Source organism: Nocardioides lijunqiniae (genome assembly GCF_015024225.1).
GTDB classification, from domain to species: domain Bacteria; phylum Actinomycetota; class Actinomycetes; order Propionibacteriales; family Nocardioidaceae; genus Nocardioides; species Nocardioides lijunqiniae.
In genome coordinates this window covers 1-96,209 of sequence record NZ_JACJGM010000028.1, presented here as the reverse complement: position 1 = coordinate 96,209, position 96,209 = coordinate 1, and the positions used below count along the sequence as shown (strand labels likewise).

The 96,209-nt window shown below is 73.2% G+C and carries 88 protein-coding genes and 1 tRNA gene; 56 read left to right on the top strand and 33 right to left on the bottom strand.

What is annotated here, in order from left to right; all coding sequences use genetic code 11:
* From IRQ30_RS16730 to IRQ30_RS16720, 3 genes are all read left to right on the top strand, one after another.
* The coding region (locus tag IRQ30_RS16730; RefSeq protein ID WP_420827611.1) for an alanine dehydrogenase at nucleotides 1–576 on the top strand (576 nt) is incomplete at its 5' end.
* A 2-nt stretch (nucleotides 577–578) separates the two neighbouring features.
* Nucleotides 579–1,544 carry a site-specific tyrosine recombinase XerD gene (gene xerD, locus IRQ30_RS16725; protein ID WP_193608051.1) on the top strand — a complete coding sequence of 322 codons (966 nt, stop codon included), beginning with the start codon at nucleotides 579–581 and terminating at the stop codon, nucleotides 1,542–1,544.
* Nucleotides 1,545–1,661: 117 nt separating this feature from the next.
* Entirely contained in the window at nucleotides 1,662–4,211 is a 2,550-nt protein-coding gene (locus IRQ30_RS16720) for a DEAD/DEAH box helicase (protein WP_193614116.1), read from the top strand.
* Between the two features lie 30 nt (nucleotides 4,212–4,241).
* Here IRQ30_RS16720 and IRQ30_RS16715 read toward each other — a convergent pair whose 3' ends face one another.
* Nucleotides 4,242–4,961 (bottom strand): SDR family oxidoreductase, encoded by a 720-nt coding sequence (locus IRQ30_RS16715; RefSeq protein ID WP_193614115.1) that lies wholly within the window; start codon nucleotides 4,959–4,961, stop codon nucleotides 4,242–4,244.
* 154 nt (nucleotides 4,962–5,115) lie between these two features.
* Between IRQ30_RS16715 and IRQ30_RS16710 the strand changes: the two genes are divergently transcribed.
* Nucleotides 5,116–5,526, top strand: a complete 411-nt coding sequence (locus IRQ30_RS16710; RefSeq protein ID WP_193614114.1) for a MerR family transcriptional regulator — start codon at nucleotides 5,116–5,118, stop codon at nucleotides 5,524–5,526.
* Between the two features lie 60 nt (nucleotides 5,527–5,586).
* On the opposite strand, the gene IRQ30_RS16705 is transcribed toward IRQ30_RS16710, so the two are convergent.
* Nucleotides 5,587–6,453 (bottom strand): neutral zinc metallopeptidase, encoded by an 867-nt coding sequence (locus IRQ30_RS16705; RefSeq protein WP_193614113.1) that lies wholly within the window; start codon nucleotides 6,451–6,453, stop codon nucleotides 5,587–5,589.
* 624 nt (nucleotides 6,454–7,077) lie between these two features.
* On the opposite strand from IRQ30_RS16705, the gene IRQ30_RS16700 reads away from it, so the two are divergent.
* The 31 genes from IRQ30_RS16700 to IRQ30_RS16550 all read left to right on the top strand — a co-directional run bounded on the left by IRQ30_RS16700 (nucleotide 7,078) and on the right by IRQ30_RS16550 (nucleotide 35,470).
* Nucleotides 7,078–7,893 carry a ParA family protein gene (locus tag IRQ30_RS16700; protein ID WP_227467733.1) on the top strand — a complete coding sequence of 272 codons (816 nt, stop codon included), beginning with the start codon at nucleotides 7,078–7,080 and terminating at the stop codon, nucleotides 7,891–7,893.
* A gap of 2 nt (nucleotides 7,894–7,895) precedes the next feature.
* Nucleotides 7,896–8,216, top strand: coding sequence for a hypothetical protein (locus tag IRQ30_RS16695; RefSeq protein WP_227463931.1), 321 nt, complete (start codon nucleotides 7,896–7,898; stop codon nucleotides 8,214–8,216).
* Nucleotides 8,213–9,073 carry a segregation and condensation protein A gene (locus IRQ30_RS16690; protein ID WP_193614112.1) on the top strand — a complete coding sequence of 287 codons (861 nt, stop codon included), beginning with the start codon at nucleotides 8,213–8,215 and terminating at the stop codon, nucleotides 9,071–9,073. The genes IRQ30_RS16695 and IRQ30_RS16690 overlap by 4 nt, the downstream gene beginning before the upstream one ends.
* Complete coding sequence (gene scpB, locus IRQ30_RS16685; RefSeq protein WP_193614111.1) at nucleotides 9,070–9,831, top strand: SMC-Scp complex subunit ScpB; 762 nt, start codon at nucleotides 9,070–9,072, stop codon at nucleotides 9,829–9,831. Before IRQ30_RS16690 ends, scpB begins: the two co-directional genes overlap by 4 nt.
* Complete coding sequence (locus IRQ30_RS16680) at nucleotides 9,828–10,580, top strand: pseudouridine synthase (RefSeq protein WP_193608059.1); 753 nt, start codon at nucleotides 9,828–9,830, stop codon at nucleotides 10,578–10,580. The genes scpB and IRQ30_RS16680 overlap by 4 nt, the downstream gene beginning before the upstream one ends.
* A gap of 37 nt (nucleotides 10,581–10,617) precedes the next feature.
* Entirely contained in the window at nucleotides 10,618–11,430 is an 813-nt protein-coding gene (locus tag IRQ30_RS16675) for a helix-turn-helix domain-containing protein (protein WP_193614110.1), read from the top strand.
* A 10-nt stretch (nucleotides 11,431–11,440) separates the two neighbouring features.
* Entirely contained in the window at nucleotides 11,441–11,839 is a 399-nt protein-coding gene (locus tag IRQ30_RS16670; protein WP_193614109.1) for a VOC family protein, read from the top strand.
* Nucleotides 11,840–11,849: 10 nt separating this feature from the next.
* Nucleotides 11,850–12,233, top strand: coding sequence for a chorismate mutase (aroH, locus tag IRQ30_RS16665; RefSeq protein WP_193608062.1), 384 nt, complete (start codon nucleotides 11,850–11,852; stop codon nucleotides 12,231–12,233).
* Nucleotides 12,226–13,284, top strand: a complete 1,059-nt coding sequence (locus tag IRQ30_RS16660) for a prephenate dehydrogenase (protein WP_193614108.1) — start codon at nucleotides 12,226–12,228, stop codon at nucleotides 13,282–13,284. Before aroH ends, IRQ30_RS16660 begins: the two co-directional genes overlap by 8 nt.
* A gap of 11 nt (nucleotides 13,285–13,295) precedes the next feature.
* Nucleotides 13,296–13,970, top strand: a complete 675-nt coding sequence (cmk, locus tag IRQ30_RS16655) for a (d)CMP kinase (RefSeq protein ID WP_338089759.1) — start codon at nucleotides 13,296–13,298, stop codon at nucleotides 13,968–13,970.
* The gene (locus IRQ30_RS16650) at nucleotides 13,967–14,731 is read left to right on the top strand and encodes a 1-acyl-sn-glycerol-3-phosphate acyltransferase (RefSeq protein ID WP_193614106.1); all 765 of its coding nucleotides are present in this window, start codon (nucleotides 13,967–13,969) and stop codon (nucleotides 14,729–14,731) included. Before cmk ends, IRQ30_RS16650 begins: the two co-directional genes overlap by 4 nt.
* The gene (gene der / locus IRQ30_RS16645) at nucleotides 14,728–16,092 is read left to right on the top strand and encodes a ribosome biogenesis GTPase Der (protein WP_193614105.1); all 1,365 of its coding nucleotides are present in this window, start codon (nucleotides 14,728–14,730) and stop codon (nucleotides 16,090–16,092) included. The genes IRQ30_RS16650 and der overlap by 4 nt, the downstream gene beginning before the upstream one ends.
* Before the next feature lie 26 nt (nucleotides 16,093–16,118).
* Nucleotides 16,119–17,138: a hypothetical protein gene (locus IRQ30_RS16640; protein ID WP_193614104.1), complete on the top strand. Its 1,020-nt coding sequence runs from the start codon at nucleotides 16,119–16,121 to the stop codon at nucleotides 17,136–17,138.
* A 75-nt stretch (nucleotides 17,139–17,213) separates the two neighbouring features.
* Nucleotides 17,214–17,287, top strand: a tRNA-Pro gene (locus tag IRQ30_RS16635).
* 265 nt (nucleotides 17,288–17,552) lie between these two features.
* On the top strand, nucleotides 17,553–17,729 hold the full coding sequence (locus IRQ30_RS16630) for a hypothetical protein (RefSeq protein ID WP_193614103.1): 177 nt from the start codon (nucleotides 17,553–17,555) through the stop codon (nucleotides 17,727–17,729).
* Nucleotides 17,730–17,836: 107 nt separating this feature from the next.
* Nucleotides 17,837–18,145 carry a TraR/DksA family transcriptional regulator gene (locus IRQ30_RS16625; protein WP_193614102.1) on the top strand — a complete coding sequence of 103 codons (309 nt, stop codon included), beginning with the start codon at nucleotides 17,837–17,839 and terminating at the stop codon, nucleotides 18,143–18,145.
* Between the two features lie 34 nt (nucleotides 18,146–18,179).
* Nucleotides 18,180–19,442, top strand: coding sequence for an NAD(P)/FAD-dependent oxidoreductase (locus IRQ30_RS16620; RefSeq protein WP_193614101.1), 1,263 nt, complete (start codon nucleotides 18,180–18,182; stop codon nucleotides 19,440–19,442).
* A 718-nt stretch (nucleotides 19,443–20,160) separates the two neighbouring features.
* The gene (locus tag IRQ30_RS16615; protein ID WP_193614100.1) at nucleotides 20,161–21,156 is read left to right on the top strand and encodes an LLM class flavin-dependent oxidoreductase; all 996 of its coding nucleotides are present in this window, start codon (nucleotides 20,161–20,163) and stop codon (nucleotides 21,154–21,156) included.
* Between the two features lie 44 nt (nucleotides 21,157–21,200).
* On the top strand, nucleotides 21,201–22,268 hold the full coding sequence (mpaB, locus tag IRQ30_RS16610; protein WP_193614099.1) for a daptide biosynthesis RiPP recognition protein: 1,068 nt from the start codon (nucleotides 21,201–21,203) through the stop codon (nucleotides 22,266–22,268).
* Complete coding sequence (gene mpaM / locus IRQ30_RS16605; protein WP_193614098.1) at nucleotides 22,256–23,128, top strand: daptide-type RiPP biosynthesis methyltransferase; 873 nt, start codon at nucleotides 22,256–22,258, stop codon at nucleotides 23,126–23,128. The genes mpaB and mpaM (IRQ30_RS16605) overlap by 13 nt, the downstream gene beginning before the upstream one ends.
* The gene (gene mpaD, locus IRQ30_RS16600; RefSeq protein WP_193614097.1) at nucleotides 23,115–24,404 is read left to right on the top strand and encodes a daptide-type RiPP biosynthesis aminotransferase; all 1,290 of its coding nucleotides are present in this window, start codon (nucleotides 23,115–23,117) and stop codon (nucleotides 24,402–24,404) included. Before mpaM (IRQ30_RS16605) ends, mpaD begins: the two co-directional genes overlap by 14 nt.
* A gap of 1 nt (nucleotide 24,405) precedes the next feature.
* A complete protein-coding gene (gene mpaC / locus IRQ30_RS16595; RefSeq protein WP_193614096.1) occupies nucleotides 24,406–25,608 on the top strand; it encodes a daptide-type RiPP biosynthesis dehydogenase in 1,203 nt (400 codons plus the stop codon).
* Between the two features lie 3 nt (nucleotides 25,609–25,611).
* Entirely contained in the window at nucleotides 25,612–25,755 is a 144-nt protein-coding gene (locus IRQ30_RS16590) for a hypothetical protein (RefSeq protein WP_193608073.1), read from the top strand.
* 50 nt (nucleotides 25,756–25,805) lie between these two features.
* Complete coding sequence (locus tag IRQ30_RS16585) at nucleotides 25,806–25,946, top strand: hypothetical protein (RefSeq protein ID WP_193608074.1); 141 nt, start codon at nucleotides 25,806–25,808, stop codon at nucleotides 25,944–25,946.
* Between the two features lie 77 nt (nucleotides 25,947–26,023).
* Nucleotides 26,024–27,667, top strand: a complete 1,644-nt coding sequence (mpaP, locus tag IRQ30_RS16580) for a daptide biosynthesis intramembrane metalloprotease (protein WP_193614095.1) — start codon at nucleotides 26,024–26,026, stop codon at nucleotides 27,665–27,667.
* Nucleotides 27,668–27,702: 35 nt separating this feature from the next.
* Nucleotides 27,703–30,282, top strand: coding sequence for a class III lanthionine synthetase LanKC (lanKC, locus tag IRQ30_RS16575; RefSeq protein ID WP_193614094.1), 2,580 nt, complete (start codon nucleotides 27,703–27,705; stop codon nucleotides 30,280–30,282).
* 14 nt (nucleotides 30,283–30,296) lie between these two features.
* Nucleotides 30,297–31,223 (top strand): ABC transporter ATP-binding protein, encoded by a 927-nt coding sequence (locus IRQ30_RS16570; RefSeq protein WP_193614093.1) that lies wholly within the window; start codon nucleotides 30,297–30,299, stop codon nucleotides 31,221–31,223.
* A gap of 11 nt (nucleotides 31,224–31,234) precedes the next feature.
* Nucleotides 31,235–31,954, top strand: a complete 720-nt coding sequence (locus tag IRQ30_RS16565; protein ID WP_193608078.1) for a hypothetical protein — start codon at nucleotides 31,235–31,237, stop codon at nucleotides 31,952–31,954.
* Nucleotides 31,951–33,405, top strand: a complete 1,455-nt coding sequence (locus IRQ30_RS16560) for an NDP-hexose 2,3-dehydratase family protein (protein WP_193614092.1) — start codon at nucleotides 31,951–31,953, stop codon at nucleotides 33,403–33,405. Before IRQ30_RS16565 ends, IRQ30_RS16560 begins: the two co-directional genes overlap by 4 nt.
* The gene (locus IRQ30_RS16555; RefSeq protein WP_193614091.1) at nucleotides 33,402–34,358 is read left to right on the top strand and encodes an NAD-dependent epimerase/dehydratase family protein; all 957 of its coding nucleotides are present in this window, start codon (nucleotides 33,402–33,404) and stop codon (nucleotides 34,356–34,358) included. The genes IRQ30_RS16560 and IRQ30_RS16555 overlap by 4 nt, the downstream gene beginning before the upstream one ends.
* Entirely contained in the window at nucleotides 34,355–35,470 is a 1,116-nt protein-coding gene (locus tag IRQ30_RS16550) for a DegT/DnrJ/EryC1/StrS family aminotransferase (protein WP_193614090.1), read from the top strand. The genes IRQ30_RS16555 and IRQ30_RS16550 overlap by 4 nt, the downstream gene beginning before the upstream one ends.
* A 22-nt stretch (nucleotides 35,471–35,492) precedes the next feature.
* Here IRQ30_RS16550 and IRQ30_RS16545 read toward each other — a convergent pair whose 3' ends face one another.
* From IRQ30_RS16545 to IRQ30_RS16515, 7 genes are all read right to left on the bottom strand, one after another.
* A complete protein-coding gene (locus tag IRQ30_RS16545; RefSeq protein WP_193614089.1) occupies nucleotides 35,493–37,343 on the bottom strand; it encodes a hypothetical protein in 1,851 nt (616 codons plus the stop codon).
* Between the two features lie 39 nt (nucleotides 37,344–37,382).
* Complete coding sequence (locus IRQ30_RS16540; RefSeq protein WP_193614088.1) at nucleotides 37,383–38,561, bottom strand: YcaO-like family protein; 1,179 nt, start codon at nucleotides 38,559–38,561, stop codon at nucleotides 37,383–37,385.
* Complete coding sequence (locus tag IRQ30_RS16535) at nucleotides 38,558–39,790, bottom strand: TfuA-like protein (RefSeq protein WP_193614087.1); 1,233 nt, start codon at nucleotides 39,788–39,790, stop codon at nucleotides 38,558–38,560. The genes IRQ30_RS16540 and IRQ30_RS16535 overlap by 4 nt, the downstream gene beginning before the upstream one ends.
* Complete coding sequence (locus IRQ30_RS16530) at nucleotides 39,787–41,004, bottom strand: ABC transporter permease (protein ID WP_193614086.1); 1,218 nt, start codon at nucleotides 41,002–41,004, stop codon at nucleotides 39,787–39,789. Before IRQ30_RS16530 ends, IRQ30_RS16535 begins: the two co-directional genes overlap by 4 nt.
* Nucleotides 41,001–41,885 (bottom strand): ABC transporter ATP-binding protein, encoded by an 885-nt coding sequence (locus IRQ30_RS16525; RefSeq protein WP_193614085.1) that lies wholly within the window; start codon nucleotides 41,883–41,885, stop codon nucleotides 41,001–41,003. Before IRQ30_RS16525 ends, IRQ30_RS16530 begins: the two co-directional genes overlap by 4 nt.
* A 69-nt stretch (nucleotides 41,886–41,954) precedes the next feature.
* Nucleotides 41,955–43,223: a YcaO-like family protein gene (locus IRQ30_RS16520; protein ID WP_193614084.1), complete on the bottom strand. Its 1,269-nt coding sequence runs from the start codon at nucleotides 43,221–43,223 to the stop codon at nucleotides 41,955–41,957.
* 202 nt (nucleotides 43,224–43,425) lie between these two features.
* Entirely contained in the window at nucleotides 43,426–44,667 is a 1,242-nt protein-coding gene (locus IRQ30_RS16515) for a class I SAM-dependent methyltransferase (RefSeq protein ID WP_193614083.1), read from the bottom strand.
* Here IRQ30_RS16515 and IRQ30_RS16510 point away from each other — a divergent pair.
* Nucleotides 44,627–45,265, top strand: coding sequence for a dTDP-4-dehydrorhamnose 3,5-epimerase family protein (locus IRQ30_RS16510; RefSeq protein WP_338089758.1), 639 nt, complete (start codon nucleotides 44,627–44,629; stop codon nucleotides 45,263–45,265). The two genes, IRQ30_RS16515 and IRQ30_RS16510, sit on opposite strands and share 41 nt — an antisense overlap.
* A 29-nt stretch (nucleotides 45,266–45,294) precedes the next feature.
* Here IRQ30_RS16510 and IRQ30_RS16505 read toward each other — a convergent pair whose 3' ends face one another.
* Together IRQ30_RS16505 and IRQ30_RS16500 are read right to left on the bottom strand one after the other, a co-directional pair.
* Nucleotides 45,295–46,155 (bottom strand): TylF/MycF/NovP-related O-methyltransferase, encoded by an 861-nt coding sequence (locus IRQ30_RS16505; RefSeq protein WP_193614081.1) that lies wholly within the window; start codon nucleotides 46,153–46,155, stop codon nucleotides 45,295–45,297.
* Between the two features lie 47 nt (nucleotides 46,156–46,202).
* Nucleotides 46,203–47,315 (bottom strand): glycosyltransferase family 2 protein, encoded by a 1,113-nt coding sequence (locus tag IRQ30_RS16500; RefSeq protein ID WP_193614080.1) that lies wholly within the window; start codon nucleotides 47,313–47,315, stop codon nucleotides 46,203–46,205.
* Nucleotides 47,316–47,528: 213 nt separating this feature from the next.
* On the opposite strand from IRQ30_RS16500, the gene mpaM (IRQ30_RS16495) reads away from it, so the two are divergent.
* The 11 genes from mpaM (IRQ30_RS16495) (at nucleotide 47,529) to IRQ30_RS16445 (ending at nucleotide 58,622) form a co-directional block, all read left to right on the top strand.
* Nucleotides 47,529–48,443 (top strand): daptide-type RiPP biosynthesis methyltransferase, encoded by a 915-nt coding sequence (mpaM, locus tag IRQ30_RS16495; RefSeq protein ID WP_193614079.1) that lies wholly within the window; start codon nucleotides 47,529–47,531, stop codon nucleotides 48,441–48,443.
* Nucleotides 48,444–48,452: 9 nt separating this feature from the next.
* Nucleotides 48,453–48,602, top strand: coding sequence for a hypothetical protein (locus tag IRQ30_RS16490; RefSeq protein WP_193608093.1), 150 nt, complete (start codon nucleotides 48,453–48,455; stop codon nucleotides 48,600–48,602).
* 454 nt (nucleotides 48,603–49,056) lie between these two features.
* On the top strand, nucleotides 49,057–49,656 hold the full coding sequence (locus tag IRQ30_RS16485) for a hypothetical protein (protein ID WP_193614078.1): 600 nt from the start codon (nucleotides 49,057–49,059) through the stop codon (nucleotides 49,654–49,656).
* Between the two features lie 454 nt (nucleotides 49,657–50,110).
* Complete coding sequence (locus tag IRQ30_RS16480) at nucleotides 50,111–50,554, top strand: hypothetical protein (protein ID WP_193614077.1); 444 nt, start codon at nucleotides 50,111–50,113, stop codon at nucleotides 50,552–50,554.
* A gap of 4 nt (nucleotides 50,555–50,558) precedes the next feature.
* On the top strand, nucleotides 50,559–51,803 hold the full coding sequence (locus tag IRQ30_RS16475) for an MFS transporter (protein WP_193614076.1): 1,245 nt from the start codon (nucleotides 50,559–50,561) through the stop codon (nucleotides 51,801–51,803).
* Nucleotides 51,800–52,828, top strand: coding sequence for a TolB-like translocation protein (locus IRQ30_RS16470; protein WP_193614075.1), 1,029 nt, complete (start codon nucleotides 51,800–51,802; stop codon nucleotides 52,826–52,828). Before IRQ30_RS16475 ends, IRQ30_RS16470 begins: the two co-directional genes overlap by 4 nt.
* A 20-nt stretch (nucleotides 52,829–52,848) precedes the next feature.
* The gene (locus tag IRQ30_RS16465; protein WP_193614074.1) at nucleotides 52,849–54,066 is read left to right on the top strand and encodes a hypothetical protein; all 1,218 of its coding nucleotides are present in this window, start codon (nucleotides 52,849–52,851) and stop codon (nucleotides 54,064–54,066) included.
* Nucleotides 54,059–54,889, top strand: coding sequence for a WecB/TagA/CpsF family glycosyltransferase (locus IRQ30_RS16460; protein WP_193614073.1), 831 nt, complete (start codon nucleotides 54,059–54,061; stop codon nucleotides 54,887–54,889). Before IRQ30_RS16465 ends, IRQ30_RS16460 begins: the two co-directional genes overlap by 8 nt.
* On the top strand, nucleotides 54,886–56,142 hold the full coding sequence (gene wecC / locus IRQ30_RS16455) for a UDP-N-acetyl-D-mannosamine dehydrogenase (RefSeq protein ID WP_193614072.1): 1,257 nt from the start codon (nucleotides 54,886–54,888) through the stop codon (nucleotides 56,140–56,142). The genes IRQ30_RS16460 and wecC overlap by 4 nt, the downstream gene beginning before the upstream one ends.
* Nucleotides 56,143–56,144: 2 nt before the next feature.
* Nucleotides 56,145–57,287, top strand: a complete 1,143-nt coding sequence (gene wecB / locus IRQ30_RS16450) for a non-hydrolyzing UDP-N-acetylglucosamine 2-epimerase (RefSeq protein ID WP_193614071.1) — start codon at nucleotides 56,145–56,147, stop codon at nucleotides 57,285–57,287.
* 126 nt (nucleotides 57,288–57,413) lie between these two features.
* Nucleotides 57,414–58,622, top strand: coding sequence for a right-handed parallel beta-helix repeat-containing protein (locus IRQ30_RS16445; RefSeq protein ID WP_193614070.1), 1,209 nt, complete (start codon nucleotides 57,414–57,416; stop codon nucleotides 58,620–58,622).
* A gap of 7 nt (nucleotides 58,623–58,629) precedes the next feature.
* Here the strand turns inward: IRQ30_RS16445 and IRQ30_RS16440 are convergent, their stop codons facing one another.
* The 4 genes from IRQ30_RS16440 to IRQ30_RS16425 are packed head-to-tail and all read right to left on the bottom strand — an operon-like array spanning nucleotide 58,630 to nucleotide 62,558.
* Complete coding sequence (locus tag IRQ30_RS16440) at nucleotides 58,630–60,030, bottom strand: O-antigen ligase family protein (protein WP_193614069.1); 1,401 nt, start codon at nucleotides 60,028–60,030, stop codon at nucleotides 58,630–58,632.
* Between the two features lie 3 nt (nucleotides 60,031–60,033).
* On the bottom strand, nucleotides 60,034–60,771 hold the full coding sequence (locus IRQ30_RS16435) for a hypothetical protein (RefSeq protein WP_193614068.1): 738 nt from the start codon (nucleotides 60,769–60,771) through the stop codon (nucleotides 60,034–60,036).
* Nucleotides 60,761–61,555 carry a hypothetical protein gene (locus IRQ30_RS16430; protein ID WP_193614067.1) on the bottom strand — a complete coding sequence of 265 codons (795 nt, stop codon included), beginning with the start codon at nucleotides 61,553–61,555 and terminating at the stop codon, nucleotides 60,761–60,763. Before IRQ30_RS16430 ends, IRQ30_RS16435 begins: the two co-directional genes overlap by 11 nt.
* Nucleotides 61,539–62,558 (bottom strand): FkbM family methyltransferase, encoded by a 1,020-nt coding sequence (locus tag IRQ30_RS16425; protein WP_193614066.1) that lies wholly within the window; start codon nucleotides 62,556–62,558, stop codon nucleotides 61,539–61,541. The genes IRQ30_RS16430 and IRQ30_RS16425 overlap by 17 nt, the downstream gene beginning before the upstream one ends.
* 238 nt (nucleotides 62,559–62,796) lie before the next feature.
* Between IRQ30_RS16425 and IRQ30_RS16420 the strand changes: the two genes are divergently transcribed.
* The 3 genes from IRQ30_RS16420 (at nucleotide 62,797) to IRQ30_RS16410 (ending at nucleotide 66,497) form a co-directional block, all read left to right on the top strand.
* On the top strand, nucleotides 62,797–64,059 hold the full coding sequence (locus IRQ30_RS16420) for an acyltransferase family protein (RefSeq protein WP_193614065.1): 1,263 nt from the start codon (nucleotides 62,797–62,799) through the stop codon (nucleotides 64,057–64,059).
* 305 nt (nucleotides 64,060–64,364) lie between these two features.
* Entirely contained in the window at nucleotides 64,365–65,528 is a 1,164-nt protein-coding gene (locus IRQ30_RS16415; protein WP_193614064.1) for a right-handed parallel beta-helix repeat-containing protein, read from the top strand.
* Between the two features lie 39 nt (nucleotides 65,529–65,567).
* Entirely contained in the window at nucleotides 65,568–66,497 is a 930-nt protein-coding gene (locus tag IRQ30_RS16410; protein ID WP_193614063.1) for a glycosyltransferase, read from the top strand.
* Nucleotides 66,498–66,509: 12 nt separating this feature from the next.
* Here the strand turns inward: IRQ30_RS16410 and IRQ30_RS16405 are convergent, their stop codons facing one another.
* The 12 genes from IRQ30_RS16405 to IRQ30_RS16350 form a co-directional block, all read right to left on the bottom strand.
* Entirely contained in the window at nucleotides 66,510–67,559 is a 1,050-nt protein-coding gene (locus IRQ30_RS16405; RefSeq protein ID WP_193614062.1) for a glycosyltransferase, read from the bottom strand.
* Nucleotides 67,549–69,033 (bottom strand): oligosaccharide flippase family protein, encoded by a 1,485-nt coding sequence (locus IRQ30_RS16400; protein WP_193614061.1) that lies wholly within the window; start codon nucleotides 69,031–69,033, stop codon nucleotides 67,549–67,551. The genes IRQ30_RS16405 and IRQ30_RS16400 overlap by 11 nt, the downstream gene beginning before the upstream one ends.
* Nucleotides 69,030–70,070: a glycosyltransferase gene (locus tag IRQ30_RS16395; RefSeq protein ID WP_193614060.1), complete on the bottom strand. Its 1,041-nt coding sequence runs from the start codon at nucleotides 70,068–70,070 to the stop codon at nucleotides 69,030–69,032. The genes IRQ30_RS16400 and IRQ30_RS16395 overlap by 4 nt, the downstream gene beginning before the upstream one ends.
* A gap of 1 nt (nucleotide 70,071) precedes the next feature.
* Entirely contained in the window at nucleotides 70,072–71,172 is a 1,101-nt protein-coding gene (locus IRQ30_RS16390; RefSeq protein ID WP_193614059.1) for a DegT/DnrJ/EryC1/StrS family aminotransferase, read from the bottom strand.
* On the bottom strand, nucleotides 71,169–71,870 hold the full coding sequence (locus tag IRQ30_RS16385; protein WP_193614058.1) for a NeuD/PglB/VioB family sugar acetyltransferase: 702 nt from the start codon (nucleotides 71,868–71,870) through the stop codon (nucleotides 71,169–71,171). Before IRQ30_RS16385 ends, IRQ30_RS16390 begins: the two co-directional genes overlap by 4 nt.
* A complete protein-coding gene (locus IRQ30_RS16380; protein ID WP_193614057.1) occupies nucleotides 71,867–72,943 on the bottom strand; it encodes a Gfo/Idh/MocA family protein in 1,077 nt (358 codons plus the stop codon). The genes IRQ30_RS16385 and IRQ30_RS16380 overlap by 4 nt, the downstream gene beginning before the upstream one ends.
* A gap of 25 nt (nucleotides 72,944–72,968) precedes the next feature.
* The gene (locus IRQ30_RS16375; protein ID WP_193614056.1) at nucleotides 72,969–74,081 is read right to left on the bottom strand and encodes a DegT/DnrJ/EryC1/StrS family aminotransferase; all 1,113 of its coding nucleotides are present in this window, start codon (nucleotides 74,079–74,081) and stop codon (nucleotides 72,969–72,971) included.
* Nucleotides 74,078–74,668 (bottom strand): dTDP-4-dehydrorhamnose 3,5-epimerase, encoded by a 591-nt coding sequence (gene rfbC, locus IRQ30_RS16370; RefSeq protein ID WP_193614055.1) that lies wholly within the window; start codon nucleotides 74,666–74,668, stop codon nucleotides 74,078–74,080. The genes IRQ30_RS16375 and rfbC overlap by 4 nt, the downstream gene beginning before the upstream one ends.
* Nucleotides 74,665–75,687: a dTDP-glucose 4,6-dehydratase gene (locus IRQ30_RS16365; protein ID WP_338089756.1), complete on the bottom strand. Its 1,023-nt coding sequence runs from the start codon at nucleotides 75,685–75,687 to the stop codon at nucleotides 74,665–74,667. Before IRQ30_RS16365 ends, rfbC begins: the two co-directional genes overlap by 4 nt.
* A 136-nt stretch (nucleotides 75,688–75,823) precedes the next feature.
* Nucleotides 75,824–80,575 carry a DUF4082 domain-containing protein gene (locus IRQ30_RS16360; RefSeq protein ID WP_338089755.1) on the bottom strand — a complete coding sequence of 1,584 codons (4,752 nt, stop codon included), beginning with the start codon at nucleotides 80,573–80,575 and terminating at the stop codon, nucleotides 75,824–75,826.
* 89 nt (nucleotides 80,576–80,664) lie between these two features.
* A complete protein-coding gene (locus IRQ30_RS16355) occupies nucleotides 80,665–81,492 on the bottom strand; it encodes a glycosyltransferase family 2 protein (protein WP_338089754.1) in 828 nt (275 codons plus the stop codon).
* 180 nt (nucleotides 81,493–81,672) lie between these two features.
* Nucleotides 81,673–81,810, bottom strand: a complete 138-nt coding sequence (locus IRQ30_RS16350; protein ID WP_193614052.1) for a hypothetical protein — start codon at nucleotides 81,808–81,810, stop codon at nucleotides 81,673–81,675.
* Nucleotides 81,811–82,312: 502 nt separating this feature from the next.
* Between IRQ30_RS16350 and IRQ30_RS16345 the strand changes: the two genes are divergently transcribed.
* The gene (locus IRQ30_RS16345) at nucleotides 82,313–83,176 is read left to right on the top strand and encodes a hypothetical protein (protein WP_193614051.1); all 864 of its coding nucleotides are present in this window, start codon (nucleotides 82,313–82,315) and stop codon (nucleotides 83,174–83,176) included.
* On the opposite strand, the gene IRQ30_RS16340 is transcribed toward IRQ30_RS16345, so the two are convergent.
* From IRQ30_RS16340 to IRQ30_RS16330, 3 genes are read right to left on the bottom strand one after another with little or no spacing between them, the layout of a single operon-like run.
* Nucleotides 83,173–84,225 (bottom strand): CDP-glycerol glycerophosphotransferase family protein, encoded by a 1,053-nt coding sequence (locus IRQ30_RS16340; RefSeq protein WP_338089753.1) that lies wholly within the window; start codon nucleotides 84,223–84,225, stop codon nucleotides 83,173–83,175. The genes IRQ30_RS16345 and IRQ30_RS16340 overlap by 4 nt on opposite strands.
* Nucleotides 84,226–84,230: 5 nt before the next feature.
* Nucleotides 84,231–85,076, bottom strand: coding sequence for an HAD family hydrolase (locus tag IRQ30_RS16335; RefSeq protein WP_338089752.1), 846 nt, complete (start codon nucleotides 85,074–85,076; stop codon nucleotides 84,231–84,233).
* Nucleotides 85,063–86,481: a mannitol dehydrogenase family protein gene (locus tag IRQ30_RS16330; RefSeq protein WP_193614048.1), complete on the bottom strand. Its 1,419-nt coding sequence runs from the start codon at nucleotides 86,479–86,481 to the stop codon at nucleotides 85,063–85,065. Before IRQ30_RS16330 ends, IRQ30_RS16335 begins: the two co-directional genes overlap by 14 nt.
* Nucleotides 86,482–86,673: 192 nt before the next feature.
* Between IRQ30_RS16330 and IRQ30_RS16325 the strand changes: the two genes are divergently transcribed.
* Nucleotides 86,674–87,087 (top strand): hypothetical protein, encoded by a 414-nt coding sequence (locus tag IRQ30_RS16325; RefSeq protein ID WP_193614047.1) that lies wholly within the window; start codon nucleotides 86,674–86,676, stop codon nucleotides 87,085–87,087.
* A 6-nt stretch (nucleotides 87,088–87,093) separates the two neighbouring features.
* Here IRQ30_RS16325 and IRQ30_RS16320 read toward each other — a convergent pair whose 3' ends face one another.
* Both IRQ30_RS16320 and IRQ30_RS16315 read right to left on the bottom strand, forming a co-directional pair.
* On the bottom strand, nucleotides 87,094–87,939 hold the full coding sequence (locus IRQ30_RS16320; RefSeq protein ID WP_193614046.1) for a M55 family metallopeptidase: 846 nt from the start codon (nucleotides 87,937–87,939) through the stop codon (nucleotides 87,094–87,096).
* A 113-nt stretch (nucleotides 87,940–88,052) separates the two neighbouring features.
* Complete coding sequence (locus tag IRQ30_RS16315; RefSeq protein ID WP_193614045.1) at nucleotides 88,053–89,222, bottom strand: CapA family protein; 1,170 nt, start codon at nucleotides 89,220–89,222, stop codon at nucleotides 88,053–88,055.
* Between the two features lie 80 nt (nucleotides 89,223–89,302).
* Between IRQ30_RS16315 and IRQ30_RS16310 the strand changes: the two genes are divergently transcribed.
* Nucleotides 89,303–89,746 (top strand): Fur family transcriptional regulator, encoded by a 444-nt coding sequence (locus IRQ30_RS16310; protein WP_193614044.1) that lies wholly within the window; start codon nucleotides 89,303–89,305, stop codon nucleotides 89,744–89,746.
* Between the two features lie 23 nt (nucleotides 89,747–89,769).
* The gene (gene katG / locus IRQ30_RS16305; RefSeq protein WP_193614043.1) at nucleotides 89,770–92,046 is read left to right on the top strand and encodes a catalase/peroxidase HPI; all 2,277 of its coding nucleotides are present in this window, start codon (nucleotides 89,770–89,772) and stop codon (nucleotides 92,044–92,046) included.
* 72 nt (nucleotides 92,047–92,118) lie between these two features.
* Here the strand turns inward: katG and IRQ30_RS16300 are convergent, their stop codons facing one another.
* The gene (locus tag IRQ30_RS16300; protein WP_193614042.1) at nucleotides 92,119–92,769 is read right to left on the bottom strand and encodes a hypothetical protein; all 651 of its coding nucleotides are present in this window, start codon (nucleotides 92,767–92,769) and stop codon (nucleotides 92,119–92,121) included.
* A gap of 192 nt (nucleotides 92,770–92,961) precedes the next feature.
* Between IRQ30_RS16300 and IRQ30_RS16295 the strand changes: the two genes are divergently transcribed.
* Together IRQ30_RS16295 and IRQ30_RS16290 are read left to right on the top strand one after the other, a co-directional pair.
* Nucleotides 92,962–94,002 carry a polyprenyl synthetase family protein gene (locus tag IRQ30_RS16295; RefSeq protein WP_193614041.1) on the top strand — a complete coding sequence of 347 codons (1,041 nt, stop codon included), beginning with the start codon at nucleotides 92,962–92,964 and terminating at the stop codon, nucleotides 94,000–94,002.
* Nucleotides 94,002–94,895 carry a phytoene/squalene synthase family protein gene (locus IRQ30_RS16290; RefSeq protein WP_193614040.1) on the top strand — a complete coding sequence of 298 codons (894 nt, stop codon included), beginning with the start codon at nucleotides 94,002–94,004 and terminating at the stop codon, nucleotides 94,893–94,895. The genes IRQ30_RS16295 and IRQ30_RS16290 overlap by 1 nt, the downstream gene beginning before the upstream one ends.
* Nucleotides 94,896–96,209: the final 1,314 nt, after the last annotated feature.

Sequence of the window (96,209 nt, the reverse complement as noted above, 5' to 3'; positions counted from 1 at the left end):
CAGAACGCGGCGAACATCGCGTTGGGCATGGGTGCGGACGTGACGTTGCTGGACACCGACCTGGACAAGCTGCGGATGTCGTTCTGGCGCTACAACAACCGGGTCCACGGGCTGGCGTCCTCCAAGCTGGCGGTGGAGCAGCAGGTGATGGAGGCCGACATGGTGATCGGTGCGGTGCTGATCCCGGGGGCGGCGGCGCCGAAGCTGGTCTCGAACGAGCTGGTCTCGCGGATGAAGCCGGGCTCGGTGCTGGTCGACATCGCGGTGGACCAGGGTGGGTGCTTCGAGGACACGCGGGCCACGACGCACGACGACCCGACGTATCAGGTGCACGACTCGACGTTCTACTGCGTGGCGAACATGCCGGGTGCGGTGCCGAACACCTCGACGTACGCGTTGACGAACGCGACGCTGCCCTACACCGTCAAGCTGGCCGACCACGGGTGGGCCGAGGCCAGTCGCCGCGACCGCTCGCTCGCGCTGGGCCTGAACACCCACGCCGGTCAGCTGACCAACGCCCCCGTCGGGGAGGCCGTCGGCATCGACGCGGTCACCCTGGAGAGCGTGCTGGGCTGACCTTGGCCGCCACGACCGGACCGGGGCCCGCGACGTCGACCGGTGACGTCGACCGGGCGATCCGCACCTACCTCGAGCACCTCTCGGTCGAGAAGGGCCTGGCGGCCAACACGCTGACCTCCTACCGCCGCGACCTGCGCCGCTACCGCGCGCACCTCGACGGCGAGGGCGTGGAGCGTCTGGAGCAGGTGAGCGAGGCGACCGTGTCGGGCTTCCTGGTGCGGCTGCGCGAGGGCGACCCGGACCACCCTCCGCTCAGCGCCACGTCCGCGGCGCGCACGGTCGTCGCGGTGCGGGGCTTCCACAGGTTCGCGGTGGCCGACGGGCTCGCGACGCTCGACCCGGCCAGCGGCGTCAAGCCGCCCGCTGCGGCGAAGCGCCTCCCCAAGGCGCTGCCGCTCTCCGACGTCGAGGCGATCCTCGAGGCGGCGGGCGCCCCCGGCACCACCCTGGCCCTGCGCGACCGCGCGCTGCTCGAGGTGCTCTACGGCACCGGGGCCCGCATCTCCGAGGCCGTCGGCCTCGACGTCGACGACCTGGACGACGTCGACGGGACGGTCCTGCTGCGCGGCAAGGGCAGCAAGGAGCGGCTGGTGCCGATCGGCTCCTTCGCCCGCGAGGCGCTCTCGGCGTACCTGGTGCGGGCGCGGCCCGAGCTGGTCGCCACCGGCTCCGGCGCCGTCGGCGGTGCGCTGTTCCTCAACGCCCGCGGCGGCCGGCTGTCCCGGCAGTCCGCGTGGGCCGTGCTGGCCAAGGCCGCCGACCGCGCGGGGGTCACCCGTGACGTCTCGCCCCACACCATGCGGCACTCCTTCGCCACCCACCTGCTCGACGGCGGCGCGGACGTGCGCGTGGTGCAGGAGCTGCTCGGCCACGCCTCGGTGACGACGACCCAGGTCTACACGCTGGTCACCGTCGACAACCTGCGCGAGGTCTTCGCGACCGCGCACCCCCGGGCCCGCGGGTGAGCCTGCGCCCGTCAGGGAGGATGGGACGGTGAGCCCCCTCCCCGCCGTCCGGAAACCCCACGACGGCCCGGCCGCCTGCGTCGGCCGGGACCGCGTCGGCGCCCGGCTGGAGGACCGATGAGCGACCTGCTCGACGAGATCACCAGCGCGGTCGCCGAGCGCGGGCTCGAGCTGTACCCGCACCAGGAGGAGGCGATCCTCCACCTGCTGAGCGGCGACAACGTCGTGCTGGCCACGCCCACCGGCTCCGGCAAGTCGCTGGTCGCGGAGGCCGCCCACCACGCTGCGCTCGCCGAGGACCGGGTGAGCTTCTACACCGCGCCGATCAAGGCGCTGGTCAGCGAGAAGTTCTTCGCGCTGTGCGCGGCCTTCGGGGCAGAGAACGTCGGCATGCTCACCGGCGACGCCTCGGTCAACGTCGACGCGCCCATCATCTGCTGCACCGCCGAGGTCCTGGCCAACATCGCGCTGCGCGAGGGTGCCTCGGCCGACGTCGGCCTGGTCGTCATGGACGAGTTCCACTACTACGCCGAGCCCGACCGCGGCTGGGCCTGGCAGGTGCCGCTGCTCTCGCTGCCGCACGCGCAGTTCCTCCTGATGTCGGCCACCCTCGGCGACGTCTCGGAGATCGCGCAGGACCTGAGCCGGCGCACTGGTCGTGAGACCGCGATCGTCGACGACGCGGAGCGGCCGGTGCCGCTGTCGTTCGAGTGGGCGCTGACCCCCCTGGACGAGACCGTCCAGCGACTGGTCGAGGAGCGGCAGGCGCCCGTCTACGTCGTGCACTTCACCCAGAAGGACGCCGTCGAGCACGCCACCAGCCTGCTCTCCCCGAGCTCGGCCGTCGGGAAGGTCGGCGCCGCCGACAAGGAGGCGATCGCCGCGACGATCGGCGCCTTCCGCTTCGGGGCCGGCTTCGGCAAGACGCTGTCCAAGATGGTGCGCCGGGGCATCGGCATCCACCACGCGGGCATGCTCCCGCGCTACCGCCGCCTCGTCGAGCAGCTGGCCCAGGCCGGCCTGCTCACGGTGATCTGCGGCACCGACACCCTCGGCGTGGGCATCAACGTGCCGATCCGCACGGTGCTCTTCAGCGGGCTGGCGAAGTTCGACGGCAGCCGTCAGCGGATCCTGCGCACGCGGGAGTTCCTCCAGATCGCGGGACGCGCCGGACGGGCCGGCTTCGACACCGCCGGCTACGTCGTGGTCCAGGCGCCCGAGCACGTCATCGAGAACGACCGGGCACGGAAGAAGTCCGACGCCAAGAACGCCTCGATGAGCGCCGAGAAGCAGGCGAAGAAGAAGAGCAAGCCGCAGCTCAAGAAGCCGCCCGAGGGCATGGTCGTCTGGACCGAGCAGACCTTCGAGAAGCTCGTCAACGGCGAGTCGGAGCGCCTGCAGTCGCGCATGAAGGTCGACAACGCGATGCTCGTCAACGTCCTGGCGCGCGAGGAGGACGCGTTCCCGGTCCTGCGCAGCCTGCTCCAGGACAACCACGAGGACCGACGCAGCCAGCTGCGGCTCAGCCGGCGCGCGCTGCGGCTCGTGCGCAGCCTGCTGCGGTCCGGGACGGTCACGCGCCTCGCGGAGCCCGACGAGCTCGGCCGCCGCTACGTCCTGACCGTCGACCTGCCCGAGGACTTCGCCCTCAACCAGCCGCTGGCGCACTTCGCGCTCGCCGCCCTCGACGTCCTGGACCCCGAGAGCGAGACCTACACGCTCGACATCGTCTCGGTCATGGAGGCCGTGCTCGACTCCCCGCGCCAGATCCTCTTCGCCCAGCAGCGGGCGGCCAGGGGAGTGGCGATCGGCGAGATGAAGGCCGACGGGATCGAGTACGACGAGCGGATGCTGCTGCTCGACGCCGTGACCTGGCCGCAGCCGCTGGCCGAGATGCTCGAGGGCGTCTACGAGATCTACCGCGGCACCCACCCGTGGCTGCGCGAGGACGCGCTCGACCCGAAGTCGGTCGTGCGGGAGATGTACGAGCAGGGGATGAGCTTCACCGACTTCGTGGGCCGCTACGAGCTGGCGCGGTCCGAGGGGCTGGTGCTGCGCTACCTCACCGACGCCTACCGGACGCTGCGCCAGACGGTGCCCGAGGCGCACCGCACCCCCGAGCTCGACGACCTCGTCGAGTGGCTGGGGGAGACGGTGCGCCAGACCGACTCCTCGCTGCTCGACGAGTGGGAGGCCCTCTCCGACCCCGAGCACGTCGCCCGGGCGGTCGCCGAGGGCGCCCCGCCTCCGATGAACCGACCGATCTCCGCGCAGGAGCGGCCGTTCGCGATCATGATCCGCAACGCGATGTTCCGCCGCGTCGAGCTCGTGGCCCGCGACGACCTCGACGCGCTGATGGCCCTCGAGCGCGCCGCCGCCGACCGCACCGACCCGTCGGGCGAGGTGCTGATGACCCGCTCGGCCTGGGACGCCGCCATCGAGGAGTACTACGCCGAGCACGACACCGTCGACCTCGGCCCGGACGCACGCGGCCCGCAGCTGCTCGCCGTCCAGCGCTCCGGACGGCGCTGGGAGGTCCGCCAGACCATCCACGACCCCGCGGGCGACCACGACTGGGTCATCGAGGCCGTGGTCGACCTGGACACCTCCGACGAGCTGGGCGAGCTGGCGCTGACCACCACCGCGATGCGCTGCCTCGGCGACTGACAGCCGTCCTTCCCCGAGCGCTGGCCGTGCTCAGCCGAGGAGCTCGGCGATGCGGGCGTAGAAGTCGGCGGGGTCGCCGGCCAGGGAGGCCTTCACCATGGCGGTCCAGTCGTCGACCACCACCTCGATCGAGCCCGCGGCCAGGCCGTCGAGCGAGAGGCGCGGCACGTCGCGCGGGTCGATCTTGGGGCCGTCGTAGCCGTCGGTGAGGTCGGTGTCCGCGGCTCCGAGCAGCACGCCCTGGACCAGGGTGCCCTGCGCCGCGAGCTCGTGGCGCACGCCGTTGGTCATGTTCCACTCCGCCGCCTTGGCCGAGGAGTAGGCGCCGCTGCCGTCGATGGCGAACCACGACAGCGCCGACAGGACGTTGACGATCGCGCCGCCGCCGTTGCCCGCGAGGACCGGGCTGAGCTCGCGGATCACGTCGAGGGTGCCCCAGAAGTGCGTGTCCATCTCGCGTCGCACGTCGGCGAGATCGCCGGTGACGAGTGGCGCACCCGTGGAGATGCCGGCGTTGTTGACCAGGAGCGTGACGTCGGTGGCGGTCGCCGCGGCCGCGACGACGGAGTCGTGGTCGAGGAGGTCGAGGCGCAGCGGCACCACCCGGCTGTCGACCACGTCGATCGACTCGGGACGGCGCGCCGTGGCGTAGACCTTCGTCGCACCGCGCTCGAGCAGCTCGAGCACGAACTGGCGGCCGATGCCGCGGTTGGCTCCGGTGACGAGGGCGACCTGGTCGGGAATGTTCATCGGGTCCTGGCTTTCGTGAGGTTCTGCGACGTCGGCTGTGACGTCGGCAGCGATGTCGGCCGGGCCGTCGCGGCCCGCCGTCGGCTACGCTAGAACCTGACGTTGACGTCAAGGGCAAGTCGGAGAGACCGACGCCACAGCAGGGGAGACGCGGATGCGCATCGGTGAGGTGGCCGACCGGGCCGGGGTCAGCACGCGGGCCCTGCGCTACTACGAGGAGCAGGGGCTGATCGCCGCCGACCGCACCGGCAGCGGACAGCGCACCTACCCCGAGTCCGCCGTCGAGCGGGTGCAGCTCATCCAGCGGTTCTTCACCGCCGGCCTGCCCAGCCGCACGGTGCGACAGCTGCTGCCGTGCGTCGACACCGGGCACGGGTCGCCCGAGGCCTTCGCGATGATGGCCGCCGAGCGCGACCGCATCACCGCGGCCATGGCCGACCTGGCGGCCGCGCGCGACGCGCTCGACCGGCTCATCGACATCGCGCACCACCCCACTCCCGAGCACTGCCCGGCGCTGCGCGAGCCCGCCTGGGCGCCGTACGACGCCGCCGTCACCGGCGCCTGACTGTCCGCTGGGCCCACGGCGCCACCGCGATGCGCTGCCGGTGGGACCAGGAGCACCCGACTAGGTCACCTGCGCCGCGCCGACGGTCCAGGTGTTGCAGTCGCCCGGCCTGGCCGACCCGTAGCCCCGGTCGGTCCAGGTGCGCTGGTTGGCCTCGCTCCCGTGGTTGGGCACGCGGGTGATGAAGCGCCACAGCGGCTCCCACTGCGCCTCCCAGTAGACGGAGTCGACGCCGTAGGCATCACGCTGCGACGCGAGGAAGACGTTGCCCAGGCACGAGGCCTGCAGCTCCGAGCGGCGTTCGAGCTCGGTGCCCGACCAGTCGGGTCCCATGGCGCCGAAGATGCCGGTCACCTGCTGGACGTGGTGGCCGAACTCGTGAGCGATCGTGTGGAGCGCCGCGAGCCGCGTGAGGCCGTGGGAGAAGTCGTCCCCGGCGTACTGGTTCCAGGGGTCGAACATCTCGTCGGCATACATGTAGATCGTCTGGTTGCTCGGGCAGTAGAACGAGTACAGGACGGAGCCGCACGGCGTGGACACCTCTCCGCTGAACACCTCGAGCCCGGGTGCGCGGACGGTGATGCCGTCCTTCCCGAGCTGACCCCAGGCCCTGCTCAGGCACGGCAGCACCGACCGGTAGTAGGCCCGGACGCCGCCCAGGCCGTCGAGCGCGACCCGCGAGTTCTGTGCACAGCCGACGGACTTCATCCGCGGCACGCGATAGAGCTCGTTGTGGGTCAGCGTCCTCTGCGGATCTGGTGTCGACGATGGCTGGACCGGCGGCACGTCGACCGATCCGGGTGCCTCGGGGGCATCCGTGCTCGGCACCGCTCGGGGGGCCGGCGGTCTCGGCGAGGGCCCCGGGTCGGTGGAGAGCAGCGTGTAGGCGGCCACGGCGCCGGCTGCCAGCACCAGGACGACCGCCACCGAGGTGACGATGACGGCGACGCGCCGGCCCCGTGCGGGGCTGGGAGGCTGGTGCCCGGGCTGCCACGAGGGCGGCGGAGGTGGATGTTGCTGAGCCAAGGCGTAGCCCCCTGAGGTCGGAGTGGGTGTCGTCACTCCTTTCCTGGAGCGGCGAGTCCAAACCAGTCGCGCCGGGGGTCGCGGTCCTGCACGGCGCCCGCGGTCGGCTCCCGATGGCATCCGGGGGCCGTCAGAGGATCCCGTCTTGGTGCCCTCTCGGGACCGGGCCTAGAGTCCGCGGCGAGTCTCCGCAATGTCGTCGTGTCGACATTGTGTGATGGGGAGCAGAGCCCCGACCGGTCTCGGACAACCCACGAGGAGTGGCACATGAGCAACAGCGGGACGTACCCCCCGAGCCACGGCGGCAGCGCCGCACCCGACATGCCTCCCCGGGCGCCGGTCCCTTCCCCTCCCGACCGAGATGAGCACGTCGTGTCCGACCCCCTGCCCTTCGACCGCCCCCGCGCCGGCATGCCCGAGATGGCCGCCAGCAACGAGGCGCCCTCCGCCCCGGCCGTCGAGCGCGAGCCGGCCCTCCTCGACGTCGACGCCCCTGCCGTCGTGCTCGGCCCGACCGGGCGCCCGATGCCGCACCTGCCCGAGCCGCGGCCGGTCACCGGCGAGCACCGCGCGCGGGTCATCTCCATGTGCAACCAGAAGGGCGGCGTCGGCAAGACCACGACGACCATCAACCTCGGCGCGGCGCTCGCCGAGTACGGCCGCAAGGTGCTGCTCGTCGACTTCGACCCGCAGGGCTCCCTGTCGGTCGGTCTGGGCCTCAACCCCCACGAGATGGACCTGTCCATCTACAACCTGCTGATGCAGCGCGACGTGAGCGTCGAGGACGTCGTGGTCCCCACCGGCGTCCCGGGCATGGACCTGCTGCCCTCCAACATCGACCTCTCCGCCGCCGAGGTGCAGCTGGTGCACGAGGTGGCCCGCGAGCAGACCCTGCAGCGGGTGCTCGCCCCGGCGCTCACCCAGTACGACGTCATCCTCATCGACTGCCAGCCCTCGCTCGGCCTGCTCACCGTCAACGCGCTCACGGCGTCGCACGGCGTGATCATCCCGCTGGAGTGCGAGTACTTCGCGCTGCGCGGCGTCGCGCTGCTCAAGACCACCATCGACAAGGTCCGCGAGCGCCTCAACCCGCAGCTGGAGATCGACGGCGTGCTCGGCACCATGTTCGACGGCCGCACGCTGCACTCCCGCGAGGTCATGGAGCGCCTGGTCCAGGCGTGGGGCGACAAGGTCTTCCACACGGTCATCCGCCGCACCGTGAAGTTCTCCGACGCCACCGTGGCGGGGGAGCCGATCACGTCCTACGCCTCCACCTCGGGCGGCGCGGAGTCCTACCGCCAGCTGTCGAGGGAGGTGCTCGCACGGTGCCTCGACGCGTGAGCATGCCCACGGCCGACGACCTGTTCCGGCCGACCGCCGTCCACGCCGTCCCGGACGCGCCCGAGACCGTCGAGCCGGCCGAGCCGGCCCCGGGCGCGCTGCCCAAGCCCAGCGGGCGCATCCGCCACGACGAGAAGATGACCGTCTACGTCACCTCCGACGAGCTCATCCACATCGAGCAGGCCCGGCTCGCGCTGCGCAGCGGCCACGGCCTGGCCGTCGACCGCGGCCGGCTGGTCCGCGAGGCGGTCGCGCTGGTCCTGGCCGACTTCGACGCCCACGGCGACGACAGCGTGCTGGTCCGGCGGCTGACCGAGGGATGACCACCCTCGCTGCACCTGGCGAGGCCGGTGAGCAGGCTCCGGGCTTCGAGCTGCGGCTCGACAACTTCGAGGGCCCCTTCGACCTGCTGCTGAGCCTGATCTCCAAGCACAAGCTCGACATCACCGAGGTCGCGCTCTCGCGCGTGACCGACGAGTTCATCGCGCACGTCAAGGCGGGCGGCCCGGTCTGGGACCTCGAGCAGACCACGTCGTTCCTGCTGGTCGCCTCCACCCTGCTGGACCTCAAGGCCGCCCGGCTGCTGCCCCAGGGCGACGTGGAGGACGAGGAGGACCTCGCCCTCCTCGAGGCGCGCGACCTGCTCTTCGCGCGGCTGCTGCAGTACAAGGCGTTCAAGCAGGTCGCGAGCTTCCTCGACGTGCGCCTGGCGGAGGAGTCGCGCCGGTACCCGCGCGCCGTCGAGATGGAGGAGCGCTACGCCACCCTCCTCCCCGAGGTGCTGATCGGGATCGGCCTGGACCGCTTCGCCGAGCTCGCGGCCAAGGCGCTGGCGCCCAAGCAGGTGCTCGAGGTCTCGCTGCACCACATCCACGCCAACAAGGTCAGCGTGCGCGAGCAGGCGGCCCTGGTGGTCGACCGGCTGCGCCGCACCGGCACGATGACCTTCCGCGCCCTGTGCGGCGACTCGCCCGACCGGCTGACGACGGTGGCGCGGTTCCTCTCGCTGCTCGAGCTGTTCCGCGAGGGGGCCGTCTCCTTCGAGCAGGTCACCGCGCTCGGCGAGCTCACGATCCGCTGGACCGGGGCCGACGACGAGGAGATCGAGATCACCGACGAGTTCGACGGAGCGCCGCCCGAGCCGGGCGCCCCCGCGCCCGCTGACGAGGAGACACCATGACCGACGCCCAGCCCGAGGGGTACGCGCCCGACGACCTGCCCGAGGCCGCGGCCGACCAGCCCGACGAGGCGCCCGAGGCGCCCGAGGCCGACGGCGGCGACCTGCTCGCCGTACCCCTGACCGAGCTGCGGCCCGCACTCGAGGCGGTGCTGATGGTCTCCGACCAGCCGCTGGACGACGTGAGCCTGGCCTCGACCGTGGGCTACCCCGCCACGGAGGTGTCGGCGGCGCTGCGCGAGCTGGCGGCCGAGTACACCGAGCAGGGGCGTGGTTTCGAGCTGCGCAACGTCGCGGGCGGGTGGCGCTTCTACTCCCGCGACGAGTACGCCGCGGTCGTCGAGGCGTTCGTCCTGGAGGGCCAGCAGGCCCGGCTCACCCAGGCGGCCCTGGAGACGCTCGCGGTGGTCGCCTACAAGCAGCCGGTCTCCCGCGCCCGGGTCTCGGCGATCCGGGGCGTCAACGTCGACGGCGTGATGCGCACGCTGCTCTCGCGCGGGCTGGTCGAGGAGGCCGGCCAGGACGGCGAGACGGGGGCCAACCTCTTCCGCACGACGAGCTACTTCCTGGAGCGCATCGGCGTGACGTCGGTCGACGACCTGCCCGAGCTCGCGCCGTACCTCCCGGACATGGACGACCTCGAGGACGAGCTGGCCGAGATGGCGGCGTCGGAGTCCGTCCACGAGGGGCCTGCGGGTGGTGCCGAGGCCGCGGCCGAGCACGCCCACGAGCCTGCCGAGCCCGGGTCGGCCCCGTCGTGAGCCGCGAGGTCGCCACGGACGAGGACGGCCTGATCCGCCTGCAGAAGCTGCTGGCGCAGTCGGGCGTGGCGTCGCGACGCAAGTGCGAGGAGCTGATGCTCGACGGCGAGGTCGAGGTCGACGGCGAGGTCGTCACCCGGCTCGGCACCAAGGTCGACCCGCGCACGGCGGTGATCCGGGTGTCGGGCAAGCGCCTGCCCCCGGTCTCCGACCTGGTCTACCTCGTGCTCAACAAGCCGACCGGCGTCGTGTCGACGATGTCGGACCCCGAGGGGCGCCGGACGATCTCCGACCTGGTGGAGCACCGCGCGGAGCGGCTCTTCCACGTCGGCCGCCTCGACACCGACACCTCGGGGCTGCTGCTGCTGACCAACGACGGCGACTTCGCCCAGCGCATGGCCCATCCGTCCTACGAGGTCGACAAGACCTACGTCGCCGAGGTGGCCGGCGAGCTCGGCAAGGACACGCTGCAGCGGCTGCTGGCCGGCGTCACGCTCGAGGACGGCCCGGTCACGGTCAGCCAGGCGCGCACGATCGCCGCGGCTCGCGACAAGTCGATCGTCGAGCTGGTCATCCACGAGGGCCGCAACCGCATCGTCCGGCGCCTGCTCGACGAGGTGGGCCATCCGGTCCGCAAGCTCACCCGCACCGCGATCGGCCCGGTGACGCTGGGCTCGCTCAAGCCCGGCCACCTGCGCGAGCTGACGCTCGACGAGCTCGGACGGCTGCTGGACGACGCCCAGCTGTAGGGCCCCGTGGGCGGCCCGCGCGGCGTAGGCTCGGCGGATGGTCGGCCCCCTGACGGTGCCGCACGCGCTGCGGCCGTACGTCGTCGGGCTGGTCGGCTACGACGTGGTCGGCCCGCCCGGGGTGCACCGCGGCCTGCCCGGCACGTCCCTGACGTTCGTGCTGCCGATCGGGGCGCCGCTGGACGTCGCCTGGAGCGGCGACCCCGGCTCGCGGCGGGCGTCGTGGTCCAGCGTCGCCGGGCTGCACGCGGCGCCGGCCGAGATCCGCCACGACGGTCACCAGGAGGGCCTCTTCCTCGCCCTCACCACCGCCGAGGCCCGCGCGCTGCTGGGGCTGCCGGCGGCGGCGATCGCCGGCCAGCTGCTCTCGCTCGACGACCTCGCGCCGCGCCTGCGCCACCTGCCCGAGCAGCTGCACGACGCGTCGACCTGGCCCGAGCGCGCGGGCGTGCTGCACCGGGCGCTGGCCACCGCCCTGTCCGACCACGCCGGGCCGGGCCCGCGCGCCGAGGTGGGCCGGGCGCTGGCACGCCTGGCCCGCGGGGTCGCGGTCGCCGAGGTGGCCCACGACGTGGGCTACAGCCGCCGGCACCTGCGCAACCTCGTGGTCGCGGAGACGGGTCTGAGTCCCAAGGAGTACCAGCGCGTGGCGCGCTTCGAGGCCAGCCGCGACCGGGTGCTCGACGCGGCACGCCGCGGCGGCACACTGGCCGGCGTCGCGGCGGCGTGCGGCTACGCCGACCAGGCCCACCTGGCGCGGGAGTGGCGCGACCTCGCGGGGTGCCCGCCGACCACGTGGCTGCGCGAGGAGTTCCCCGACGTCCAAGCCGGCGGCGTACCGGCTGGGTGAGGGTGGGGCCATGACGAACCCCACGGCAGCAGACGTCCGGCACTGGCAGACGATGGCCTTCCACGACGCGGAGGCGATGATGCGCTTCCTGACCGCGATCGGCTTCACCGAGCACGCGACCTACCGCGACGAGCAGGACCCCTCGGTGGTCGCCCACGCCGAGTGGCTGTGGTCCGGGGGCGGCGGGATCATGTTCGGCTCCGTGCGTCCCGACGGCGCCGTCGACAACGTGGGCGGCTCCGCTGCCTACCTGGTGACCGACGACCCCGATGCCGTCTTCGACAGTGCCGTGGCGGCGGGGGCGACGGTGCTGCGGGCCATGGTCGACCAGGACTACGGCGGCCGCGGAGGCAGCGTCGCGGATCCAGAGGGCAACCACTGGTCCTTCGGGAGCTACCAGCCCCGATAGCATCGACCGCGTGCCAGTCAGAGCCGTGCGCGGCGCCACCCAGCTCGACGCCGACGAGCGCGAGCACATGCTCGAGCGGGTCGCGGAGATGGTCACCGACGTGATGACCTCCAACGGCCTGGAGGTCGACGACTTCATCTCGGTGATCTTCACCGCGACCGCCGACCTGGTCTCGGAGTTCCCGGCCTACGCCGCCCGGCAGCTCGGCTTCGGGGAGGTGCCGCTGATCTGCGCGCGCGAGCTCGAGATCGCGGGCTCCATGCCGCGCTGCGTGCGGATGATGGCGCACGTCGAGACCGACCTGCCGCGCGCGGACATCACCCACGTCTACCTGCACGGCGCCGCGGCGCTGCGCAGCGACCTGACCCGAGTGCGGTCCGTGCCGGATGAGTGAGCTGACCGGTCCCGTCGAGATCGTCGGGGCCGGACTGATCGGGACCTCGGTCGCGCTGGCCTGCCGGCGTGCCGGTCTCGAGGTCCTCCTCACCGATCCCTCCGACGACCACCTGCGCACCGCCTCCGGGCTCGGCGCGGGCCGCCCGAGCGCGCCCGGCGACCGCCCGCAGCTCGTCGTGGTCGCCGTGCCACCCGACCACCTGGCCGAGCAGATCGAGCGTGCGCTCGCCCGGGACGCGGTCGTGACCGACGTCGGCAGCGTGAAGGCCGGCCCCCTGGCGGCCGTGGCGGGCCTGCCCGGCGTCGAGCGCTACGTCGGCAGCCACCCCATGGCCGGCAGCGAGCGCTCCGGGCCGCTGGCCGCGAGTGCCGCGCTGTTCGACGGGCGCCCGTGGGCGGTGACGCCCCACGCCGCGTCGGCGTCGGACGCGGTCGCCCTGGTGGAGGCGCTGGCCCTGCTCTGCGGAGCCGTCCCCGTGCGGCTGACGCCCGACGAGCACGACCGCGCCGTCGCCCGTACCTCCCACCTGCCGCACCTGCTCGCCTCGCTCGCGGCGGGCGTGCTCGCGGGCGCCCCGGCCGACCACCTCGCCCTGTCGGGGCAGGGGGTGCGCGACGTCACGCGGGTCGCCGCGGGCGACCCGGCGCTCTACGGTCAGATCGTGTCCGCCAACGCTGCCGCGGTCGGAGCGCTCCTCGGCGAGGTCCGCGGTCGGCTCGACGCGGTCATCGAGGCCCTCGCCACGGGTGACCGGGCCGGGCTCGAGGCCGTCCTGGGCCAGGGCGTGAGCGGGACCCGCGCCATCCCCGGCAAGCACGGGGGTCCGCCGCGGCCCACCGGGGCCGTCTTCGTCGCCGTGCCCGACCACCCCGGCGAGCTGGCCCGCCTCTTCGCGGACGCGGGGGAGAGCGGCGTCAACATCGAGGACGTGCGCATCGACCACGACCCGGGGCGTCCGGTCGGCCTGGTCGAGCTCACCGTCGACGTCGACCGCGCCGAGCACCTGCTGGGATCACTCGAGTCACGCGGTTGGGTCACTCACCGGTAGGCTTCGCTCCCGTGAACAGCACTCCCGAGGCTCAGGTCGTGGTCGCGGTGGACGGCACCTCGGGGTCCGGCAAGTCCAGCACCTGCCGCGGCGTGGCCGACCGGCTGGGGCTGCGCTACCTCGACACCGGCGCGCAGTTCCGCGCGATGACCTGGTGGATGCTGCGCGAGGGCGTCGACGTCCACGACGCCGAGGCCGTCGCCGCTCTGGCCGACCGGCCCACGATCGTCTCCGGCACCGACCCGCTCGACCCGACCATCGAGGTCGACGGGGTCGACGTCGCCGTCGAGATCCGCACCGACGCCGTCACCGGGTCGGTGTCGCCGGTCAGCACCGTGCCGGAGGTCCGGGCCCGGCTGCTCGACCTGCAGCGGGGCATCATCGACGGCGGCGGCATCGTCGTGGAGGGCCGCGACATCGGCTCGGTCGTCTGGCCGCAGGCCGAGGTCAAGCTCTACCTCACCGCCGACCCCGCCGCCCGCGCCCTACGCCGCGCCGCCGAGGAGGGCGGCTCGGACGTCGCCGCGACCGAGCGGGTGCTGGCCGAGCGCGACCGGATCGACTCCGGCCGCGCCACCGCCCCGCTGGTCATGGCCGACGGCGCCGTGCACGTCGACACGACCTTCCACTCGCTCGACGAGGTCATCGACCAGGTGGTGCAGCTCGTCGAGCGGACCGCCCGGTGAGCACCCCGACCGAGACCACGCACCTCCAGCGACCGCGCACCGACCGCACGCCGCACCCGCCGCGCGCGACGCTGCGCGGCCTGCGCCCGCCGGCCCGTTGGCTGGTCCGCCGCCGCTACGACGTACGGGTGACGGGGGCGGAGCGCGTGCCGGCGTCGGGGCCGGTGATCCTGGCCGCCAACCACATCGGCGTCGTCGACGGCCCGCTCCTGGCGATCTTCTCCCCACGCCCCGTGCACGCGCTGACCAAGATCGAGATGTTCCGGGGCCGGCTGGGGCGGTTCCTGCACCTCGCCGGCCAGATCCCGCTGGACCGCTACGTCGCCGACCCCGCGGCGGTGAAGCGGGCCCTGCGCGTCCTGCGCGACGGCGGCGTGGTCGGGGTCTTCCCCGAGGGACGACGCGGCGCGGGGGAGCTGGACCGCTTCCACCGCGGGGCGGCCTACCTCGCCCTCGTGACCGGCGCGCCGGTGGTCCCGGTCATCATGATCGGCACCCGCGAGCCCGGTGGGCACACCGGCTCTCTGCCCCGACGGGGCGCGAGGATTGAGCTCGTCATCGGGGCACCCTTCACACTGGAGCAGATGCCCTGGCCGCGCCGGCGCACCGACGTGGAGACCGCGTCCTTGCGACTGCGCGACCGGATGCTCGACGATCTTCGTGAGGCGCTGGTGACCACCGGCCGGAGCCTCCCGGGACCCCTCCCGTCAGGGGAGCTGGAGCCCGACCCTTCCGGTGGCGTGACAGGAACGACGACGTGAGCGAGACGCAGGAGCCCGACGACAACGGCCACGAGGGCACCGACGGGCCGGTGCCCGTGCTGGCCGTCGTGGGACGACCCAACGTGGGCAAGTCGACGCTGGTCAACCGGATCATCGGCCGCCGCGAGGCGGTCGTCGAGGACGTCCCCGGCGTGACCCGCGACCGGGTGTCCTACGACGCCAACTGGGCCGGCCGGGCCTTCACCGTCGTCGACACCGGCGGCTGGGACCCCGACGCGCGCGGCCTGGCGCAGAGCATCGCCGCGCAGGCCGAGATCGCCGTCACGCTGGCCGACGCGGTGCTGTTCGTCGTCGACGCCTCGGTCGGCATCACCGACCTCGACGAGCAGGTCGTCAAGATCCTGCGCAAGTCCGGCAAGCCGGTCGTGCTGGCCGCCAACAAGGTCGACGACCAGCGCACCGAGGCCGAGGCCTTCGGCCTGTGGAACCTCGGTCTGGGCGAGCCCTGGCCCGTCTCCGCGCTGCACGGGCGCGGCTCCGGCGACATGCTGGACGCCGTCCTGGCCGCGCTGCCCGAGCCGCCCCCCGAGCGTGAGCACGAGGCCGGCGGGCCGCGGCGGGTCGCGATCGTGGGCAAGCCCAACGTCGGCAAGTCCTCGCTCCTCAACCGGCTGGCGGGGGAGGAGCGGGTCGTGGTCGACAACGTCGCGGGCACCACCGTCGACCCCGTCGACGAGCTGATCGAGCTCGGCGGACGCACCTGGCGCTTCATCGACACCGCCGGCATCCGCAAGCGGGTCAAGGAGGCCTCGGGCCACGAGTACTACGCCTCGCTGCGCACCTCGACGGCGATCGACCGGGCCGAGGTGGCCGTGCTGGTCGTCGACGGCGGCGAGTCGCTCTCGGAGCAGGACATCCGGATCATCCAGAGCATCCGGGAGGCCGGCCGGGCCCTGGTCATCGCCTTCAACAAGTGGGACCTGGTCGACGAGGAGCGCCGCTACTACCTCGAGCGCGAGATCGAGCGCGACCTCGTCCAGGTGCAGTGGGCCCCGCGCATCAACATCACCGCCCGCACCGGCTGGCACGTCGACCGGCTGGTCCCGGCCATCGACAAGGCCATCGAGGGCTGGGAGACCCGGATCTCCACCGGCACGCTCAACGCGTTCCTGGGGCGCCTGGTCGCCGAGCACCCGCACCCCGTGCGCAGCGGCAAGCAGCCCAAGATCCTCTTCGGCACGCAGGCGTCGTCGGCGCCGCCGATGTTCATCCTGTTCACCAGCGGCAAGCTGGACGCCTCCTACGAGCGGTTCATCGAGCGCCGCCTGCGCGAGGAGTTCGGCTTCGTAGGAACGCCGATCCTGCTGCAGCAGCGACCTCGGGAGAAGCGCAAGCGCTGAGCCGGATGCTCGCCTAGGGTGGCTCGATGCGCACCCTGGCCGCCCTGACGCTCGGGGCGGTGGCCCTGGCCGTGCTGTCCCCGGTGGGCGGCCCGGAGGGCACGCGCACGTCCTCGCCGGACGCCGGCCGGGCCGAGCGCCCGTCGTCGGCGGCCGCGGCGGTGCCGGGGAGGCCGGTGGCCGGCACGCGGTGCTCGGTGTTCCCCGCGGACAGCTGGTGGCACGCCGACGTACGCCGGCTGCGGGTCCACCCGCGCAGCAGCGCGTGGCTCTCGCACATGTCGACCGCGCGGGACCTGCACCCCGACTTCGGGCCGTCGGACGACGGGCCCGGCTACGGCATCCCGGTCACCGTCGTGCGCTCGTCCCACCGCAAGGTCCGCGTGCGGTTCGACCACGCCTCGGAGTCCGACCGGGTCCGCTACCCGCTGGGCGCGGACACCCGCGTCGAGGGCGGACGCGCCTCCGGGGGCGACCGGCACGCGGTCGTCGTCGACCGCGGCCGGTGCCGGCTCTACGAGACCTACGACACCCGCGTGCGAGGCGGGAGGTGGCAGGCCGGCTCCGGGGCGGTCTGGTCGCTGCGCAGCAACCGGCTGCGACCCGACGGCTGGACCTCCGCCGACGCCGCCGGCCTGCCCATCCTGCCGGGGCTGCTGCGGTGGAACGAGGTCCGCGACGACCGGATCGACCACGCGATCCGCTTCACCACCGACGTCACCGCCCGCCGTCACCTGTGGCCGGCCCGCCACGACGCCGGGTCCAGCGACAGCCGTGACGTCCCGCCGATGGGCGCCCGCTTCCGGCTCCGCGCGGGGTGGTCGGCGGCCGGCCTCTCGCCGTACGCGCGACGGGTGGTGCGAGCGATGAAGACCTACGGCCTGGTGCTCGCCGACAACGGCTCGCCGTGGTTCTTCCAGGGCGAGCAGCACCGTCGGTGGCCGGAGCCGCTGATCCGGGACCTCGAGACCATCCCGGCCTCGGCGTTCGTCGCCGTGGACACCGCACCACTGCGCGAGCAGGCAGACAGCATGGCCGTGAGGTGAGCCCGATTCCGCGGCGACCCTCGCCCTGTTGTAGTGTTCCAGCGCTCGGCCAACGCGACACTCGGCCGGGAGACTCGGGCTGTGGCGCAGCTTGGTAGCGCACTTGACTGGGGGTCAAGGGGTCGCAGGTTCAAATCCTGTCAGCCCGACCGAGAGAGCCGCCCCTGACCTATGGAACGCAGGTCAGAGGCGGCTCGTACGGTGACGTGCGTCGCGCACACCGGGAGGCGTGGGCCGCGCTCGCGACTGCATCGACCGAGCAGCGCAACGCCGAGGTTGCGGCACTGCCGGTCTCGTGAGGCGTCCTCAGTGGGATTGCCGGCCGCCTCGGCCAGCGAGCAGGGGCTCTGGGCGCAGCGCTCGTCGCCCGTGGGACGTGTCGCCGGTGGTCTCCGACCCGGCTATCATGGGGGCATGCAGGCAATCCTGGCAGCGTCTCTCTCGGCTCCGGCCGAGCGCTGTCACGTGCCGGCACACGTGCCGTCCGGTGCCGCGCTGCTCGCCCTCGCGCTCAGCGAGGAGGCCCGCGGAATCCGCGGGCTCGACGTGCTTCGTCGCAGCGTCGACCGCGCCCCTCCGCTCCGGTCCTGACCTCGCATCCCCTGGCGACGCCCTAGCGGCGTCGCCCTCTTCCGCGTACGCCGGCGCGACCCAGTGGGTCCGGGACCGAGCGACGTGGCGTCACCAAGGACTGAGCGATGACCCTGCACCACCACCGTGTCTCTGCGCGCCCCGATCCCGGGCTGGACGCGCACCTCGCCGAGCTCCAAGAGTCCCGGCAGCGACAGCTCGACGCGATGCCCGAGAGCGACCTCGACGCTGTGGCAGCCGCCTACCGCGGCACCGTCACCCGCATCCTCGACGAGGTCCGCACCGCGCGTCGGCGCGTGCAGGAGGGCCGCTACGGGACCTGCGTCCGGTGCGACCTGGAGATCTCCGCGCAGCGGCTCGAGCTGCGGCCATGGGTCGTGATGTGCACCGCGTGCTCCGGCCGCGACCGCCACTGACCGACCCCTCGTCCGATCCTCGGAGGTAGATCTCATGTCTCAACGCGTCGTCGTCATCGGGGCCGGGGTGGTGGGTCTGTCCACCGCCTGGTTCCTCCAGGAGCACGGTTTCCAGGTCACCGTCTACGACCGCCGTCACGTGGCCGCTGGGTCCTCGTGGGGCAACGCCGGCTGGCTCACCCCTGCGTTGACCGCACCCCTGCCCGAGCCGGCCGTGCTGGGCTACGGGGCGCGGGCGGTGCTCAGCCCGTCCTCGCCGGTCTACGTCCCGCTGCGTCCCGACCTCCGACTGCTGCGGTTCCTCACCGGGTTCGCCCGGCACAGCACCGCGCGCAGGTGGGGGCTCGGGATGCGGGCGTACGCGCCCCTCAACCGGGTTGCCCTCGCGGCGTACGACGAGCTCACGGACGCGGACGTCCGCGCCTCCGCCCGTGCCGCTGACCCGTTCCTCGCCTGTTTCCGCACCTCCGCGGATCGGGCTCCGTTGCTCGCCGAGCTCGATCACGTCCGGGCCGCCGGTCAGGACGTGAAGTACGACGTCCTGACCGGCGACGAGGTCCGCGCGGAGGAGCCCACCCTTTCCCCGCAGGTGGGGGCGGCGGTGCGCCTCCACGGCCAGCGCTACCTCAACCCACCCGAGTTCACGAGTGCGCTCGCCGCCGCCGTGCGGCAGCGGGGCGGTGAGATCGTCGAGGGGGCCGCGGTCACCGGGCTCGACCACCGCGCCGACGGCGTACGCGTCGTGGCCCGCGGAGAGGGGGGTGCCGACCGTAGCGACCGGTTCGACTCGGTCGTGCTCGCCAACGGCGCCTGGCTGGGCGGGCTGGCGCGCAGCGTCGGTGTCCGCCAACCGGTGCAGGCGGGTCGCGGCTACTCCTTCAGCGTCGCCTGCGAGCGACTGCCGGCGGGGCCCGTGTACTTCGCCGCCCAGCGGGTGGCCTGCACCCCGCTCACCACGCCGGACGGTCCTCGCCTGCGCGTGGCCGGGATGATGGAGTTCCGCGACCCGGACGCCGCCCTGGACCAGCGACGCATCAGCGCCATCGTGGAGGCCACCCGCCCCTTCGTGACCGGTGTCGACCTCGACCACCGCCTCGACGAGTGGGTCGGCTCGCGGCCGTGCACCGCCGACGGCCTGCCGCTCATCGGCGCGACCAACGACCCGCGCATCTTCGTCGCCGGCGGGCACGGAATGTGGGGCATGGCTCTCGGGCCCCTCACCGGGAAGCTGCTTGCGCAGCGCATCGCCTCCGGGATCAGCCCCGCCGAGCTCGTGCCCTTCGACCCCCTGCGGTGACCGCGATCCGCGAACCGCTCCCCTCCACCCCTACCGAAAGGAGGTCCGCCGTGCGCACCGCACCGCCGTACCCACCCTCCACCCGAGACCCCCTCGACGAGCCTCCCGCTCCACCCCACCGCCGGCCCGCCCGCTCCCGCCGGTTCGGGCCTCAGCTGCTCACCGCAGCGCTGTGCGCCACCCTGGTCCCGGTCACCGTGGCCCTCGGCGCCTCGGTCGAGGGCGCGGGCGCGCTGACACGCGTCGCTGTCGCGTGCGCCATCGCCGCGCTGGCCGCACTGGCGGTGCACGCCCCGGGCGTCGCCCGCACGCGCGCGTCGCCGTCGCTGACTTCTTCGTCAGGCGATCGGCCACCTCGGCGAGCCACCGGGGATCTCCCCGCGGGGCAGGCTCTGCCGCTGACCGGTGCCGGTCGCTGTGGCCCCGAAGGGCCGCAGGGCCGCAAGCATGCGATCCGTCCCGCTGACCGTCCGCAAGTAGTGCCGGGCAGGAGCGGTTCTGCATAAGATCTCACTCTCTGAGATCCTGCCATTGCATGTGAGCCAAGCGACACCTAACCTCCAGGGCAATCGATACCCAGCCTGGCCTTGTGGTCTCTTTCGGGGGTGGACGTGTTGAGTTCTTGTGGGCTATTTGGCTACGCCGGAGCTAGTGACGAAGACGGCTGGCGGACGCCCGCCCGCCGGGTCCTCCCGAGTGTCCGCGACACGACCACCGCATGCGCGGCCGGGACGCCGCGTTGAAGTACTCGGTGCTGCTCCCGTTCACGACCACCCGCCCCGAACAGCTCATCCCGTACGCCTCGCTCGTCGAGTGGGCGCCGTCCTCCCGGCTCTGGACCGGCCAGTCGATCTGCATCGAGCCGCACCAGTCCTTCGCCCACCTCGCCGGCACCGGCCTGCGGGTCCCGGTCGGCATCGGCGTCACGCTGATGCCGTTGCGGCACCCGTTCGAGGCGGCCGTGCAGGCCATGTCGCTCGCCCGCACCACGGGGCAGCCGGTCACCGTGGGCTACGGGCCCGGCGCCGCGTCCTTCCAGGCGATGCTCCGGGGCGAGCCCTATGCCAGCCAGCTCGACGCGGTGCGCGACTACCTCACCATCGTGCGCGCGCTGGTGCGCGGTCAGCAGAGCGACCACGACGGTGAGTACTTCTCCTTCCACGGACGGCTGGACAGCGGGCCCGGGCCACGCGTCGAGGTCGGCGCCGGAGTGCTTCGTCCGCGCATGGCACGGCTCGTGGGGGAGGTCGCGGACGCGGCCATCACCTGGCTGGCCCCGGCGTCGTACATCCACACCACCCTGCGCCCCGCGCTGGAGGAGGGGGCGCGAGCGGCGGGCCAGCCGGCGCCCAGGATCGTCTCGATGGTGCCCCTGGCCCTCCACAAGCAGGGCCGGGTCCCGGCGGAGACGGCCCTGGCCAGCAACGCCGCCCACCTGCGCCTTCCGCACTACGTCGAGATGCTCGCGCGAGCCGGCATCAAGGTGCGGGGGGAGCGGCCGCTCGAGGACGCCGAGGCGCTGGTCGAGGGACGCGCCTTCCTGAGCGGCGACATCGACGAGCTCACCTCACAGCTCCGCGAGTACGAGGTAGCCGGTGTGGACGAGGTCGTCCTCAACCTGACCGGCGTCCACCACAAGTCGGGGCCGCAGAAGGCGATGGCGGAGCTCCGCACCATCCTGCGTGCGGTCGGAGCCATCGACCAGCACTCCTAGCACTGCCTGTCCGCGCCACGAACCGAACTGCCGAAAGGGATCCGATGCAGGGAACGACCAGGCTCATCAAGACATGGGCGACGGGGGAGCTCGGCCAGGACGTGCTGGCGGGGGCCGGCCACGACGAGGCGTACGACGGATCGCTGGCGGTGGTCCTGGAGCGCCAGCAGCACTTCGACGCCATGCGGGAGGCGGGGCTCATCGGCGCCGACACCCGCGCGTTCGTGCCGGGCGCCACGGACAGCACCGACGGCTCGGAAGGGCCCATCGTCCTGGGCTACGAGGGGTCCCTGAGCGACCCGGGTGGCGACGTCCAGATCGGCACCCAGTTCTTCATGCAGACCCAGGACTACGGCACGAGCGAGTACCTCTCCCTCATCGGCGCCACGCTCGTGCGCGTCATCGACGAGACGGACTTCGAGACCTTCCTGGAGGACGCCGACCGGGCCTACCTCAAGGGTGACCTGGCGGAGTTCGCCACGCACCCGTTGGTCCGGCTGTGCGACGTCACCTCCCTGGGCAGCGCGACGCCCGACCGCGGACCCAAGCTGCGGCTCTACGTCGACGCCGCCGGGCAGATCTCCACGTCGCCGGGCGGGGCCGTGCTGGGCAAGGTCGGAGACGACCTCGAGACGCTCGAGGCCGAGTGGGCCCGCCTCAACGCCGCCAGCGACACCCCGTGCGCGGTCGCGCTCGCGAAGGTGGTGCCGGAGCAGACCCGGGCCGACGCGCTCCGGGAGCGGCCCTGGCTGGCCTACTACCACTCGGCCCTGGCCGCGGTGCGTGACGTACGGACGCGGGGTCTGGCCGAGCTGAGCGAGATCCACATCTCCGGCTTCGGGCAGCGCCTCGACCCCGACCTGGAGGGCGCGGACGGCTCGGCGCACGAGGCCCGGCCCGGCTCACCGGTGCTGATGTGGACCGACGACCAGGCGCTGGTCTTCGACCCGCGCTCGGAGAAGACCTTCCAGATGGGCAGGCCGGCGGCCCGGCTCGCGGAGCGGCTGCTGGTGCTGGGCTCCGTCGAGGCGGCGGCCCAGGGCGACGAGGCGAACCTCCTCAAGGTCGAGGCGTTCTTCCAGCGGGCCGGTGTCCAGCTGTGCGTGACGTGAGCGTGTCCGGCTCGACCGGTCGGGGCGGAGCGACGCTGGCGGACGGCGTCGCCCCGGAGCTGCGCGGTGGGCTCGCGAGTGCCGTCGAGCAGCTCGGGCACGACGTCGAGTTCCACGATCTCTACGACGCGGTGGGCGCCGCCATCTACGACGACACGGCGTCCCTCGACAGCTCCGAGATCCGCGAGCTGAGCCGCCTCGTGCGGGCCACCCCCGGTCGCGTCCTCGAGCTGGCGGCCGGGTCGGGACGCCTGACCCTGCCGCTGCTCCGGCTCAAGCGCGACGTCACCGCCGTCGAGCTGTCGACGGCGATGATCGCGCTGCTCGAGGCGAAGGTCGGGCAGCTCCCGCAGGCCACCGCGTCGCGGCTGCTCGTCCTCGAGGGCGACATGAGTGACGTCGAGCTGCCCGGAACCTTCGGGGTGGTCGTGCTGGGCACGGCGTCGATCTCCCTGCTCGGCCCCGACGCGCGGGCGCGACTCTTCGACCGGGTGCGGGCGCACCTCGACCAGGACGGTGTCCTGCTGCTGTGCGTCGCCGACCTGGTGCCGGCGCTCGCCCACGAGCCGGCCTGGGACGAGCACGCCGACCTGGTGGGTGCCTCTGGAGCGCGGTACCGGATCCACTACTTCTGGCAGCCGGGGGAGGACCGACGGCACGTCGGCGTCTACCCCCTCGACGTCGGCGACCGAGCGATCCCCGTGTGCACCAGCACCCCCGCCATCATCGACGTCGCGCTGATCGAGCACGAGCTGGCGCAGGCCGGTCTGCGGGTGGCCGGGCGCCACCCGGTCTCCGGAGGCTGGAAGGGCTTCCGCGAGTACTTCCTCGAGGTGAGGACGGCACATGAGCACGCCTAGACGCGATGCCGCCGGGCCCTCGGCCCTCTGGGCCTCCCTGCTGCCGCCGAGCGCCCACGGTCGCGAGGACACCTGCTTCGAGTCCGCGCACGGCGTCCGGGTGACGACGTCCGAGGGGCGAAACCTGCTGTGCGGCACCAGCGGACTGTGGAACGTCAACCTCGGCTACGGCAACGAGGCCATCGCCGAGGCGGCCTACCAGGCGCTGCGCGACGCGTCGTACCTCAGCGTGTTCCGCTACGAGAACTCCTACGCCCGTGAGGCCGCGGACCGGCTCGTCTCCTTCGCCGGTGCAGAGCACTACGACCGCGTCCTCTTCTCCACCTCCGGTGGCGCCGCCAACGACCTGGTCATGAAGCTGGTCCGTCAGTACCACGCCCTGCGCGGCGAGTCGGGACGACGACTGGTCGTGGGGCTGCGGCAGGGCTACCACGGCCTGACCTTCGGCAGCTTCGCGCTCACCGACGACGACCTCGGCCAGGCGGTCTACGGCGTCGACCGCAGCCAGGTCCGTCACCTCAGCACCAACGACGTCGACCAGCTCCACCACTTCATGGACCGTCACGGCGCGCGCGTCGCGGCCGTCGTCGTCGAGCCGCTGCAGGGCACGGGGGCCACGGTCCTCGACGACGAGTACGTCGCGGCCCTGGGCGAGCTGAGCGAGCGCCACGGGTACCTCGTCGTCGCCGACGAGGTCGCCACCGGCTTCGGCCGGCTCGGACACGCCTTCGCCTCGCAGACCTGGGCACGACAGCCCGACCTGCTGGTGACCTCCAAGGGCCTGACCAACGGCACGCTCGCCGCGTCGGCCGTGCTGACCGCCGCCCACGTGAGCGAGGCCTTCTCGGCCGTCGACGCCCTGGTGGGACATGCCGAGACCCAGGCCGGCACCGCCGTCACCTGCGCGGTCGTCGTCGCGACGCTGGACGAGATGGCCAGGCTCGACGCCGTGCAGCAGGCGCGGCGGCTCTCCGCCGAGCTCGACGTCGAGCTCGCGCGCCTCGTCGACACGCGCGACGACGTGCTCGCCACCACGGGGGCAGGCTGCTTCCGGTCGCTGCGCCTCGCGACCCCGGACGGCACGCCGCTGCCGCAGGACCAGGTCCCGCAGGTCGTCGAGCGCATCCGCGCCGCCGGCGCCATCGTCCACCCGGGCCCCCAGGGCATCCAGCTGGTGCCCGCCCTCACCTACACCCGTGCCGAGCTCGACGAGCTCCTCGGGTGCGTGCAGGAAGGGCTGGCCCACCACCGCGAGCCCGTCGGAGCGGGTGCCTGAGATGGCGAGCACGCGAGAGACGCGGATCGTGGCGTCCGTGTCCGAGCTGGGCCCCGAGCTCCGGCGCTCCGGTCCGGCGGAGAGGGTGTCGGTGTTCGTGGACGCGACCCTCGCCGACTCCGAGGTCCTGGCCAGAGCCGTCGACTCGCTGGGCGTGGGCAGCACCCGGGTCACGACGGTCACCGGCGACGCCCGGTCGGACGAGCTCACCGACCTCGCCCGCGACCTGGCCCCGGACGAGGTGGTCGTGGGCGTCGGCGGGGGAGCGGTCATCGACCGGGTCAAGCTGGTGTCGCTCCTGGCGAGCGACCCGTCGTACGCCCGCAACCTGATGACGACGCAGCGGTGCGGCTTCGTGATCCTGCCCGAGCGGGTGCGTCGCACCGTCCGCCTGGCCGTGGTCCCAACGACCGTCGGCACCGGCGCCGAGGCCAGCCGGACCGCCTGCCTGCGCCGGCAGTCGAGCAAGAAGCTCGTCTACGGCGACACCCTGCGTCCCGACGTGGCCGCGGTCGACGCCGTGGCCACGAGGCAGCTTCCCCTGTGGCTGCTGGCCGAAGGCACCCTCGAGGTGCTCATCCGGGTCGCCAGCTACTACGTCGGTCACCACGCCGACCGGCCCGGCGCCGACCAGCGAGCCGAGGAGATGGTGGCCGAGGTGGTCCGGCTCGGCTACGCCGTCAGCCGGGCGCGCAGCGACCGGGTCGCGTGCCCGGCGGCGGTGCGGGCGCGGATCGCGACGCTGAGCGGCCGCTCCCACCGCCAGGAGATGCTGGAGGGCCTGGCGCCCTACTCCGACACGTGCTGGCCGCTCGCCAACGAGCTCTCCATGTGCTCGGGCGCCCGCAAGCTCACCGGGCTCGCGATCGTCCTCCCCACCGTGTGGCGCCGGGTGCTCGAGGGCGAGGTCGCCTGGGGCTCCGAGCGCCGCCTGCGGCGGCTCTGGGACGTGGTGCGCGACGCGGCGCCCGAGTCCCTGGACCCCGACTGCTCGGTCGGGATCGACCAGCTGATGACCTCCTGGTCCATCGACCGTCGGGTCGAGTGCCCGGACCTGGACGAGGTGGCCCACCGGGCCGCCCGGGCCTGGGGACAGGGACTCCCCATGCTGCGCGGGCTGACCACCGAGAGACTTCGCTCGATCTACGGGGACGCGTTCTCCGGGTCGCGCGTGCTGACTTCCAACACCACGGAGAGGAGGTAAATCATGAACAAGTTCGACGACAACGCTCCCCTGGAGCTCAGCATCCAGGAGATGGAGACGCTGGATGCGCCGGGTTGGGCGACCGCCACGGGCGCCATCGTCTCGGCCCTGTCCGTCGCGGGTTCGGCTGCTGTCGCCTACACGTGAGGCGACCCCCACGACCCACCACATCGACACACGAGAGGAGGTGAATCAGCATGCAGAACACGGAATCCTTCCTGGAGCTCGACATGCAGGAGCTGGAGACGATGGACGCCCCCGGCTTCCTGACCGGAATGGTCGCGTCGGCCACTGTCACCAGCGCCATCGGTGCTAGCGCCGCCGCTGCCTACACGTAAGAACAGTCGGGTTGCTGTGTCCGGCCTACGTGTCGGGCACAGCAACCCGCTGCTTGTCTCGATGAAACGGAGCGCACATGTCTCGGAAGCAGGACGAGCCCGTCGCCGGGCTGCCGATGCGCCCCAAGCTCGCCACCAGCGTGTCCGTGCACCCTCCACGCGATGCCGAGAGCCGATGGGTGATCGAGCGCAGGGGCGCGAAGTACTACCGGGTCGGCTCCGACGTCGCCAAGGCAGCACGGCTGCTGACGGGCGAGCACGACCGTGACGACCTGCTCGACCTCCTCGGCGACCCGTGGGACGAGGCAGCGCTCGAGCAGCTCCTCGGCCAGTTCCAGAGCATGCGCCTGCTCGACGACGGACGATCGGCGACGCGCACCTCGACCGTGCCCCGGCGACTCGTGTTCGTGCCGCCGCTGACGCTGCAGATCTCGCTCTTCAACCCCTCGGCCATGCTCACCCGGCTGGCACCCCTCACCGAGGTGCTCAGCCGACGGGGCCCGCTGGCGCTCGTCGCCGCCGTGATCGTCGGAGGCCTGCTGGCGCTCGCCTGGCACGCGGCGGACCTGCGTCAGGCGCTCAGCTACCCGGTCTCGGGAGGCACGTTCCTGATCTTCCTGCTCGGCGTGCTCACCTTCACCGCCATCCACGAGGTGGCCCACGGCGCGGTGCTGACGCACTACGGCGCCCATCCCCGACGCATGGGCTTCATGCTGTTCTACCTCGTCCCGGCCTTCTTCTGCGACGTCTCCGAGGGGTGGCTGCTGCCGCGCAACAAGCAGCGCGTGCGAGTCGCCCTCGCGGGGATCGTGGCGCAGCTCGCCTGCGCCGGGCTCTGCGCCCTCGCGGCCCTGGTCGTCGGCGCGCCGGAGGCCCGCAGCTGCCTGCTCCTGCTGGCGGCCTCGATGTACCTCGCGGGCGTGGTCAACCTCGTCCCGTTCGTGAAGCTCGACGGCTACCTGGCCCTCATGGCGCACCTCGACATCCCCAACCTGCGCGCCAAGGCGATCGCCGACGCCCGCAACGCCGTGTCCGTGACCCTGTTCGGCGCGCGACGCGAGCGCGAGCTCCCCGGCCTGCGGTGGGCGGTCCCGTACGGCCTGGCCTGCATGGTCTTCCCGGTCTACCTCGTCGGCTTCGTCGCCTTCGCGATGTGGTCGCGGGTCCTGGGTGGGTCCGGCATCGTGGGCGCGCTCCTCGTCCTGACGGCCCTCAGCGCCCTGGCCATGATGCTCGTCAAGGGGCTGCGCAACCTCGTCGCCGCCGCACGCGCCGGCGGTGCCTCCCTCGTCCGCATCGGCGCCGTCGGGGTGCTCGCCACGGGCGCGCTGGTCCTGGCGCTGGGCCAGGTCCAGGTGACCCAGACGGTGAACGGCTTCTACCTCGAGGACGCCGACGGCGTGCGCCTGGTGATGCCGACCTCGGTGCCCACGGACCGGATCGAGTCCGGGCAGCAGGTGGAGCTGCGCACCAACGGCATGGTGCGCCGCCCGGTGACCGGCTCCGCGACCGTCGCCTCCGACACGGCGTCGGAGACGGAGCTCTCGGCCCTGCGCTTCCTGCCGGTCGAGCTCGACGTCGACCTGCCCACGACCTACCTCGTCTACGAGCTCGAGACGCAGGATGCGCCGGCGACGTCCGAGGGCACCGCCAAGGTGGAGTCCGGTGAGCGATCGCTGGGGGGCTGGCTGTACGCGCAGTACATCGAACCCGCTCTTTGAGGACGCGTCACGCGTCGACACGACCCGAAGGTGACATGCCTGTGGAGATCATCGCCTACCTGCGCTACTGCCCGCCGGAGAAGCTCTTCTTCGACGTCCCGACCCTCGACGGCGGGCGCTTCGACCTGGCCGACCGCGAGGCACCCGACGGCTGGAGCAGACGGACCGACTCGGAGTGGGTCAACATCCTGCCGCCGCAGCCGCTGCCGATGCAGGGCTGGAAGGTCCACGTCACCGCGACCCCCGAGGTCGCCGAGTCGACGCTGCAGACGTGCTGGGACTACTGCACCTCGCACGACCTCGGGTTCAAGTTCCTCAAGAGCAACGAGGTCGTGTTCCTGCGCTCGAGCAAGTACGGCGACCGCAGCGCCAGCGGGAAGTTCGTGACGATCTACCCCCGCACGGACGAGGAGCTCGAGGTCGTGCTGCACGACCTCGACCCCCTGCTCGAGGGCAGCTCCGGGCCCGCCATCCTCAGCGACGTCCGGTGGCGCAAGGGCCCCCTCTACGTGCGCTACGGCGCCTTCCACCTGCGCCCGATGAGGACCGAGACCGGGGTGTTCACGTGGGCCGTGGAGGACCCGGACGGGCGCCTGGTGCCCGACGAGCGCCGCCCGGGCTTCCACCCGCCGCCGTGGGTGACGCTGCCCGAGGTGGTCGAGCAGGCGGTCGCCCAGCGTGCCGAGGGTCGCCTCAGCGGCTTCCCCTACCGCCCCGTCCGCGCCCTGCACTTCTCCAACGGCGGAGGCGTCTACATCGCCACGGACGCCGACGGCACCGAGGTGCTGCTCAAGGAGGCACGGCCGCTGGCCGGTCTGGACGGCGCCGGCGACGACGCCGTGGCCCGGCTGGAGCGTGAGCGCTGGGCCTACGAGACCCTCGCCGAGATGCCCGAGATCCCCGAGCTGCTCGACTACCGGATCGGCCACGAGCACTACTTCCTGGTCCGTGAGCTCGTCGACGGGGAGCCGCTGGTCAACGTCGCGCGTGAGCGCAACCCGCTGCTGCGGGCGGGCGCGGAGGCATCGGCCTACGCCGAGTACGCCGCCTGGGTCCTCGACGTCCTCGAGACGGTGTCGGCCGGTCTGACGGCGATGCACGAGCGGGGGATCGTGTTCGGCGACCTGCACCCGAGCAACATCCTGGTGCGGCCGGACGGGTCACTCGCGTTCATCGACCTGGAGGGGGCGTTCCCGATCGACGCCGACCGGGCGCAGTCGCTGGGGGCGCCCGGCTACATCGCGCCGCCGACGTTCCGCGGTGCCGCGATCGACCACTACGCGATGTCGGTCATGACGCTCGACCTGTTCGCGCCCATGGTGAGGATGATCAACTGGCACGGCCAGAAGATCCTGGACCTCATCACCCAGGTGCGCAGCAGCTTCCCGGTGCCCGAGGACTTCGAGGAGCGGGTCCTGCGCGGTCTCTCGCTCGACGTGGCGCGCGTCGTGCCGGGGGCGGACGGCAGCGTCCCGCTGGCGGCCCTCGACGACCTGACCGACTCGCCCTGGCCGGGCGCCGCGCCGGCGGAGTCGGCGGACGGGGACACGAGCTGGAGCGGCGTGGCCGACCAGCTGGTGCAGGGCATCCTCGCCGCTGCGTCGCCCGAGCGCGAGGACCGGCTCTACCCCGGCGACCCCCGTCAGCTCGTCGACCCCGCAGGCGGGGTGACCTTCGCGCACGGGGCGGCCGGAGTGCTGTGGACGCTCCATGCCTGCGGTGCCGCCATCCCCGACGCCCACCGTGCGTGGTTCGACGACGCCGTGGAGCGGCACGACTGGGACCGGCCGGGGCTCGGCGACGGGCTGAGCGGCGTCGCCCTCACCCTGAGCGCGCTCGGTCACCGCGACCGAGCCGGCCACGCCGTGCGGCGCGCCGCGGCCATGGTCGACCGGTGGACCGGGCGCTCGCTGGTCGACGGCCTGGCCGGCGTCGCCCTCAGCGCGCTGCGGGTCGGCGAGGACGACGGCGACGCCGAGGCACTGGGCCTCGCCGACGACCTGACCGACCGGCTGAGCACCGCCCTCGCGACACCCGCGGACTCGCCGGCAGCGCCGGGGATCGCGCACGGGGACAGTGGCGCGGCCCTGGTGTTCCTGCGGCAGTTCGAGCGCACCGGCGACACGACCATGCTCGACCACGCGGAGGCCGCGCTGCGACGCGACCTCGCGACGCTGGCCTGGGACGACGACACCGGCGTCCCCCAGGGCGACATGTGGCTGCGGGCGCCGTTCCTCGGACACGGGAGCGGGGGAGTGGCGCTCGTCGCCCACCGCCTGCTGCGGCACCGGACCGAGCCGGACCTCGTGATGTTCCGGGACCGGGTCCGGCAGGCGGTTCGGCTGCGGTTCGTCGACGAGGTGGGTCTGCTCTGGGGCCACGCAGGACTGATGCTGCTGATCAAGGAGCTCGATGACGATGGTGACAGCGACGACACCCGGGACGCCATGGTGGCGCACGCGCGCAGCATGGGCCTGCACACCGTGGGGTTCCGAGGGCTGCCGATGACGACGGGGCGCTTCAACCTGCGCCTGTCGACGGACTTCGCGACCGGCGCGGCCGGCGCGCTGCTCGCGGTGAGCGCGATCGACGGCGGCGTGAGGCTGCCGTGGTGATGAAGAGGGAGACGATGAAGGCAGCGAGCGTGCAGCTCGACCACCTGACGAAGTCCTACGGCGGCATGGTCGTCGTGGACGACCTCTCGGTCGACGTGGAGCCGGGTCGGATCACCGGCTTCCTCGGGCCCAACGGTGCCGGCAAGTCGACGACGTTCCGGCTGATCATGGGACTCGACCGGCCCACGTCGGGACGGGCCCTGGTCGACGGTCGCCCCATCGCCGACTGGCCGGAGCCGGGACGCAAGATCGGTGCGGTGCTGAGCAACCAGTGCGCCCACCCCCGCAGGACCGCCTACGACCACCTGCGGTGGGTCGGCGAGCTCCTCGACGTCCCGGCCGCGCAGTGCCGCGAGATGCTCGAGCTCGTCGGGCTCGAGAGCGTCGCAACCGCGAAGACCAGGACCTTCTCGCTGGGCATGATGCAGCGCCTGGCGCTGGCGACCGCGCTGCTGGGCGACCCCGAGATCCTGCTGCTGGACGAGCCGATGAACGGGCTCGACCCCGAGGGCATGGCCTGGCTCAAGGAGATGCTCGAGCAGCTGCGCGAGCGCGGGCGCACCGTCTTCGTGGCGAGCCACCTCCTCAAGGAGATGGAGGACCTCGCCGACGACCTGCTGATCATCGCCCACGGCAAGGTCGTCGAGTCCGGCACGATGACCGAGATCGTCGGCCGCTACGAGCAGAGCTGGGTGTCCGTGCGCAGCGACGACGCCGCCCGCCTCGGGGACCTCCTGCAGGCGGGTGGGGCCGAGCTCCTCGGTCCTGCCCGTGGCAACAAGCTCAAGGTGTCCGGCATGAGCCTGGCCGCGGTGAGCGCCGTCGCCCGCGAGCACGACCTCTCGGTCCTGGAGCTCTCGGTGGTGCGCGACCTCAGCGGCGTCTACCAGGCAGTCACCCAGGACCGGTCCGAGATCCGTGGAAGGGAGCACCGGCAGTGAGTACCGCGCGCATGGTCAGAGCAGAGCTCCTGAAGTTCCGGTCGCTCTCGGGGAACCTCGTCGCCCTCGTCGGCAGCGCCCTCGTGGTCACGGTGATGGCCTACGTCATGGCCGACTCCGGGGACGGGCTGGACGCCAGCATGATCGTGGCCGAGCCGGTCTCTCTCCCCATGGAGTACTACGCCTACGTCGTCATGATCCTGGGCGTCCTGATCGTCACCGCCGACCTGGACACCGGCACGGCGCGGGTGACGGCCGGGCTCGTCCCCTGGCGGGGGCGGGTGATGGGTGGCAAGTTCCTGCTGGCCGGCGCCCTCGGGCTGGCCTGCGCCGTCCCGGTCCTCGTCCTCGTGGTCCTGGCGGCCGCACTCGGTGGCGACGTCGCCGTCTCGGCCATGATCGACGCGGACGCGGTCGGACCGCTCGTCTCCGACATCGCCGCCGTCGTGCTCGCCGGGCTCCTGGGCGTCGCGGTCGGGCTGCTCGTGCGCTCCACCGCCCTCGCGGTGTCCCTGCTCCTGCTCTGGTCGTTCGCTCTCGAGACCCTGCTGGTCTTCGTGGTCCCCGACCGGGTCGGCGCGCTCCTGCCCTTCAAGACGATCGGCGGCAGCCGGGTGCTGATGGACGAGCTGAGCGCACTGCAAGGCCTGGCGGTGTTCGCACTGTACGTCGGCGTCGCGACGCTGCTCGCGACGCTGGTCCGCCTCCACAGCCGGGACTCGCCCGCGTGAGCCCGGTCAGCGGGGTTCCCTCCACGCCCTGGCTCGACGACCGGGTCGACGTGGCCCGGGATGTGGCCCAGAGCCTGGCCGCGCCCAGCCCGGCGGTCATGGAGCTCGCCGACTACCTCGCGGCCCTCGACCACGACCGCGACCGCACCTTCACGCACGCGAGCATCAAGCCGCTGGCGGAGCTGACCGAGTGGGACGCCTCGCCGGAGCGCACCCGCATCACGCACCGGACCGGGCGGTTCTTCAGCGTGGAGGGCCTGCGCGTCACGATGCCCTCGAACCCCGTCCAGAGCTGGGACCAGCCGATCGTGGTGCAGTCCGAGGTCGGCGTCCTGGGCATCATCGCCAAGAAGTTCAACGGCACGATGCACTTCCTCATGCAGAACAAGGTCGAGCCCGGCAACCGCAACGGCATCCAGCTCTCACCCACGGTGCAGGCCACCAGGAGCAACTTCACCCGGGTGCACGGGGGAGCGGCCATCCCCTACCTCGGCTACTTCCTCTCCCCGGGCGACCGCTCGCGACAGCGGGTCCTTGCCGACGTGCGCCACACCGAGCAGGGCAGCTGGTTCTTCCGCAAGCGCAACCGCAACATGGTGATCGAGGTGTTCGACGACGTCGACGTGCAGCCCGGCTGGTACTGGCTGACGCTGAGCCAGATCGCGGAGCTGCTGACCCACGACGACCTCGTGAACATGGAGGTCCGCTCCGTCCTCGCCTGCCTGCCCCTCGCCGTGCCCCGACCCGCGCAGGACGACGTCATGGGCCTGGCCCTGGGCGACTCGCTGCGACAGTCGTGCGATCCCGGGCTCGGAGCGGCGCACTCCACGCTCGAGATCCTGAGCTGGGTCACGCGGGCGCGCAGCGACCACGAGCAGGGCACGGAGCTGTGCTCGTTGCACGACGTGGGGGACTGGGAGTTCGGGCCCGACCGGCTGGCCCACCGCAGCGGCCGCTACTTCACGGTCATCGGCGTCGACGTGACCGCTCGCGGACGCGAGGTGCGCCGGTGGGACCAGCCGATGGTCTCCGCCGGGGCCGGCGGTGTGGTGGCCTTCCTGGTGACCACGATCTCCGGGGCGCTGCACGTCCTGGTGCAGCTGCGGGCCGAGGCCGGTGGCTTCGACGGGCCGGAGCTGGCGCCCACCGTGCAGTGCGACCCGACGAACTACCTGCCCGGCGAGGCTCCGCCGTTGCTGGACGAGGTCCTCGGCGCCGACGCCGAGCGGGTGCTGTTCGACACGATGCTCTCCGACGAGGGAGGCCGGTTCTTCCACACCTCGCACCGACACCTGATCGTGCAGGCGAAGGACGACAGCGAGCCGGAGGGGTTCCGGTGGCTGACGCTCGCGCAGTGCGCGGACCTCGCCCAGCACAGCCACTACCTCAACGTGCAGACGCGCAGCCTGCTCGCCTGCGTGCTCGCGCTCTTCCGGGGGGCCACGACGTGACCGGCCCGCTCGTGGTCCTCGGCGCCGGGGGCTACCTCGGCACCGCGGTCGCGGCGCGCGCGGAGCCGCTCAACCGGCAGGTGCGGCTCGTCCGGCGGCCGGGCGGGTCGCTTCCGGTCGCCCGTGCCCCCGGAGCCGGCGTCGTCGACTGCGACGTCGCCGATCCCGCGGACCTTCGCCGGGTCGTCGAGGGCGCCGGCGCGGTCGTTCACCTGGCCTCCGACCTGGCCGGGCGCGACGGGTGGCGCGGCGTGGGGCGAGCCAGCCACGGAGCCGAGGTGATGGTCAACCTGATCGAGGCGTGCCGACGGGCGGAGCGACCAGTCTGCGTCGTCCTGGCCTCGACCGTGGGACATCAGGGCGTCGCCGACGGCGCGCTGTCGCCGTACGAGGAGGGCAAGCGCGAGGAGGAGCGCCTCCTGCTCGAGGCCACGGCGGCAGGACGGGTGGACGGAGTCGTGCTGCGGCTGCCGACGGTCTACGGCTGCAGCCCGGCCGCCCCCTCGCGTCCGGGTCGGGGGGTGGTGGCGACCATGGTCCGACGGGCGCTCTCCGGCGAGCCGCTGACCGTGTGGGCCGGCGGCACCGTGCGCCGCAGCTTCCTGCACGTCGAGGACGCGGCGCAGGCCTTCGTCGCGTCGTTGAGCGCGGCCGAGGCCCTCAGTGGCGGCCGCTGGGACGTCGCCCCGGACGACACCCTCGAGCTGCGCGACGCGCTGGCCACCGTGGCCGCGGTCGTCGCCGAGGTGACCGGGCGAGCCGCCGTGCCGGTCGAGTCCGTGACCCCGCCGGCGCACGCGCTGCCCGCCGACCTCGAGGACGTCGCCGTCGACGCGGGACCGTTCCGCGAGCGGTCCGGGTGGCGTCCCACCCGCAGCTTCGCCGAGGGCGTGCACGATGCGGTGACGACGCTGGCCGGTGACCGGCCACTGCAGGAGGGAAGCCGACGATGACCATCCGTGTCTGGGGATACCTGGAGGAGTACGAGCAGGACCGGGAGGAGATCCTCGCCGCGGTCGACGCCGTATTCCGCTCGGGGCAGCTGGTGCTCGGGCCGAACGTCGAGGCGTTCGAGCAGGAGTTCGCCGCCTACCACGCCGTGCGCCGGTGCGTGAGCGTCGACAACGGCACCAACGCGATCGTGCTCGCGCTGCGGGCGCTGGGCGTCGGGCCGGGGGACGAGGTGGTCACCGTGGCCAACACCGCGGCACCGACCGTCGTCGCCATCGACGCCGTCGGCGCCACCCCGGTGTTCGTCGACATCGACGACCGGCACTACCTGATGGACACCGCCAGGCTGGAGGAGGCGGTCACGGAGCGGACCCGCTGCGTGGTTCCGGTCCACCTCTACGGCCAGTGCGTCGACATGTCCGCGGTCATGGACGTGGCACGCCGTCGAGGACTCGTCGTCGTCGAGGACGTCGCCCAGGCGCACGGCGCGCGTCAAGGCGGCGTGGTCGCCGGATCGAGCGGTGATGCGGCGGCGTTCTCGTTCTACCCCACGAAGGTGCTGGGCGCCTACGGCGACGGCGGCGCCGTGCTCACCGACTCCGACGACACGGCCGCCCGGCTCTCGCGGCTGCGGTACTACGGCATGGAGGACCGCTACTACGTCACCGAGACTCCGGGCCACAACAGCCGGCTCGACGAGGTGCAGGCCGCGATCCTCCGCCTCAAGCTCGGGCGTCTCGACGACTACGTCCGAGCCCGTCGTCAGGTCGCCGAGCGGTACGCCGCCGCGCTGGCCGACACCGGCCTGGTCCTGCCCGCCACCGCTCCCGGCAACGAGCACGTCTACTACCTCTACGTCGTGCGCCATCCCGAGCGCGACGCGATCATGGCGCAGCTGGGCGAGCGCGGGATCAGCCTCAACATCAGCTACCCCTGGCCGATCCACACCATGTCGGGCTTCGCGCACCTGGGCTACGGCGAGGGCTCGCTGCCGGTGACCGAGCGCGTCGCCCACGAGATCTTCTCGCTGCCGATGTACCCGTCGCTCGCCGTCGACGACCAGCAGCGGGTCATCGACGCGCTGCGCGAGGTGCTCGCAGGCCTCGGCGGGTAGGCGAGGCGGGGGTCGACGAGCGTCAGGAGATGGTGAAGTCGTCGTGGTAGCCGATCTTGGCCAGCTCGATCCCGCCGTCCGGCAGCTCCCAGTAGTGCAGCCGTCGCGCCGCCGCGCTGCGGACCTGCAGACTCGCCCGGTAGGCCCGGGCTCCGTCCTCCCGGACACGCTGGCCTGACCCGCCCCCCGAGGTCTGCCGCAGCGCGTGCACCTGCAGCCCGTGGCGCTGCGCCGCCCGGCCGCTGACGACCTCCGCGCAGACGTCGGCGACGCGCTCGAAGCCGATCCCCTCGAGCTCGTCGAGCGAGGCCACGAACTGGGGTCCGATCGTGGGCTCCCGCCAGGGGTAGCGCTCGCGGTCGCCCTTGACCGTGTTGCGCAGCCAGCTGGCGCGGACCGCCGCCCTGATCCGGTCGGCGGGCGGGACGTAGGAGTCGAGCTCGCGCTGCAGCTCTCGCACCTTGGCGCGCTGCCGGTCCGCGGACGCCTCCGCCGCGCGCAGCTGCTGCCGGTGCCGCTCCTCGTTGCGCGTCAGGTCGCCGACCCGGCCCTCCAGCGCCTGCCGGGTGCTCGACGACTCGGCCAGCAGCGCTCGCAGCCGGCGGATCTCGTCGCGCGCCTCTTTGAGGGCCTCCTGCAGCGTGCCGCGCAGGTGGTCGTGCTCGGCCTCGAGGGTGTGCAGCACGCGGTCGCGCAGGTCGACCAGGTCCAGCTCCAGCTCGTGGCGCATCTGCGCCGCGGTGGCCCGCATCTCCTCGACCGTGCGGTCAAGGTCGCCCACGACGGCGCGGGAGCGCGCGTGGGCGCGCGCGGAGCGCTCGAGGAGCTCGGACAGGTCCTGCAGCTCGACGGCACTGCCGTCCGCGCTCTCGACGGCGAGGCCGGACTGCGGCGCGTGGACGGAGCCGGGGCCCCAGGCGTCGTCGTCGGCCAGTCCGAGCAGCGGGAGCTCGGTGGCCACCGGCTCCCGCGTCAGCCACGGGGGACCGTCGGGGTGGAGGCTGGCGGCCTTGACCCGCCCGTCGTCGTCGGCGACGACCACGTCGATGCCGTCGAGGGGCACGCCGGTGTCGATGGCCGTGATCGTGACCGCGACCAGGTCGTCCTCGCGATGGCCGGTGGGCACCGCCCCACGCGGTGGGGCGCCCCTGCCGTCGCGCCGCAGACGGCCGGTCACCCCCGGCAGCAGCTCGATCCGTCCGTCCTGCCGGGGATGGTCGAGCCGCCGGCCGAGGAGCGTGGCGCCCACGCCGTACGCGTCGACGAGGCGCCGCAGCGGGTCCGGCTCGAGGGGGAGCAGCGACCCCGTGGCGGGGTGCTCCGACGAGGCGTCGGTCAGGACCAGGGCCCGCACCCGCTGGGCGGGGCGCAGCACGCGGGTCACCGACAGGGCGTGCCGGGTCACCTCGTGCGCCGGAACCGCGACGGTGGTGCCGTCGGACAGCCTCAGCAGGGCGCCCTCGGGGCTGACGCTGACGACGACCGCGCCGTGCTCGCGGTGCTCACCGGTCCTCAGCAGGTCGGCGACCTGGGTCACCAGCTCCTCGGGGTCGGGGCCCTCGCGCAGCAGCAGCAACGGGTGCCGGTCGTCCTCGGTGACGCCGACCCCGGGACCCCAGATGCGGATGGCGTCGCCGAAGACGTCGAGGCCCGGCGGCAGCCGGCGCTTGAGCTCCCAGGTGGCGGCCTCGGTCGAGAGGACGTGGACCGACGCAGCGGGACCGACCTCGTCCTCCAGACGCGCGACGTCGACGAGCGGCTGCGGGCGCCCGACCGCGACGGAGACGGCGAGGATCGGCGTCGTCCTGGTCGGGTCGAGGATCTCCTCGGCCAGGCCACGGGCGCCGTCGCTCGTGCTCACCACGGCTGCCATGTGGTCATCCTAGTGATGACGGGTGGGACCCGCCCCCGGCTACGAGGCGCGCTCCGCCCGTGGATGGATGCGCCCGACGTCGAGACGCCCACCCGGCACGATCACCTTCACCACCGCGAAGTCGGCGTCCGTGCTCAGGTCGACGACGAGCGGCTCCCGGTCGAGCACGCGCTGCACCCCGTCGACGAGCCACGCGAGCTCGTCACTGGTGTTGTCGAACGTCGTGGTGTGCCTGCGTGCGATCTCGTCGAAGTCGGCGTCGGGCTCACCGAACGCCGACATGTACTCGACCTTGCGCTGGGGCTTCTGCAGCTGGTCGTGGAAGTGCTCGAGGTCGTCGCGGCTGCCGGCGATCGTCGCGAGCCGCCCCTGGGCGGCCTCGGTGAGGGCCCGGGACAGGGCCACCACGGGGTCGAGGTGCGCGCCGTAGCCGGAGCAGATCAGCGGGAAGTCCCAGCTCCACACGATGCACTTGAACGTGGGGATGTCGAAGGCGCTGGGCAGCATCTGGATCGCCACCCGTCCGCCCGCGGCGTGGATGTTGGCGATCATCGTCCGACAGGTCTCGTCCCGGATCGACTCGGGGTGCAGCGTCGGGGACGCGGCGATGTCCGCGGCCACGGGGCGACTCAGCGCGTCGCGCTCCACCACTTCGTAGAGCGCGTGCAGGATGGCCTCCTCCGTGGAGTTCCCGGAGGCGAGGCCGTTGCTGTTGGCGCGGATCCAGGAGGTGCTCCACTGGTGCACCCCAGGGTCGCGGAAGCACACCGCGTCGAGGGGGACCTGGGTGGTGCCGGCGGACACCAGCCCGCGCGCGGACACCCAGCTCAACGGGCTGCGGTCGTCGAGGAACGGGCTGGCCACCACCCCCAGGTCCGCCACCGAGTAGGACAGACCCAGGTCCTCGGCCGTCGTGTCGCGGTGGGTGACGGGCGGGGGCGCCTGCTCGGCGTGCCACAGCTCGATCGCCTCCATGACGGCCGACACCTTGGCGAGCTGGAGCGACTGGCCCTTCCCCTGCGAGACGCTCAGCGTCCAGGCCAGGGGGCGCACCGCCATGGCGACCGGGATCGCGAAGACGTCGAGTCCGGTGATGTCGCTGACCCGGGTGACGCCGTAGCGGTCGAACTTGGGGCGCATGATGGCCCAGGTCTCTGCAGGATCGCGCACCCGGTGGGTGCCGTGGGTGTAGACCTTCGTCACGCCTGTCGTGCTCATGATGTGCTCCACCGTCCCTGGATCCTGCCGCCCTTGTCTGCGTCGTCCCGCAGGAAGAAGGGCCGCACGGCGGCGACCGCCTCCTCCAGCGAGACGAACCCGCGGTCCTGCGCCGCGGTCGTGAGTTCCGTGACGTCGTCCACCGGTGAGAGGCCCCACAGCTCCCGGAGGTGCTGCTCGAGCCTCGTCGTGGACAGCCGCTCGACCAGGCGCACCTTGCGCCGCCACATCACGTCGTCGTTCATCCGCTTGGCCTCGGCGATCGCGCCGTGGACCTCCGGGTCGTCCACCAGGCCGGGCCGGAACGTGCGTACGTCGTAGAGGCCGCGCACCGGCCGGAAGGCCCGCACGACCGCGCGCAGCTCGTCCGCGTCGAGCGTCGGCGCCCCGGGCGCGGTGGCGTCCACCACGAGCTCCTCCCAGATGTCGGGGAAGGACGGGTCGTAGATCTGCCGGTGACGCAGCACGTCGCCGTCGCTGACCCACCGGCCGTCCACGTCACGTCCCTCGAACTCGACCACCCACCGGAAGATCAGCTCGTTCTGCCACGACGCCGGGAGCCGCGCCGGGGGGCTCGCGGTGAGCTCGACGACGTGGTCCAGGGTCGCGAGGGCGTCCGCGCGCTTGATGTTGGCGCACTCGGGGTGCTCCTGGAGGAACTGCTCCACCTTGTCGACGAGCTCGCCCTCTCCCGCGTCGCGGGTGAGCGTGGCCCTGATGTTGCGCCAGGAGCGGTCGGTGTAGTGCAGGCCCCGCGCCGTCTCGAGCAGCGAGGCGTGCTCCCGGTCGTCGAGCACGCCTGCGTCCGCCGCACCGCGAAGGGCGAAGCGCACGTTGACGAGGGGGACGTTCATCGCGCTGAAGTCGTCGGTGCGCAGGTGCGCCACCGCGACCTCGTCGTCCGCGTCGATCTCCTCGTTGCGGTACATCGAGTAGACGACCCCGTGACCGATCATCCCGCAGGTGTGGAGCTCCGCGGCCCGCAGCGCGCCCATGCTGGCGCAGCCGACCACGTGGACCCCCCGGTCGATGAGCTGGAGGATCTCCTTGTGACGCACGGGGGCGGCCTGGTGGTAGTAGCCGTCGATGATCACGACGACGTCGCCGGGGACCAGGGCGAGCGAGAGCAGGTCGCCGTGCGCCACCGGCGGGTGGAGCACGGCGTGCGGTGCATGGGCGGTGACATCGGCGGCCGACAGGGTCGGTCCGGCGAACACATGGAGGCTCACACCTTCTCCTTCGTGGTGGGGTGCTGCGGACTCGTGGGCGCGTCCGGTGACTCGCCGGGCGCTGCCAGCACCTCGGAGAGCCGGGCCTTCGCTCCGGTGCGAAGCACCGAGCGCTCGTAGATCCGGCCGCCGAGGGCGAGGATGGCGGCGATGGCGGCGATCATCAGGAGGGCGCTCAGGCCGACCTCCCACAGGGCTACGTCGCTCGATGCCAGCCGGACCGGCATCGCCATGCTCGAGAACGGCGGGACGATGGTGGCGATCCGGCTCAGGAGCGCGTCCGGGTCGTTGAACGCGAAGAACGCGCCGAGGTAGCTGAAGATCGTCGCGGCCGTCATCGGTCCGAGCGTGCTGTTGAGCTCCTCCTGGCGCGAGGTCAGGGACGCCAGCGCGGCGGCCATGGCGCCGAAGAAGAGGAAGCCGAAGGCGTAGCCGGTGAACGTCGCGGCCACGATGAAGGCGGTGCCGGGCGGTAGGTCGTCGGTCAGACCGACCACCCAGGCGGTGCCGAACCCCGCCGCCGAGAAGACCGCCAGCTGGACGAGCCCGAGCAGCCCGAAGGCGAGCAGCTTGCCCGCCAGCAGCTCCCGGGGCCGGACGGCGACCAGGAGGATCTCGACGATCCGGCTGCCCTTCTCCTCGATCACGCCTGCGGCCACGCTGACCGTGGTGGACATGAGCAGGAACAGCAGCGCGATGAGGATCATGAACGCCAGCGCCTGACGGGCCCCGTCGTGCTCGTCGCCGTCACCGACCGACTGCATCGTCAGGGGCGCGACGGTGACCGTCGCGAGCACCTCGTCCCGCGGCAGCTCGGAGGCGGCCAGCTGTGCCTCGAACCCGGCGGCCTGGTGCGCCTGCTGGATCAGCGTCGTCAGCTCGCCGTCGGCGTCCCCCTCGGCGAGCAGCTCACGGTCCTCGATCACCGCGGCGTCGGCGTCGCCGTCGGCGACCGCCTGGCGGGCCGCTCGCTCGTCGGGCTGGGTGCGCACCGACACGTCGATCCCCGAGTCCTCGGCAGCCTGCTCCAGCAGCGGTCCGATGCTGTCGGCGCCGACGATGTCGACGCGGTACTCCTCGTCGGAGTCCATGACCATCGGCGCCACGACGAGGGCGATCACGACCAGGGCCGAGGCGACCAGGCTGATGAGGAAGCCGCGAGAGCGCAGCTGCATGCGCAGCTCGCGCTTGGCGATCAGCACCGTGTTGCTCATGCCACCACCTCGCGGAAGACGTCGGCGAGGCTGGGCTCGAGCCAGCCGAAGTGGTCGACGGTGCCCTCGCGCATCGCTGCCTGCAGGATGTCGACGCGGGACACGCCGTCGGGGGCGACGACCGCGGTGCCGGGGTCCTGGACGCTGTGGACGCGGCCGGGCAGCCGCGTGTGCCAGCCGGGTCGGGCACCGCTCAGCGAGACGCGCAGTCGAGGCTCTGTGCGTGCCTGCCGGACCTCGTCGACGGTGCCCACCGCGACCATCCGACCCTGGACGATGATGCCGACCGAGCTGATGAGTCGCTCCACGAGCTCGAGCTGGTGGCTGGAGAAGATGACGGGCGTCCCGCGCTGCTGCCGCTCGCGCAGGATCTCGGCGAGGGCGTCGACCCCGGTCGGGTCGAGCCCGGAGAACGGCTCGTCGAGGACGAGCAGCTCGGGGGAGTGCACGAGCGCGACCGCGAGCTGGGCGCGCTGCTGGTTGCCCAGCGACAGCGCCTGCACCTCGTCGTCGCGGTGCCGGGTCAGGTCGAGACGCTCGATGAGCTCGTCCGTGGCACGCGCGGCTGCGGGGTGGTCGAGGCCGTAGACCTGGCCGAAGTAGGCGATCTGCTCGGCGACCTTCATCTTCTGGTAGAGCCCGCGCTCCTCGGGCATGTAGCCGAACCGCCGCCTGGTCTCGCGGGTCAGCGGCTGACCGTGCCAGGTGATGCTGCCGGCGGTGGGTGCGAGCACGCCCATGATGGCGCGCATCGTCGTGCTCTTCCCGGCGCCGTTCGCGCCGATGAAGCCGAACATCTCACCTTCGGCCACCTCGAAGGAGACGTCGGTGAGGACGTCCCGGTCGCCGTACCTCTTGCTGAGCCCTGATACCCGAATCATCGCGCTCCCTTGAGTGTTCGCTCGACGCTGCCGGTGAGCCGGTCGGCTCCCTGCGCGTCGCTGGTGTGGCTATGGCAGTGGGTGTGGAAGGTCGTAGACACCTCCTGGCGGGTGCCGGGCGCGGGTCCCGGTGCGATGCGGAGCGCTGTCGAGACGGCCGGCGTGCCAGCCGAAGTCGTGCCGCTCGTCGATGCGCAGTGGCTGGTAGCCGGCCGGGATCACCTTGACCACCGCCCACCCCGCCGCGCGCAGGCGCGGCGGCAGCCGCTCCGACAGGTCGAGGACCAGCGGGTCGAGGCCGTCCTCGATCATGGCGAGCATGAGCGACTCGGCGCTCACCGGTGCCTCCGTCGCGACCGGACGCGTCGGCAGCGGCGCGTCGAGCCATCCCAGCAGGGCGTCCACACCCCGCGCCGAGGCCAGGAACCGCACGCGCTCGGCGTCACAGGTCACCCGGGCGGCGACCGGCTCGTCGAGGTAGTCCGACCCCGCGGTGCGCAGGCCGTAGTAGAGCTGGAAGCTCTCCTCGAGCGCCCCCAGGACCGCCTTGCCCAGGTGGTCGGAGGCCTTGGCGCCCAGGCACAGGGACGTCGCCCCGCGCAGCTCGGCACGCACCCCGCCCACCAGGCAGGTGACGCCCGCGACCGCGGTGGGGATCTCGGCGAACACCGGCGTCAGCCCCGCACCGCGGGCCGCGGTCATGGTGGCGCGCACCTGGGACCACACCGGGTCGCTGCCGGCCGTGCTCGGCGGCTCGACGTCGATCGCCCGCAGCGTCAGCTGACGCGCCCACGACACGATCACGGCGTCGCGCTCCAGGGTCTCGAGCAGGGCCGCCTTCAGCGCGGCGTCGTACGACGGCCCGGCCGCGGCGCCCGACGGGCCGGGGTCGAAGCCGACCCGGTCCTCGGGGGCCGCCGGGTAGTCGACCAGGCCGGCCGGCACGAGGTAGTCACGACCGTCGGTGACCCGCCGTGCCTCGTACCAGCGCAGCACACGGTGGCCGGGATCGGCGCCCAGGCTGTGCTGCGGATCGAAGTAGGGGAAGGCGCGGTCGCGGACGGCGGCGTACGGCGCCGAGAGGGCCGGTGCCCCGTGCAGGGCCGCGCGCTCCACGGCCTCACCCGCGGTGCGCACGGTGGCGCCGCTGCGCGAGACCGAGCAGGCGCCGGTGCGGCAGGTGGAGAGCAGGACCGGCTCGTCCGGGTCGGGGGCGTGCTCGCAGGCGAGCTGGGCGCCCACGCTCCACAGGGGGTTCCCGTCGGCGCCGGGCGCGATGACGCCGTGGGCGGCGACCAGACCGGTGTCGGGCGCCAGCACCTGGGATACGTCGAGCATCGGCGGCTACGTCCCTAAGGGGCCGAGTGGGCCCCCGGCAGGTTCGCGCACCGAGAGGGTGGGGAGGGTCGAGCGGGGATGAGGCACGGAAGTCCGAGTTCCTTCCTGGAGCTGCGCCGTGTCGGCGACGGAGTCGACGGGTGGCGCGGGGGCGGCACGACGACGGCGCGTCGCGCAGCGGCTGAGGGCAGACGACGCCGGGTCAGTCCAGACGGACCTCCGGCACGTAGGTGAGCCAGCGACCGCCGCGGTCGGCGAACGCCTGCTCCTTGCGCTTGATCTCCTCGGCGTGGTTCCACGCGTAGAGGAGGGCGATCGGCGCCGGGTCGGTGGCGAAGCCGCTCATGTCCTCCACCGGGATGTGCTGCCCGGGCGTGACCCGGCCCTGCTTCTCCTCGGTGGTGTCGTAGACGACGGCCACCAGGTCCCGGTCGATGCCGCAGAAGTTGTTGACCGTGGCGCTCTTCGCCGTGGCGCCGTACCCGACCACGCGCCGGCCCTCGTCGCGCAGCCGCTCGAGGGTCGAGCGGAGGTCGTCGCGGATCGCCATGACCGCGCGGGCGAACGTCTCGTAGGGCTCCGCACGGTCGAGCCCCGACGTCGACTCCTCCAGCAGGAGGTCGTGCACCGCCTGCGTCACGGTGCGCCTCCCGGGGCGGGCCAGCGTGTAGCGGACCTCGCCCCCGTGGACGTCGAGGCGCTCGACGTCGACCAGCTCGAAGCCGTGCTGCACGGCCATCGCTCTCACGGAGGTGGCGGAGAAGAAGTAGAAGTGCTCGTCGTAGATCTGGTCGAAGGACCGGCGCCGCAGGATGTCGCCGATGTAGGGGTCCTCGAAGACGAAGATGCCGTCGTCGCCGAGCAGTGCCCTGGCGCCGGCGAGCACGGAGTCGAGGTAGGGGATGTGGCAGAACGTGTTGGCGGCGTAGATGACGTCGGCGCGTCCCTCGTCGGCCACGACCTCGAGGGCGCTCCGCTCCTCGAAGAAGTCGGTGCGCACCCGCACCCCCTGCTCCTGGGCGGTCAGCCCGACCCCGGCGGACGGGTCGACCCCGAGGTGGCGCACCCCCGCCTCGGCGACGGTGCGCAGCATGACGCCGTCGTTGCTGCCGATCTCGACGATGAACGGGTCGGACCCGGTCAGCTCCTCGGCGAGGAACCGCTGCGCGATCGCCCGGAAGTGCGCGGCCATCGTCGTCGAGCCCGACGAGCGGTAGGGGTAGTCGGCGTGGAACATCCGCTCGCGAGGCACCTCGTGCAGCAGCTGGGTCATGGTGCAGCCGGTGCAGCGCCCGACCTCGAGGCGGAAGAAGAACTCGTCGTCCGACTCGTCCGGCTTGCGGAAGGCGTCGGACAGGGGCTGGTCGCCCAGGTCGAGGAAGCGCTCGACCGCTCCGCCGCAGATGCGGCACGGCGTCGTGTGCGAAGGTGTGGGGATGCTCATCGGTGCCTCACGGATTCCTGGTGTGTGCATGGTGACTCCTGAGATCTTTCGGGACGACCGTGGCCACTTCCTGAGCACCTTCTCCGCCGATGCCGACGTGATGCCGCCGGAGATCGCGTTCCCGGTCGCGCAGGTGAGCCAGAGCCGCTCGCGGGCCGGGGTCGCGCGGGGCATCCACTTCACGACCACGGCGCCGGGGTGCGCCAAGCTCGTGTGGTGCTCGGCCGGGAGCGCCCTCGACTTCGTGGTGGACCTGCGCGTGGGCTCGCCGACGTTCGGCCAGGTCGAGATGGTGGAGCTGGACCCGGAGGTGGGCCGCATCGTCTCGATGCCGGTGGGGGTGGGGCACGCCTACCTCGCGACCGCCGACGACACGGTGATCACCTACCTGCTCTCGACGGTCTACGTCGCGGCCAACGAGCAGTCCGTCGCGATCTCCGACCCCGACGTGGGACTGCCGCTGCCCGCCGCGCAGGACCTGGTCCTCTCGGAGCGGGACGGCGCGGCGCACTCCCTGGCGTGGTGGCAGGACAGCGGCGGGCTGCCGGAGTACGCCGAGTCCGTGCGGCTGGACGCCCTGCTCCGCTCTGCCGGCTAGCGCCCCCGGGGTGGGGCTCGCGACCGGACTCACGCGAGCCCACGCGCGCGCGACGAGCCGGCGTCGTCCTCTTTGCGCCAGAAGGATCCGCAGGCGTCGATCGCGGTGATGGTGGTCGTGATCCCGTGCGTGGCCCGGTAGTCGGTGACGGCCTGCCGGCAGGCGGGCACCAGGCGGTAGTCGTCGATGATCAGGAAGCCGCCGGGGGACAGGCGCGGGTAGAGCGAGTCGAGCGCGTTGATCGTCGACTCGTACATGTCACCGTCCAGGCGCAGCACCGCGAGCCGCTCGACCGGAGCGCCCGGCAGGGTGTCGCGGAAGAAGCCCTTGAGGAAGTGGACCTGCTCGTCGAGGAGGTCGTAGCGACGGAAGTTCTCCTGGACCTGCTCCAGGGACACGCCGAGCACGTCGGTCATCGCGTCGAAGGGGATGCCGGCGTCGATCGGGTAGGCCTCGGCGTCCGCCGGCGGCAGCCCCTCGAAGGAGTCGGCCACCCACACCGTGCGGTCGGTGACGTCGTGGGCCTTGAGGATCGCCCGCATGAAGATGGTCGCCCCTCCGCGCCAGACCCCGGTCTCCATGAGGTCGCCCGGCACGTCGTCGGCGAGCACCGTCTCCACGCACTCGCGCAGGTTGTCCATGCGGCGGGTGCCGATCATGGTGTGCGCCTGGCTGGGGAAGTCGAACCCGTTGAGACGGCGCTTGCGGTCGAACGCCACCGTCTCCCGGTGCTGCGCGATCTCCTCGCGGGTGGCGCCGTCGGGGTAGAGCATCCCGGGGTCCTCGTAGATCGAGTTCACCAGCACCCGCTGGATGAGGTCGAGGTAGAGCGCGCGCGCGGTCGCGACCGGGTCTCGCTCGGTCGTCTCCTGAGCCGGAGCAGCAGTCACGGGGTTCCCTTTCCTGGAGGTGTGGGTGCGGTGAGAGCCGTCGGGCGCTACGTCATGCGGACGCCGCTCGCCATCGGTTCGCGCGCCCAGTCGGCCGTCACCTCGTCGACGATGGCGAACACCGTCGGCTGGGCGCGGCGCAGGGTCCGGGCGTAGCGGGCGGCGTGCTCGGCGGTCATGCAGCTGATGTCCTGGACCAGGACGGCACCGTCGCCGCGGGGCTCGATGCGCATGCTCACCGGGTCCTCGAGGCCGCGGTCGGCGTCCCGGCTGTGGCGCAGGGCCTCGGGCACCCGCCGGACCGCCTCCTCCCGGGTCGGGGCGAAGCCGCGCGGGAAGACGAAGCGGTCGGTGCCGGCCAGCTCCTGGTACCAGGTCTCGGCGTCGGTGCCTGCGGCCTCGGCCAGCCGCGCCGCGGTGGCCGGGTGGCTCAGGGCACGCGCGGCCTGCCACGCGGCCCGGACCGAGGGGCAGCGCACGAGCTCGAGCACGTGCCGCTGGGGGAGCGAGCGGTGCCGGTTGGACCGCGCCATCGTCTTGCGGACGGTGGGTGTCTCGACCGTCGAGACCCGGGCGCCGGCGTCGGACATCCGCAGCCACATGTCCCAGTCCTCCAGGCCGAACTCCTCCTCGCGCCAGGGACCGACCCGCTCGATCCACTCGGTCCGGTGGGCGGCCTGGGAGTTCTCGAAGACCGGGTTGATCACCTGGATGTCGGGATGCCAGAAGAGCGCGGCGGACGGACGGGTGGAGACGAGCTCGCCGGCGGGATCGACCCAGGTCGACCCGGCCGCTGCCAGGTCGGCCCCGTCCTCCAGCTCCCGCAGCAGCACCGCGAGGTGCTCGGGCGTCCACTCGTCGTCGTGGTCGATGTAGGCGAGGTGGTCGCCGCGAGCAGCGGCGATGCCGGCGTTCATGGCGCGGGACGGGACGCCGCCGTGCTCGATCACGATCAGGCGGACCCGCGGATCCTGCTCGGCGACCGCGGCCACGTGGTCGTGGGTGTCGTCGGTGCTGCCGTCGGAGACCACGAGCAGCTCGAGGTCCGCCACGCTCTGGGCGAGCACCGAGGCGAGGGTGCGTCGGATGGCCGCACCCCGGTTGTAGGTGGTGCACACCACCGAGACCAACGAGGTGGCGCTGTTGCGTGCGCTACCCAACGACACCACATCCCCGAGTCGATCGATGCCAATGATCGCGCCACCCTACTCGACGATCCGGGCGAGTAAAGGTCACGGACGAAAGCAATCCGCGGCATCGGAGTCTCGGTTGCTGAGACCGGCCTTCAATCGACGTGCGGGGCTCCACTACCTTGCGAGCGCCTGGCGGGCGGATCTCCCCGGCCGAGGGCGCTCTCGGAAGGCTCCATCGCGATGGTCGACGTCCACGACACCGTTCCCGACACCGGCCCCGGCGCGGCCTTCCAGGAGGGCGGGTCCCTGCACCCCCTCGGCAGCCTGGCGACCGCGGTCGCCGAGCTCGGCGACCGCGCCCGGCTCTGCGACCTGTACGACTTCAGCGGCGCACCCATCTACGACGACTGCTACGGCGTCGACGCCGAGGAGGTGGCCGTCCTCCGCGACGTCCTGCGCCGTGTGCCCGGACCCGTGCTCGAGCTCGCAGCGGGCAACGGTCGGCTGACGCTGCCCCTGCTGCAGATGGGCCGTGAGGTCACGGCCCTTGACCTGTCCGCGGGCATGCTCGCCCAGCTGGAGGGGCGCGTGTCGGTGCTGCGGGAGCGGATCCGCAGCCGGCTGCACATCCAGCAGGGGGACATGACGGTCATCGACCTCCCGGACTCCGTCCCGCAGGAGTACGGCCTGGTGGTGCTGCTGCTCGCGTCCATCTCGATCCTGGACCGGGACGGACGGGTGGCCGTCCTGCGACGCGCACGCGAGCGCCTGTCACCGGGCGGGGCCGTGCTGTTCAGCATCGTCGTCACGCGCTCCGAGGACACCGACGTGGCCGACCACGTGCACGAGACGACCGGTCGGTCCGGCCAGGGCTACCGCATCCACGAGGTCCGCCAGCAGGACACCGAGATCCGGCAGGTGGGCATCTACCCGGTGATCGACGACCCGACCGTCGCGGTGCCGGTGGGGATCGGCGTGCACCGGGTCCTCGACCTCGACGGCGTCCTCGCGGAGGTGGCGGAGGCCGGACTGACCCTCCGCTCCCAGCACGTGGTCGACAGCCCGTTGCAGGGGCTGGCCGAGGTCTTCCTCGAGGCCTTCGACGCCACCGTCGCGCCGCCGAGCGACGGCTCCGAGCTGGCCCCGCGTGGTTAGGGTGGCCGCGTGAACTACCTCTATCTCGCCGCCCTCGCGCTGATCATCGCCGCCGTCGCCAACTTCTTCGTCGGCGACCCGACGATCGCAATCGCCCTGCTCGTGACCGGCTTCGTCTTCCTCGGAGCCGGCACGTACCTGCGCAGCAAGGCCGAGTAGCGCTCGTCGAGACCCCGTGAGTCGAACGCCGACCTGCGACTCACGGTGGTTGAGGTGCGAGCGCAGCGAGCCTCGAAACCACCCGCGTTGTGCGTGGCTGATGTGGCCCGCGCGCGTAGCAGCCCGGGTCTCGGCGTCGAGGATCGCCTTCGGCGCCCGCTTCGCGGCGCCCTGCGGGCGTCCTTGACTCCGAGCCTCTCCCGGGCTGCTGTGGCGGCGCACGGGCGGCGGCGGCTTCGCCGCGCCGCCCGCTAACAGCGCGGGCCCTGCCTATGGTCATCCAAGTCGGCAGTTCGCGCCCCGGGTGGAGGTCTTCACGCTCGGCCGCCCCGCTGGGGTGACGAACTGCCGACGCTGAGTGTCGCTTGTCGCACCACCCGCCACACCAGCCCCGCCGGCGGAGACCGGGACGGGCTCAGGCGGCTCAGTGCAGGTCCCGGCTATGTTCGCAGGCATGTCGGGCCTGCAGCGTGTCCTCGTCGTGAGCACGAGCGCGGGTGCGGCGGAGGTGGCGGGGCTGCGCGCCTCGCACGGGCGCGACCCGCTCGTGCTCACGGCGCCGACGGCCGAGGCCAAGCGGGTGGTGCTCGCCCTCGGGGCCGACCCGCAGGTCGAGGTGTCCCTGGCGCCGGTGCGCTTCCCGCCGGCCGACCGCGGGCACCGGCTCGACGAGCTGGTGCGGCGCCACGCCCTGCGCGACCGCTTCCGCGACGTCGTGGTGGTGGTGGACCCGGCGACCGCGACCCTGCTCCTGCGCACGCTCGCCCCCGACCAGCTGCCGACCTCGGGTGCGGTGACCCTCGTCGGGCTCCCGCGCGGCGACCGACCGGTCGCCGTACGTCGTGCGGTGGTGCTGGGAGTCGTGCTGGGCGTGGTCGCGGCGGCGGCGGATCCCCTGCTCCTGCTGGGGATCGCGGGTTCGGTCGGCCTGGTCCTGCTGCTGGTCCCACCGTGGCGCCACCTCGGCCGGGAGCTGCTCCTCGCGGCGGCGATCAGCGCCGCGGTCGCCCTCGCGCTGGTGTCCAGCTCGGGTCGCTTCCCCGGCGGCTGGTGACGAGCCCCGGCGGCGTCCGCTCACCCCGGCTCACCCGGAGGTCGCCGTCCGGACGACGGCGGTGCTCGACGGCAGGGGCTCCCCAGTCTTGGGTATCTGACCCGCAGTTCCCCTAGGCGGCACGCGGCGATCCCAGAGGCTCGAGGACGGAGCGAGGGACCGGAACGCTCCTCGCCGCTCGCCTAGGGGCTCGTTGATGTCGAATCGCCGCTCGATGCTGACCGCTGTCGCGCTCATCGTGGGCCTGGCCGTCGCCGTGGGATGTGTGCTCGCCCTCGGTACCGGCCAGGATCGCAGCGCCGACGCGGACGGCGTTGCGCCCCCGAACGCCCGAGCCGGCGCTGCGAGCGAGAGCTCGCAGGGCCGGCCCGGGACCACGCCCAGCGGGGCGACGGAGTCGCGGCCGTCGTCCGGGGCAGCGTCGCCACGACCCGCGCCGCGTGCCAGGGGCGGGGTGCGGATCGCGCCCGAGCAGCCCGGGGAGGAGTCGGCGTACCGGCTTCCCGGCGTGCGCGACGCCGCGCCGGCGCCGCTCCCGAGCCGGGAGGACCTGCCGTCCGAGGCCGTGTTCGCCCGTGGGCGGCTCGTCGACGGCTACCCCGCCCGCCTGCTCCCGGGCACGCCCGGAGGCTCCGTGGTCAGCAGCAGTGTGGCGCCCTCGGCGGACCGGGTGCAGGTGGCCCTGGTCGGCGTCCGTGCGCGGCCACCGCAGCGGGTGCTGCGCTTCTACCGCGCGGCCATGAGCGGCGCGGGGTTCCGGGAGGTCCCGGTCCGCGCCGGCGGCGGCAGCGCGGCCGCCGCCTTCGCCCGGGGCGGGAGCCGCGTGGTCGTCACCGTTGACCTCACCGGGACGCGGGACTACTCGCTCTTCGCCAGCCTCGTCGTCGGCCGGGGCTGACCCGGTGTACCTCACGCTCAGCGACCGTCCCGCGGCCTCGCCCGACGCTCCCGTCGCGGGCCGGCGGCGCGTCGCGCCGGTGGTCGTCACGCTGGGGATCGTCAGTCTCGTCACCGACATCTCCTCGGAGTCCGTCGCGGCGATCCTGCCGCTCTACCTGACCGCGGTGGTCGGTCTCTCCGCCGTCTCCTACGGGCTCGTCGACGCCCTCTACCAAGGGGTCAGCGCTCTGGTGCGCATCGGTGGCGGGTGGGCGGCCGATCGGAGCGGACACCCCAAGTGGGTGGCGTTCCTCGGCTACGGCATGTCGGCGGTGGCGCGCTTCCTCCTGCTCTTCAGCACCGGGCTGGCGGCCATCTCGGCCGTGATCGCCGCCGACCGGGTCGGCAAGGGCCTGCGTACCGCCCCGCGCGACGCGATGATCTCGGCGGCGACGCCTCCGGAGAGCCTCGGGCACGCCTTCGGGGTCCACCGGGCGCTGGACACGACCGGGGCCGCGATCGGTCCCCTCATCGCGTTCGCGGTCCTGTGGTGGATCCCGGACGGCTACCTCACGGTGATGGTCATCTCCTTCGGGTTCGCCGTGCTGGGGGTCGCCCTGCTCGGCCTCCTGGTGCCGGACCGGCCCGTGCCCGAGCGTCGGCGGGACCGCGCCCCGGTGCGGTGGCGCGAGGTGGCGCGACCCGGGCTCGTCCGCCTGGTGGTCGTCGCCGGCGCGCTCGGCCTGGTGACGGTGGGGGACGGGTTCCTCTACCTCGCGCTGCTCGAGCTCGGCGGGTTCGCCGCTCACTGGTTCCCCCTGCTCTACGTCGGCACGAACGTCGTCTACCTCGCGCTCGCGATCCCGGTCGGTCGCCTCGCCGACCGGCGCGGCAAGGCCACGGTGCTGATCGCCGGTCACGGCGCGCTGCTGGCGGCGTACGCCGTCGTGGCGCTGTCGCTGGACGCCACGGCGTCGACGCTGCTCGTCCTGCTGCTGCTCGGCACGTTCTACGCCGCGACCGACGGGGTGATCGCCGCCCTGGCCGGCCGCCTGGTGCCGGACGAGCTGAGAGCGAGCGGCATCGCGTCCGTGCAGACGGTGGTGGTGCTGGCCCGCATGGTCTCCTCGGCGGCCTTCGGCGCGCTGTGGTTCGTCCTCGGACCCCGGCAGGCCCTGGTCGTCGTGGGCGTCGCCCTGGCCCTCGCCCTCCCGGTCGCCTTCGCCTCGGCCCGCCGCCTGGACCTCGAGGCGGCGGGGGCCCCATGAGCCGGCGCACCCGGGTCTCGCTCTTCCTCGCCCTCGTCCTCGTCGTGGTCGGTGGCGTGACGGCGTACGCCGTCGGCTCGGCCGCGGACTACCGACGGACCTACCAGCGGCCGCCGAGCGTGCCCACCGTGTCGGACGCCGACGAGCCCGCAGGACCGGCCTCGGGGCCTCGGATCGTCTTCCGGCACACGGGCATCGACGACAGCTACGGGCGGGTGGCGACGGTCCGGCTGGACGACCCGTCGGGTCCGCGGACGGTGAGCGACGTGAGCTGCGACCGGGTGGACGCGACCGACGAGGTGACGGCCTGCCTGCGCACCGAGCGGGGCGTCGTGACCACCTACTCCCTGACCGAGTACGACGCCGGCTGGCACGAGCTGCAACAGGTCCCGCTGCCGGGGATCCCCAGCCGGGCCCGGCTCTCGGCGGACGGGGCGATGGTCTCGACGACGACGTTCGTCAGCGGGCACGACTACCTGCAGGTGGGGTTCTCGACGGCGACCGAGATCCGCGACGTCGACGGCCGGGGACACGGCGACCTCGAGAGGTTCGCCCTCGTGCTGGACGGCGAGCGGGTCACGCCCCGCGACCGCAACGTCTGGGGCGTCACCTTCGCCGACGAGGACACGTTCTACGCGACCGTGGGCACGGGCGGGAGGACCTACCTGGTCGAGGGCAGCCTGGACGCGCGCACCCTCACGTCGGTCGCGGACCACGTCGAGTGCCCGTCGCTCTCGCCCGACGGCACCCGGATCGCCTACAAGGAGGCGAGCACGCGCGACGGGGCCACCTGGTGGACCCCGGCGGTGCTCGACCTGGCCACCGGTGAGCGGACCGTCCTGGACGCCGAGCAGGCCAGCGTCGACGACCAGGTCGAGTGGCTCGACGACGACACCCTGCTCTACGGGCTTCCCCGCGAGGGGGAGGCCGGCAGCACCGACGTCTGGGCGCTCGACGCCCGCGGGTCCGCCGGGCCGCGGCTGCTGATCCCCCTGGCCTGGTCACCCGCCGTGGTGCGGCCATGAGCCCGACGAAGGGAACCCCCGTGCACCCACTGCCCACCGTCCCCGCCGAGGCGGACGCCGCCGCCGCGTGGCGGCCACGCGTCGCGGCCGTGCTCGGCGATGACCCGACCGCTCCCGACCGCGTCATGCGCCTCACCGCCCTCGCCGAGCGGGGCCTGGCGGCGGGCTACGACGCGAGCTCGGGGTCCTTCGCCCAGACGGTCCGAGGGGTCGGCGGCGGCGGTGGCGTCCGCCTCCAGGCGGAGGGATCCAGCCTGCGCTACACCGCGATGGCCGCCCTCGGGCTCGGACGACTGCCGGTGGCGCGCCAGCGGGCGACCCTCGGCGGCGGCACCGCGGACGAGCTGGCGCTGCGGACCGCGGAGCAGGCACTCCACTCCGACGACCCGGGCGCCGCCGCGCTGGCGCTGTGGGCCGCCGCGGAGGTCGCGGGCTCGGCTCCGCGCGTGCTGCTCGAGCGCCTGGGCCGCCTCCTGCGCGAGCGCACCTCGCTGCCCACGGTGGACATCGCCTGGACGCTCACCGCCGCGGTGGCCGCCGCCGACCATGCCGGCCAGGCCGACACCGGCGACCTCGTCGGCCGGGCGGCCGCGCTGCTGCGACACCACCACGGCCCGGGCGGCACCTACCCGCACGTCCTGCCGCCGCACACCCAGTCCCGGCTGCGTGCCCACGTCGGCAGCTTCGCCGACCAGGTGTACCCGCTGCAGGCCTTCGCCCGGGCCTCCCGGCTGACGGGCGAGCGCTGGATGCTCGAGCACGCCGACCACACGGCGGCCGCCATCTGCGCGGCCCAGGGGTCGGCCGGTCAGTGGTGGTGGCACTACGACTGCCGCGACGGCGGCGTGGTCGAGCCCTACCCGGTCTACAGCGTCCACCAGCACGCCATGGCCCCGATGGTCCTCTTCGACCTGTGGGAGGCCGGCGGGGCCGACCACCGACCGTCGGTGCGGCGAGGACTGGAGTGGCTCGACACGCACCCGGAGGTGGTCGAGGAGCTGGTCAGCGAGCGCTTCGGGCTGGTGTGGCGCAAGGTCGGCCGGCGTGAGCCGCGCAAGGCGGCCCGGGCCGTCGCCGCCGCCGTCACCTCCGTCCGGCGCGGCGCCACCGTCCCGGGCATCGACCGGGTGCTGCCGCCCGCGGCGGTCGACCACGAGTGCCGGCCCTACGAGCTGGGATGGCTGCTCTACGCCTGGCTCCCGCCGCTCGACGGACGGTCGGGGGTCGACGATGCGTGACTCCGCGGTCCCGACCCGGCGGCTCTTCGGCCTGGAGGTCGACGCGCTGACGCTCGAGCAGACGGTGGCGCTGGCCGAGGAGGCCGTCCGTCAGCACGAGCGGCTGCTCATCGGCGTGGTCAACGCCGCCAAGATCGCCAAGCTCAGGACCGACCCGGTGCTGCGTGACTCGCTCCTCGAGGCCGACCTCATCCTGGCGGACGGGCAGTCCGTCGTGTGGGCGAGCCGGCTCCTGCGCCAGCCGCTGCCCGGACGGGTCGCGGGCATCGACCTCTTCGAGGAGCTGCTCGGCGTCGCCGACCGGCTGCACCTGCGGGTCTTCCTGCTCGGTGCCACCGCCGCGGTGCTGGCCAGGGTCGAGGACGAGGTCGCCCGCCGCTGGCCGGGCGCCGTCCTCGCGGGCAGCCGGGACGGCTACTTCGCCGAGGAGGAGTCCGCACGGGTCGCGGACCAGATCGCCGGGTGCTCGCCGGACCTGCTGTTCCTCGGGATGACGACGCCCAAGAAGGAGATCTTCCTGGGCCGGTACGGCGACCGGCTCGGCGTCCCCGTCCAGCACGGCGTCGGTGGCTCCTTCGACGTCCTGGCAGGGGTCACCTCCCGCGCGCCGCGCTCGTGGCAGCGCCTCGGCCTGGAGTGGGCCTACCGCGTGGCCCAGGAGCCGCGCCGCCTGTGGCGGCGCTACCTGGTCACCAACCTCGCCTTCATCGGGCTCGTCGGGGTCGAGCTCGTCCGCCCGCAGCCGGCGTACCCGCGCCCCCGCTCGACCACGCGGCTCGACGCCGTGACCGCACCGCACCCACCACGGAGGGAACATCCATGAACGAGGTCTTCGCAGGACGGATCGCCATCGTGGGGCTGGGCTACATCGGCCTCCCCACCGCCGCGGCACTGGCCACACGCGGCATCGAGGTCGTCGGGGTCGACGTCAACGAGGCCACGGTGAAGGCGGTCGCGAACGGCGAGGTGCCGTTCGTCGAGCCCGACCTGTCCGCCGCCGTGAGCGGCGCGGTGGCCATGGGCCGCCTGACCGCCTCGACCGAGACGCCGGCCGCCGACGCCTACATCATCGCGGTGCCCACGCCGTTCCGCGACGACCACCAGGCCGACCTGCGCCACGTCCAGCAGGCCAGCGAGCAGATCGCGCCGATGCTGCGCGGAGGAGAGGTGGTCATCCTCGAGTCCACCTCGCCGCCCGGCACCACCGAGCAGGTCAGCCGGTGGCTGGCGGAGCTGCGGCCCGACCTGGTGTTCCCGCACAGCTCCGAGGGAGTGCCCGACGTCTACGTCGCGCACTGCCCCGAGCGGGTGCTCCCGGGACGGATCATGATCGAGATGGTGACCAACGCCCGCGTGATCGGCGGGATCACGCCACGGTGCGCCGCGAAGGCGGCCGCGATCTACCGGGTGTTCGTGCAGGGCGAGATCGTGCTCTCCGACGCGGCGAGCGCCGAGATGGCCAAGCTCGTGGAGAACGCCTACCGCGACGTCAACATCGCCTTCGCCAACGAGCTGTCGCTGATCAGCGAGCGCATCGAGCTCGACGTCTGGGAGGTGATCCGCCTCGCGAACCACCACCCCCGGGTCAACGTCCTCACGCCGGGGCCGGGAGTGGGAGGTCACTGCATCGCGGTCGACCCCTGGTTCATCGTCGGCGCCGCGCCGGAGGAGGCCACCCTGATCCGGGCGGCACGGCAGATCAACGACCACAAGCCCCACCACGTGGCCCAGCAGGTGGCGCTCAAGTCGGAGCGGTTCCGCAACCCGACGATCGCCTGCCTGGGCCTGGCCTACAAGGCCAACGTCGACGATCTGCGCGAGAGCCCGGCCATCGACATCGTCGCCGCCATCGCCCAGGCGCAGCCCGAGCTCGACATCCGGGTCGCCGAGCCGCTGACCCACGTCCTGCCGCACCAGCTCGCCGACCACCCGAACGTCCGCCTCGAGGCCGCGTGCGACGCCATCGCCGCCGCGGACATCGTGGTGCTGCTGGTGGACCACGACCACTTCCGGTCGCTGAGCCGGTCGCGGCTCGCCGGCAAGGTCGTCTACGACACCCGCGGGCTCTGGAGGTAGTCGTGCCCAAGGTGATGGTGGTCTACGGGACCAGGCCCGAGGCGATCAAGCTGGTCACGGTCATCCGGGCGCTCTCCGCCGCTCCGGACGTGGACGTCGTGAGCGTCGTGACGGGACAGCACCGCGAGATGCTCGACCAGGTCAACGGGCTCTTCGGGATCGTGCCCGCCCTCGACCTCGACGTCATCCAGCCCCGCCAGCAGCTGGCCGACCTCACCGCGCGCGTGATGGCCGGTGTCACCGGGGCGATCCGCCGCTTCCGGCCCGACGCCGTCATGGTCCAGGGCGACACCACCACCTCGTTCGTCGCCGGGCTGGCGGCGTTCTACGAGCAGGTGCCGGTCCTCCACGTGGAGGCCGGTCTGCGCACCGACGACCGCTACAACCCGTTCCCGGAGGAGGTCAACCGACGGCTCACCTCCCAGCTGGCCTCGCTCCACTTCGCACCGACGCGGCTCTCCCGGCGCAACCTGCTCGCCGACGGCATCGACCCCGCCGACGTCCTGGTCACCGGCAACACGGTGATCGACGCCCTCCTCGAGGTCGTCGCCCGCGACCTGCCGGTGGAGAACCCGGACCTGCGGGTGCTGGACGGCGGACCGGCCGTGCTGGTGACGAGCCACCGCCGCGAGTCGTGGGGGGAGCCCATGGCCCACACGGCGGCGGCCCTCGCGCGGCTGGCGAAGGAGTTCTCCTCCGTGCGGTTCGTGCTCCCCGCGCACCTCAACCCGGTCGTCCGCGAGGTGCTGCTCCCGCCGCTGCAGGGGTTCGACAACGTGACGATCACCGAGCCGCTGTCCTACGGCGACTTCGCGTTCGCGATGAACGCCTGCTCGGTGATGCTGACCGACAGCGGCGGCGTGCAGGAGGAGGCGCCCAGCCTCGGCAAGCCGGTGCTGGTGCTGCGCGACAACACCGAGCGGCCGGAGGCCGTCCACGCGGGCACCGTCCGGCTGGTCGGCACCGACGAGGACCGGATCGTCGAGGAGGTCTCCGCGCTGCTGAGCGACCCGGCGGCGTACGACGCCATGGCGCACGCGGTCAACCCGTACGGCGACGGCCTCGCCACACCCCGGATCGCGGCGGCCGTGGCGCACTTCTTCGGTGTGGGGGAGCGGGAGGAGGAGTGGGGCGGCACACCCTGACGCACGGCCTCGGGCGGTGCGCGAGGAGGAGGGGCTTGGCGCGCAGCGGTGTACGTTGAGGCGCGACCCACGCCCTGCGCGGCTGACCCGACGCCCCTGGAGGTCCGAGTGCGCCAGCACGACCGGATGCCCCCTCGCCCCCTCAGGTCGGCGCTGGTCGTCCTCACGGCGACCGCCGCCGCCCTGGCCGCCGCCCTGGCCGCTGTCCCGGCCCCGAGCTGGTCGGGAGCCCCCGACGACCTCACCCGGACCGGCCCCGAGGTCTCCCGGGCCGGCGGCGCCGTGGTCGGGCTGAGGATGGCCCGTCGGGTCTCGGACCAGCGGAGGGCTCGCGCCGTCGTGACCGTGACCGCGCCCGGTGGCCGGGTCCCCGCGGGGCGGGTCGTGCTGCGCAGCGGCAGCCGGGTCCTGGCCTCGGCGCCCACGAGGGCCGGCCGCCGGGTCCGGGTCGTGCTCGACCTGCGTCGCCTGCGTCCGGGGCAGCACCGGGTGCACGCCGTCCTCCGCGCCGGCGGGCGACGTCTCGGACGCAGCCAGGTCGTCGACGTCACCTCGCGCGCCGGGTGCGCCTGGAGGCCCACGGCCTGCGGGCTCCCGTCGGCAGCCACGACCGGGGTGCCGCGAGGCACCCGGCTGCGGGCCTCCGGCTCCGTCACGGTCACCCGGCCGGGCACGGTCATCGACGGGCTCGACATCCGGGGCACCCTGACGATCAAGGCGTCGCGCGTCGTCGTCCGCAACACCCGGATCCGGGGGTCGGGCTTCTGGGTCGTCACGGTGGACCGGGCGGCCTCCGACGTGGTCATCAAGGACGTCGAGGTGGACGGGCTCGGGATGCGCGGGCAGGCGGGCTCCTCCGGCATCGTCGGGGGATCGCCCACGATCATCCGGACCCGGGTCACCGGGGTCGAGAACGGCCTCGTCCCGGGGTCCGGCACGCGGGTCCGGCGCTCCTACGTCCATGGCCTGGCCGCACCGGGGTCCCCGCACTACGACGGGATCCAGATCGACGGTGGGGTGAGGGACATCTCGGTGACCACCAGCACCGTCGACGTCTCGGACCAGACGCAGACGTCCGCGGTGATGATCGACAACTACTTCGGAGCCGTCTCGGACGTCTCCGTCACCCGGAACCTCCTGATGGGCGGGGGCTTCACGGTCTACGCCGACGGCGCCTTCTCCGACTCCGACGGCATCCGGACGGTCACCTACGCCGGGAACAGGCTCGTGCGGGGCTACTACGGCTACCACCTGGTCAGGAACGCGCGGGTGCGGTGGTCCGGCAACGTCGTCGACCGGACCGGCGCGCGGGTGCGGGTGCCCGGCTCGAGCTGAGGCAGCCTCAGGGGCCGGCCGCACCGTCGCGCGCACGCGTCGCCGGAATCGGTGCGGGCACCGGCGTGGGGGAGCGCTCCGCGCTCACGATCCTCCAGAGCGCGTCCACCAGGCCGAGCAAGAGGGCCGTGACGGCCGCGGCGGTCGGGAACGTCAGCGCGTCGAAGAACGCATAGCTGAGGGTCAGGCCGCTGATCCCCGCCGCGAGCGCCGCCGCCAGCGACCGCAGCTCGGGGGACGCGGTCCGGCGGCGGACGGTCAGCGCCACGCCGATCCCGGTGAGGAAGGTCGCCACGAGCGCGAGCGTGCCGACCAGACCGGTGTCGATGAGGAGCCCGAGGTACTGGTTGTCGATGACCCGGTACGGCGGCAGGAACGTCATGAACCCGCGCCCGAAGAGCGGCGCGTGCTCGATGAAGGCCCAGCCGAGCTCGTAGCTGCCCGTGCGCGAGGTGGTGGTCGGGTCGCTGGAGAGACCGCTGAACATGCTGGTGATCGTGCCGAGCATGCCGGGCACGAGCAGGAAGAGCCCGACGGTGCCGAACGCGCCCACGATGCAGGCGCGCAGGCGCACCGGGGCCGGCCACAGCGGGAAGATGACCAGGAGCGCGGCGAGCAGCGCCAGGAACCCCGACCGCGAGTTGGCGAAGGGGACGGCGAGCACGACGACGAGGGTCGGCCACCAGCGACGCACCAGGCCCCCGGTGCCGTGCAGGCCGACGTGGACGCACAGGGGCAGCATCGCGGCCATCACCACCCCGAACTCGATGGGGTTGATCGTGGTGCCGATCGCCCGGCTGAAGCCGTCGCGGGGTGCCACGGTCGGGAGGATCGTGTTGACCGACAGCCCGGGGATCGACAGGCGGTCCGTGAGCGCCTGCCCGGTCACGAACTGCACGATCCCCACGGTGGCGCACGCCCCGACGCCGACGACCAGTCGCCGCACGAGCAGGGTGATCCGGTCGTGGCTGGTGACGCCGTCGGCGGCGATCACGACCAGGCCGGCCCACCCGCCCAGCATGATCAGCGCCGTGTGGATGCTGTTGAGCTCGGTGCCGGTGATCGGGCGCGACATCGCCGCGACGTAGCTCGCCAGGACCCCGAGGACGAACAGCGTCCCCACGGTCCGCACCGGGTGGGGACGGGCGAGCGGGCGGTCGACCCGGGAGATCCGGTCGAGGAACCAGCAGCACGCTCCCACCAGGGCGAGCATCCCGGCCGGGGTGCCGGCGGCCCCCAGCGGTGCCGCCACCAGGCTGGCCGGGATGGCGAAGAGCACGACGACGTACAGCGTGAGGAAGTCGACGCCGTCGACGTCGTGCTCCTCCGCCCAGCGGACGACGGCGTCGCGCAGCCGACGGAGCAGCAGCAGCCCGGTGACCATCTCCAGGACGCGTTGCCACCCCATCGCTCAGGGCTTCCGGCCACGCGCGGCCGTGAGGTCGGCGACCCCGTCGCGACCGTCGGCGTCGTCCGGCTCCTCGGTCATCCGCAGCTGGGGCACGGCGTGCTCCGCCGACCGCGCGCGCCGGCGGCGCCTGCGCAGCAGCAGGCTGTCGGCCAGCGCCGTCAGCATCAGGGTCGCCGCCACCCCCGCCGCCAGCACCATGAGCGCGGCCCGGAGCTGCGGCCGGTAGGAGACCGCCGGCTGCCTCGAGGAGGCGATGACCTCGGAGCGGATGAGCTGCCGGTCCTCGACGCCGGCCGAGGACTGGATGGTCGAGAGCGTGGCGGGGACCTGGTCGACCAGCACCTCGAGCCCGGCTGCGGCCGACGCCGCCGACGGTGCCTCGACGGTGACGAGGAGGATCGGGGCGGCCGTGCCGGTGTCGCGCTCCACGAGGCCGGAGACGGCGCCGGTGCCCGCGAGCCGCTCCTGGACCGGGTCGGAGGAGAGTCCCGCGGCGGCGACGTCCACCGCCGCCTCGAGGCCGCCCATCACCAGGTAGGGGTTGCCACCGGGTCCGACGGTCTTCTCCGGCGCGAGGAGCACCACGCTCGCCTTCATCGTGTAGACCGGGGAGACGCGCTGCGTCGCGAGATGGGTGAGCGGGAGGGTCACCAGCAGCCCGGCGATGACGAAGTACCACCGCCGTGTCACCAGGCCCAGGACCCCGTTGAACCTCACTGCCTCGGCATCAGATGCCATGTGGATCACCTTGTCCCCATGAGGCCTGACCGAGCCGGTGCGGCGCGGCAGGCGTGGTCGTCACGGACGTGCGGGGCGGTGGGCCGCCCCCGGGGTCGGAGGACGCCTGGTGCCGCCCCCGACGGCCGTCGAGCCTGCGGGTGCCGAGACGGCACGCCACGACGGTGAGCAGCAGCCCCAGCAGCGCGGTCGCGACCATGGCGCGCTCGCGGTGGGTGGGCGCGTAGCGCACCTGGGGCACCGCCGGCACGCTGCTCGCGGTGGCCCGCGTCCGCGGCGGCACGCCGGCGTCGTCCTGCAGCCGGTCCAGGGCCCGGGTCACCCGCGCGATCCCCTCCTCCAGGCGTCGGGAGACGCCCTGGGGGCTCTCGTCCACGGCCTCCACCCGGATGAACGGCCGGCTGAAGTCGTTGGCCCACTGCCCGCCGAGGTTGACCAGGCTGATCATGGTCTCGTGCCGCAGCCCCTGGTCGGCGAGGGTCAGCGACTGGTTGGTGACCCGCGGGACCTCCTCGCCGTTGGTGGCGACCTCGGCGACCAGCGCGGCGAAGCGCACGGCCTCCTGGTTGGAGGTGGCCAGCGGGTTGGGCACCGCCAGGGTCCGGGGCAGGTGGACCACCACCTCGACCTTGCCGACGTAGACGCCCTGCGCGGAGCCCACCGCGCTCGTCGCGAGGGCCGTCATCACGAGGCCGCCGATCGCGAGCGCCAGGACCAGGAGGCGGCGCCGCACGGGCGCCGCCGGGGCGTTCGTCGCCGCCCGGTCGTCACCGTGCTGACGCACGCTGAGCACCGCAGGTTCCGTCGTGGTCGGAGGTCCGCAGCGAGATGCCCGCCGCCGCGAGGTCCAACCCCGCCAGCGAGTCGGCATGGATCGCGATGACGTGCCGGGCCGGCCAGGGCGGGCGCTCCAGGGCGCTCAGCGTGAGGTCCTCCACCTCGTGCAGGACCCGGTCGTCGGGGGAGTAGAAGAAGAAGCGGTAGCCCCAGGCGCGGCACCGCCGGTACCACGGGATCGAGCGCTCGCCGATGAGGAGCACGAGGATGGAGGCGGCGCCGCGGGCGAGCAGCGCCGTGGCACCGCCCAGCACCTCGGGCTCGTAGCCGGCGACGTTGACCTTGAGGACCGAGACCCGGGACAGCCCCAGCCGCTCGACCTCGTCCGTGAGCGTGCGCACGGCGACCAGCTCCGAGGCCTGACCCTGACCCTCCGGGTCGGGGCGGTCGAGCCGGCTCAGGTAGCTGTTGCCCTGGGTGGCGAACGACTGCTCCCCGACCCGGTCGGAGAGGGCCACCTGGTGCACGTGGACCCGGTCGCCGAGACGGTTGTCCTCGAGGTTGCCTCGTAGCGAGGACACGTTGCCGCTGCTGGGCTCGAACGCGTGCACCTCACCGACCGGGAGCCGTGCGGCGAAGACCGAGAACTGCCCGATCGCGGCCCCGACGTCCACGACGACCCAGTCGGGATCGGCGACCTCGGAGAGGAAGCGGAACTCGGGGTCGATGAGCGTGCGGAACATGACGAGAGCCGGCGGCAGCTGGGAGGCGACGTCGAAGCCGATGGTCGCGCCCGAGCGCAGCCGGACCCGGGCTCGCTCCCTGCGTCCGAGGCGGAGCAGCACCAGCCGGGCGCCGCCGGCGAGGGCCGGCCCGGGGCCGACGACCCGGGCGCCCCACCGGAGCTTGTCCCATGCCTGCGCCAGGCTGCGCGAGCGACGGCGGAGGCCGCCCGGCGGCCGGCGGCGCGCGTCCCGCACGCCAGGCCGCAGCTGCCCGGACCGTTCCACGACAGATCCCCTCGCTCGCCGATGGTGTCGAGGCGGCCCGACGGGGCTGCGCTCGTCGCCCAGTCTCCGGCGCGGCCCCCGGCGAGCCGGCGCAACGGCCTCGACATCCCCAAAATTGTCTAAGCGCCGCACGGACGCCGGACCCTGCGGGTGCGTCCGCCGTAGCGTCTCGCTCGAGCCTCAGGGTCCGCCGGGTCGGCGGACCGGCTGGGGGACGGGCAGAGGGACAGGGTGCCGCGTGGCCACAGGGATCGGACGAGCGAGCGCGGCCACGCCGCTGCCGGCGGACGAGGCCGGACGGCTCGTCCCCGCACGCTTCGACTACCTGGACGGGATCCGGGCGGTCGCGGCGATGTTCGTGGTCGTCCACCACTCCTGGCTCCTGGCCTACCCCGGCTTCCCCCGCAACGTCGGGCCCTCCTGGCTGGGATGGATGCTCTACGGGCACATGGCCGTCTCGGTCTTCATCGTCGTCTCGGGGTTCTCCCTCGCGATCGCCCCGATGCGCCGCGACCTGCACCTGCCCGGGTCGAGCGCGCAGTTCATCGCCCGCCGCGGATGGCGCATCCTCCCGACGTACTGGGCGGCGCTGGCCCTCTCGTGCGTGGTGTTCGGGGTGGTGACGGCCGACCGGACCGGGGACGCGGTGGACCTCAAGGCGATCGTCGTCCACGCCGTGATGCTCCAGGACGTCGTCGACAGCGCGAAGCCGAACGGCGCCTTCTGGTCGATCGCCGTCGAGTGGCAGATCTACTTCCTGTTCCCCGTGATGCTGTACCTGTCGCGTCGCCTGGGGATGAGCCGGACCTTCGCGGGCACCCTCCTCCTCGTGCTCGCGGGCTACCTGCTCGCCGTGAGCCTGAGCCCCTTCGAGCGCTTCCTGAACATCACGCCGCAGTACATCGCGCTGTTCGCGATGGGCGTGCTGGCCGCGGGCCTGCTCCGTCCGGCCGCCGACCTCCGGTGGACCCGGGTCCTGCTCCCCGTCGGCGTCGTGCTGGCCGTGGCGTTCATCGCCCTGTGCCGCGCCCAGGGCTCCGTGTGGGTCGTGGACCACTTCTTCTGGGTCGACCTCCTCGTCGGCGCGGCGGTCGCCGCAGCCATCGGTGCGCTGGCGGTCGGGCGCGGTCACGCGGCCGCGCGGCTCCTCGGCAGCCGGGTGCTGGTGGGGGTGGGCGCCTACAGCTACAGCATCTACCTCGTCCACGCGCCGATCCTGTGGCTGGTGTGGCACTTCGGGGTCTCGCGGCCCGAGCTCTCGCCGGGCGCCAGGCTGGCCCTGCTGCTGGCGACCGCGGGACCGATCGTGCTGGTCACGTGCTGGCTCTTCCACCTGGTCTTCGAGCGACCGTTCCTCACCCGGCGCTCGTGGGCGGCCTGGCGGGACCTGCTGACCACCCACGCCGCCCGCCGGGCGGGTCCGCCGGCGCCCGGGCTCCCGCCCCCCGCCGCGGTCGCGGTCGCGGACCTGGGCCCGGCGCAGCCCGCGGGGGAGCGCTGAGCCGGCGTCCTCAACATTGGGTAAATCGGTGCCGAGAAGCACCCGTGCCGGGTTCGCGTTTGCCCTGGTGACACGCCTGTTGCCGCCGATCGGAGGGACGATCGCGCCCCGTCCGGCAATTTGCGCTCTCCCGTCCGAGCGGGTTCGTTGGAGCAACCACCAGGGCAGCCTGCCCATGATCCTGCTGCCGCAGGAAGCCGCCCACCGGGTCGGTCCTCGCGGCTCGTCGCCACCAGGCGGCACGGGGTCGTACGTCGCGGGTGGGGGCACCGCGTGACACCCACACACCCCCTCGGAGTCACCACATGACCACGTTCTCCCGGGCGCGCCGTGCCGCGCTCGCCAGCATCGTCGCCGCCTCGCTCTGGGCGGCGGCGCCCGTCGGCGCCGCACCCGACGGGTCCTCGGACCGGTCCTCGGTCGCCGAGCGCCGCGTGTCGGCCGAGACCCGGTCGGACGCGCGCCGTCACTGCTGGCCGCGCCGCCGTCACTGCTGGTGGTGGCCGGCGCCCACGCCGAGCCCCGTCCCGACGCCGGCCCCGACGCCCGAGCCCACTCCCGAGCCGGAGCCGACGCCCGAGCCGGAGCCGACGCCGGAGCCCAGCCCCGAGCCCAGCCCCGAGCCGACGCCCGAGCCGACCCCGACCCCGGAGCCGACCCCGGAGCCGACCCCGGAGCCGACGCCCGAGCCGACCCCCGATCCGACGCCGGAGCCGGCGCCGGTGCCGGGCGGCTACGGGGACGCCGCCTCGACGGGAGTGCCGGCGGGCACGAGGCTCACCGCCTCCCGGAGCCTCACCGTCACCGAGGACGGCGCGGTCGTCGACGGGCTGGACATCGCCGGCACGCTCACGGTCAAGGCCTCGAACGTCACCGTGCGGAACACCCGGGTGCGCGGCAGTGCCTTCTGGGTCGTCACCATCGCCAACAGCGCGAGGAACGTGCGGTTCGAGAACGTCGAGGTGGACGGTCTGGGGATGGAGGGCAGCGAGGGCTCCTCCGGCATCGTCGGTCCCGGCACGTTCGTCGGCGTCGACATCCAGGGCACCGAGAACGGCCTGGTCCCGAGCTCCGGCTCGGTGATGCGCGACTCCTACATCCACGACCTGGATGCCCCGGGTGCGCCCCACTACGACGGCATCCAGATCGACGGTGGACAGAGTGACGTGCGCATCACCGGCACCACCGTGGACATGTCCAACCACACCCAGACGTCCGCGGTCATGGTCGACAACTACTTCGGGCCGATCCGCAACGTGGTGGTCGAGCGCAACCGTCTCCTCGGCGGCGGCTACACGGTCTACGCCGACGGCAACTTCTCCCTGGTCGACACCATCGTCGGCGTCCGCTACGCCCACAACCGGATGGGCAAGGGCTACTACGGCTACGGCCTGCTGCGCCAGGCCCTGGTCGAGTGGGTCGGCAACGTCGACGACGCCACCGGCCGGCCGGTGGTCCCCGGCGGCTGATCGGCTGCAGCGTCCGCGATCCGCTCGTAGGATCGCGCCGTGAGCCAGCGCGTCGACGTCGTCATCGTGACGTACAACAGCGCGCGCACGATCGGGCCCCTGCTCGACAGCCTTCCGGCTGCGGCAGGGGTCCTGCCGTGGCGCACCGTGGTCGTCGACAACGCGTCGGTCGACGACACCTGCGCGGTGGTGGCCGACCGGGCCGACGCCCAGCTGGTGCGGGCCCCCAACGACGGCTACGCCGCCGGCCTCAACCGCGGGGTCGCGGCTGCCGGTGGGAGCGGCCCGGTCCTGATGCTCAACCCCGACTGCGTCCTCGAGCCCGGCTGCCTCGAGCTGCTCGTCCGGGCGCAGGAGGAGACCGGCGCCGGCGTCGTCGTGCCGCAGGTGCAGGGTCAGGACGGCGTCACCGCCCGGTCGCTGCGACGCGAGCCGTCCCTGCCACGCTCGATCGGCCTCGGGGAGTCGCGGTGGCCGGTGCTCAGCGAGGTGGTGACCGACGACGCGGCCTACGCGGGTCGCCACCCCGTCGACTGGGCGACCGGGGCGGTGATGCTGGTCAGCCGTGACTGCTACGACGTCGTGGGCGGCCTGGACGAGTCCTTCTTCATGTACTCCGAGGAGACCGACCTGTGCCTGCGCGCCCGCGACCACGGTCTCCTGACCTACGTCGAGCCCCGCGCCCTCGCCATGCACATCGGTGCCGCCTCCGGGCAGAGCCCCGAGCTGTACGCGATGCAGGCGGTCAACCGCGTGCGCCTCTACCGGCGCCGCCACGGCGCGGCCGCCAGCCTCCTCTTCCTCCTGCTCGCCGTCGTCCGGGAGACCGGCCGGTCCCTCGGGGGTGACGCGGAGGCGCGGCGAGCCGCGGAGGCCCTGGTGCGCCGGTCCCGCAGGCCGGCGCAGCTGCCGTGGACGGGGTCGATCCTGCGCCGTTCGCGACCCCGCGGCCGACCCGTCCCCACGTAGGGTCGACGGCTCTCAGGACTGCGACATCAACGGCGCACAGATCCGCAGCAGGTCCTCGCGCAGCCCGTCCTCGTGGTAGCGGTGCAGCACGGACGCGGACGCGCGGCGCCCCGTGGCCGCGAGCGTGTCCAACGGCAGGCCCATCACCCGTTGCAGCTCGCGCACGAGCTGGGCGGTCGACCTCACGGGGCTGCAGTAGCCGGGGTCGAAGAACTCCTCCCCGCCGCCGCCCGGGTAGCCCACGACGTAGCTGCCGCACGCCATGGCCTCGGCGGGCGGGAGGCCGAAGCCGTCGCGGTCGCTGAGGCTGACGAAGAGCGGGACCCGGCGCAGCGTCTCGGCGACCTGGGCCTCGGACATGCCGGTCAGCGGCACCGGCTGCCACCCCACCCGGAGGGCGCGCAGCATGTGCAGGACCTGGTTCCGCTCCTGGGCGCGCCGGGTCGGGACGTAGGCGAACTCCCGCCGGTCCGGCACGGGGCCGGGGTGGAAGAGCCGCCCGTCGACGACGGGCCGGGCGACGTCGACGGGCACGCCGGGGAAGGACATCGCCAGCAGCTCGGCGCTGTCGCGCGACACCGTCATGATCCCCTCGAGCCGGCCGAGGTCCTCGTACGGCGAGCCGGGCGCCGTGGTCTCGAGGTCGAGGGCGTCGAAGGTGAGGTAGGCGCCCTGGTTGAAGACCAGCACCCGGATCTCGGGATCGAGGTGGCGCATCGAGGGCCCGTAGACCTCCGGCACGACGAGCAGGTCCTCGGCCCCGAAGCGCAGCCGGCGGCTGTCGACGACCGGGGTCGTGTGGGCGAACCAGGTCGCGCGGAACCCGGGTGCCGTGTGCAGCACCGCGGCCCGCAGGCCGAGGGCGTTGAGGAGGTCGACGTGACGGTAGGCGACCCGCACCCCGCCGTGCGGGGTGTCGACGTCCGGCACGAGGTAGTAGATCGTCGGCGTGCCTCGGGGGGCGTGCACCCGGATCTCGGGGACCCGTCGCCATCGCCGCTCGCGGTGGGCCCGGTAGCGACCGACCGCGGCCCGGGCCGCCTCCGAGGCGCTAGGCAGCACGGTGGCTCCCCACGGTGCTCGCCGTCGCCGGGGGAGGGGACCGGTCCGCCGGGACGTCGTCGAGGGTGAGCCGCCGCAGGTGCGGACCGGCCGCGAGCGCGTAGACGCCGGACATGGCGAGCCCGGCGACGCTCAGCTGCAGCCACGGGTCGTCCAGCGCCGCCACGGCCAGCACGCCGACGCCCACGGTCGGCACCGCCGCGGCGATCGGGACCCCCAGGGCGCGGACCACCGGGCCGCTGCCGACGCCGGCGATCCGCAGCGCCACGAGGAAGGCGGGGACCGCGACGAGCGACGCGACCGCGACGTGGGCGAGGCCGGCGCCGGCCAGGCCCCGCCCCTGGACCGCCCACCACATCGCGGGCACCAGGGACAGGAACCACAGCAGCTGGCAGCTCAGCAGCAGGAGCGAGCGTCCGTGCGCGGTCAGGTAGGCCACCCAGACGTCGATCAGGATCCGCAGCGCCCCCAGCGGGGCAAGCCAGACCAGCGCCGTCGCGGCGGCCGCCCACCGCTCGCCGTACAGGATCGTCACCACCGGGTGGGCCAGCACGGCGAGGCCGACCGACATCGGGACCGCCACGGCCCAGGTCAGGCCGCAGGCGCGCGCCAGGGTGGCCGTCGCGTCACCCGTCCCGCTCCGGTGGATCTCGGCGAACGCCGGCATCGCGACCGCCCGGATCGCCGTCCCCACGATCGAGCTCGGCCACGACGACAGGTTGAACGCGATGCTGTAGAGGCCGAGCACGGTCACGCCCCCGAGACGGCCGACCGCCACGTTGTCGACGTTGAGCAGCCCCAGCGACAGCAGCCCGGCGAGGGAGAGCGGCAGGCCGAAGCGGAGCCCGGACCATGCGACGGACCGGTCCCACCCGACCCGCGGGCGGGTGCGTGTCAGGACGAACTGCAGCACCACGACCGCCGTCTGGGAGACCAGCCGTCCGATCGCGATCGAGATCGCGCCCCAGCCCGCCACGGCCAGCCCGAGCGCGAGGCCGGTGGACAGCACGAAGGCGACCAGCTCGATGTGGAACAGCTCGCGCTGCCGCAGGTCTCGCTGCAGGCGGGCGAACGGCACCACCCCGATGCCGGCGAGGAGCAGCGTCAGCGCCATCACGCGGATGACCGCGGTGGCCTCCGGGGCGGCGAAGAAGTCCGCGAAGGCCGGTGCGGCCAGCAGCACCGCGACCGTCAGGAAGCCGGACGAGACCAGGGAGAGGGTGGCGATCGTGGGCCCTCGTCGGTCGACGTCGCCGTGGCGGATCAGGTCGGCCGCCAGCCCGAGCTCGCTGAGGGTCATCAGCGCGGTCTGGACGGTGAGGGCGATGGCGAACACCCCGAACGCCTCGGGGTCGAGGAGACGCGCCAGGAGGATGCCGGTCACCAACGTGCCCAGTCGCAGCGTCAGGTTGTTCAGCGCGCTCCACCAGATGCCCGTGCGGACCCGCGCACCCAGGGTCCCGGGCGTGGTCATAGGCCGTACCGGCGCCAGACCCGCCACCGGAGGTGCTCCTCGACGCGCCGGGGGAACGCCGCCGCCCGGTGCTCGAGGAGCCCGTCCGCGAGCCGCGCGGCGCGGTGCGGGACGGCTGCCGTCGCGGTGGCCTCCGTCTCCTGGGCGAAGCGGACGAAGGCGTCGACCTGGTCGGGTGCGGCGAGGTCGCGGCGGCTGGCCAGGGCCAGCCGTCGAGCCCGGCGCGCGAGCGAGCGGTGGGCCCGGTCGCGCAGCGCGCTGTCCAGGTCGACGCCCCGGGGCGGGTCGTCGAAGAGGATCCGGAGGACCTCGCGCTGCTCGACGAGGTCGCGGTGCATCCCGGCGAACCTCGTGAGGTGCATGTTGGCGCCGTGCACCCGGTAGAACGCCTGGGCGCCGTTGTTGACGCGCCCGACCCCCCACGAGGCTCCGGCCTGGTACCACAGCAGCATGTCGGCCCCCAGCGGGAGACGTGCGTCGTAGGCGCCGATCTCCGACCACGCGGCGGCGCGCATCACCGCCGTCGGCGTGTAGATCGGGTTCCTCGACCGACGAGCGCGCGGGGCCAGCCACTCGCCGGGGCCCCACACCGACCAGCTCCGGGGACGGTGGTCGACGTCGGGAGGCACGTCCGCGAACGACGGGGCGTGGCCGTAGACGAGGCCGACCTCCGGGTGCGCCTCCATGAGGGCGGTGGCGCGGGTGAGCGCGTTCGGCGCCAGCAGGTCGTCGGCCGAGAGCAGGACGAGGTAGTCGCCGCCGACCTTGCCGAGCCCCTCGTTGTAGGTCTGGATGTGGCCCTGGTTGGTCTCGTGGGCCAGGACGTCCACCCGGGCGTCGGCGGCCGCGATCCGGTGCGCGACGGCGAGGCTGTCGTCGGTCGAGGCGTCGTCGACGATCAGCACGTCGACGTCGACGTGGTCCTGGTCGAGCGCCGAGGCCACCGCCTCGGGGAGGAACCGGCCGTAGTTGTAGCAGGGCACGACCACCGAGACGCGGGGACGCGACGTGAGCCCCACCGGCCGACGCAGTCGCACGTCAGCCCTCCAGGGAGGCGGCCACGGCGGTGGCGACCCGCTCCTGCTGGTCGCCGGCCAGGTGTGGGTACATCGGCAGCGACAGGATCTCGTCGGCTGCCCGCTCGGACACCGGGAAGCTGCCCGGCCCGAGACCGAGGTGCGCGTAGGCGCCGGTCAGGTGGACCGGCGTCGGGTAGTGGACGCCCGCACCGATGCCGGCGGCGCCCAGGTCGGCGAGCAGGCGGTCGCGGTGCGGCGACCGCACGACGTAGAGGTGCCAGACGTCGGTGTTGCCCTCGGCGGACCGCGGCAGTCGCAGCCCCGCCACGTCGACCAGCAGCTCCGCGTAGCGGGCGGCGGCCTCGCGGCGCAGCTCGTTCCACTTCTCCAGTCGGGAGAGCTTGGCACTCAGGTAGACGGCCTGGACGGTGTCGAGGCGGGAGTTCATCCCCACGACGTCGTGCACGTACTTGCGCGGCGACCCGTGGGCGGCGAGCACCCTGACCGTCGCGGCGACGTCCGGGTCGTCGGTCATCACCGCCCCCGCGTCGCCGGCGGCACCGAGGTTCTTGCCGGGGTAGAAGCTGGTCGCTGCGACGGCGCCCAGGGAGCCGGCCGGGCGGCCGTGCCGCAGGGCTCCCTGCGCCTGCGCGGCGTCCTCCACGAGGGGGATGTCACCCGCCACCGCCTGCAGGCGCTCGACGAACGCGGTCTGGCCGAAGAGGTGCACCGGCACGACGGCCTGCGTCCGGTGCGTGATCGCGTCCCGCACCCGCTCGGGGTCGATCAGCAGGTGGTCCTCGTCGACGTCGACGAGCACCGGGTGCGCCCCGATGCGGGACACCGCCTCGGCGGTCGCGATGAACGTGTTGGCGGGAAGGACCACCTCGCCGCCGGCTCGCACCCCGACCGCGCGCAGCGCGAGCTCGAGGCCGTCGGTCCCGTTGGCGACGCCGACGCAGTGCCGGGTGCCGACGTAGGCGGCGTACTGGCGCTCGAACTCGTCGACCTCGCGGCCGCCCACGAACGCGGTCCGGCGGAAGACGTCCGCCAGGCCGATGCTCACCTCGTCCGCGACCTCGTCGTGCTGGGCGGCGAGGTCCACCAGGGGGATGGTCATGGCACGTGCCTTCCTCGGGCGCCACGCGCGCCCGGCCGGTCGGGAGCGGAGGAGCGGCCGGTCCCCAGCGTCGTCTCGAGGCGGCGGGCCGGCACCCCGGCCCACACCTGCTCCGGTGGGAGGTCCCTGGTGAGGGCGGCTCCCATGCCGAGCGTGGCGCCCGCCCCGACGGTGAGACCCTCCCGCACGGAGGCGTTCATGCCGACGTACGCCGTCGGGCCGACCCGGACCCGACCGCCGAGCACGGCGCCGGCGCACACCGTCGCGTAGTCGGCCACGACGTCGTCGTGGGTGAGCGTGGCGTTCGGCATCACGACCACGTGCGCCCCCAGGCGGACGTGGGCGGTGAGCACGACACCGGCGAGCAGGACGGTGCCGCGACCGACGGTGCAGTCCGCGGGGAGCGACACCGAGGGGTGGACGAGCGTGAGGTAGCGGTCCTCGTGGACGCCGAGACCGGCGAGACGCTCCACGATGCTCCGGCGAGCCGTGCCCCGCCCGGCGCACACCAGCACCCGGTGCTGCCGGTGCTGGCGGACCTCCGCGAGGCCGCCCACGACCGGCACGCCGCCCACCTCGGTGCCCCAGCGGCCGGGGTCGTCGTCGAGGACCACCGCGTCCTCCAGGTAGCCGAAGGTCCGCACGGCCGCGATCGCCTCGAGGGCGAGCCCGCTGGCGGCGACCAGCACGAGCCTCATGTCGCGACCCGCACCGGGGGCGCGACGGCCGGCTCGCCCGCCACGGGCACCAGGGCTCCGTGCTCGCGCATGCTCGCTCCGGCCGCCTCCAGGACGTTGAGGATGCGCAGCCCGGCCCGTCCGTCGGTGCGCGGCGCGCGCCCCTCGCGGATGCTCGCCGCGAACTCCTCCACCATGGCGCCGAGGGCCTCGCGCTCCTGGAGCGCCGGGGCCCACGTGTCGCCCACCCGGTAGGCCACGTTGCGCGCGGCGCGCGCCTCGCCGTCGGCGGGGCGCTCGGTGAGCTCGACGCCGCGGTCGTAGATGCTGACGCGCTGCACGAGGTTCAGGTCGTCCCACACCAGCGTGCGGCGAGAGCCGCCGATGACCATCTGCCGGATCTTGGTGGGGCTGAGCCAGTTGACGTGGACGTGGGCCATCGCCCCGCTGCGCAGGGGCAGGTTGAGGTGGCCGACGCAGGCCTTGCCGGCCCCCAGCGGGTCGGAGCCGTGAGCGGAGACGCCGATCGGGTCGAGGCCCCCCGGGAGCACGAAGTCGAAGACCGACAGGTCGTGCGGCGCGAGGTCCCACAGCACGTCGACGTCGGGCTGGATCAGGCCGAGGTTGATCCGGACCGAGTCGATGAAGAGGATCTCGCCGAGCGCCCCCTCGGCCACCAGCTCGCGGATCTTGCTGACGGCGGGCGTGTAGCAGTAGGTGTGGTCGGCCATCAGCACCAGTCCGTCCAGCTCCGCCTGGCGCACCATCTCGCGGCCGCGGGCGGTGCTGTCGGCGAGCGGCTTCTCCACGAGGACGTGCTTGCCGGCGCGCAACGCCGCGAGCGCGAGTCCCTGGTGGGTCGCGGCGGGGGTCGCGATCGCGACCGCGTCCACGTCGCCCATCGCGAGCACCTCGGCCAACGAGTCCGTGACGGTCACGAAGGGCAGGTCCTGCACGAGCCTGCGTGCCTTGGCCGGGTCGAGGTCGCACACGGCGACCAGGTCCCAGTCGTCGCTCGACAGGAAGTTGCGGACCAGGTTGGGCCCCCAGTAGCCGGCGCCGACGACGGCCACACCCAGACGGTCACGGGACATCACGGTTCTCCTTGGCTGGTGGTGCTCACAGGCACTTCTCGAGGGCGGTGACGACCTGGTCCTGCTCGTCGTCGGTCAGGCCGAAGAACATCGGCAGCAGCACCGTCCGGGCTGCTGCCTCGTCGGTGTGCGGCAGCCGCACCGAGGGCAGGTCGGCGTAGGCCGGCTGCGTGTGGATGGCGAAGATCCGGCGGGTCGCGACCCCCAGCTCCAGCATCGCCACCATCAGCTCCTCCTGGGTCCGCTCGGTGCGCAGGCGGACGTTGTAGGACTGGTAGACGTGGGTGAAGCCCTCGGGGACGTACGGCGTCTCCACGCCGTCCTGCCCGGCGAGCAGCTCGTCGTAGCGACGACCGAGTCGCTCGCGCTCGGCGACGATCTCGTCGACCCGCCCCATCTGCACGACCCCGATGGCCGACTGGATGTCGGTGATCTTGTGGTTGAACCCGACCTCGGGATAGGTCTCCAGGACCACCCGCTGCGCCCGGTCGCGGTCGGCGGTCGAGACGGAGGCGGAGTGGGCGCGCAGCAGACGTATCCGCTCCGCGGCACGCGCGTCGTCCGTGGTCACCATGCCGCCCTCACCGGTGGTGAGGATCTTGCGGGCGTCGAAGGAGAAGCAGGTGAGGTCCGCCAGGGACCCCAGGCGCCGGCCGTGGACGGTGGCTCCCAGGGACGGGGCCGCGTCCTCGACGACCTGGAGGCCGTGCCGGGCGGCGACCGCCTTGACGGCGGGGATGTCGGCCGGGAGACCGATCTGGCTCACCGGCAGGACGGCCCGGGTCCGCGCGGTGATCGCGGCCTCGACCAGCTCCGGGTCGATGTTGTAGGTGCGGGGGTCGATGTCGACGAAGACCGGGACGGCTCCGCAGTAGCGGATGGCGTTGGCGGTGGCGATGAAGCTGAACGACGGGCAGATGACCTCGTCGCCCGGGCCGACCCCGGCGGCGAGCAGCGCGAGGTGCAGCCCCGTGGTGCAGCTGCTGACCGCCACGGCGTGCTCGGCGCCGACGTACTCGGCCACCAGGCGCTCGAACTCCGCCGTGCGCGGTCCGTTCATCAGCCACCCGGAGTGGACGACCGAGGCGGCGGCAGCGGCCTCGGCCTCGCCGAGTGCGAGCCGGGTGATGGGGATCATGGGCGGGGGCTCCTGTGCTCGGACCACCCTGGCCCGAAGTCGGGATCGGCGCGATAGGCGGCGAAGGAGGGGGCGCCGGCGTCCTTCGCCGAGGTGAGCGGCCGCTCGACCGGCCAGGCAATCGCGAGCTCGGGATCGTCGTGGGCGAGGGCGCGCTCGGCGTCGGGCCGGTGCAGGCCGGTGCACTTGTACTGCACCTCGGCCACCTCCGAGACCACCGCGAACCCGTGGGCGTAGGACGGTGGCACCAGCAGCTGCGAGCGGTTCTCGGCGCTGAGCCGGACGGCCAGCCACTGCCCGAAGGTGGGGGAGTCGACCTCGAGGTCGACGACGACGTCGTGGACCTCGCCCACGGTGCAGCGGACCAGTCGCCACTGCGCCCCCGACGGTCCCTGGTAGTGCAGGCCGCGGACGACGCCCTCGCGGGACCGTGAGTGGTTGTCCTGCACGAACTCCAGGTCCAGGCCGAGGTCGTCGAACGTGCGTCGGCTGTAGGACTCGTAGAAGAACCCGCGGTGGTCCTCGTGGGTCTCGAGCTCGAGGAGCCGGACGCCCGGCAGGGCGAGCTCCGTGGCGACGGTCTTCATGCGGTCCAGTTCCTGTCCTCGATCATGGCGAGCATCGCCTCGGGCGACTCGGGCCGCTGCGCGAACCACGCCACCAGCTCCTCGATCCCGTCCGCGAAGGCGACCCGCGGCTCGAAGGAGGTGAGCTTGCGCATGAGCGTGTCGTCCACGAGGAGGCGGCGGACGTCGCCCGGCCGGTCCTCGGCGTGGACGGCCGCGGGCACGTCCCCGCCGACCGACCGGCGGATCAGCTCGACCAGGTCGTTGATGCTGGTCTCGCTGCCGGACCCGAGGTTGACCGTCTCACCGACGGCCTCGTCGCAGGTCGCGAGCGCGAGCAGCCCCGCGGCGGTGTCGGAGACGTGGGTGAAGTCGCGGGTCTGGGTGCCGTCGCCGAAGACCAGCGCCGGCTTCGAGCACATCGCGCGCACGATGGTCCGCGGGATCACCTCGCCGCTGTCGCCCTCGAAGTGGCTGCGCGGGCCGTAGGTGTTGAACGGCCGGACGACGACGACCGGGAGCCCGTAGGTGCGGAAGTGGGCGCGGGCGCAGGCCTCCCCGGCGAGCTTGGAGGCGCCGTAGACCGTCTCCGGCCAGGTCGGGTGCCGCTCGTCCATCGGCACGGTCTGGGCGGTGCCGAAGACCTCGCTCGAGCTCACGTGCACGAACCTGCCGACGCGCTCGGCCAGCGCTGCCTGCAGCAGGCCCAGGGTTCCGTCCGCGTTGACCGAGTGGTTCTCGACCGGGTCGTGCAGGCTGTGCCGCACGCCCAGGCAGGCCAGGTGCAGGACCACGTCGGCTCCCCGCAGCAGCGGTGAGACCGCCGCCAGGTCGCGGATGTCGGCCACCGTCAGGTCGGTGCGGGGGTCCTCCAGCGCCGACGCAAGGTTCTCGACCCGTCCGTTGACCAGGTTGTCCACGACCCGGACCTTCGCCACGTCGGCGGCCAGCAGCGCGTCCACGAGGTGGCTGCCGATGAAGCCGGCGCCGCCGGTGACCACGACCTCGGCGCCCGCCAGGGCACTCGTCTGAGCTTGCACGTCTCTCCCCAGGTTCTCGGCGGTGCGGTTCTCCGTGCGCCCCACGCTTCAGCATCCGCAGGGCCCTCGGAGCGTTTGCGGGGGCGCCTCCCCTAAATAGGGGAGACGCCCCCGAGGAGCTGCGCGGCGGGTCGCGTCAGTTCGTCTGGTGGCGGTAGACGAGGTCCACCCAGTAGTTGCTGCCGCCGCCCGAGATCCCGTTCGGGAAGCCGCCCCCGGCGCCGTAGCGGTAGCGCCCGTTGCCGGCGGGCGCCGACAGCGGGCCGGCGGTGACCGGCCCGGTGAAGTAGCTGGGCGTGATCGCGAAGACCCCGGACGGCGAGTAGTAGGACACGACGTAGGTCTGGCCCGCGGTGAGCTCGAGCGGGGTCGCGAGGGTGGCGGTCTGCCACCCCGAGGCGGTCTCGCCGGTGAAGGTGACCGTCGCCAGTCGGACGCCGCCGGTCGTCCAGATCGACCCCGTGTGCGTGCCCGTGTTGGAGGCGCCCTTGTAGAAGCGGATGGCGGTGACCGCGCCGCTCGCGGACGGCGTGAACGCCATCCCCAGCTCGATCGGCTGACCGTCGCTGACCGCGGGGCTCGCCGGGACCTGGCCGTCCAGGAGGGACGCGAAGGCCGTCGAGCCGGCCTCGGTGCGGAACGTCCACGACTGCGCTCCGAGCGCGGCGCCCTCGGTCGACACGATGCCGGTGAGGCTCACCGTGAGGTCGCTCGCGGCCGGCAGCGAGGCACTCGGGGTGAACGTCATCGTCTGTCCGTTCGCGGACAGCTGGGCCGTGCCGGCGACGGGGGTCGACCCCGCGGTGACCGTCATCGACCCTCCGGGGGCCACCGGGGCGGTGAAGGTGACCGCGGGCCTCGCGGTGCGGGGCACGTCGTCGGCACCCGGCGCGGGCGCGCGTGAGGCGATGCCCACCGTCGGGGCGTCGGGCTTGAACCGGACGTCCACGAAGTAGTTCGTGGAGGCCCAGGAGCCGGTCGGGAACCCACCGCCGGCGCCGTACAGGTAGCGGCCGTTGCTGCCCGCGGGGGCCGTGAGGGCCCCGCTGGTCCACGGACTCGTGAAGAAGCCCGGGGTGAACGCGTAGTGGCCCTGCGGTGCGTAGTAGGACACCAGGTAGGACGTGCCGGCGCTCACCTGCACCGGCGAGGTCAGCGTGGCGGTCTGCCAGCCGCTCGCGGTCTCGTTGCCGTACGTCACGGTGGCGAGCCGCTCACCGGTCGCGCTCCACAGGGAGCCGGTGTGGGTGCCGCCGTTGCCGGGTCCCTTGAAGAACCGCAGGGCGGTCACCTGGCCGTTCCTCGTCGGTCGGAACACGGTGCCCAGCTCCACCGGCGACGACTCGTTCGCCGCCGGGGTCTCGGGCACCACGTCGCTGAACAGGGTCTGGGCGTCGGGGGAGTCGGGCCCTCGGGTGCGGAACGTCCAGGTCTGGGTCGCGAGCGCCGCCCCCTCGGTCGAGGTCACGCCCGACAGGACGACGCGGATGTCGGCGTCGGCCGGCAGCGGGGAGGCCGGGGTGAAGGTCAGGGTCGTGGCGTCGGGGGAGCGCGTCACCGCTCCCGCGATCGGGGTGAGGCCCGCGCCCGTCACCTGGCTCACCTGCATCGAGTGGCCGGTCGGCGCGATCGGCTCCGTGAACGACACCTTGACCGGCGTCGTCCGCGGCACCGCGAGCGCCCCGGGTGCGGGGTCCTGGCCGGCGACGCCGATCGCCGGCGCTCCGCGCTCGAACACCACGTCCACGTGGTAGCTCGACGCGGACGGCGAGCCCGGGAACCCGGCGCCGTAGGTGTAGGCGCCCGAGTCGCGCAGGACGTGCAGCGGCGCACGGTCGAGGTCGGTGCCGCCGAAGGCGTTCAGGTCGGCCGACCAGCGGCCGACCGGTGCGCGGTACGACGCGACGTACTGGGTGCTCTTCGCGATCGGCACCGGCTCGTCGAACGTGAGGGTCTGCCAGCCCGCCGTCGACTCCCCGGTGAAGGTGCCCTGGGCGAGCAGCGTCCCGGTGGCCGTCCACAGGGCGCCGGTGTGCGTGCCGGTGTTGTTGACGCTCTTGTAGAAGCGGATGCCGGTGACCGTCCCCGCCTTGTCGGAGGTGAACCTCGTGCCCAGCGTCACCGGGCCCGGGTCGTTGGACTCCAGCAGGGCCGGGACCTTGGACTCGTCGAACAGGGTGCAGGGGCACACGCCGGGCGCGCTCGCCGGCCTGGCCGTGGTGAAGGACCAGGACCCGCCGGACGACACCTGGTTGCCCAGGGTGTCCGTCGCGGTCACGCTCGCCGTGTGCCGGACGAACCCGGCGAGGGGCGAGGTCGGCGTGAACGTCGCGGTGCGCGTGCTGCTGTCGTAGGTCGTGGCACCCGGCACGGAGGTGTTGGCGGCGTCCTTGAGCGTGAGCGCGACGCTGCTCGCCGTGACCGTCTTGTTGAGCTTGACCGACACCCGCGTGGACGACGGCACGCTGGTGGAGCCCGCGATCGGCCACGGGTCGGTCGCGATCAGGGGCGAGTCGTCGACCGAGGTGAACATCGCGTCGACGAAGTAGTTGGCGTGGCGCGCGCTGTTGACCGGGAACCGGTCGGGGACCGCGTAGACGCCGGCCGGCACGGAGCCGTAGCCGCCGTCGACCTGTAGCGGCACCGCGTCGATGCCCTTCGCCGCGAACGCCCACGGCTCCACGCTGAAGCGGCCCTGGGGGGCGGTGTAGGAGGCGACGTAGGTCTGGCCGGCGGTGACCGGGACGGGGGTCGCGAACCGCACGCTCTGCCAGCCGGCCGCGGTCTCCTCGGTGAACGTGGCTCGGGCGAGCCGCTCGCCCGCGGCGCTCCACAGCGAGCCGACGTGGGTGCCACCGTTGCCGGTGCCCTTGTAGAAGCGGACCCCGGAGACGAACCCGTCGACGGTGGGTCGGAACCGCAGCCCCAGCTCCACCGGGGCCGCGTCGTCGACGGCGGCGACCGCGGGCACGGTGGACCCGAACACGCCGCAGGGGCAGGTGACGGTGACGGTGCGGGTCGCGGTCGCGCCGATGTTGGCGCTGTCGTCGATGGCGCGGACGCGCAGCCCGGTGGCGCCCATCCCAGACTGCGAGAAGGCGTAGGACCAGCTCGTGGTGCCGTTCGCGGGGTGCCAGGTGAGCCCGGCGTCGGTCGAGACCTCGACGCCGGCCACCCGGCCGCCGCCGGTGTCGGTCGCGGTCCCCGTGAGCGTCGTCTGCGCCCCGTGGGCGATGCTCGCACCGCCCGCCGGGGCGGCGACCGTGACGGTCGGCCCGGTCAGGTCGGTGGACTTGGTCGCCGGCGAGAGCGTGCTGTCGAGCGTGGTGGGCTGGGCACTCATGTCGGCCAGCAGGTTGACCTGGGCCTGCTGCATCCGGCGGTCGGCAGGCTCGGGGGCGTAGGGGGAGTCGTGCTCGGCGTCCAGGCCCCAGCTCCACTGGATGCTGCCGGCGCTGAACACGAGTGCCTTGCTGGGCGCCCGGTACATCGTGACGTGGTGCGTCGTCGTCCCGGCCGCGGTCGTGTTGCCGAAGTCCTGCAGGTACTCCGGGGAGTGGCCCGTCGTCGTCGACAGCCGGATCAGCCCGGCCGGCCGCTCGCCGTTGTCCAGGTCCTCGTTGGACTCGTAGCCCACGGTGTGGGGCGCGAGGGCCGCGGAGCCGGACGTCATCGAGGCCAGACTGGTGCCTCGCCACAGACGTGTCTTGCCCTCGGCGGCGCTGACGGTGACGGGCAGGTCGGTGAAGTTCGACATGTAGATCGTCCCGGTCACCGCGTTCTCCGGGCGGCCCGCTCCCGCGCTCCTCGGGGCGTAGCGGGGATCGCGCCAGGTGCCGGTCCACTCGGTCGCCGGGTCGATCTTGGCCTTCTCCCAGGTCTCCTTGTAGGACACGAGGGTGCGGTACGGCGTGTGGCCGGCGTCGGCCGAGGGCTCGTAGCGGGTGCGCCAGTACATCTCGTTGCCGCTGAGGAACATCAGGTTGACGCCGGCGTCGCGCGCCGCCTCGACGTTGGCACGCTGCGCCCCGCTCCAGTACTCGTCGTGGCCCACCGACAGGAAGGTCCGGTGGTTGAGGAGCAGCGAGCCGCGGCGGTCGGTGTCGACACCGGCCAGGTAGCTGACGTCGTAGCCGTTCTTCTCCAGGAACCGGACCATCGGGTACTCGGCCGAGAAGAAGAAGTCGTGGTTGGTGCTGCCACCCCGGGTCGCGAACGGCCGGTTGTAGCTCGCCTTGAACGTCCGGCCGTTGGCGCCACCGTGGTAGAAGCTCGAGCCGCCGTAGTCGTTGTAGGCCTGCCACGTGGTGTCGGAGGTCTGGAAGACGACGTCGGAGTGGCTGGAGTCGTCGCGGACGACGAACGTGATGTGGCTGGAGCCGCCGGTGTCGGGGCGGTCGAGGTGGGCGATGTAGACCCCCGAGACCGCCGTCGTGGGCACGTTCCAGGAGGCGGAGACCTTCCACGTGCCGCAGTCGTAGAGCTCGGTGGTGGAGTCGGTGATGCAGTCCGGCTGCGACTGGGGCAGGGGGACCGAGGGCGCGACCGTCGTGATCCGGCGCGCGCCGTCGCCGTCGTAGTAGCCCAGGCGGTAGATGGTGATGTCGTAGTCGGCCGCGTCGGTGTCGATCTTGAAGTCGACCCGCTGGCCGACGTTGACGCTGATGTCGGTGGAGTAGCCCTGGATGGTGTCGTCACCGGCTCCGTAGAAGTCGTCCCAGACGCTCGACGGGGTGCCGGGCAGGCTGTTCTCGCAGGCCACCTTGTTGCCCCCCGCACCACAGGGGGCGATCGGTGGGGGAGACGCGCTCGACGGGGTCGAGGTGGTCACCGCCGTCAGCCCTCCGAGCGCCAGGAGGAGCACCGCCGCGGCCCGGAGGCGCTGCACCGGGGAGCGACGGAGGGATCGACGGGGGGACCGACGGCTCGCGCGGTTCGACATGGGGTGCTCTGCTTTCGTCTTCGGGTGATGCGGGGCTAGGTCCGCGAGCTCTCGTCACGCAACCAGGTGGTGAAGTCGCCGGTGCGCACGGCGCGGCGCGACCTCGTGCGGGCGAGGAGCCCGATCCCGAGGAAGAGGGGGAGGTGGAGCGCGAGCCGTGGGTCGCGGAGCACCATCGTGAGCAGCACGGAGGGGGTCGTGACCGACTCCCGGTGCCGGATCCCGAGATCGGTCGCCTGGGCGTTGCCGGTGACGACGCGCACGCGACGACGCAGGAGGTCGGCCGTCGTGAGGGGAGGGTGCACGACCACCGTCGCGTCCCCGGCGATGCGTCGTTCGGCCTCCTCGAACGCCTCCGAGATCGCGAGGTCGTCGCTCATCACGCGGGGCAGGGCGTCCACGCGCCGCTGCCCCTCCTCGGAGAGCGCGATGGCGCCGCGACCGAAGAGCCCGCGCCGCACCTGCGGCAGGCGCTCCCAGACGCGGTAGTAGCTGCGCACCGGCCAGGAGGCCCGCCCGAGCGGCAGCGCCCGGACGGGTGCGACGGCGTGGACCTGGTCGTCGAGCGCGGCGGCCAGCCTGAGGACGTCGGCCCCGGAGATGGTCACGTCGGCGTCGAGGTGGACGCGGGGGAACGCCGTGGCGCACCTGTTGCCGACCCGCACGGCGTGGGCCTTGGACGCCTCGGTGATCTCGACGACGCGCACCCCGTCGACGCCTCGGGCGACGTCGGCGGTGTCGTCGGTGCACCCGTTGCAGACCACCACGACCTCGAGCCGCCCCGGCTCCGTCCCGTCGAGCAGGGCGCGGAGGTTGGCGCCGATCACCGACGCCTCGTCGTGGGCAGGGATGACGACGCTCACGCGCGTCGGGCATCCCGCCCCCGTGCCGTCGTTCGTCATCGCCCACGCCCTCTGATCGCACGCCGGGTGCGCGGCCTACCCCTCATGTGGCCTCACGTGACCGAGGATCGCGCTCCGGGAGCCGCTGGCGCCGACGGGTGGACGGAGTTCCCGCCTATTGGGTATGCGGCGGCGTCGTGCTCAGCGCGGGTCGTCCCCGTTGTCGTCGTTCTCGCGCCACCAGGTGACCAGGAAGAGCGCCGCAAAGGCGATCGTCGGGACCAGCAGCAGCAGCTGGGGCAGGTCGAAGCCCGCGATGCTGAGGGCGAGACAGGTCACGACGGTCCTTCTGGCTCGTGCCGGCGGTGCCGCGCGGGGCCCTCGACGTCAGCACCGGTGAGCCGTGGTCCACCCGGTGACGTCGAGGGCAATGGTAGCGAGGTCGCGTACGTCGCATGGGCGGGTTCGGGCAATTGCTCGCGAATCGCCCTTCCAGGTGGCGAGGACGGCCGCAGCCCGGCGGTGGTCTGGGCGACCTGTCACGGGTTCGCGACCGAGTTGCCGGAAACCGCTGCGGAGCACCAGCGCACTCAGTAGCCTGGCCGGGTCGGAGCAGCCCTCGATCCACGGGTAGTGACTCAGCACCACGGCGGGTGAACCTCACCAGCGCGAGCGGGTCCCACCGGCGTCGACCTCCGCTCGGACCCCATGCCGGCCGGAGGTCGGCACTCCGGCTCGCGACGACGGCGGGCAGCGACCCCGGAGCCATGTCCTGTCCCTGTTTTCGAGTTCTCCGTCCGGGGTACCAACGCGGGTGACGACGAGGCGGACGAGGAACCTGGTGCTGGCACGCGTGGGCCGGAGGTCGCTGCACGCGAGCTGGCTCGACGGCGAGGTGGAGCGCGACTTCGACCTGGTGCTCGTGCCGTACCAGCCGCTGGCGCCTCAGGACGACCTCGAGTGCGAGGTCGCCGACGTCATCCCCGGACCCAAGTGGTCCGGGATGCGTGAGCTCCTGGGCTCCTGGGACGGCTGGCGCGACTACGACCAGGTGTGGATGCCCGACGACGACATCCTCACGAACCCGGACACGATCAACCGGATGTTCGCGACCGCGAGCGCGGTGGGGCTGGACCTGTTCGCGCCGGCGCTGCAGGACGCGTCGTACTTCGCGCACTTCTCGACGATGCAGAACCACAGCTTCGCCGGCAGGTGGACCGGCTTCGTGGAGATCATGATGCCGGGCTTCAGCGCCTCCGCCCTGGACCGGCTGCTGCCCACGCTCGAGCTCAGCGAGACCGGGTGGGGCTGGGGCCTGGACTCGCTGTGGCCGAAGCTCCTCGACCACCGCCACGTCGGCGTCATCGACTCGACGCCGGTCCTGCACACGCGGCCGGTCGGCCGGATGCGCGACGAGGAGCTGCGACGGCGCGTGGTCGCGGAGTCCGACCGGATCCTGGGGGAGTACGACTGCCGCCAGGAGCACACGACCTTCGGAGCGTTCGGTCCCGACGACAAGCGCCTCGAGCTCGAGCCCGAGGCGTTCTTCGCCGAGCTCGTGCGGGGGTGGCAGCACCTCGTCGACGCCGACCCGCGGGTGCTGACCTGGCTCGTGCACTTCCAGCAGCAGCTCTTCGGCTGGCCGGCGTACCCGGTCGAGGGGACCCCCGCGGGCGGCTGGGGACGGCTGCCGCGGGACGTCTAGCCGCTCAGGCCGAGCCGGGCGAGGACCCGCTCGCCGGCGTCGCCGTCGTCGAGCGGGGTGAAGGTCTCACGGAAGGCCGCCGACCGCAGCGCCCAGTCCTGCTCCAGCGTGGCCAGGTCGGTCAGCACGTCGACCAGCTCGCCGGTGGTGGAGACGACCGGGCCGGGAGCGACCTCCTCGAGGTCGGCGTAGAAGCCGCGGACGGTGTCGCCGAAGCGCGCGAGGTCGGGCGCCAGGTGCAGCACCGGGCGGCCGGTCACCGCGAAGTCGAACATGGCGGAGGAGTAGTCGGTCACGAGCACGTCCGCGGCGCAGTAGAGGTCGCGCAGGTCGGGGTAGAGCGACACGTCGTGCACGCCGGGCAGCGCATCGAGGCGCAACCGCCCCGTCAGGAGGTAGTGCGCACGCACCAGCAGCACGTGGCCCGGGCCGAGGCCACGCACGAGCTCCGCCGGGTCGAGCGGGTAGGTCAGCTCGGACCCCTGGTCCTTCTCGTCGTCGCGCCAGGTGGGGGCGTAGAGCACGACGACCGCGTCGTCGGCGATGCCGAGCCCGCGGCGTACGTCGGCGCGCACGGTCTTGCGCTCGGGCCGGGAGAGGAGGTCGTTGCGCGGGTAGCCGGACTCCAGCACCTCGCCGTTCCAGCGGAAGGCGCTGCGCAGCCGCGGCGTGCTCCAGGCGCTCTGGCTCAGCAGCAGGTCCCAGCGGTCGACGTCGCGGTCGAGGCGGTCGAGCACGCCGTCGGGAGCCCACCGCACGTCGCGGTGCACGCGCTTGAGCGGCGTGCCGTGCCAGGTCTGGACGTACGTCGTGCCCGGCTGCTTGTCCCACTCCACCTCGGTGTGGGTGTTGGCGACCAGGAGGTCCGCCGACTCGAGCGTCTCCCGGGCGCCGGGGCCCTCGATGTCGACGGTGCGCACGGCGCGCGGGAAGGAGCCGAGGTGCGCCTCGTGGGCCAGCCAGACGTGCTCCAGCCCGTCACGACCGGCGAGCCGCTCCCACAGGGCGCGGGGGCTGTCGGAGAACCGCCCGTGGAAGCTGTTCCACACCACTCTCAACGACGTGCACCCCCTGTGGACACCGAGGACCATCGTGCCAGCGTCGAGGCACGACCGGCGACGCCGGCCGCCGCCTCGACCAGCGCGTCCACCGCGGCGCCGTGGGCAGCGGCCGCTGCCTGCTCGACCGCCGCCCAGTCGTCGCCGACGGTCGAAGCGCCGGCGGCGGTCAGGTCGGCCGCGCGGCCGGCCTGCTCGGCGAGGGGCACGAAGGCCAGGATGCCGACGACGGGAATGCCGGCCGCGATCGCCGAGGCCACCCCGGAGACGGCGTCCTCGACCGCGAGGGCGGCGGTGGGTGGCAGGCCGAGGGCGAGGGTCGCCGCGGTGTAGACAGCAGGGTCGGGCTTGCTCGTCGGGACCGGTAGGGAGTCCTGGGCGCTGAAGCGGCTCTCCGCGGGCAGCAGCTCCGCGAGACCGGTCACCCGGAAGCAGACGTCGAGGCGGGCGAGCGCACTGGAGCTGACGACCGTGAGGCGCCAGTGGCGAGCCAGGCGGCGTACGGCGGCGGTGACCTGCGGGTCGGGGCGCAGCGTCGCGGCGAGGTGGGTCGTGACGACCTCCTGCTCGCGCGCCACCCAGGCCTCCAGCCCGACGTCCTCCGGAGTGCGCCCGGTCTCGCGGGCCAGGTCGGTGGCGAGGCTGCGGAAGTTGCGTCCGAGGGCCTGCTGCCGCAGCTCGTCGGCCGTCCACTGCTCGCTCGAGCCCAGGGATCGCAGGAAGTCGTTGGTGACCTCGGTGGAGGCCTCGAACGCCGGCTCCTCGGAGGGGAAGAGGGTGCCGTCCGCGTCGAGCAGCAGGGTGGGCCGGGACTCGCCGGTCCGGTGGTCAGGACGCCGCACGGGCACCTCCTCGGACGGTGGCCAGCTCGTCCTGCAGGTCGCGCACGAACGCGGGCCGCGCCCTCAGCCGCTCGAAGCCCTCGACCGCGGCCAGGAGCGGACGTACGTCGGCGTGCGCCTCGCGCGCCAGGGGCAGCAGCGCGTCCAGCGCCGGCTCGCACAGCGCCTCCCGCTCCGCGGGTCCGAGGTCCTCCTCGGACAGGCCCGACAGGTGGTCGACCCAGGCCGCGAGCACCGACAGCAGGACGCGGTGCGGACGGCCGCCCAGCACGGCGTCCTCGAGCGAGGGGACCACGTAGTGGCGCATGCGCACGGACCCACGCCGCCGCAGCCGTGCCAGGGGGTCGCCGATCGCGGGGTTGCCGAGCCGCGTCAGCACCTCGTGGCGGTAGGCGTCGGGGTCGACGCCGGCGGCCGGCGCGAGCAGCGGCTGCACCTCCAGGCGCAGCATCTGCTCGACGAGGCCGCCGAGCGCCGGGTCGGCCATCGCGGCGTCGGTGGTGGCGTGCTGCGTGGGAGCGCCCAGGTAGCCCAGCGCGAGGTGGGCGGCGTTGAGCATGCGGGTCTTCATCGCGGTGTGCGGACCGACGTCCGCGACGACGTGCACGCCCACCTCCTCGAGCGGCGGGCGCTCGCCGCTGAAGCAGTCCTGCACCACCCAGTGGCTCGACGGCTCGGTCATCACCGGGGCGCGGTCGTCGAGGCCGGAGTGCCGTCGCAGCCGGGTGCGGTGGGCGGCGGTCGGGGTGGGGGTGATGCGGTCGACCATCGTGTCCGGGAAGGCGACGTGGTGCGCGACCCACGACGCCAGGCCGGGGGAGCGGTGGCGCCCGGCCGCCTCGACCACGCAGCGCCGGGTGGCGCTGCCGTTGGCCGGGAGGTTGTCGCACGACATCACGGTGAAGGGCGGCAGCCCGCGTCGGCGGCGCAGGTCGAGGGCGTCGGCCAGGAGGTCGAACGCCGCGGTCTCGCCACCCGTGTACGTCGGCGCCGTCACCGTCAGGGTCACGAGCCGTGCGTCCGGGTGGACCAGCGCCGCCAGCGCTCGACTCCGGTCCTCCGCGACGGAGGCGTAGTCGCGCAGCACGCCGATCACCCGCACCCGGGGCTCGTCGTCGGACAGCTCGGTCACCGAGTAGAGGCAGTCCTGGGCGAGCAGCTCCCGTCGCGCCCGGCAGCGACGCACGCCGATGCCCACCACACCCCAGCGGTCCGAGATGCCCTCGTCGGCGATCCGGTCGAGGTAGACCGCCTGGTGCGCGCGATGGAACATCCCCACGCCGAGGTGCACCACACCCGCCCGCAGCGAGCGCACGTCGTACGACGGACGGGCGACGGCGGCCGGGAGGTGCGGCAGCGTGCCACGCCGCAGGCTGATGGGTGGATCGGGCCAGGTGGTCTGCACAAGCGCCTCCGAACGGTCAGGGTTCGGGGACCCACGTGGTTCGCCGACGTGCCCCAGTGCCCCGATGACGTACCGGCCACTCGGACCCGAAGGGGTGATGAACAGCACCCGACCGTCCGGTCTGAGCTCGCGTGACGACACCGAACAGCCGCCGTCCTTGTGCGGGGCGCACGGCAGGGTGATCATCGTGAGATGGGCGTGAGCCTGTGGATCCAGCTCGGGGTGGTCGTCGCCATCCTGGCCGCGCTGTGGGTGCTCGCCGACGCGGGCACCTACCGCGGGCGGGCGCTACGCGCCGGTCGGCGCCTGGGCCTGGTCGACTCCGCACCGCCGCGGCCGACAGGACGGCCGGTCGAGCAGATCGCCGCCGACGTCGAGCGGATCCGCCGCTGCGTCCGATCGGCTCCGCCGGGCATGCCGGTGGCCCGGCGTCGCGGCTGGCTCCAGGCCTACGACGACGTCCTGGTCGACGCCTGCCGGGCACTGGGGGTCGAGCAGTCACTGGAGACCTTGGTGTCCGGCACCCGACGCGAGCTCGAGCGGGAGCGGGTCGAGCGGGTGCTGGTGCGCGCCGGGCTGGTGCGCAGCCGCGACGCGGATCGGTAACCCGCCTCAGTGGCCCCGCACGAGCACGTTGCGCTCGAGAAGCGCGACGTGCGCCAGCGTGAACCCCACGGTCACCAGTCCGAGCAGCTCGTCGGCCGACGCGATGTCGCGGGCCACCGTCCGGTCGCCGATCCGGGTCGTGCCGGGGACGGCGGAGACCATCTCGGCCGCCAGCACGTTGGGCAGGTCGAGCTCGAGCCGCAGGCTGTCCGGCACCGGGGCCAGCCGCATGCGGTCCGCCCGGCGTACGGCGTCCCGGGCGCGGGTCTGCACGAGGTCGCGCGCCACCGAGGGCGCGAGCGTGGAGGTGGCGGAGTAGCCGTGGGCGACCTTGACCGCCGCGGTCACCACCCCGGGCAGCAGGGTCTGCGCCAGGTCGCAGATCACGTCGTCGCCGGTGACCAGCCCGACCGGCACCCCGCGGGTGGCGGCGAAGAGCGCGTTCACCGAGGTCTCGGAGGCGTCCTCGCCGTTGACCCGGACCCCGAGGAAGTGCGAGGAGAACGTGTGGGCCAGGACGCCCCGGGCGCCGGCCGGGGCGTGGTAGCCGACGAACAGCGCCAGGTCGTGCTCCTCGGTGAGTCCCTCGGCCATGCAGAAGCCCCGCGGGCGTCCGAAGACCAGGCGCGCCCGGGCATCCAGCCGCTCGTGGAGCAGGTTGTCCATGGTGCCGTGGCTGTCGCTGACGACCACCTCGGTCGCGCCGCCGTCGAAGGCGCCGCGCACGGCGGCGTTGGTCTCCTCGGTCATCAGGGCGCAGGCGCGCTCGTAGCCGTGCCCGCCGCGCACCACCTGGTCGAGGGTGGCGACGCCGGCGATGCCCTCCATGTCCACGGAGATGTAGACCTTCACGGATGTCCTCTCGTCGATGCCTCCCCGCATGCTCGTCGGCTCGGGCGCAGGCGTCTTCGTCGTTCCTCACGAAGCTGGGGGCCGCGGACCGTCGTCCTCACCCGGGCACGGCGTCAGCCGGCGAGCCCGGCGCAGGCGCGCAGCGCCGCCCGGTCGGTCTCGAAGCGCCTGGCATCGGCCCCGGACAGCGGCGCGGGCAGGCCGTCCGGCCCGATGCGCGCGGGGTCCCAGGCGGCCCGGGTGACCCGGGCCCGTCCCGCAGGCGTCGCCGCCGGCCGCACGCTGAGGGTGAGGACGCCCGTGACGGAGGTGGCCTCGGAGGCCTGGGTGTACCAGGCGAAGTTGCCCAGACCGTAGGCGACGTAGCCGTCCCCGAGCCTCCCGTCGCCCTGGAGGCGGTGGGTGTGACTGCCGACGACGACGTCCACCCCGGACTCGACGAGGTCCTGCGCGAGCCTGCGCTGGCCCGCTCCCGGGCAGCGCTCGCCCTGGACCCCCCAGTGCAGGTAGGCGACCACGACGTCGGCCGTGCGGCTCGCGGCACGTGCCGCTCGCAGCAGGCGGTCGGGATCGAGGGCGTCGGCGGTGCCGGAAGAGCGGGCGGTCGCTGCCCACTGGGAGGTGGGGTCGGCCGTCGGGTCCGCCCCGGCGGTCGTCGCGCCGAGGACCGCCACGACCGTGCCGCCCACCTCGACCACCGCAGGCCGGAAGGCCTCGCGCGCGTCGCGCCCCAACCCGACGACGGCCAGCGGGGGATCGGCCTGCGCCGCGGCGTCGACGGCGGCGAACGTGCCTGGCAGCGGCTCCCGACCGAGGTCGAGCGCGTGGTTGTTGGCCATGCTCACCACGTCGACGCCGGCCGCGGCGAGCGCCGCGAACGCGCTCGGCGGCGCCTGGAACGTGAAGCGCTTGCCGGCCTCGGGCTCCCCTCCCGTCCCCACCGACGTCTCGAGGTTGACGACGGCGACGTCGGCCTCGGCGAGCGCCGCGGTCGCCGGGGCGAGCGCGGTCGCGGGATCGGCCAGGCGGGCCCTCAAGGCGCCCTCGAAGTGCACGTCGCCGGCCACGGCGATGCGCACCGGCGCCGGAGCGACCGGCGCGGGGGAGGTGTCCGGCGCGCTCGGGCTGCTCCCGTCGGGCGACGTCACGGCCGGGCCCGCGTCCGGAGGTCGCGGCGCCGGGGTGGGCTCCTCGGCTGCGCCGCACGCGGCCGCGAGCGTCAGGGCGGCGACGGCCAGGCCGGACGCGGCGCGTGCTCGCGTCCGCTGCCGTCGTCCGGTCATGTCACGAGCCTAGGTGCGCCGGGGCCGACACCCCGGTCGACAATCTTGATCGGTTCCAGAAAAGGCCCTAGGGTGAGGCCATGTCCACCACCCAGCACGAGGTCGCCCTCCGGGCGGCGTCCCTGCGGGTCACCCAGCCCCGCCTGGCCGTGCTGGCCGTCGTGGACGACCACCCGCACATCGACACCGACGCCGTCATCGGACGGGTGCGCAGCGACTACGCCAACGTGTCGCACCAGACCGTCTACGACGTGCTCCGGGCGCTGACCGACGCCGGCCTGATCCGCCGCATCCAGCCGGCCGGCTCGACGGCGCGCTACGAGTCGCGCGTCGGTGACAACCACCACCACGTGGTGTGCCGCACCTGCGGCGCGATCGCCGACGTCGACTGCGCGGTCGGCCACACCCCCTGTCTCACCGCCTCCGACGACCACGGCTTCGTGGTCGACGAGGCGGAGGTCGTCTACTGGGGCACCTGCCCCGACTGCGCGGCCGCAGCCCTCGCACCATCCCCCACCGAGTGAACCCGCCAGCCGGAAGGAAGCACATGAGCGACAGCCAGGACAGCAGCACCCCCGAGAGCCCCCAGGGGGTGGACCGCAAGGAGGAGGCCGGCTGCCCGGTCATGCACGGCTCCGCCGCCTCCAGCGGCAGCGAGAGCGAGAACCCGGCGATCGACTCGCCGACGCCCAAGACCGGCGGTCGCCCCCACACCAACAAGGACTGGTGGCCCAACCAGCTCGACCTGTCGGTCCTCCACGTCCACTCGTCCAAGGCCAACCCCCTCGGTGAGGGCTTCAGCTACGCCGAGGAGTTCGCGAAGCTGGACCTCGGCGAGCTTCGTCGCGACATCGTCGAGGTCCTCAACACCTCGCAGGACTGGTGGCCCGCGGACTTCGGCCACTACGGCGGCCTCTTCATCCGGATGAGCTGGCACGCCGCCGGCACCTACCGCATCTACGACGGCCGCGGCGGCGCGGGCGAGGGCAACCAGCGCTTCGCCCCGCTCAACAGCTGGCCCGACAACGCCAACCTCGACAAGGCCCGCCGCCTCCTGTGGCCGGTCAAGCAGAAGCACGGCCAGAAGATCTCGTGGGCCGACCTGCTCGTCTACGCCGGCACCGTCGCGCTCGAGGACATGGGCTTCCAGACCTTCGGGTTCGGCTTCGGCCGCGAGGACGTCTGGGAGCCCGAGGAGATCATCTGGGGTCCCGAGGACTCCTGGCTGGGTGACGAGCGCTACGCCGGCGAGCGCGAGCTCGAGGAGTCCCTGGGCGCGGTCCAGATGGGCCTGATCTACGTCAACCCCGAGGGCCCCAACGGCAACCCCGACCCGCTGGCCTCGGCCCGCGACATCCGCACCACCTTCGCGCGCATGGCGATGAACGACGAGGAGACCGTCGCGCTGATCGCCGGCGGCCACACGTTCGGCAAGACCCACGGCGCCGGCGACCCCGACCTCATCGGCCCGGAGCCCGAGGGCGCCCCGCTCGAGGAGCAGGGCCTGGGCTGGAAGAGCGGCTACGGCTCCGGCAAGGGCGCCGACGCGATCACCTCGGGCCTCGAGGTCACCTGGACCTCGACCCCGACCCGGTGGAGCAACGACTTCTTCAAGTTCCTCTTCAAGTACGAGTGGGAGCTCACCAAGAGCCCGGCCGGTGCCTTCCAGTGGGTGGCCAAGGACGCCGAGGACATCGTGCCCGGACCCGCGTCGGACTCGCCCAAGCGCAAGCCGACCATGCTGACCAGCGACCTGGCGCTCCGGTTCGACCCGGAGTACGAGAAGATCTCGCGCCGCTTCCTGGAGAACCCCAACGAGTTCTCCGTGGCGTTCGCCAAGGCCTGGTACAAGCTGCTGCACCGTGACATGGGCCCCGTCGACCGCTACCTCGGCCCGTGGGTCCCCGAGGCGCAGCTGTGGCAGGACCCGGTCCCGCCGGTGCAGGGCGAGGTGGTCACCGACGCCGACGTGGCCTCGCTGAAGAGCAAGGTCCTGGAGTCCGGTCTCTCGGTCTCCGACCTGGTCTCCACCGCGTGGGCCTCGGCGTCGACGTTCCGCTCGACCGACAAGCGGGGCGGGGCCAACGGCGCCCGCATCCGTCTGGAGCCGCAGCGCGGCTGGGCGGCCAACCAGCCCGAGCAGCTCGCCACGGTGCTCGAGAAGCTCGAGTCCATCCGTGCCGAGTTCAACGGCGCGGGCGGCGCGCAGGTGTCCCTCGCCGACCTGATCGTCCTCGCCGGCAACGCGGGGGTCGAGAAGGCCGCGCAGGACGCCGGCGTCGAGGTCACCGTCCCGTTCCACGCCGGGCGCACCGACGCCACGCAGGAGCAGACCGACGCCGACTCGTTCCGGGTCCTGGAGCCTCGCGCCGACGGCTTCCGCAACTACCTGCGCGACGGTGAGAAGCTGCCGGCGGAGACGCTGCTGCTGGAGAAGGCCTACATGCTCGACCTGACCGCGCCCGAGATGACGGTGCTGCTCGGCGGCCTGCGTGCCCTGGGCAACAACGTCGGCGGCGTGCAGCACGGCGTCCTCACCGAGCGCCCGGGCGTCCTCAGCAACGACTTCTTCGCGAACCTGCTGGCCCCCGGGGCCCGGTGGAAGGCGTCGGAGTCGGAGGAGAACGTCTACGAGATCCGCGACGCCGCGACCGACGAGCTCAAGTGGACCGCCACGGCGGTCGACCTGGTCTTCGGCTCCAACTCGCAGCTGCGGGCCCTTGCGGAGGTCTACGCCAGCGACGACGCGCGCGACAAGCTGGTCGCCGACTTCGTCGCCGCGTGGACCAAGGTCATGGAGCTGGACCGCTTCGACCTGGCCTGAGCGCCTACCTGCAGCAACCGAGCCCGGTCGACCACGAGGTCGGCCGGGCTCGGCTGCGTCCTGCGGCGTCCGTCAGCCGGGGTCGGCGACCCGCTCGGCGAGCCGCACCGCGGCGTGCCGCACGAGGTCGGCCTCGTCGGGGTCGGCCGCCAGCCGCTCCGGGACCTGGCCGCCGAGGAGTCCGACCGGCTGGGTGAGCCAGGCCCAGGCGCGCCACGGGTCCATCCCGGCCGCCAGCAGCGGGGCGAGCACCGGCTGCAGGTCGGGGCGGGGCTCCCCGGAGTCCGTGAGCTGGAAGGCCGGCACGACGGTGCCGGTCTCGGTGGCGACGACGAGCAGCCGGTGGGCGTCCTGGGCCTTGTGCACGGCGAAGCGCGTGGCGTTGACCGAGGTGCCGCGCAGCGCGCCGAGCGTCTCGTAGGTCAGCCACGGGGTGTCGAGCAGCTCCTGGCGCACTCGGGCCTGCCGGGCGATCAGCAGCAGCGGCACCGGCACGGCGTGCTCGGGCTCCGAGCCCTCCTGGTGCAGCAGCCGGTCCAGCTGGGCGAGCTGGTCGTCGTCCAGCCGGAGGCCCGTGCGCGGGTCGCTCCAGCGGGGGAGTCCCTCGTCGTCGCGCACGAACGTCGGCAGGCCCGCCTCCGCGAGGTGTGGCGTCAGCCCGAGGTCGTCCAGCCACCGGGCCAGCCGCTCTCCGAGCCCGGGCGACGAGGGGTCCGCTGTCATGGGACCAGCCTGCCGCACGGCGTCGACCGCGGGACGACGAGCCCCGCCCGCGGGACCGCCCACGCCCGCGTGCGACGCCCGGGAGTGGGTACCTTGGTCGCACCCACGGGTCTCCAGGCTCGTGAGCCGGTTGGAGCGGAGGTCCTCGGTGTCGCCGTGCCTGACCCAGGTCTGCGTACGACGCGGGCCCTCATGAGCGGGGACGCGACGGCACTGACGCGGGCCCTCGAGGCCGCACTCGCGCCCGGGCCGGGCGGCTCACCCACCGGCCCCGACCGTGCCGCGCTCGACGAGGCCCTGCGCGACGCCCTCTCGGGCGGCAAGCGCTTCCGGCCGCTGCTGGTGGCGTGCGTGCACGACGCGCTCGGTGGCACGGCGGGCGCCGCCGTACCGCAGGTGGGGGCGGCCGTCGAGCTCCTCCACACCGGCTTCCTGGTGCACGACGACGTGATCGACGGCGACGACCTGCGCCGTGGGCGGCCGAGCACTCCCGGACGGTTCCGCGCGGACGCCGTGAAGGCCGGGGCGTCGCCGTCGGGGGCCGACACCTACGCCTGCGCCGCGGCGATCCTCGTCGGCGACCTGGCCCTGAGCCACGCGATGCGCGCGGTGGCCCTGTGCGAGGTCGACGGGGCCGGCCGGGCGCTGCTGCTGGAGCTGTTCGACGCGGCGCTGCGGGTCTCGGCTGCCGGCGAGCTCGCCGACGTACGGCTCAGCCTCGGGCTGGAGGACCCGACGCTCGCGGAGGTCCTGACGATGGAGGCCCGCAAGACCGCCGCCTACTCCTTCGAGCTGCCCATGCAGGCCGGTGCCGTGCTGGCCGGAGCAGATGCGGACACGGTGACCGGCGTGGGTCGGGTGGGGCACCTGCTCGGGATCGCCTACCAGCTGCTCGACGACCTCGACGGCGTCTTCGGCGACTCGGCCGGCACCGGCAAGGAGCCCTTCGGCGACCTGCGCGAGGGCAAGCGCACGCCGCTCGTCGTGCACGCCCGCAGGACGCCGACGTGGGGCCGGATCTCGGGCTACCTGGGACGCGGCGACCTCGGCGCCGCCGACGCGGCGCGGGTCCGCCACGCGCTCGAGGAGTCGGGGTCCCGGGCGTTCGTGGAGGAGCTCGCCGCCGAGCACCTGCGTGAGGCCCAGGCACACGCCGCGCGGCTCGGTCTGCCCACCGACCTCATCCACGCCGTCGGCGCGGTGTCGTCCGGCAGGGCGACGGGGGCGGCCTGATGACCCGGCAACGCGTGGCCCGGACGGCGGCCGCTCCGCTGGCCGCGCACCGCACCTACGACGCGGTGGCCGAGGAGGCCGCCGGACTCGTGATCCGGCGCTACTCGACGTCGTTCGGACTGGCCAGCAGGCTCCTGGGCCCGTCGGTGCGCCGTCACGTGCGCAACGTCTACGCCCTGGTGCGGGTGGCCGACGAGATCGTCGACGCGCCGCGCCCCGACGGCACGACGCAGTCGCAGCGCGAGACGCTCGGCGAGCTCGAGCAGGAGACCTGCCGGGCCCTGGCCTCCGGTCACTCCGGCAACCTGGTCGTGCACGCGTTCGTCCGCACCGCACGCGCGACCGGCATCGACGAGGACCTCGTCGCTCCGTTCTTCGAGTCCATGCGCGCCGACCTGACGGAGGTCGAGCACGACCGCGCCAGCTTCGAGCGCTACGTCTACGGCTCCGCCGAGGTGGTCGGTCTGATGTGCCTGCGCGCCTTCCTCGCCGGCCGGCCCGACGCCGAGGCGACGTACGCCGAGCTCGCCCCGGGCGCCCGTCGCCTCGGCGCGGCGTTCCAGAAGCTCAACTTCCTGCGGGACCTGGGCGCCGACTTCGAGGCGCTGGGCCGCTCGTACTTCCCCGGGGTCGAGCCCGCGCTCCTCACCTCCCACCAGCGCGACCTGCTGCTCGACGACATCGACGCCGACCTCGCCGCGGCGCGGCGCAGCCTCGAGCGGCTGCCTCCGAGCAGCAGGCGCGCGGTGCGCGTGGCGCACGGCCTCTTCCAGGAGCTGTCACGCCGGCTGCGCGCGACGCCTCCCCGGCAGCTGCTCCGTACGCGGGTGCGCGTCCCTGACGGCGTCAAAGCGCGCATCGTCCTCACCAGCGTCGCCCGAGGGCGCCGCTGAGCTCTTGTCGAGACCCTGTGAGCCGAACGCCGAGCGGCGACCCACGGTGGTTGAGGTGCGAGCGCCAGCGAGCCTCGAAACCACTACTGGTGGTCGAGCAGCGAGCGCCAGCGAGCGTCCGTCGAGACCCCGTGACCCGAACGCCGAGCGGCGACCTACGGTGGTTGAGGTGCGAGCGCAGCGAGCCTCGAAACCACGTCTCCGGTGGTCGAGCAGCGAGGAGCGCCAGCGACGAGCGTCCGTCGAGACCCCGTGACCCGCACGCCGGGCGGCGACCCACGGTGGTTGAGGTGCGAGCGCCAGCGAGCCTCGAAACCACTACTGGTGGTCGAGCAGCGAGCGCCAGCGAGCGGCCGTCGAGACCCCGTGAGCCGAACGCCGAGCGGTGACCCACGGTGGTTGAGGTGCGAGCGCAGCGAGCCTCGAAACCACTACTGGTGGTCGAGCAGCGAGGAGCGCCAGCGACGAGCGGCCGTCGAGACCCCTGCACCTCTGGCCGCTTCCTCGGGGCCGGACGGGGTGCCGCGCGCTAGCCGGTCGCGTCTCCGCGTCAAGGAGACAACGCCTGCTTCGCGGCGGCTGCGCCGTCCTTGACCCGGAGCCTCTCTCGACCGGCTTGACGGCGCACGGGGCGACACGGGCTTCGCCCGCGCCGCCCGCGCAAGGCGCGGCACCCCTCCGGTGGGGCTGGTGTGACTGGTGGTGCGTCTACCGACACTCAGCGTCGGCAGTTGGTCACCGCGCTGGCCCAGCCAAGCGTGGACACGCCGCGCTTGAGCTCGAACTGCCGACGCTGGTGACCGATCGGCGGGGCCCGCGCTGTTTGCGGGCGGCGCGGCGAAGCCGTCGCCGCCCGTGCGCCGCCAAAGCAGCCCGGGAGAGGCTCGGAGTCAAGGACGGCCGAAGGCCGCCGCGAAGCGGGCGCCGAAGGCGATCCTTGACGCCGAGACCCGGGCTGCTAGCGCGCGGGCCAACACCAGCCACGCATCGACGGTGTGGTTTCGAGGCTCGCTGCGCTCGCACCTCAACCACCGTGGGGTCGGCTCGGCGGTCGGGTCACGGGGTCTCGACGGGCGCTCGTCGCTGGCGCTCCTCGCTGCTCGACCACCGGAGACGTGGTTTCGAGGCTCGCTGCGCTCGCACCTCAACCACCGTGGGGTCGGCATGGCGGTCGGGTCACGGGGTCTCGACGGGCGCTCGTCGCTGGCGCTCCTCGCTGCTCGACCACCGGAGTTGTGGTTTCGAGGCTCGCTGGCGCTCGCACCTCAACCACCGTGGGGTTGGCTCGGCGTTCGGGTCACGGGGTCTCGACGG

Coding starts and splice junctions, on each gene's coding strand:
- IRQ30_RS16720 (WP_193614116.1), top strand. CDS start 1,662: ATGAGCGACCTGCTCGACGAGATCACCAGCGCGGTCGCCGAGCGCGGG.
- IRQ30_RS16715 (WP_193614115.1), bottom strand. CDS start 4,961: ATGAACATTCCCGACCAGGTCGCCCTCGTCACCGGAGCCAACCGCGGC.
- IRQ30_RS16710 (WP_193614114.1), top strand. CDS start 5,116: ATGCGCATCGGTGAGGTGGCCGACCGGGCCGGGGTCAGCACGCGGGCC.
- IRQ30_RS16700 (WP_227467733.1), top strand. CDS start 7,078: ATGCCGCACCTGCCCGAGCCGCGGCCGGTCACCGGCGAGCACCGCGCG.
- IRQ30_RS16695 (WP_227463931.1), top strand. CDS start 7,896: ATGCCCACGGCCGACGACCTGTTCCGGCCGACCGCCGTCCACGCCGTC.
- IRQ30_RS16690 (WP_193614112.1), top strand. CDS start 8,213: ATGACCACCCTCGCTGCACCTGGCGAGGCCGGTGAGCAGGCTCCGGGC.
- scpB (WP_193614111.1), top strand. CDS start 9,070: ATGACCGACGCCCAGCCCGAGGGGTACGCGCCCGACGACCTGCCCGAG.
- IRQ30_RS16675 (WP_193614110.1), top strand. CDS start 10,618: ATGGTCGGCCCCCTGACGGTGCCGCACGCGCTGCGGCCGTACGTCGTC.
- IRQ30_RS16670 (WP_193614109.1), top strand. CDS start 11,441: ATGACGAACCCCACGGCAGCAGACGTCCGGCACTGGCAGACGATGGCC.
- IRQ30_RS16660 (WP_193614108.1), top strand. CDS start 12,226: ATGAGTGAGCTGACCGGTCCCGTCGAGATCGTCGGGGCCGGACTGATC.
- IRQ30_RS16640 (WP_193614104.1), top strand. CDS start 16,119: ATGCGCACCCTGGCCGCCCTGACGCTCGGGGCGGTGGCCCTGGCCGTG.
- IRQ30_RS16630 (WP_193614103.1), top strand. CDS start 17,553: ATGCAGGCAATCCTGGCAGCGTCTCTCTCGGCTCCGGCCGAGCGCTGT.
- IRQ30_RS16625 (WP_193614102.1), top strand. CDS start 17,837: ATGACCCTGCACCACCACCGTGTCTCTGCGCGCCCCGATCCCGGGCTG.
- IRQ30_RS16620 (WP_193614101.1), top strand. CDS start 18,180: ATGTCTCAACGCGTCGTCGTCATCGGGGCCGGGGTGGTGGGTCTGTCC.
- IRQ30_RS16615 (WP_193614100.1), top strand. CDS start 20,161: ATGCGCGGCCGGGACGCCGCGTTGAAGTACTCGGTGCTGCTCCCGTTC.
- mpaB (WP_193614099.1), top strand. CDS start 21,201: ATGCAGGGAACGACCAGGCTCATCAAGACATGGGCGACGGGGGAGCTC.
- mpaD (WP_193614097.1), top strand. CDS start 23,115: ATGAGCACGCCTAGACGCGATGCCGCCGGGCCCTCGGCCCTCTGGGCC.
- mpaC (WP_193614096.1), top strand. CDS start 24,406: ATGGCGAGCACGCGAGAGACGCGGATCGTGGCGTCCGTGTCCGAGCTG.
- IRQ30_RS16590 (WP_193608073.1), top strand. CDS start 25,612: ATGAACAAGTTCGACGACAACGCTCCCCTGGAGCTCAGCATCCAGGAG.
- IRQ30_RS16585 (WP_193608074.1), top strand. CDS start 25,806: ATGCAGAACACGGAATCCTTCCTGGAGCTCGACATGCAGGAGCTGGAG.
- mpaP (WP_193614095.1), top strand. CDS start 26,024: ATGTCTCGGAAGCAGGACGAGCCCGTCGCCGGGCTGCCGATGCGCCCC.
- lanKC (WP_193614094.1), top strand. CDS start 27,703: ATGCCTGTGGAGATCATCGCCTACCTGCGCTACTGCCCGCCGGAGAAG.
- IRQ30_RS16570 (WP_193614093.1), top strand. CDS start 30,297: ATGAAGGCAGCGAGCGTGCAGCTCGACCACCTGACGAAGTCCTACGGC.
- IRQ30_RS16565 (WP_193608078.1), top strand. CDS start 31,235: ATGGTCAGAGCAGAGCTCCTGAAGTTCCGGTCGCTCTCGGGGAACCTC.
- IRQ30_RS16550 (WP_193614090.1), top strand. CDS start 34,355: ATGACCATCCGTGTCTGGGGATACCTGGAGGAGTACGAGCAGGACCGG.
- IRQ30_RS16545 (WP_193614089.1), bottom strand. CDS start 37,343: ATGGCAGCCGTGGTGAGCACGAGCGACGGCGCCCGTGGCCTGGCCGAG.
- IRQ30_RS16540 (WP_193614088.1), bottom strand. CDS start 38,561: ATGAGCACGACAGGCGTGACGAAGGTCTACACCCACGGCACCCACCGG.
- IRQ30_RS16530 (WP_193614086.1), bottom strand. CDS start 41,004: ATGAGCAACACGGTGCTGATCGCCAAGCGCGAGCTGCGCATGCAGCTG.
- IRQ30_RS16525 (WP_193614085.1), bottom strand. CDS start 41,885: ATGATTCGGGTATCAGGGCTCAGCAAGAGGTACGGCGACCGGGACGTC.
- IRQ30_RS16520 (WP_193614084.1), bottom strand. CDS start 43,223: ATGCTCGACGTATCCCAGGTGCTGGCGCCCGACACCGGTCTGGTCGCC.
- IRQ30_RS16510 (WP_338089758.1), top strand. CDS start 44,627: ATGCGGCACGGCGTCGTGTGCGAAGGTGTGGGGATGCTCATCGGTGCC.
- IRQ30_RS16515 (WP_193614083.1), bottom strand. CDS start 44,667: ATGAGCATCCCCACACCTTCGCACACGACGCCGTGCCGCATCTGCGGC.
- mpaM (WP_193614079.1), top strand. CDS start 47,529: ATGGTCGACGTCCACGACACCGTTCCCGACACCGGCCCCGGCGCGGCC.
- IRQ30_RS16485 (WP_193614078.1), top strand. CDS start 49,057: ATGTCGGGCCTGCAGCGTGTCCTCGTCGTGAGCACGAGCGCGGGTGCG.
- IRQ30_RS16470 (WP_193614075.1), top strand. CDS start 51,800: ATGAGCCGGCGCACCCGGGTCTCGCTCTTCCTCGCCCTCGTCCTCGTC.
- IRQ30_RS16460 (WP_193614073.1), top strand. CDS start 54,059: ATGCGTGACTCCGCGGTCCCGACCCGGCGGCTCTTCGGCCTGGAGGTC.
- wecC (WP_193614072.1), top strand. CDS start 54,886: ATGAACGAGGTCTTCGCAGGACGGATCGCCATCGTGGGGCTGGGCTAC.
- IRQ30_RS16445 (WP_193614070.1), top strand. CDS start 57,414: ATGCCCCCTCGCCCCCTCAGGTCGGCGCTGGTCGTCCTCACGGCGACC.
- IRQ30_RS16440 (WP_193614069.1), bottom strand. CDS start 60,030: ATGGGGTGGCAACGCGTCCTGGAGATGGTCACCGGGCTGCTGCTGCTC.
- IRQ30_RS16435 (WP_193614068.1), bottom strand. CDS start 60,771: ATGGCATCTGATGCCGAGGCAGTGAGGTTCAACGGGGTCCTGGGCCTG.
- IRQ30_RS16415 (WP_193614064.1), top strand. CDS start 64,365: ATGACCACGTTCTCCCGGGCGCGCCGTGCCGCGCTCGCCAGCATCGTC.
- IRQ30_RS16400 (WP_193614061.1), bottom strand. CDS start 69,033: ATGACCACGCCCGGGACCCTGGGTGCGCGGGTCCGCACGGGCATCTGG.
- IRQ30_RS16390 (WP_193614059.1), bottom strand. CDS start 71,172: ATGACCATCCCCCTGGTGGACCTCGCCGCCCAGCACGACGAGGTCGCG.
- IRQ30_RS16385 (WP_193614058.1), bottom strand. CDS start 71,870: ATGAGGCTCGTGCTGGTCGCCGCCAGCGGGCTCGCCCTCGAGGCGATC.
- IRQ30_RS16380 (WP_193614057.1), bottom strand. CDS start 72,943: ATGTCCCGTGACCGTCTGGGTGTGGCCGTCGTCGGCGCCGGCTACTGG.
- IRQ30_RS16375 (WP_193614056.1), bottom strand. CDS start 74,081: ATGATCCCCATCACCCGGCTCGCACTCGGCGAGGCCGAGGCCGCTGCC.
- rfbC (WP_193614055.1), bottom strand. CDS start 74,668: ATGAAGACCGTCGCCACGGAGCTCGCCCTGCCGGGCGTCCGGCTCCTC.
- IRQ30_RS16325 (WP_193614047.1), top strand. CDS start 86,674: ATGGGCGTGAGCCTGTGGATCCAGCTCGGGGTGGTCGTCGCCATCCTG.
- IRQ30_RS16315 (WP_193614045.1), bottom strand. CDS start 89,222: ATGACCGGACGACGGCAGCGGACGCGAGCACGCGCCGCGTCCGGCCTG.
- IRQ30_RS16310 (WP_193614044.1), top strand. CDS start 89,303: ATGTCCACCACCCAGCACGAGGTCGCCCTCCGGGCGGCGTCCCTGCGG.
- katG (WP_193614043.1), top strand. CDS start 89,770: ATGAGCGACAGCCAGGACAGCAGCACCCCCGAGAGCCCCCAGGGGGTG.
- IRQ30_RS16300 (WP_193614042.1), bottom strand. CDS start 92,769: ATGACAGCGGACCCCTCGTCGCCCGGGCTCGGAGAGCGGCTGGCCCGG.
- IRQ30_RS16295 (WP_193614041.1), top strand. CDS start 92,962: ATGAGCGGGGACGCGACGGCACTGACGCGGGCCCTCGAGGCCGCACTC.
- IRQ30_RS16290 (WP_193614040.1), top strand. CDS start 94,002: ATGACCCGGCAACGCGTGGCCCGGACGGCGGCCGCTCCGCTGGCCGCG.